The organism is Mesorhizobium sp. M0848 (genome assembly GCF_040319805.1).
GTDB lineage: Bacteria > Pseudomonadota > Alphaproteobacteria > Rhizobiales > Rhizobiaceae > Mesorhizobium.
In genome coordinates this window covers 1-115,343 of the sequence record NZ_JAMYOM010000019.1, presented here as the reverse complement: position 1 = coordinate 115,343, position 115,343 = coordinate 1, and the positions used below count along the sequence as shown (strand labels likewise).

The following is a 115,343-nucleotide window of genomic DNA, read 5'->3' as shown; positions in this document are numbered from 1 at the left end:
GCGAAGCGCTGCTGGCCGACTATTCCAGGCGCGGTTTCTTCGACGGCATCGGCATCAGGCTGCCGACCATCTGCGTGCGGCCGGGCAAGCCGAACAAGGCGGCGTCCGGCTTCTTCTCAGGCATCATCCGCGAGCCGTTGAGCGGCCAGGAGGCGATCCTGCCGGTGCCGCGCTCGGTCGTGCACACGCATGCCAGCCCGCGCTCGGCGGTCAACTTCCTGATCCATGCGGCAGGGATCGACAGCAGCGCCGTCGGGCCACGCCGCAACCTGACGATGCCTGGCGTCGCCGTCACCGTCGGCGAGCAGATCGAGGCGCTGGAACGCATCGCCGGGCCGAAGGCGGTAAGCCTGATCCGCGAGGAGCCGGATGACACGATCTGGGCGATCGTCAAGGGCTGGCCAACACGGTTCGAGGCGCGGCGGTCAAGGGAACTGGGCTTCAGCGCCGAAAGGAGCTTTGACGAGATCATCCGCGCTCATATCGAAGATGAGCTCGGCGGCAAGATCGCGGGTTAAACTCCGAGCCTCGCTGCGTCGGGCATCATCCGCCTGCCGCCAGGCTTGCCGACAGCAGCAGCAGTCCGAACAGGAACACGAAGGCGGCGCCGCCGATCTCGACGATCGAGTGGATGCGGTTGCCCATGCGGCCGTCGCCGGCGAAATAGACCGCCCAGTTCTTGGCGGTCACCGCCAGTGTCGCCAGTGCCGATACGGTGATCGCCGTTCCCAGCGACATCGCCAGCACCGACAGCAAACCGCCGAGCCAGAGCCCGTTGAGCAGGGCGAAGCTGAGCACGATCAGCGCGCCGGAGCAGGGGCGGATGCCGACCGCCGCCACCGCCGTCCACGCCGTGCGCCAGTCGAAGCGATCGCCCGACAGCAGCGCCGGATCGGGTGCGTGCGAATGGCCGCAGGTGTCGCAGACTTCGCCCGCCGCGTGATCGTGGTGTTCATGATCGTGTTCGGCATGATCGTGATGATCGTGCGAAGGGCCGTGCACATGGTCATGCGCGTGTAGCGCGTGCGCATGAGCATGCGCCGAATGGCTGTGAGCTGCATGGGAGTGACCGGCCTGCGAATGCGCGCCGTGCGAATGACCCCCATGAGAATGATCGGCGTGAGAATGACCGGCGTGAGCCGCCGACAGGCTGTAGGCCGGGCCTCTTCCGAACAGACGGAGGATGGAAGGGCCGAGCTTGCGCCACAGCAGCCAGGCGCCGAACAGGGTGACGAAGACAAAGCTCATGATCTCCATGAACCAGGCTGCGTCCGTCATCGAGACGGAGGTGCCGCGCAGGACGAAATAGGCGACTCCCATCACCGCGACCGCGGTCAGGCCCTGTAGCAGCGCCGAGACGAAGGACAAGAGGATGCCGCGCCGCAACGCCACCTCATTGGCCACCATGTAGGAGGAGATCACCGCCTTGCCGTGGCCGGGGCCGGCAGCATGGAAAATGCCGTAGGCGAAGGACAGGCCGACGAGTATCCAGATCTTGCTGCCGTCCTGGCGCATCGCCTTCATCGCCGTCGCCAGCGCGCGGTAGAATTCCTGCTGCCTGAGATTGATCCACATCAGGATATGGGCGAACGGGCCGGTGGTGGGCGCCATGCCGTCATTGACGCCGATGCCGAGCGAACTCTGGGCATGAGCGGCGTCGGCGAAATGCATCATGGCGACAGTGAGGGCCAACAGGCCGAATGCCAAACGCAGGGACGGTTTCGTCACCGGCTTCATCCTTCTGGCTGACAGGTCAGTTCGAGCTTGGTGGCGAAGATCTTGCTCATATCGGTGCCGGTCGGGTCATTGAAAAAGGCATCGGTGAGGGTCTTCTGGTTTTCCTTGATGGCCTCGTCCGGGTCTGGACGGACCACCTTGCTGGTGCAGTTCGAGGGCAGGCCTTCAACCGTGATGTTGGAGTCCTCGGTGAAGTCGATCGCCGTGTAGAATGTCGGATCGTAGACGCCGATATCGATCTTGCCGTGGAGCTTGATCGGCACCTTAGGTTCGGACTCGAAAAGGATGATCAGCTGATCGTTGTCGAAATTGGCCATCAGATGCGGCGGCGGCGTCATCGCCACATCCTTGCCGTCGACGGTGACGAGCTGGAAGTAATTGAACTCGGCCAGCGAGGCATGAACGGTGTCGGCGACTTCCTTCAGCTCCTTGTCGTCGAGCTTCAGGTCGGAGTTCTTGTCGAACTCCATCATCACGGTCGAGGAAAACAGATCGTCGAAGCGCCAGAGATGACGCAGAGCCTTCACGCTTTGGTGATCCGGGGAGAGAATCACATCGAGGCGGGCCTCGGCGAAGACATGCGGATGCACGTAAGCGGGTCCCGTGGCGGCAAAAGTAGCCGCCAAGGCCGAAGCCAGCATGATTGCGTGCCGTTTCAGATTCATTCTCGGTCCATAGGCCTCGGAAGAGTTGCCGAGAGTTACCAGAAAGGGGGCGAAATTGGGACCACGAGACTATCGACGCCGGTCAGCCAGCCTCGCGCGTCCTGAACCACTGCACCAAAAAGTCGACGAAGACGCGGACTTTCGCCGGCAGATAGCGACGGTGCGGGTAGACGGCGAAGATGCCGCCGCCCGACAGGATACGGTCATCCATCACCGCCACCAGCCGGCCGCTCGCGAGGTCGGGCGCGGCGATGAAATCCGGCAGGACGGTAAATCCGAGACCCGCCACGGCCGCGGCTCTCGCCGTCATCGGGCTGTTGACCTCGACCGGACCGGACACCGAAACGCTCACCGGATCGCCATTGTCGCCCTTGAACGGCCAGTTGTTCAGTCCGCGGCCATTGGTGTCGACGATGCAAGGCATGCGGCTGAGATCCTGCGGCCTTGTCGGCATGCCATGCTTGGCGATCAGTTCGGGGGAGGCGCAGAGCTTTATCGAAAACGGCGCCAGCCGCCTGGCGATCAGCGACGAGTTCTCCAGCCGCGAGATGCGCACCGCAAGGTCGAAGCCCTCCTCGACCAGATCGACGAAGCGGTCGTCGAGCTGGATGTCGAGGACGATGTCGGGATGCTGCTTGGCGAAATCGATCAGGGACTGGCCGATCGGCGCGTCGGCGAAGGTGCGCGGCGCCGACAGCTTGATCCGGCCGCGCACGTCGCCGGAGGATTCACGCACCGCGTCGGCCAGGCTGTCGACCTCGCGCACGATCTCCGAGGCGCGCCGGTAATAGGTGTGGCCGGCCTCTGTCATCGAAAACTGGCGTGTGGTGCGGTTGAGCAGCAAAGCGCCGAGTTCGTCCTCCAACTCGCGCACATATTTCGACAGCAAGGCCTTGGAACGGCCGATCTTGCGCGCCGCCGCCGAAAAGCCCTCGGCCTCGACCACGTCGATGAAGGCACGCATGCGCGTCAGTGTGTCCATGGTCAGGCCTTTCGTGCCGCGTCGAGAAGTTTCCGGCCGAGCCGTATCAGGGCAATGTCGCTGCCGGAAGGGCCAAGCAGCGACAGGCCGAACGGGGCGCCGGCGACCGAGCCGACGGGCAGTGTGATCTGTGGAAAACCGGACAGGCCGGCCAGGCACAGAAGTTGGAGCGCCCGTTCGCGATAGGCCTGGAACTGCTCCGGCGTGCTGTCCACGTAAGGTGCCGGACCAGGCACCGTCGGCAGGACAAGGAAGCCGTTCTTGCCGAGCAGGGCGCTCAGTTCGCCGCGAAAGGTCAGACGTCGCGCCTTCTCGGCCTGGGCTGTCTTGTCGTCGACGGCGCGGCCAAAGCCGAAACGCTCCTCGACGCCGGGGCCAAGGCCGCGCTCGCCGCTGGTGATCCATTCGCCATGCACCGCCCAGGCCTCCCTGGCCTGCAGCCGGCGAAAGCACCAGTAGAGTTCATCGGGAGATGAGGAGAAGCGCACTCCCGGCGTCATCGGCGCGCCGAAGACCTTGCCCGCCAGCCCCTTCATTTCACCATATTCGGCAAGCGCCGGGCGGGCGACCAATCCATCCAGCCAATCCAGTGCCAGCGGCCGGTCCAACACATGCTGGTGCGGATCGCGGCCGAGCAGCAGCTTGCCGACGGTTTCGTAGGTCTCGATGTCGTCGGCGAACCAGCCGAACGTGTCGAGGCTCGGCGCCAGCTTCATCGTGCCGTCGAGCGGAATGCGGCCATGCGTGGTGCGCAGCCCGATCAGTCCGCAAAAGCTCGCCGGGGCGCGGATCGAGCCGCCGGTGTCGGAGCCGGTGGCGATATCGGCCAGCCTGCCCGCCACCGCCGCCGCCGATCCCGATGAGGAGCCGCCTGTGACGCGGTCGGGTGCCGCCGGGTTCACCGGAAACGAGAAATGCGCATTCTGGCCGAACAGCGCGAAGGCAAGCTCGTCGGTCTGCGTCTTGCCGACGAAGCGTGCGCCGGCATCGAGGATCATCTGCACGGCGGGTGCGGTGCGCGAGGCTGCGTGGCTTTCGGCGAATTTTTGCAAATTGCCGCAACCGGTGCGGTAGCCGGCGACGTCGTAGATGTCCTTGACGGCCAGCCGCAGGCCGGCCAGCGGGCCTAGCTGGGCATGTGCCACTGGCATCTGGCGAAGATCGAGAAAGGCGTTGAGAGGGCCGTGCGTGCCTGTCATCGTTCGATATCCGGATACGGTTGCCGCAACATTGTTCGACGCCAGAAATTTTACAACCTGCGATACGATTTTTATTGATTGTGAAAGTCTTCGCCCTTATATCGCGCTTGCCCAAAGTCGCACGTGCCTGTGGGTGTCCGCCGATCCTCGAATGGTGAGGGAAATCGGTAAGGTAACTGGAGCTAACCCCTCCAGTCGGTCTAGCGGCCAACCGCCAGCCCGAGGACACCTTGAAGCAACGACGGTGCGGGCCTTTCTGGTGTTCTGCCGGTTGTCCAAAAACCGGGGTTACTGAAGAGGCACACCTTCATTGCCGGCAGTGCGGACGGGTCTCCCATCCAAGCCAAGGCAGACAAAGCGAACCGAGGCCGGGCAAGGCCAAGGTTCACCGCCGCGAGACGGCGCTTCATGGTTCCGGGGTCTCCACCGGCTGGTTCCATGAATTTCCGTCCCGCCTTTGTCCACCGCGAGTTCGCGAGGCCGACAGCCCGCGTCCCGCAGCCTTATTGCGCGCCGAAAGGCGCTGATGGAGAGACCCCGATGGCCACCCAGCGCATTCTTGACTTTCTCGCCACCCGACGTCCGACCGGCCCCTGCCTCGTCGTCGACCTCGATGTCGTGCGCGACAATTTCCGCGCCTTCGAGAAGGCGCTGCCTGATTCCAAGATCTACTATGCTGTGAAAGCAAACCCGGCGCCGGAAATCCTGCGCCTGCTTGCTGCGATGGGCTCGTCCTTCGACACCGCTTCCGTTGCCGAAGTCGAGATGGCGATGGACGCTGGTGCGCCGGCGGACCGCATCTCCTTCGGCAACACCATCAAGAAGGAGCGTGACATCGCACGCGCCTACCAGCTCGGCATCCGCCTGTTCGCGGTCGACTGCGTCGAAGAGGTCGAGAAGATCGCCCGCGTCGCTCCAGGCGCGCGCGTGTTCTGCCGCGTGCTGACCGATGGCGAGGGCGCCGAATGGCCGCTGTCGCGCAAGTTCGGCTGCGTGCCGGCGATGGCCGTCGACGTGCTGCGCCATGCCAAGGGGCTCGGCCTCGACGCCTATGGCGTATCGTTCCATGTCGGCTCGCAGCAGACCGACCTGACCGCCTGGGACCGTGCGCTGGCCGACGCCAAGGTGGTGTTCGCGACGCTCGCCGAAGAAGGCATCGTCTTGAAGATGGTCAATATGGGTGGTGGTTTCCCGACGCGCTATCTGCGTGACGTGCCGGCCGCCCAGGCCTATGGCCAGGCGATCTTCTCGGCGCTGCGCAAGCATTTCGGCAACGCGCTTCCCGAGACCATCATCGAGCCGGGCCGTGGCATGGTCGGCAATGCCGGCGTCATCAAGTCGGAAGTCGTGCTGATCTCGAAGAAAGCGGCCAACGACAATGTGCGCTGGGTGTTCCTCGACATCGGCAAGTTCGGCGGCCTGGCCGAGACGATGGACGAGGCGATCCGCTACCCGATCGTCACCGCGCATGACGGCACGGAGACAGCACCTTGCGTGCTCGCCGGCCCGACCTGCGATTCGGCCGACGTGATGTACGAGAAGACGCCCTATCCGCTGCCTTTGTCGCTGACGATCGGCGACGAGGTGCTGATCGAAGGCACCGGCGCCTACACGACCACCTACTCGGCGGTCGCCTTCAACGGCTTCGAGCCTCTCCGATCCTACGTGATCTGACGGCGCTTCCTCAGCGCATTTTCGGACGGCGAACCGGACACAACTTCGCCTGAAAATGCGCTGAGAGAGCCGATCAGATCACCCCAGGTGGGCGCCTGTCGTCCACCCGGGCTCGCCTGTGGAACAGATCTCCGCTCGCCAGGGATTGCGGAAATGGAAATGTCATTTGAAATGGAAATGCCAGTTGAAATTGGGGGCCACGCACCGGCCTTTGGGATGGTCGCCGAAACCGCCGCCGATGTCGCGGCGCGCGAGGCGTTGCTCGATCGGGCCATGGGGCCGAAGCGCAGGAAAAAGTCGTCGGAGAAGTTGCGGCGTGGCCGGCGGCCCTCGGAAGGGCTGGCCTTCGTCGCCCGCGATGCTTCGGGCGGCGTGGCCGGCACCGTGCGGCTGTGGGATGTCAGGCTGGGCGAGGGCGGTGCGGCCGCGCTGCTGCTTGGCCCGCTTGCCGTCGACCCGTCGCTCAAGAATGCCGGCATCGGCTCGGCGCTGATGCGCCATGCCATCGCCGAAGCGGCGCGTCTCGGCCATGCCGCTATCCTTTTGGTCGGCGATGCGCCCTATTACGCGCGCTTCGGCTTCTCGGCCGAGAAGACCGGTTCACTTGCCATGCCAGGACCCTATGAGCGGCACCGCCTGCTGGCGCTGGAACTGGTGGAAGGCGCGCTTGACGGCGTGCACGGCACGCTGAAGGCGGCCGGTCGCAAGCTGAAGGCGGCCGGCCGCAAGCTGAAGGCGCAGGAATTGATATCGGCGGCCTGAGACACGAAGCCGCCAGCATTTCATGCAAAAACGCCGCCCGAAAAAGGCGGCGTTTTTTCGCAATTGGTGGGTGCCGCCGCCTGGGCGGCTGGATGCCTTCAGCCGATCAGCTGGCTGAGCGCCATGGCGACGGTCATGTCGCCTTCGACCTTTATCTTGCCGGTCATGAACGCCATTGTCGGGTTCAGGTCGCCAGCGATCAGCGAATCCAGATCGTCGAGCGAGAGCTTGATGGTGCAGTCGGTGGGTGCATCGGTGTTCGAGACAGTCGCGCCGTCGATGACGATGACGCCGTCGCTGCCGGTGTCGAATTTCACGGAACGATCGAACCCGCTGCTGGCCACCCGCGACTTGATCTTCTCGGCAATCTCCTGAACGCTCACGCTGTTCTCCTTGTCTGGTTGCATCTGTCTCGCAACGGCGCTTCGATCCAGCCGAAGCCCATGCCGCGGTTTCGCGATCACGGTCGCTGCCGCATATAGCTTTGGGTTGACGTTTACGTCAACGCGGATTCGGGTGGCTGGTTCCTGCCCTTGCGGCAGGCGAGGCTCGATGTGACCGGGCCTGTGAGCAGGGCAACTCAGTGTTCCTTGAACGCCTTGGTCATTTCGGTCGCCGTTTCGCTTTTCTTGCGGCGCAGCCAGTTGTCGCGGATTTCGTCCTTCGACAGGAAATTGACCTGGTCAATCAGAACTTCATGCACCAAAGGCGCGCCGACACGCGCGTTGACGGTATCGCGGATTGCGGCGCGGAAGGCATCGAGATCGATGGTCGCCTTGTTGGTGAAGTCGATCTGCGGATTGGAATAGAGGTAGGAATAGACCTGGTCGGTGATCAGCGCTTCGGCCGGAATGGACAGCTTCTTTATCTGCTCGGGTTCGACGGTGTAGACGAGCTTGGTCAGGAAATAGCCGCCGATCTCAGAATCGCGGATCAGCGGCACCGAAATGATGTCGGTCTTGACGTAGTCGAGACCGCCCAGCATCGGCTTCGGCGTTTCGCCGACACCGCGCTCGCCGGCCGCCTGAAACGAATAGAACACGGCGCCGAGGGTTGCGGCGCAAATCCAGACGGCGATGGCGATGACCTTGATCATCTACTCTTGTCAGTCCCTTGATCCGTCCCTTGCGAAGGCGACGCGGCACTGCGCCGTTGCTTCGGCAGGATCTCCGAAGTGTCGCTCGTGTTCGGCATCATGCCTTCATCCAGCCGAACTCGCCGGCGGAGTAGGTGCCGTCGGTCTCGGCGCGCTGGATGGCGTGCCGCAGCAGGCTGGCGACTTCGTTGACCGCGCTGAGATGCGCGAGGATCGCCGCTTCGTTCTTCGCCAGCTTCTGGCGCAGCCGGGTCAGGCCCTCGCGGTGCTGTTCGAGGAATTCGGCTTCGCTGCCGCCCTTCATGGCGCGGGTCAACTCGTAGAGGTAGCGGCTCTTGCGGGCGTTCGATGCCTTGAGATCATAGTTGGTCGCGTTGCGGATGCCGGCGGTCTCTTCCTCGACCACTTCCTCGATGCGACCGATGATGGCGGCGAGGTTGCCGGGCCGCGCGAACGGGATCGGCGCTTCCGACGCGGTCGTGCGTGCTGGCAGGTTGGAGGTGGATTCCGAAAAGTCGGCCATGGCGTTTCCCGTTTAGATCTTGATATTTGTTTTTATGGTCGTCTCGTCACCGGTCATCGACCCCGCAGCCTTGCGCTGCAATTGGTGGACCAGCGAGGTCGACAGGCTGTTTTGCTGGTCGATCTCGGTCTTTTCCAACCCGCCCGAAACCGGACCGACCGGAACCACGCGCTTGCCTTCGAGATAGTGGTCGGCAAGCATCGACTTGGCGATGCCGATGCCACCGCGTTCGGCCATCACGTCGGCCACCCGCTCGGCAAGCTGCGATTTCCACATGTCGCCGGCCAGGCCCTTGCCGTAGACGCCCTCGGTATCCTTTGGCAGCATGTTCTGGATGAAGGTCTGCAGCACCATCGCCTCGAATTTCTTGAATTTGTTGGCCGGGTCGGTTGCAGCGGCGGCCTTGTCGGCGGTGGCGCGCGACAGGATCGAGCCGGCATCGACCGAAGCGGCGGTGTCGAGTGAAAACGTGCCCGCAGCGCCGCCGGCCCGTTTTGCCAGCGCGGCGCGGGCGGTCTCGATATCCGCCGGGTCGACGGCTCGGGCCACATCCATAACGATGTCGCTGGGTGGAGAAATCGCCAAGAAAGTCCGCCTTTTACCAGTTTTCCTTAGCCAGACCATGCCTCAACAAGCTTGTGGCAGGCTTGCGGGAAGGAGAGGGAGCGGAGTGCGGGGATCGGATCGAAGCTGCCGGCTCGCGCCATGCGTTGTCGGGCAGTTTTTTCCATCGTCGATTTCCGCCTCAGCTTCACTCCTTGACCGCGCCCGTCATCGAGGAGACGTAGTGTTCGACAAAGAATGAATAGAGCACCACCACCGGCAGCGAGCCGATCAGCGCGCCCGCCATCAGGGCTCCCCATTCATAGACGTCCGAACGCACGAGCTCGGTAAGCACGCCGACCGGCACGGTCTTGTTTTCGGACGACTGGATAAAAGTCAAAGCGTAGATGAATTCGTTCCATGACAGGGTGAAAGCGAAGATGCCGGCGGAGATCAGGCCGGGCACCGACAGCGGCAGAACTATCTTGGTCAGGATTTGCCAGCGGCTGGCGCCGTCGATCAGCGCGCATTCTTCCAGTTCGAAAGGGATCGAGCGGAAGTAGCCCATCAAGAGCCACGTGCAGAATGGAATGAGGAACGTCGGATAGGTGAGGATCAGCGCGAACGGCGTATCGTAAAGGCCGAGGTTGAAAACCATCACCGACAGGGGAATGAACAGAATCGAGGGCGGCACGAGATAGGCCAGGAAGATCGCCAAGCCGACCTGCCGCGCCCCGGAAAACCTCAAGCGTTCGATGGCATAGGCAGCGAACACCGCCGCCAGCAGCGACAGGAAAGTTGCGGCGGTCGAGATGATGATCGTGTTGAGAAGCCAACCCGGATAGGACGTGTCGAAGAGCAGATATCGAATATGCTCGAGCGTCGGATGGACGACCCAGAACGGGTTGAAATTGGCATAATCCGTCATCTCGAGATTGGGTTTCACCGCCGTGATCGTCATCCAGTAGAACGGGAACAGCAGCACGATGACGAATATCAGGAGCGGCAGATAAACGGTCACCACGCGCCGGGGCAGGCTTTGAAGATAGCCCATGCCGCCTTCATCCGTATTCGGACGGTTGTTCGTTTCGATCGCGGCCATGTCAGTCTCCACCGCCCTGCTGCCATTTACGACGTTGCAGCCCAAAATAGCTGAAAAGGATCGCCGCAAGCAGGAACGGGATCATCGCCACCGCGATCGCGGCTCCCTCGCCAAGCTGGCCGCCGGAAATGCCGCGCTGGAACGAGAGCGTCGCCATCAGATGGGTGGCATTCACCGGCCCGCCGCGAGTCAGCACATAGATCAGCTGGAAATCGGTGAAGGTGAACAGGACCGAAAAGGTCATGGTGATGGCGATGATCGGCGTCAGCAGCGGCAGCGTCACATAGCGGAACAACTGCCAACGGCTGGCGCCGTCGAGCGTCGCGGCCTCGTAAAGCGATTGGGGAATCGTCTGCAGGCCGGCCAGCAGCGTGATGGCCACGAAAGGAATGCCGCGCCAGACATTGGCAGCGATCACCGAGGCGCGTGCGTTCTCCGGATCGCCAAGGAAATTGATGCGGTGATCGATCAGTCCCATTTCCATAAGCGCCCACGACAGGATGGAGAACTGCGAATCGTAGATCCACCAGAAGGCGATGGCCGAGAGCACCGTCGGCACCACCCACGGCAGCAGGACAATCGCGCGGAAGAACGATTTGAAGGGAAGGTTCTGGTTGAGGAGGAGCGCTAGCCAGAGGCCGAGCGCGAATTTCAGGATCGAAGCGCTGATCGTATAGAGCAAGGTGTTGAAGACGGAGAGCCAGAAGACGGCGTCGCTCCACAGATATTCATAGTTTTCGATACCGATGAAGATACCGGGGCGGCCGATGCGGGCATCGGTGAAGCCGAGCCAGACGCCGAGCCCCAGCGGATAGGTCAGGAAGACGAGCAGCAGTGCAGCCGCCGGAAGCATGAAGCCGAAGCCAAGTGCGTTCCGGCTTTCGCTCCAGCGCGACAGAATCCGTGAGAAGATCGAAGATCGCGGCTGGATGGCAGCTGACGGCACGGCCATGGGTTGGCTCCTGCTGAGGTCTCATTGATAGGCCGGATCGGCCGCGACGCAATCCGAAGCCAGCCGGGCAGCCGCGCTGCCCGGCTGAGCAGGCTCAAACGCGATAATAGCGATTTGCCCGCTTCTCGGCCTCTTCCATTGCCTCTTGCGGCGTGGCCTGGCCGGTCACCGCTTTGGCGAACATGTCGACCAGCACGTAGTCGGCCATGGTTGCCGCCGAAGCATAGCCGAGCGGCCCGGCATAGCCGTTGGGCCGCAGAGTAGCCGAAGCCTTGGCGTAGGCGGCGTTGTTGGGATCGGCGGTCCACACTGGGTTGTTGTCGAATGCCTTCAGTGTCTGGCAGCAATATCCGGCCGAGGAGGTGATCCAGTCCTTCATTTGCGGTTCCTCGAACATGAACTGCAAATACGCCTTGGCCGCGTTGGGGTAGGGCGTGTAATTGAAGATGACAGCCGTGGTCACCTGGAACAATTCGACGGATTTGCCGACAGGACCGATGGGCAGGTTGGTCGTGCGTATGTCCTTGGCGATTTCAGCCAGCTTTGGATCTTTGTCCTTGTTGATCTTGGCGGTGTTGTAGGCGGAAATTCCATTGGCGATCACCCCCAGTTCGCCGGCCAGGAAGGCGCGGTTGTTGTTGACGTCGAGCCAGCTTTCGGTGCCTGGAATGAAGGTCTTGTAGAGCTCCTGCGCGTATTCGATCGCCTTGAGGGTCTCGGGGCTGTTGATCGTTACCTTGCCGCCCTCGTCGACCATCTGGCCGCCATGGCTCCACAGCAGCCAATGAGCATAGTTGTTGCCGTCGCCGACGCCGTGGCCATGCGTGAATCCGGCCGGATGTCCCTTCGCTTGCAAGGCCTTGCAAAGTTCCAGGAAGCCTTTCGTGTCCTTTGGAAACTCCGAAAAGCCGGCCTCTTTCACCCAGCTTTCGCGATAGACGATGGCATTTCCGATCGTGGCCAGTGGCAGGCCGATGAATTTGCCTTCCCGGGTCGCATATTGCTTTGGTCCATCATGCCAGCCGCCATATTTCGAGCCGAGATACTCGCCCAGTTCACTCACGTCGTGCAGCTTGTCGGGATATTGGTGCGGGTCGTCGAACCAGACGAACATCAGGTCGGGGCCGGATCCGACATTTGCCGCGACTGCCGCCTTGGGGCGAATGTCCTCCCAACTTTCCTTGTCGACACGGACCGCGACACCGGTCGCTTCGGTGAAGCGCTTGGTGTTGGCCAGCCATTGGTCCTCGTCGCCCTGGACGAAGGGCGACCAGCGCAGCAGTCTAAGCTTGGCGCCATCCTCGGGTTTGTATTTCGGTCCGTCCTGGGCAAGGGCCGGAGAGCTGATGAACCGACTTCCCAAGGCACCCGCCGCCGCGCCGGCGGTGGTGCGGATCACGTCGCGTCTGGTGAACTTCATGCTCGTTTCCTCCTGTTTGTTGTCCTTGCCTTGTGGTCCTACTGATCGGTACGTGTTTGGAACCTCTGTCCGGTTTCTGCGTGAAAGAGATGGATAAGGCTGGGCTCGGCCGTAAGCCGAATGGTTTCGCCCGGCGTAAAGGAATGTCGTTCCCGGAAATTGGCGACGATCTCTTCGCCGCCGGCTGTCCTGCCGATGAGCTGCACTTCGGACCCGGTTGGTTCAACCACCGCGACGGTGACCGGAATGCCCTGCTCGTCGGACAGCCGCAAATGCTCGGGCCTTATTCCCAGCACCACAGGCTCGCCATTGCGGATGGAAAGTGCCGAGGCCAACGGGACTGAAATCCCTCCGGCGCCGCGGAACGAGGGTGAGCCGTCGGTAGCGATCTCGCCCCTCAGCAAATTCATGGCCGGCGAGCCGATAAAGCTGGCGACAAAAAGATTGTTCGGACGGTCATAAAGTTCCAGCGGCGGCCCTATCTGCTCGACGATGCCGTCATGCATGACCACGATCTTGTCAGCCATGGTCATGGCTTCGATCTGATCGTGGGTGACGTAGACTGTCGTGGTCTTGAGGCGCTGGTGCAGTTCCTTGATCTCGGCGCGCATCTGCACTCTGAGTTTGGCGTCGAGATTGGACAGCGGTTCGTCGAAGAGAAACACCGCCGGATCACGCACGATCGCGCGGCCCATTGCGACGCGCTGGCGCTGGCCGCCGGAAAGCTGCCGAGGATAGCGCGCCAGCAACGGCACCAGCCCAAGGATTTCGGCTGCGCGGCGCACGCCGGCATCACTCTCCGGCTTGGAAACTCCTTTGAGCATCAGCGAGAACGCCATGTTCTCGGCGACGGTCATGTGTGGATAGAGCGCATAGTTCTGGAAGACCATGGCGACGTCGCGCTCCTTGGGCGCAACGTTGTTGACGACACGTTCGCCAATCGCGATCTGGCCGCGTGAAATCTTTTCCAGGCCGGCGATCATTCTGAGAAGGGTTGATTTTCCGCAGCCCGAGGGTCCGACCAGAGTGACGAACTCGCCGTCCTCGATGTTCACGCTGACCCCGTGCAGGATCTCGACAGCGCCGAATGATTTATAGACTTCGCCAATTGCGACAGACGCCATCGGTCCTCCCAACAATTCCCGCGACGTCGTCGAAGGAACAACGCTTCCGCTAGCGACAGCCCTGGCTCCTCCCAAGCTCACGCTAGGCCGAAACGGTAGCGCTACCAAACCGGGCTGTAAAGCGTTTACGGGAAAGCCGAACCTTGGAGGGGCCGCTTCGCGCCACACAATCGTCCCAGCTACTCCTGCGTCCGCTTCTGCGCGATGATATCGAGCCGCTCGCGGTCGGAGCGTTCGCGTTCGTCGCGGTTGCGTACGTCCTTGTAGGCGCGCTCGACCATGTTGGTGCGGGCGGTCGCCGCGGCGATGAGGTTGGCTTCCTGCCTGGCGCTCGCCAGGTTCGCTTCCTGGCGCACGACCGCCTGGGCAATGCGGCGATGGTAGAGATCGGGAAACAGGGCGGAGAGCGAATCGGCCTGGTCGAAATGGCCGACCAGTTCCTTGGCCTCGGCCTCGGCGGCACTGGCCGCCGCAAGGAAGGTGGCGTGGCGGGTTTCGTGCAGCGCCTTCAGCTGTTCCTGCACCTTGACCAGCTTCTTGAGGCGGTCCTCGCGCGTGCTCATTTCTACCTCGCCAATGTCAGGTCGACGAAGCCGTCGACGAACAGCGACAGCATGGTGCCGACGGCGAAATAGAAGATGATCATGCCGCCGGCGATGATGAAGGGCTGGGAGATGAAATAGATGGGGATCTGCGGGGTCAGCTTGTTGACGAAGCCGATCGTCAGATTGACGAGAATGGCATAGGCGACGAACGGGCTGCCGAGGCGGATGACCAGGAAGAAGGTGTCCGACACCGTGTCGGTGACATCGACAAGGGCTGCCTGCGGGTTGAAGAAGATGTTGACCGGCGCGACCGTGTAGGAGGAAACCAGCGCGTGTATTATTTCGTGGTCGAAATCGAAGACGAACAGCATCAAAAGCGCCGAGAACGAGATGATGGCGGCAAGGGCTGCCTGGGGTTCGGGCTCCTCGATCGCCGGTCCGCCGCTGCCGCCATAGCCCACCAGCATGGCGATGGCCGAGCCCATGAAGCGCAGGGCTTCCATGTAGAGCCTGGTCATGGCGCCGATCAGGCCGCCGACCAGAAGTTCCGAGATGATCATCGGCACCAGGATCTGAGGGCGCGGGTCGACGAAAGGGAAGATCTTGTCCCACAGGAAGGCGAGCAGGCCGCCGGTGGCGGCGACCGCCACGAACAGCCTGACCTGGACCGGGACGCGGGCGCTGGACAGGCCCGGCATCAGCATGAAGCAGGCGCCAATGCGGCAGAAGGCGAGGAACGCCGCGATGACGACGCCTTGCGAAAGCACGCTCACGATATGGTTCCGAGCACCTTGATCTCGACGCCCTTGGCGATTTCGACGTGGCTGAGCACAGGCAGCGTGGTGAACAGCCGTTCGATGATCATGCGCACATAGGGGCGGGCGTCGGGCGCGGTGACGAGGACGAAACGTTCGCCGGCTTCCAGATATTTCTTGATCGCCTTGGTGGCGTCCTGGCCGAACTCCTCGAGCTGGCGCGGGTCGATGTCGAATTCGCGCACCTCGCCCTTGGCGTCGCGTTTGAGGCTCTGGTGGAAGGCGAGGTCCCAGCGGTTGCCGAGGCGAAGCACCTTCAGCACGCCGCCCTCGGAGAGGTCGCCGCAGATCTGCTGGGCCATGCGGATGCGGACATGCTCGACGATCTGCTCGGTGCGGCGCACATGTGGCGCGATCTCGGCGATCGCCTCGATGATCAGGTGCAGGTTGCGGATCGAGACGCGCTCGGCCAGCAGCAGCTTCAGCACCGCCTGCAGGCCGGGATAGGAGATGTGCGTGGTGCAGATCTCGTCGGCGAGCTTGCGGTACTCCTGGTCCTGGCGTTCGAGCAAGGCCTTCATGTCCTTGTAGGACAGAAGCTGCGGCAGGTTGTTGCGGATGACTTCGGAGAGGTGGGTGAGCAGCACCGACATGTTGTCGGCGAAGGTGTAGTTCTCGCGCTTCAGATCCTCGGCAAAGGCTTCGACGACGGAATAGGCGCGCATGCCGAAGGCCGGCTCACGGATTTCCTCGCCCGGTATCTCGGGGACGTCGCGATTGCCGAGCAGCACCATGATCTCGCCGACACGCATCTGATACTCGGCCACCACGGTGCCGTGCACCTTGATCTGGTAGCTCTTCGGCGGGATGGCGAAATCGTCGGCGACACGCACTTCCGGCACCACGAAGCCGTACTGGGTGGCGAATTTCTTGCGCATCTTGCCCATGCGAAAAACCAGTTCCTGATGCGACGTCAGCAGTCTTGTCGACAGCTGCTTTCCTATCAGAAGCTCGATCTCGGCGGTGGCGAGCGAGGCCTTGACCGAGTTCTTCTCCTCCTCGACCTTGGTCGCCTTTTCCTGGTCTTTGATCGCCTCGGCTTCGGCGACGGCGCGGTTGGCGCGCATCGGGATGACGTAGCCGAGGCCGGCCATGCCGGCGGCCAGCGCAAAGAACGGGAACAGCGGCAGGCCGGGCATCAGGCCGAGCAGGACCAGCAGCGATGCCGCGACATAGAGGGCGCGTGGGTGGGCGCCGAGTTGGCCGAACACCGCCTGGTTGGTCGAGCCGCGGGTGCCGCCCTTGGAGACGAGCAGGCCGGCGGCGAGCGACACGATCAGTGCCGGGATCTGGGTGACGAGGCCGTCGCCGACCGACAGCTTGATGAACACGTCGGCGGCTTCGCCCATGCCCATGCCGTGCCTGATGTAGCCGATGGCAATGCCGCCGACGATGTTGATGGCGGTGATGATGAGGCCGGCGATGGCGTCGCCGCGCACGAACTTCGAGGCGCCGTCCATTGAGCCGAAGAATGAAGATTCTTCTTCCAGTTCGCGGCGGCGCAGCTGCGCGGTCTTGTCGTCGATCATGCCGGCGGAGAGATCGGCGTCGATCGACATCTGCTTGCCGGGGATGGCATCGAGGGTGAAGCGCGCGCCGACTTCGGCGATACGGGTGGCGCCCTTGGTGATGACGATGAAGTTCACCACGATCAGGATCATGAAGACGATCAGGCCGATGACGAAGTCGCTGGCCATCACCAGCTTGGAGAAGCCGGCAATGACATAGCCGGCGGCATGCGTGCCCTCATTGCCATGCGACAGGATCATGCGCGTGGTGGCGATGTTGAGCGACAGCCGCAGCATGGTGGCGATGAGCAGCACGGTCGGGAACGACGAGAAATCGAGCGGCCGCTGGATCCACAGCGCCACCATCAGGATCAGCACCGAAAGCGCGATCGAGAAGGCGAGGCCGATGTCGATGAGAAAGGCCGGAATCGGCAGGAACAGCACGGCCAGGATGATGACGATGCCGATGGCGAAGAAGACGTCGCGGCCGTTCTTGGCCACCGCGCCGGGCTGAATGCTTTCGCTGATCGCCATATCGTCCTCAAACCCCATACACTGCCGAGCGCGCGACAGCCCTGTGAGGGTAGTCCGCCAAGCTTGCGCGAGGGTGGGAGACTGGCTAGTCCGAACGATCATGCGCAGGCCGCCGTGTCGGTCGGCCTTGTAAAGAAGGGAAAACCGCATGCTTCTGATCATCGGCACCATCCGCTTGCCGCCAAACAAACTGGAAGAAGCCAAGCCCGCTATGGAACGCATGGTTTCCGGCAGCCGCGCCGAGTCCGGCTGCATCCAATATTCCTATGCGCAGGATGTTTTCGATGCCGGGCTCATCCGGGTCACGGAAGTCTGGAGCGACAGGGCAGCGCTCGACGCGCATTTCGCCTCGCCGCACATTGCGGACTGGCGTGCGAGCTGGCCGGCGCTTGGCATAGGCGAGCGCAACCTCGTGCTCTATGAAGCCGGCGAGCCCATGCCGACCTGAACGGTCCATCGGCCGATCGATATCGCGCCCGCTATGTGGTGTCTGTCGGCATTGTGGTTGCCATGCCGTGCCGCCGGGCGTATCAGGCTGGCTTTCCACTGCCTTTCGATATCGGCGAGCCGCCCCGTGCTTTCCAGAAACCACAGCGAAGTCTACGCCCGCCGGCTGCGCGCGGTGCTGGTCAGGTCGTTGCCTCTGCTCGAGGCACGCGGCATCGTGGTGGTCATCCTCGCAGGTGTCGTAGGCGTGATGGCTGGCATATTGGTCACGGCGATGAGCCAGATCGTGCAGGACCTGCACGGGCTGCTGTTCGGCGTTCAGCCAGGCGGCCGGCTTTCCGGCATGTTCTCGCTCGCCAATCCGATGCAGGCGCTGATACCGGCGATCGGCGGCATGCTGCTGGGGCTGACGGTGGTCTGGCTCAGGATACGGAAATTCCGCACGCCGATCGACCCGATCGAAGCCAATGCGCTCTATGGCGGGCGCATGTCGCTGACCGACACCTTCATCATCGCCGGCCAGACGATGATCTCCAGCGGTTTTGGCGCCTCGGTCGGGCTGGAAGCCGGCTATACGCAGGTTGGCTCCGGGCTGGCATCGCGGCTGGCGGGCATCTTCAGGCTGCGCCGCAACGATGTCCGCATCCTGGTCGGCTGTGGTGCGGCCGGCGCCATCGCCGCCGCCTTCGATGCACCGCTGACCGGCGCCTTCTACGGCTTCGAATTGGTCATCGGCATCTACTCTGTCGCCAATGTCGCGCCGGTCTTGACAGCCGCGATCTGCGCCTCGCTGACCGCCGAAATGTTCGGCGGCGTGCCGTTTCCGCTCGAGCTTTCGGGCCTGCCGGCGCTCACCGCCAGCCAGTATGTGCCGTTCCTGCTGCTCGGCCTGCTCGGCGGTGCCGCCTCGATCGCCATCATGCATCTGGTGACACTGATCGAGCGCGGTTTTGCCAGACTGTCGATCGATGCGGCGCTGCGCCCCGTCATCGGTGGCGTCATCGTCGGGCTGCTGGGTCTTATCACCCCGCAAGTGCTGTCCAGCGGCCATGGCGCGCTGCATCGCGAATTCTCGATGAATTACGGGCTGGCCGTGGTGGCGAGCGTCTTCGTGCTCAAGCTGACGGCGTCGGCGGTGTCGCTGGGGTCGGGTTTTCGCGGCGGATTGTTCTTCGCCTCGCTGTTCCTCGGCGCGCTGCTCGGCAAGGCATTCGCGGATGTGATGATTGTCGTCTCGCCAGCAACCGGCATCGACCCTGCCGTTGCCGCCGTCGTCGGCATGACGTCGCTCGCAGTCGGTGTCGTCGGCGGTCCGCTGACGATGACCTTCCTGGCGCTGGAATCGACCCGCGACCTGACGCTGACCGGCGTTGTGCTGGCGGCCTCGATCATGTCGGCGATCCTGGTGCGCGAGACCTTCGGCTACTCGTTCTCGACATGGCGCTTCCATTTGCGCGGCGAGACCATCCGCAGCGCCCACGATGTTGGCTGGATGCGCAGCCTCACAGTCGGCTCGATGATGCGCAAGGACATCAAGACCATCTATGCCTCGACGACGCTGGCAGCCTTCCGCAAGCAAGTGCCGCTCGGCTCTGCCCAGCGCGTCATCGCCGTCGACGCGGGCGACCACTATGTCGGCGTGCTGATCGTAGCCGAACTGCACAGCGATCCTTCCGGCGGCGAGGTCCCGGTGCGCGATCTTGCCAAATACAAGGACGCGGTGCTGGTGCCGAGCATGAACGTGCAGGCCGCCGCGGAAACATTCCAGCGCGCCGGCGCCGAAGAACTCGCTGTCGTCGAGGATTTCACCGACCACATCGTGCTGGGCCTGTTGACCGAAGGCCATCTGATGCGGCGCTATGCCGAGGAACTCGACAAGGCGCGCCGCGACCTGTCGGGCGAGGGGTAACGAAGGCCAAGCCGGATGCCTGTCACAGTGGTTGCGGAGCCTAGTGCTCGATCGGTCCCTTGGCCATCACAAGCGCCGTGCCGGCGGTGGTCGGACGCTCGATCATACGCCGCACGCGCGGCGGTTCGTCGCCGCTGTGCAGGGCCCGCACGCGTTCGCCGATGACAGCGTCGGCATGGGTGATGCGTCCATTGTGCCTGATATATTCGATCCAGGTCGGCGTGTGATAATGCTCGATCCATACGGTGGGATTCTCGAGATCGCGCGCCAGCGTCCAGTTGCGGGCGCCGTCACGACGGCGGATGCGGCCGCGTTCGGCCATGATGGCGAGGAACTCCGGTTCGTCCTCGTGCCGGATCACATACTCGATCATGATGGCGATGGGACCACTGCGCGGCTTCAGGTCAAGCGCAAGGTGCGGTTCCTTGAAGCGATTGAGCGGGTCGAGGTTGAGCACCTGCTGTTGCGGCAGCGGGAGCAAAAGACCGATGGCGCCGCCGGCCAGCATGGCGACGCTGGCTGCGATCAGCGCGGTTTCGGCGCCGTGCGCATCGGCGACGACACCCCAGATCCAGCTGCCGAGCGCGATGCCGCCGAAAGTCGCGGTCTGGTAGACCGACAGCACCCGGCCGACCACCCAGCGCGGCGTCGCCATCTGCACCGTGACGTTGAAATGCGAAAGCGCGATCACCCAGCAGGCGCCGCCGACAAGCAGGCCGAGCGACGTCTGCCAGGCATGCTGGCTGACGGCGGCATTGAATGCGCAGACAGCGAAGCCGGCAAAAGCACAGCGCACCATCGTCTCACTGGACAGCAACTGCCGCAGCCTGACGCTGATCAAGGCGCCGCCGACCGCGCCGATGCCGAAGGCGCCGAGCATGATGCCATAGGTCAGCGCATCGCCCTTGACGACATCGCGCGCCACCAGAGGCAGCAACGCAAGCACAGCGCCTGCACTGAAGCCGAACGCAGCACCTCTGACCAGCACCTTGCCGATGTTGGGCGACATGGCGACATAGCGCAGGCCGGCGCCCATGGCGGCCCCCAGCGATTCGCGCGGCAAGGTCGATACCGGCACGTCCGGCTTCCAGCGCGCCAGCACGACGATCAGGCCGATATAGCTCACCGCATTCGCCGCGAAGGCGGCCGCCGCACCGGCCGCGGCGACAATGATGCCGCCAATCGCGGGACCGACGCTGCGCGTCAGGTTAAAGCCCATCGAATTGAGGGCGACGGCCGCCGGCACCTTGTTGCGGGGAACGATATCGCCGACGGAGGCTTGCCATGATGGGCTGTTGAGCGCGGTGCCGCTGTCGATCAGGAAGGTGAAGGCGAGCAGCGTCCACGGCGTGATCAGGCCTGAATAGGTGAACAGGGTCAGAAGCACCGACACCGCCAGCATGAAGGTCTGGGCGACCAGCATCACCTTGCGCCGGTCGAAACTGTCGGCGATGGCGCCGGCGACGAGTGCAAACAGCATGATCGGCAAGGTGGTCGAAGCCTGGACCAGGGCCACCTGATAGGGCGAGGTGGCGATCGTGGTCATCATCCAGGCGGCGCCGACACCCTGGATCAGGCCACCGAAATTCGAGACGAGACTTGCGCCCCACACGGCGCGGAAAATGCCGTGACGGAAGGGCGCCAGCGCCGAGACGCTCTCGCTGTCCGGCTTTTCGTCAATCATTTGGGTTCCTGCCATGTCGTGCCTGCTCGTCAGACAATCCGTTTGCGCAGACCGTTTGCCGAAAGTAGGGCATGGCGCCGCAAAGGGCAAAAAAGCTCATGGTCCAACAATGGGATAGAGGCGGTCCAGGCCTTGTCTGCAGTGGGTCCGGAGGTGCCGCGGGGATCAGCGGCGTCTGTCTTCAGACAAGGGCGAACGGCATGGCGCGCGGGCACACCTTCCTGGAACAGGTTCAGAACCCGTTCTGGATGCGCTCGAAGATGACGTTGGTGAAGGCCGATATCTGGCTGCCGATGAAGGGGCCGGTCAACGCCACCACCAGCATGATGGCGACGATCTTCGGCACGAAGGTCAAGGTGATCTCCTGCACCTGCGTGAGCGCCTGGATGAGGGCGATGCCGATGCCGACCGCCATGGCGACCAGCACCACCGGAGCGGACGCGACGAGCACCGTCCACACCGCGTACTGGACGATGTCGAGAGCGTCGGCCTCATTCATGGGACTGGCTCTCTGTCGAAAGCGTCAGCTTGCTGCCTTGACAGAGACTCCCGGGCCGACCGCGACTTCGGTGCCGTTCTGCAGCACGGCGATGAGACCGTTGCTGGCGAGGCGCACCGAAGCCACGGTGCCCGTCGTCAGGCCGTCGGCGGAGGTGATCGAGCGCCCGATCAGTGCGTCGGCCTGCGACAGCGCCGAGGACTGCATGATCTGATTGAGCTTGGTGTTGGTCTGCACCGACTGCTCGACCTGAGAGAAGGTGGCGAGCTGGGCGACATATTGCGTCGAATCCATCGGCTTGGTCGGATCCTGGTTCTTCATCTCGGCGATCAGAAGCTTCAGGAAGGACTGGTAGTCGACCGCTGTCTTCGAGGTCGACGCCGTGGCCTGATTGGCGCCTGTCGGAATCGTCGTCGTCATGTCCACGTTCATCAGTATCGTGCTCCCACGGCCAGCGGGCGCTCGGCACCCGAAACATCGTCATTACCACCCAGCGCGCGGCGTTCGAGCGGATAAAGCGCGCGGATCGCCTTCAGCGCCTCGTAGATATGATCCTCGCCGACCATGCGGTCGATCTGTTTCAGCGCGCTGCAGATCTGGGTGTCCTCGAAGCTTGCCAGAAGCAGCGGCAGCGAACGGCGGAACATGTCGCGCGCGGCGGCGGCGCCCGCCGGGTTCATCAGCATGACCTGCAGGATGAAATAGAGCTGCTTGAGCGGTGTCGAGGCATCGTCGACCTGAATCACGTGGCTTTCGAGCAGGAACTGGACGTCGTTCATCAATTCGACAGTGACCTTGCGGTCGACCCGGATGACGGCGCCGTTGATGTAAATCTTTTCGTTCGGCTTGAGCGATATCTTCAGCGTGTTGGTCATTGAATGCCGTCCCTGATGATCTGGGACACCTCGATCAACCCTTCGAAATTGTTGGTGCGGCCCTGACGGATGTCCTCCGCCTCGCGCAGCAGCCACAGGCCGATGGAAATGAGGTTGGCGCGCAGTTCCTTGGGCAGGGCGTTGTCGCTGGAGCCAAGATCCTCGACGAAGGCGGTCCAGACGCGGTTGGTGAAGTGAAGCGCCTCGATCGCCTCCATCGAATCGTGGCCGGCCGCTGCTGCCGCCGCCAGCATGTCGATCGAGCGGGTCAGAAGCTCCCGCTCGCGGTCCTTCGCGTCGGCAACGGAGTTGCTCTGGATGTCGGCGTAGGAGAATTGGTACATCGTTGGGGCTCTACCGTTCCGTTAAGCGTTGTCAGGTCAGGTAATTCAACAGGCTGAGCTGCTGCAGGCGTGCGGTCAACGCGAAAGACGTTTCGATGTGCTGTGTCAGGTCCGCGACCCGTGTCGCGGCTGCCGCCGGATCGACGGCTTCCAGATCGAGAATGTGCCGTTCGAAAAGGTCGACCTGCGTTTTCATCCGATCGTTGGCATCGGAAACCCGCTTCTGGACGATGCCGGTCTCGGATTGAAGCTGGCCAATGCCGCTCAGCGCTTCGCCAACCAATGTGGTCGAGCGGCTGACAACCGTATTCTTCGCCGCCTGGCTGATGTTGCTGGACATCAGGCTGCTTACCATGGCTGCCGCCATGGCGAGCTTTTGAATGCCGTCGCTGTTGGCGCTGGTCGAGGTTGGCGTGGTTTCGTTGAGGGCGATGCGGCTGACGATCTGCTGGTCGGTGGCGTTCGACCAGTTGCCTTGCCAACCGGCGCCCATGAACTGCGGCGCGACATCATTGGTGATGAAATCGTCCATCTGGGCGGCGGTGATGTTGGCCGCGGCCGGGTCATCCTGGGTGAATCCGAAATTGGCGACGAAGGCGGCGTCGAATGCCGCCTTGGCGGGAGAGCCGGCAGCCGTGAAGTCGTTGATCGGCTTGACGTCGGTGTTGGTGCCGGCGAACAGATATTCGCCGTTGACGCTGGTGTTCAGAATCGATGTCAGCTGCTGGATGGTCGCCTTGCCGGAGGATTGGGTGAGACTATTGGAAGAATCGCTCGAGGAAGCGGTGGTCAGGGCGGACAGAAAGGCCTGCGCTGCGCTGGAGAGCTGGCTAAGCGAGGTCTGCGTCGAGGAGAGCCGGGCGCCGACCAGGCCGTTGGAATCGATGATGACATTGAGCCGGTCAAGATCGCGCTGGAAGGTGACGGCCTGAGTGGTGCGCCCGCCGAGAGCCAGCCCGACATCGGCGACCCTCCCCGTCGAGGATTCTTTCGTGGCTTTGACGAGATCGGCCTGCATGCGCATCTGCTGGGAGCGCATGGCATTCGACAAGGCGGCTGACGAGACTGAAGTCATGGATTATCCCACCGCGTTGAGCAAGGCCGTCCTCATGTCGTCGACGGTTTTCATCATCCGGGCCGATGCCTGATAGGTGTGTTCGAGGTCGAGCAGCAGCGACATTTCCTGGTCGACATTGACGCCGGTTGCGTTGGACAGCGCCTCGGCGCTGCGCGAGGCCAGCGCTTCCTTGGCGTCGGAGGCGGTCGACGCCTGCTGGCGCACGCCCTCGAACCAGCCGATCGAATTGGCCGCGTAGTCGGAGACGCTGGAGGTTGCCGAAACCCCGGCGGCGGGATCGAAAGTCATTGGTTGGTCGAGCCGGTCGCCATAGGCAATCAGAAGGGTGGAATAGGATGCGCCGCCGCCGGTGTTGGCTACATAGGCGGCACCGTTGGCCCCGCCGTCACGCAGCAGCGTCGGATTGCCGCCAGTGCTCGGATCCATCGCCGCATTGACGCTGATGGACGCGGCAAGGCCGTTGACCAGCGTGCCCGCGGCTGGGATGGTCGGCGCCCCCGACCAGGTGAACAGGCCGGCGGCATTGGGCATCGAAGGTGCGGTCTCGGCAAAGGCGGTGATCAGGCCACGCGCCGTCTCGTCGAGCTGGCTCTGCATGGTCGAGGCGACGCCGTCGCGCAATTGCAGCAGGCCGGCAAGCGTGCCGCTGGCGCTGGTGTTGCCGCCGGCTCCCGCCGAGATCGGCACATTGTCGATATAGACGGCATTGCCGGCGGCACCCGCGGTGTAGCCGGCCGACGCTGCGAAGGTGACAGTGCGCGGTATCGTCTCGAACAATGTCGTGCCATCGCCGGTGGTGATGACCATATCATTGTCGCCACGCGTGAAGGTCGACACCGGGACATAGTTTGAAATCTTCTTCAAAAGCGCGTCGCGCTGGTCGAGCGCATCTGAAACGTCGGTGCCGGAGCGGGTTCCGGACATGACCGCCGTGTTGGCATCCTGGAATTGGCTGAGCAGCGAGTTCAGATCGTCGACGGCCGTGGCGATCTGGCCATCGGTCTGGGTGCGGAAATCCTGGACGGCCTTGGAACCCTCATTAAGCGAGCGCACGACCTGTTTGGCCGCGTCGATGACGCTGGCGCCGAGATTCTGGTTGGACGGCGAGGTGGCGTAGAGCTGCAGCGCCTGCTGCAGGTTGGCGATCGCGGTCGAGGGCGAGGACGCATTGTCGACGCCGTTGACCGCAACGCCCAGCTGATCCATGCCGCTGTAGAGCGCATTCTGGCCGCTCCAGGCCGACAGCGCGCCGAGGTTCTGGCGGAACAAAAGGTCGTTGGTGGCGCGCTGGATATCAACCGAACGCGCACCCGGCGCCGTGCTGGTGACGACGGCCTGGCGGCGCGAATAGTCCGGATTGGAGGCGTCGGCGACGTTGCGCGAGACGACGCTGGTCTGTCGCGCGGTGTTCATAAGCGCCGACTGGGCGATACTCAATGCGGTAGACAGCGACATGCGGATCTTTCGCGGGCGGTGCCCGTCTTATCTCTTCAGGTTGACAAGGACGTCCATCAGATCGGAACCGGTCTGGAAGACTTTCGAATTGGCGGTGTAGCTGCGCTGGGCCGCGATCATGTCGGTCAGCTCTTCGGCGATATCGACGTTGGAATTCTCGAGCGCGCCGGAGATGATGGAGCCGAGCTTGCCTTCATTGGCGAAGCCGACACGGACCGCGCCCGATTCGGTGCCTTGCGAGTAGACGTTGCCGGGCAGGGCGGTGAGCTGGTCCGGGCTCTGCACGTCGGCCAGCGGAATCTTGTAGAGCGGCTTGGTGGAACCGTCCTTGTACTGAGCGTAGATGGTGCCGTCCTTGCTGATCTGGACCTTGTCGATGGTGCTCGGCGCGTTGCCGTTGACCTGGGCGTCGGAAACGGTAAAGCCGGTGCCGAGCTGGGTCAGCGCCGACAGATCGAGCGAAAAGGCGCTGCCGTTAGGCACGGTCAGCGAGACGCTGTCGACGGCACCGGTCAGCTTGCCAGTGGTGGTGTCGAAGGTCAGGTTGGCCGAGCCAAGCGCGCCGCCGGTATAAGGGAACGATGTTCCCGGCGTGGCCTTCGACTGGTCGAAGACCGATACCTGCCAGGTGCCTGCGCCGGTGTTGGTGAAATAGACGTCGAGCAGCTTCTTGTTGCCGAGGTTGTCATAGGCAACCATCGAGGATTTCGAGGTGTACTGTGCGCCGACGGCATTGGTGGTGGGCAGATTACCGGCAGCAACCGGCGTCGCGCCTGCCGGCAGGTTGCCGGCATAGCTGCCCTCGGTGCTCGGCGTTGCGGTCATTCCCTGATCGGAGATGACAACCGGGACCAATCCCTCGAAGCCGTTGACCGTCGCTGCCGGCACGCCATTGTCGTAGCTGTAGGCCATCAGCTGGAAGCCGGCGGCATTAACCAGCCTGCCCTGCCCATCGGGAACGAAGGCACCTGCACGGGTCAGGAAAGGTGTGCCGCTCGGATCCTGAACGACAAAGAAGCCATCGCCGCTGACGGCAAGGTCAGAGACCGAGGTCGTGTACTGAAGCACGCCCGGATCGCTGACCGCCTGGCGGATCGTCGTGGTGACGCCGCCTGAATTGTAGGCGCCGCCCGTCGACGGCATGACCAGCGTCGAAAATTCGGCGGAGGACCGCTTGTAACCGGTGGTGTCGGAATTGGCGATGTTGTCGGCGACCGTCGACAGGCGGTTTGCCTGTGCGTTCATGCCGGAAACGCCGGTCCGCATCATTCCGTAGAGGCTCATCGAAACGTCTCCCCAATGTGGATGCCACTGGCTCCAATTTGGATGCCACTGGCTACGAGGCTACGCGTGTTTTCTTGCGCGAGGCTGGCGCGGGGCTGCATCAGAAGACGAGCCGGTAGCCGAGGAAACGTTTGGAATCGATCGGGTCGGTGCCCAGCTTCTCGCGCAGCTTCTTGCGCAACTTGCTGATATGGCTTTCCACCACGTTCTCCTCGACCTCTTCATCGAAGATGCCGTAGATGGCATTGAAAACCTGGGTCTTGGTGACGCGGCGCCCGCGATTGCTTGCCAGATATTCGAGGATGCGGCGCTCACGGCGCGGCAACGGCAAAGGCTGACCGTCGATCTCGGGGTCGCGGCCATCCATGAAGATGCGCATGGCGCCGATCTCGGTGTAGGCGACGTCTTCCTGGGCGCGGCGGCGGATGGCCGTGATGCGGGCCAGGATCTCTCTGATATGGACGGGTTTGCGAATGACGTCGTCGACGCCGCTCTCGAACAACCGCAGCGTGTTCTCGAGGGAATGCTGTTCGCTGAGCGCAATGACCGGGGCGCCGGTGCGGTCGCGGATCTGACGGGGAGAGATGGAGCCTTCGCGGCAGTCGCCGATGAGGAAGGCTCGGACCGAGCGCAGATCGGTGTCGGCGGCCGAGCTCACCCACTCGCCGAACTCGCCGGACGCAAAGCCTGCACAGGCGATGCCCTCACGATCGAAAAGTGAATTGTATCCCTCTGTTACGAGCTCGCGCTCGTCAACGATCACAATCATCGGCCCCGCCTTCCGAATCAAATCATTTGCCCCGTGAAGAGAGGCGTATCCGCTGGCGAGAATCCTGAACAACCGTCATTTCTTGTAGCTAGTTTCTTGGGAGTCTGGAATCGTATCGGTTGCATTAGCATGCAGCCAGATATGCTTGCGGTGGCAAGTTTTGGCCAAGTGAACCGACAATTCCGGGTTGTGCAGTTGCTTTATTAGAAGCGGAGAATGCGCTTATGGGTTGCAGAAGCCGCGGGCATTCGCGGTCCATTTTCCAAAGCCGGTCGCGACCATGTTGGCAATGACGCGGCAGACATAGATCTTCTGCGCCGGATCGTTGTCGGGACCGGCATGATAGCGAGCCACGGCCATCGACCAGGTCTCGTGACGGGCATGGAGGCTGGCCAGGAAGCGCGCCGCATAGTCGACGTTCTGGCGGGGGTCGAGCATGTCCTCGACGCTGCGAAAATGCGACGCGTGGTAGTGATGGTTGATTTGCATGCAGCCCAGATCGATCAGCGTCTTGCCCTCGCGCCGCGCATTGGCGAAGGCGGCAAGGGCCTCGGTCCGGTTCCTCGGAAAGACCGCTTTTCCCTCTATATTCAAAGCGTTGGGTTGAAGGCTGCCCTTGTTGCCGGTCTCCGTCAAGCCAACCGCATAGAGGATGCCGGCGGGCACGCCATAGCGATCGGCGGCGCGCAGGATCTCCGGCTCGCAAGGGTTGGTCGCGGCAGCGGCATTGCATGCCGCGCTAGATAAAGATATCGCCGCCAGCGCGCTCGCGAGAAGCTGAAGTGCCGCGGCCATAGTCCTGCGCATCATCGTTGCGGTTCCCTGCGGATTGCCGACCCGGTTGCTGGCCGCCGGCTCCACCATTGCCGCCGCCCGAATTCCCCGGTTGAAAGGATGATGGATCGCGGCCTGTTGCCGCCGGCAAAGGGGCGGTTGCATCGGTGCGGGTTGTAGCGGGAACTGCTACCGAAGGTTGTAGGATCGTGACCTTGTCAACCTCGAAGCCGAGCCCCCGCAGCGACTTGACGATGGCCTCGCTGTCGGCGGACAGCCGACGGTAGGCGTCGTGTGTTTCGGGCTTCAGCTCAATCGAAAGTTGTTCTCCGGAGAGGCGAAGATGAGCCGTCACCATGCCGAGTTCGGCGGGGTGAAGTTCGATCTTCAACACATGTGTCGGAACGGCAACAGGGCTGGCCGGCTGGGCGGCCGCGGATGAGGCTGAAAGCGCCTTTTGCGGGTCCGCTATAGCGTTGATCACATTGAGGGCTGCCTGGCTGATGGGACTCTGCGGCGGCGCGGGGAAGCTCTGTTCGGACACCACGTCGATGCGTGCGGCGGAAAGGGATTGCTTTCCGGCTTCGGGCCTCATCGAGGACTGGACATCCTCGATACTCTTCATCGCCGACGCGGCGTGCTTCGACTGCACGCCGGGCACGTCGGTATCTGGCGCGTCCGGCAGCTTCTGGGCCGCCACTGTGTTGTCGCGTTTCGGCACACTCGAGGCAGCGCCGGGAGAGGTTGCGAGCTTGCCGTCAGGTTCCGTCAAAGGCCCGTCGACGATCGAAGCCTGCTCCGGCTTCGACATGGTTTCGAGGGTCTCGCGTCCGGACGTGGACTTTGACCGGTAGTTTTTTGGCAGGGGAGCTTGTCCATCGAGCGACTGGTCCGGCGGACTCCCGCCGGGTGCCGCGTCGCCCCCGGCTGCCTTGGCCGACGTCGAGAAATGGCGCAGGTCATGAAACGCCATCAGCAGCGGCAGGTGGTCCTGAAGCGGCACGGCATCGGCGTCGGCATCATCCTCGTGCGACTTTGCTTCCAGATCGTCCTTGCTGATTTTCAGGGTCGGCGCTTTGGCGGAGACGGTCTCTCCTGGATCGGCCGATGCCGGTTCGGCCTTGCCGCCATGTCCGGCAAGGCCAGCGGCGAGCTTGCCCCAGCGCTGCTCGTGCGATCCCGCCTCGGTCGCCGGCTGCCGTTCCGGGCGGCCCGGTCCCGTGTCGCCGCGCAACATCTTGCCGAAGCCGTCATCATCATTCCTGCCATTCGCAGCCGGTTGATCCGACGTCGCGCGTGAGGAGGCAAGTCCTGGCAAGGCCGAGCCGAGGCTGGTGGTCATTTGGGGGCGGCTCCAAGCATCTGGTCGATCAGGTCGAGCTGTCGACGTGTTCTGGTCATGGCGGCGTCGGTCGGATCGGCGGGCTCGGGGCCGGCTGCGGGCGGTGGCTCCGACGCCTGCATGACAGTCGCTGTGTCGGCGGATGCGGCTGTAACCGCCGTGGTGTCCGGCGCATTGGCGGCTGCTCCGCCTGAGGCCGCGGTGACGGCAGGTTGCTCCGAGATCGCGCCTTCGACCGGTGGCAGTCCGCTGTCATCGGCGCCTTGCACCGTGGCGATCTCGGGCACGGGTGGTTGCTCGGCCGCAACGGGGGCAGGCTTCTCCTCGGGAAGGGCGGCGGGCGGCGCGACGACCTCGCCGGCAATCGCCTGAGCGGCGTCGAGCAAGGCGCGATCACCTTCCGACAGCCGGCTTCGGTCGATCTTGCCGAGCTTGGCGCGGACGTCGTCGATGGTGCCCGAGGTGACGGTGGAAAGGCTGGCATAGAGCAGGGCGCGTGGATCGTCCTGGTTGGTGTTGCCGTCGCGACCCTGCTCGGCTCGCGCCGAAGCGAAGGCCGACAGGTCGTTCAGGCCATCGATCGCGGCGCGGCGGGCGATGCGCAGATAGATCACCTTCTCGCGCTCGGAATCCATCATCGAGGTGATGTCGCCCAGCTTGTCCTGGCTGATCGACATGTGCAGCGCGATGACGCCGGACACGAAGGAGTCGGCGAACTGGCTGGCATAGGGCGAATAGAGGTAGTGCTCGACATACTGGGTGGAGGCAAGCGCGAAGCGTGCCGCGTCACCTTGCGCAACGGCAATGCCAACCGAACGGCGAAGTGCCGCTTCCTCCACCAGTGTGCCGGGGCTGAGCAATCTTGCCTCGTCGAGCAGACCCAGGGCCGCCGCCGGCTGGTCGCCAGCAAGCAGCGAGCCTTTGACCAGGGCCAGGAAAGCCCCGAGATCAGGAGGCAGTGCCATGGGATCGATCGGCTTCAAGGCTTCGATTGCCTCACCGGGCCGGCCGTTGAGGTAATCGATCACGCCCTTGGCTATGGCAAGGCTTTGCGGGTCCGTCGTGGCGCGCGACGTGGCGGCCTCGACGGTCACCGGGTTGCCGCCGCTCATGCCGTAGACAAGCAGGGCGCGAAAGTTCTTGGGATTCTTGTAATCCTCGGCATCCGCCGCGCGCAGGCGCGCATCCGCCATTTCCAGCAATTTGGCCTGCATCGGCAGGGCGGCATGATCGCCGGTGGCTATGCGGTCCTGAATGAGCTGCAGCGAGCGCACCAGCTGATAGGGCTGCAGTGCGTCCTGGGCGAAGCCGGCCGACGGCTGCCCGCCAGCCAGCAGCAACAGGCCAATCAACCGGCTGGTGACGGCCGTTCGCCTCATCCGCCGCTCGTCATCAGGATTTCGATGCGGCGGTTCACGGCCGCCATTGGATCGGCTGCTACCTTCGGCTGGCGGTCGGCGAAGCCGGCGACCTCGTTGATGCGGCGTTCGTCGACACCGCCGCGCACGAGCATGTAGTAGGCGGAATGCGCACGCGCCGTCGACAGCCGCCAATTGTCGTAGCTGTCGCTGCGGAACGGCCGGGCGTCGGTGTGGCCGTTGATGCTGATCGTGCCTTTCTGGCTGTTGACGATGCGGCCGATCTTTTCCATCGCCAGAACAAGTTCACGGCTCGGCAGCGCCGAGCCGACCTCGAACATGCCGAAGTCGAGCTGATCGGTGATCGAGATGACGACGCCCTTGTCCGTGGCTTCAACGGAGACGCCGTCATGCAGCTTGTCGCCGGGTTTGAAGGCATCGGCCAATTGCTGCTTGACGTCGGCCGCGGCCTTGATGGCAGCCGCGGTTGGCGCCTTCTCGCCGGTGTCGGACTTGGCAGCCATCTGTGCCTCAGGCTCGGCCTTGGCTTCGTCTACGGCCTTGGCGTCGCCCAGTTTGGTCTCGCTCGGTTTGACTTCGCCCGGTTTGATCTCGCCTGGCTTCGTGTCGCCGGCCTTGGCCACTGCCGTGGCGGGGTTCGTGGCCTGCTTGCCGGTCGCGTCCTTTGCCAGTGGTTCGAGCGGTGCGACCGTGACAGGCGGTACTGCCTTGACCTTGAGCACTTGCGTTTCGGCGGCCTTGTCGCCGGGCTTGACCGGATCGCCCTCGATCTTTGTACGCTCGGCACTGGCCTCGGCGCCGGGCGCCGCCACCTGCTGCGACCAGAAATCCGGTTCGAAGGGATCGCGATAGGAGGCGCCGCCTGAGGCGCCTGTCGCCGGGCCGGCAGCCTGCGCACCGCCGTCACCCTTCTGACTGACGTTCTGCATGACGCCGGTGTCCGTGGCGATCTCCGAAAGCACCGCGTAGGGATCGGCGAACAGGTGTTCGTCGGAGTGTTCCGCCTGCGGGAGTTCCTGCTTCTCCTGCTTGCGGTCCGACGAGCCATCACCGTCCTGGCCGGTCTTGTCGGTTGCCTTCTGCGGGTTGTCCGCCGTCGTCCCCATCGCGCGCGGACCGTCGCCGAGATCTTCCAGGCCCTTGCGGCTCGAATTGCGGTCGACCAGCTTGACCGGGTTGAAATAGCTGGCGACGGCTGCCTTGGTCTGTTCGTTGGCGGCGTTGATCAGCCACATGACCAGGAAGAAGCACATCATGGCCGTCATGAAGTCGGCGAACGCGATCTTCCAGACGCCGCCGTGGTGGGCGTCGTCGTGGTCACCATGCGCATGCCGCACGATGATGATTTCGTGGGGGGCGTGTCCGGCCTCGGCGACGCTCATGCCAGAACCTCCGAGAGGGTCGTCGACCATTCGGCCATGCGCGTTTCGAACACCGCCTCGTCTATGGCGACCGTGAGGTCGAAGCCTGGCGCCTCGATAAAGTCGAGATTGGCGGCGCGGGGCCCGAGCGATGCCTTCAGTGTTTCGAACAGCGAGAGCGGCCCACGCACGACGATGCGCACCGCTTCGGCATCGCCAACCGCTTCGCGAACGGCGCCGGCCAACGCATCGATCGAACGTTTCTGCAGATCGTCGCTGACGATGCCGCCGATGATGCGGGCGACCGTGGCGGCGACAAGTCCGGTCACGCGCGCCTCCATCGCATCGATGCGCAACGAGACAGCCTTGCCGACATCGTCGCCGAGGCTTTCGAGAAATATCCTTGCTTCCTCGGCACTGGCCTGGCGTTCGGCTTCGAGCGCGGCGTCATGCGCAGCCGACAGGCGGACCTCCAGCGCTGCCTCCGCCTGGGCAACCGCCTCGGCGATCAGCGTGCCGATATCGGCTTGTGGCGCCGGCGTCTCGGGCTTGTGGTCGGGATCGACTGCTGCCCGGGGCTGGCCGGCGCGTTGCGCGCGCGTCCCGAAATCGGGCAGAAGGTCGAAGAGGGCTACGGAGGGCATGGTTTACACCGCCACTTCCTGGGCAGCCCATTTGCGCAGGATCTGCGCGGTGCGCTCCTCGTTGAGATCGACCATCCTGGCAAGCCTGTCCTGCGGCGCCGGCCGGATCTTCTGGCGAAGATCGTCGAGCGGCGTGGGGCCTGGGCGTGTGCCTGGCAAGGTCCCGATCGCGGCACTGTCGGTGGCCGCCATTGCCTCCGGCGTCGGCAGCGAGCGCTGGACGTCGTCGAAGCTGGGACCTGCCAGGGCCGGAGTAGCCTTTGCCGTCAGCGCCGCGGCCATCGGCCTCAGGCCGAAGAAGGCGACCAGGAACACCACGACGATGAAGGCACCGGCATTGATCATCGTGCCGGCATGCTGGCCGATAGAATCGAGCATTCCCGCCTGCGGGATCGCCTCGCCATCCAGGCCGTCGATGAACTCGACCGCCGAGACGTCGATGATGTCGCCGCGCTTTTCGTCCAGGCCGGTGGCGGACGTGACCATCTTCTGGATCTCGGCGACGCGCTTGGCGATCTGCTCCGGCGTGGCGTCCTTGCCGAGGATGGCCGTCAGCCGCTGCTGGTTGACAACCACGGCAATCGACATCTTGGTGACGGTGTAACCGTTGGAGACCGTGGCGATCTTCTTGGAATTGATCTCGTAGTTGGTGATCTCTTCCCTGCGGTCGTTCTGCGAGGAGGATTGCGGACCATCGGTGGCGGTTGCCTGGGTCTCGGGCAGGTTCTGCTCGACGCTGGCCGGAGTGGAAGCCTGCTTCTGGTTGTTGTTCTCGTTGGCCCGCACCGACTGCACCGAGCGTTCGACGCGGGAATTCGGATCGAAGATGGTCTCTTCCGTCTGGCGGGTGTCGGTGTTGACCTCGGCCTTGACGCTGGCGCGGAAATTGTCGGGGCCGAGATAGGCCGTCAGCGCACGGCGGATGTTGTCTCCGATCTGCGCCTCGACGGTCTGCTCGACGCCGAGCGTGCGGGCGGCGCTGGTGTTGGAAGGGTCGTCGCCCGCGGCCAGCAGATTGCCGCTGGAATCGAGAACGGTCACCTTGTCGGCCGACAGGCCGGGAACGGCGGCGGCGACGAGATGGCGGATCGACATGGCGCTCTTCTCGGCGTCGATGCCGGCGTAGCGGATGACCACGGAAGCGGAGGGCTGCTGCTCGTCGCGGCGAAAATTGGCGCGTTCGGACATGACGATGTGGACCCGCGCAGCCTTGATGCCCGATATCGACTGGATGGTGCGGGCGATCTCGCCTTCAAGCGCGCGCACGCGGGTGATCTGCTGCATGAAGGAGGTGAGGCCGAGCGAGCCGACATTGTCGAACAATTCGTAGCCGGCATTGGCGCTGGTCGGCAGGCCCTTTTCGGCAAGCAGCATGCGGGCTTGAGCGGTGGTGCCGGCCGGCACCAGAACCGAGGTCCCATCGGCGCCGACATCGAAACCGATACCGGCTTCGCCCAGCACCAGGCCGATCTGGTTCACGTCGGCACGGTCTAGTCCCACATAGAGCGTGTCGTAGGCGGGGCGGTTGAGATAGACCGAGGCGATGCCGATTACGCCCATCACCAGAATGGCGATGCCCGCCAGCATGGCGAGGCGCTTCACGCCAAACCCGCGGAGATTCGAGATGATGCTCTGGATCTGTTCCGGCACGGTTCAACGACTCCCAGCATGATTGTCCGCTGGAACTCTAGTCTTCGAAGCTTGTGCGAAAATGAAATCGGGCCGCGCTTGCGGCGCGGCCCGATTATCTGATGGGAAGGTGGGCGCCCGTGATCAGCTCTTGAACAGTGACAGGATCGACTGCGAGGCGGCGTTGGCGATCGACAATGCCTGGATGCCGAGCTGCTGCTGCACCTGCAGGGCCTGGAGGCGGGTCGATTCCTTGTTCATGTCGGCATCGACGAGCTGGCCGACGCCGCGGTCGATGGAGTCCATCAAGCTCTGGGTAAAGGTCTTCTGCAGGTCGATGCTGCTCTTGGCCGAGCCGAGGATGGTGGCGGAGTCGGTCAGTTGAGCCATGACCTTGTCCATCCTGGTTACCATCTGCGTGATGATGTCGTCGGTTACCCCTGGGGCCGTGATGTCGAGGTTATAGGCGGAAATATTGTCGACCTTGGCGACCGCTCCCGCCGCCGTCTGGCCGGCGGTGTTCGCGGCGATATCCGTTCCTCCGCCCGCGATCACGCCAGCATAGGCGTTATCGTACAGGGTCTGGGCGGCGCCCGTGGAATAGATGGAGGTTTTGCGATCGAGGGTTCCGGAATTCTTGACCTCGGCGGCGAGGCCGTAGTCGAAAAGCTTGGTGCCCTCGACATCGATGTTGATCGTTCCGATCGACACTGCGCCGGATGAGGAGCGATTGAATGAGGACACGATCTGCGAGTCGGGCTGAACGCCATCATTGGGGGCGGCAGTCTGCTTGGAGGTCACCGCCAGGAAATTCGAGCCGGAGAAGGTCGCCGCATCGGCAAACGACTTCATCTGCGTCTGAAGCGCCTTGATCTCGGTCTGGGTTTTTGCCTTGGCGGCATCCGTCTGACCGACCATGGACAGCACCTTGGTCTTGATCTGCCCGATCGTTGTCAGCACATTGTTCATGCCGGTGTAAGCGGCGTCGACCTTCGAGGCGCCGAGGCCGAGTGCATCCTGCACGGTCGACAGGGCCGCGTTGTCGGAGCGCATCGTGGTGGCGATCGACCAGTAGGCGGCGTTGTCCGAGGCCTGCGAGACCCGGTAACCGGTCGATATGCGGGCCTGCGTCTGTTCAAGCGACTTGTTGGTGGCGCTGAGGCTTTGAAGTGCGGTTAACGCCGAAGCGTTGGTCATGATGCTCGCCAAGAAAGTCGCTCCTTCTCAAAAGCCGACATGCTCAGACATGCCGGATGGGCCTGTTCAACGGGTGGCATCGTGCCGGTCGGACCGATTCGCCAACTGTCGTAAGCTATTGGTTAACCATAACTAGCGCGGCATGGTTAACAGCCTGTTAAAAGCTGGCTTTTGAGAGTTAAGCATCGAGGGTTGCGTGGGGCTGGAGCAAAACGCAAATCGGGCCGCGCTTTTGGCGCGGCCCGATTTTTAGTGCGAACTGTGGTTGAGCGAAGGCGATTAGCCGCGGAAGAGCGACAGGATCGACTGCGACGAACCGTTGGCGATCGACAGCGCCTGGATGCCGAGCTGCTGCTGGACCTGCAGGGCCTGCAGACGGGTCGATTCCTTGTTCATGTCCGCATCGACGAGCTGGCCGACACCGCGATCGATGGAGTCCATCAGGTTCGAGGTGAAGGTCTTCTGCAGGTCGATACTGCTCTTGGCGGCGCCGAGCGTGGTGGCGGCGTTGGTCATGGCCTTGAGCGCGGCGTCGACGACGTTCATCTGCTGCGCGATCTGGCTATCGCTGGCAGCCGTGCCACCCGAAAAGATAGTGAGCGAGGCAACCGAATAGGTGTCGGTTGCCGCTGCTGCAGCACCCAGGGTGGGGTTCGAGGCCGTGGCAACAGCAGCGCCCGTGGTGCCGAGGCGAGCCGTGTCGAGAATACCCTTGGCGGTTGGTGCCGCGCCGGCATCGTACAGCTTGATGCTTTCCACATTGACATCGATCGTCGAGATCGAAGCCGCGCCGGTCGCGTCGCGGTTGAAGGCCGAAACAATCTTCACGTCGGCCGCGGTGCCTGTCGCAGTGGACACCGAAAGCATGTTGGTGCCGGAGAAGGTGGCGCCATCGGCGTAGGCCTTCAACTGGTTCTGAAGGGCGGCGATTTCGACCTGGGTCTTTTCCTTGGAGGCGTCCGTCTGGCCGTAGGACGCGACCAGCTTGGTCTTGATCTGGTTGATGGTATCGATCGCGCTACTCATGCCGGTATAGGCTGTGTCGACCTTGGAGGCGCCGAGGCCGAGAGCGTCCGAAACGGTGGACATTGCCTGGTTGTCGGAGCGCATCGTGGTGGCGATCGACCAGTAGGCGGCGTTGTCCGAAGCCTGCGAGACCTTGTAGCCGGTCGAGATGCGGGCCTGGGTGTCGGTGAGGGATTTGCTGGTGGCGTTGAGGCTCTGCAGGGCCGTCAATGCGGCGCTGTTCGTCATGATGCTGGACATGGTACTCGTACCTTGATTTTACAGGTATTTTTTACATACCGGCTCTACCGGTATGACGGTGCGGCATCATGCCCATGATCTCTCAAAATCGATCACCCGCCATCTGCGAGCGAATATGCGGGCAAGTCCCTACCAAAGGGCTAAACCGGACGGTTAATCGAAAATATATTGCTGGGATTTCGAGCCGGCGCGGCAGGATCAGTTGAAGGAGCGCACCAGGCTGCCGACAAGCAGGTTCCAGCCGTCGATCAGGACGAAGAACAGGATCTTGAACGGCAGCGACACCACTGTCGGCGGCAGCATCATCATGCCCATCGCCATGGTGATCGTGGCGACGATCAGGTCGATGACCAGGAATGGCAGCACGATCAGGAAGCCGATCTCGAAACCGCGCCGGATCTCCGAGATCATGAAGGCCGGCACCAGGATGCGCAGGTCGACGGTGTCACGCGAAACGGTCTGGCCGCGCTCGCGGGCGAGGTCGGCGAAGAGGTCGAAATCTTTGTCACGCACATTGTGCAGCATGAAGGTGCGGAACGGGTCCGAAATCTTGTCGAAGGCTTCGGTCTGGGTGATCTGGTTGTCCATCAGCGGCTTGACGCCGGTGTTCCAGGCCTGATCGAAGGTCGGCGCCATGACATAGAAGGTCATGAACAGCGACAGCGAAATCAGGATGAGGTTTGCCGGTGTCGACTGCAGGCCGATGCCGGCGCGCAGGATCGAGAAGGCGATGACGAAACGGGTGAAGCTGGTCACCATGATCAGCAGGCCTGGCGCCACCGACAGAACGGTCAGCAGGCCGAACATCTGGATGATGTAGCCGACGGTGGTGCCGTCAGCCTTGCCGATGCCGCCGAGATCGAGTTGCTGGGCCGCCGCGATGGAGGTGGCGGCGGCGATCATGGCCGTGGCGAGAAGGAGTTTTCTCATTCGAGCAGCAATGTCCTGATGAGTACCTGTTTGGCGTGACCCTGGCTGCGGATCGCGGCGCGGTCTTCGAGGTCGGCCTTCAGGTGCTGGTAGCCGCTGGCGCCCTCGATCTGATGCATCTTCAACGTGCGCACCAGGGCCAGAAGGTCCTGGTGGATGTCATCCGACATTGCCTGTGGCTGCGGCGCGTCATAGACGATGGACACCTCCATCCTGATCCAGGTGCCGGCAGGCGAGGCGATGTTGGTGGTGATCGGCGCCAGCACGACAAGCATCGGGCCCAGGCCTGGCTGCTCGGCCGCGGCGGGCTGCATGATCTTGCCTTCGTTCTCAGGCGCGACCGGTACCGAAGCCGGTGCGCCAACGCCTTTGAGATAACCGCCGGACATCCAGCCCATGCCAATGGCGGCCGCCGTCACAAGCAGCAGCAGGCCGGCCTGGATGGCAGGGGAGGGACCCTTGCGTGGCTGAACCTGTTCGATATTTGCCACGGCGCCCTGCTCCGATCCTAGAACGGAAGAACCTGGTCGAGAATCTGCTGGCCGTAGGCAGGCTGCTGGACCTCGGTGATGCGACCGCGTCCGCCGTAGGAGATGCGGGCCTCGGCGATGCGTTCGTAGGGGATGGTGTTTTCGGCGCCGATATCGGCCGGCCGCACGATGCCGGCGAGCGTCAGCACCCTGAGCTCGGCGTTGACGCGCACTTCCTGCGATCCGGTGATCATCAGATTGCCGTTGGGCAGCACATCGGTGACGATCGCCGCGACATTGAGCTCAAGCGTCTCCGAGCGCTTGATCTCGCCGTCGGCGGTCGTGTCCGTGGTGGAGCTGAGAGCCCCAGCGCCCTTGCCGGCGGTGCTCCACTTGTCCCACTGCGCGCTGAGGTCGTAACCGAGCTTGCGATTGGCGGTGCGGCTCCTGTCGTTCTGGTTCTTGAAGTTGGCTCGATCGTTGATCTTGATCTTGACCGTCAGGATGTCGCCCTGGGACAGCGCCCGCGGGTCGGTGAACAGCCGGCTCTGGCGGTCGTCCCACAACGAGAATTTCTTGACCGGCGCGGGCGGCGTTTGCGGATAGCGATAGAGGGAGCCAGTGCTGCCGCCATCGATGCCGGAGCCGACCGGGGACAGGGCCGGCTCCCTGCCGACCTCCTTGAGGTTGGTTCCGCAACCCGACAGCACGGTGACCGCGCACAGGACAAGCATTTTCCGGATCATGACGGGTCTACCCTTCGGGCTGCGCTGGCCATAATGCCGGTGAGCGTCGCCGCCGCCTTCTGGTCCATTTCGTTGAGGATGACGCTCGCCTTGCGTGAATCGAGCTTCATCAATATGGCCGCAGCCAGATCGGCGTTGACGATGGCCAGCCGCTCGGCGGCGGCGTCGGGTTTCATGCCGGCGTAGATCTGGACGACGCCGTCCTCGGCCCGGGCCAGGAAAACCTCGCGCCGCTTCAGCCAGGTCTCGTATTCAGCTTTCTTTGCATCGAGAGCTTTCATGCGCTCGTCAATGCCGGCCTGGAGCTGCTTCAGCTCCTCCGCCTGCAGGACATAGCGGCGGTCGCGGGCGGCGTCGGCGATGTTTGAGCAGAAGCGCTCGATCTCGCTTTGGTCCGGCGCCTTTTCCCGCGTCAATTGCGGCGCCGCCGCTGCGACCGGTGCTCCCGGCAAGACCTGGCGGACCTTCTCCTCGCCACGTGCGGTATCGCCGGCAAAGGGCAGAGTCGCGAGAACGGCGGCCGCGAGCAGGATTGCAGCGGGGCGGTGTCTTTCGTGGCGTGAGAGGGAGCGGATCATCGGCATCGCCTATTGCAGAACCAGGTCGGCCTGCAGGGCCCCGGCCGACTTGATGCCCTGCAAAATGGCGATGATGCCGTCCGGCTTGACGCCGAGGCGGTTGAGGCCGGAAACGAGGGTCTGGAGATCGGGTCCGTCAAGCACGGCAACGCGGGCGTCGGGCCGGCTGGCGTCGATGGCGGTGAACGGTTCGATGGCGGTCTCGCCCTTGGAGAAGGGCTCGGGCTGGACGACGCGCGGCGCTTCGGTGATGCGCACGGTGAGCGTGCCGTGGCTGATGGCGACCCGCGAGATCTTGACGTCATTGCCGATGACGATGGTGCCGGTGCGCTCGTCGATGACGACACGAGCCGGCGTGTCGGATTCGACCACCAAATTCTCGATTTCGGCATAGAAGCGCGCCGCCGAGACACCCTTCGGCCTTCTGATCTGAACGGTGCGCGAATCGCGCTCTGCCGCCACCCGCATGCCGAAGCGTTGGCCGGTGTAATCGTTGATGGCGTCCGCGATGCGGATAGCGGTCGAGAAATCGGGATTGCGCAGTTGCAGCGTCAGGATCGCCTGATCGTCGAACTCGGCCTGGACAGCACGCTCGACGATGGCGCCGTTCGGCACGCGGCCGGAGGTCGGCACGCCTTGCGTCAGTTGCTCGGCCTGTCCCTGGGCGGTAAAGCCGGACACGATGACCGAGCCCTGGCCGACGGCATAGATCTCGCCGTCCGCCGCCTTCAGCGGCGTCATGATCAGCGTGCCGCCGGAAAGCGAGGTCGCGTCGCCCATAGAGGAGACGTCGATGTCAATGCGGGCGCCCGACTGCACGTAGGGCGGCATGTTGGCGGTGACGATGACGGCGGCGACATTCTTGGCGCGTGCACTGCCGCCTTCGGTGGCGATGCCGAGGTTTTCGAGCATCGCGCGGATAGACTGTTCGGTAAATGGCGAGTTGCGCAGGCTGTCGCCCGATCCGGCAAGGCCGATCACCAGGCCGTAGCCGACGAGCTGATTGTCGCGCGAGCTCTGCAGCTGGGCGATGTCCTTGATGCGCGAGGCGACCTGGCCCGGCGGCAGCGAACTCGGCCCGGTCGACACCCGGAACATGCGGCTGGTGGTGGCCGGATCATATTCGGGATCGTTGTAGACGCCGCCATTCTTGGCGGCGAGCTCGCGCTTGGCCTTCGGCGTCAGGCCGTCGGCCAGCGCCGGCTGCAGGCCAAGCACGGCTGCCAGTATCAGGGTAAGCCCGCGCATCATGAAGCGCTGACCTGGATGGTTCCATCCGCCATCACCGTGCCGGACAGGACTTTGCCGCTGTCGATGTTGCGAACCTTGACGAGGTCGCCCGCGGCTCCCGGCTGCAGCGTCACGGCGGTGGCCGAGATCGTCAGCCCGCCGGCGATGAAGAAGATCTGCACGGAAGCACCCTGTTCGACCAGCCAAGCCTCGCGGATGGCGGTGGAGGGAATGTAGCGACCGGGCAGCAGCGTGCGCTTGGCGACCTTGCCATCCAGTTCCTCGACCCGTGTGGCGACCGCCTCCGGCTTGTGCTTGCCGACGATAAGGGTGACCTGTTTCAGGGCAGCCAGATTGATGGTCTCGCCGGGATAGATAACCCGGCTCGGAATAAGCACCACCTCGCCGGCAGCTTGATTGCTGGCGATCCGGGTGGCCGACTGGTTGGCCGACTCCTGGGCAAAAGCCGGCATGCCGCCGGTCACCAGCGCAAAGACGAGCGCGGTGCGGCGGAATGCGGACAGGAGGCCGGGCGTCGACGTCATGCGTTACCTGATGTTCTTGGAGACGACGGAGGCCATGTCGTCGGCGGCCTGGATGACCTTGGAGTTCATCTCATAGGCGCGCTGCGCCGAGATCAGCTCGGTGATTTCCTTGACCGGGTCGACGTTGGAGGCTTCGAGATAGCCCTGCTGGATGGTGGCGAAGCCGGGATCGCCAGGCACCCCGACATTCGCCGGCCCCGAAGCCGTGGTTTCCTGGAACAGATTGTCGCCGAGCGGCGCCAGGCCGGCCTCGTTGGCGAAATTGGCGATCTGAAGCTGACCGAGGTTCTGCAGGTCGGTCTGGCCGTCGATGCGGGCGAAGACCTGGCCGGTCTTGTTGACGATGACCTCGACGGCATCCACGGGAACATTGATTGCCGGAATGACGGCAGCGCCGTCGACCGTCACCAACTGGCCGGTGGCGTTGGTGTTGAGAGCTCCGGCGCGGCTGTAGAGCGTGCCGCCGTCGGCACCCTCGATCTGAAACCAGCCCCTGCCGGTCAGCGCCAGGTCGAAACTGTTGCCGGTGCTGGTCAGTTCGCCCTGGGTGTGCACGTTGCGCACGGCCGTCGTCTTGACGCCGAGGCCGATCGAGACGCCCTCCGGCACCAGCGAGGCGTTGGAGCGGTTGGGCACGCCTTGCGTGCGGTCGACCTGATAGAGCAGGTCGGAGAATTCGGCACGGGCGCGCTTGTAGCCGGTGGTGTTGATGTTGGCGATGTTGTTGGCGATGACTTCCAGATTTGTCTGCTGGGCATTCATGCCGGTGGCGGCGATGGCGAGTGCTTTCATGGCGGAATCCTCAGATGCCCATTCGGCTGACTTCGAGATAGGCGGAAACCACCTTGTCGCGGATGGCGACGGCGGTCTGAAGCGCCTGCTGCGCGCTCATCACGGCGTCGACCACCTGGCGGGTGTCGGCGTCGCCCTTGAGCGCCTGCAACGATACCTGCTCGGCATTCTGCAGCGTGTCGACGGTCTTGGAGGCTGCCTGGCTCAGCGCCTCGGCGAAGGAGGTGCCGACATTGCCGCCGGCCGAGGGTGCCGCGCCGCCCTGGAGCAGGCTTGTGGCCGCGTCGTCGCCGCCGATCGACGGCTTGAACTGAAGCGCTCCGATACCGCTGATCATTACTGGTTCCTCATCAGGTCGATGGTCATGGAAATCAGGTCGCGGGCCTGCTTGACCACCTGAAGGTTGGCCTCGTAGGAGCGATTGGCCTCGGTCATGTCGGCCATTTCGATCAGCACGTTGACGTTGGGCATCTTGACATAGCCCTTCTCGTCGGCGGCCTCGTTGCCGGGCTGGAACTCGACTGGAAAGTCACTGGGATCTCGATCGATCGAGTTCACTGCAACAGTTGAACTGCCGGAGGCCCGGTCAAGCTCGGAGACGAAGCTGATGGTCTTGCGGCGATAAGGATCGGAGCCGGGCGCGGTGCCGGTCGACTGGGCGTTGGCGAGGTTTTCGGAAACCACGCGCAGGCGCTCCGACTGGGCGCCGAGGCCGGATGCTGCGACTTTGAGGGCTGCGGTCAGTGCGTCCATGGTCAGCTCTTCACCGCCATCATCATCATCGTATGAAAAGCCTTGACGATCGCCGTGTTGAGTTCGAAGGAGCGGCGCACCTCGCCGGCTTTCAGCAACTGGTCTTCCAGAACGACCGAGTTCTTGGACGGCATGACGACGCCGTCATCCTCCTGCGGCTTGATGGTGAAGCCGGCATTGGTCGCTGCATTGCCGAGATGGCCGGCCTGGGTGGCCTGCAGCGATACGGCGGCGCGGTCGAGCACCTTTTCGAATGGCCCGACGTCGTTTGCCGTATAACCCGGCGTGTTGGCATTGGCGATGTTGCCGGCGACTGCCGACTGGCGCACGGCCAGCCATTGCGCTTGCTTGGCGGCGAGGTCGAAAAGGGAAACGGGCTCCATGGGAATCTCCGAGCAGGTACCCAGAGACTAGGCCGCCAGTCTTGCGCGGGCCTTGCGGATGGCCGGAAGCCGGAGATCGTTTATCTGGAGAGTTCGATTACCCGGTCGGCACTGGTGACCATGACCCATTTGCCGTTGCGCTGCTCGATGGAGGACACTTGGCTGGAGTCAGGCAGTATCGAGCCGCGCTGGACGATCCAGAGGCCAGCGTCGTCCTGGATCATGGCACGGCCGTTGGCGACATGAACCATGCGGAATTTCGCCGCGTCGGCCGGAAACGGTTGCTCGTCGGGTGCGGCTGCGGGATTGGCATCATCCCGCACCGTCCCCGTGGCAAGAAGATCGAGATTGGCCGCGGGAATATCCTTTGCCGTCAGCGGCGCGCTGCGTTCGGCGACCACGCCGCCGCCCGCTCGCCCGGAATTGGAGCCGGTGCCGCCGAACTTCATCGCCTGGACGCCAAACTGATCCTGGTTGAAGAAGATGTACCAGGGAAACAGGGCGCAGATCAGGCCGAGCGTGATGCCGAGCGCGGCTATGACGAAATCGCTGCGTCGGTCGGACTTCTTCTTCAGTCGGGGAAACGGTGCCTTTGGCGGCTGCGGCCATTCGGTGCGCGGGAACAGCCCGTCGATCAGCGAGTCGCGGCTGGCCTGCGTCATCTCGGCAGCCACCGCCCGGGGAGCCCGGGGCAGAGCGGGTTCGACGGGCCTGGCCAGATCAGGATCGGCTTTGCCAGCCCGTGGCAGGATTGGCTTGACGGCTCTGGCCAGAACGGCCTCGGCTTTCGCTGCGATGGTACGGGCAGCCTTTGCCTTGGCGGTTCTCGTTTCGTCAGCCTCGGCTTGCTCCACGGCATTGGCCTCGGCGATCATGTCGCGCAGGATGCGCTCGGTATATTCGCGTTCAGTCTCCGGCATCGGCGTTCAGCTTGCTCTTGAGGTGGCGGGCGAGATCGGAGAAAGGGTCGGCCGACGGGCGATCCTTCGGCGCTTGCGTCAGCGCCTCATAGATCAGCGGCACCTGGCGCACGGCGATGTCGAGTTCGGCATCGACGCCCCCCTGATAGGCCCCAAGCAACCGGATATCGCGCGTGTCCTCGAAGCGCGAGATCATCGACTTCAGCCTTGTCACCAGCGCGCGCTGTTCGACGCTCCAGGCCTTTCCGGCCAACCGCGATATGGACGACAGCGGGTTGACGGGGGGATAGCGACCCTGTTCGGCGATCGTGCGATCGAGCACGACATGGCCGTCGAGGATGCCGCGCACGGAATCGGCGACCGGGTCGTTGTGATCGTCGCCGTCGACCAGCACGGAAATGATGGCGGTGATCGATCCCTTGCCTTCCGTACCCGGCCCGGCGCGTTCGAGCAGCTTGGGCAGTTCGGTGAACACCGAGGCCGGGTAGCCGCGCGCGACCGGCGGCTCGCCGGTTCCAGTCGCCACCTCACGCAGGGCGTGAGCGAAGCGGGTGATCGAATCCAGCACCAGCAAAACGCGATGCCCCTGGTCGCGAAAGTGCTCGGCGACGCGCATGGCGGTGTCTGGCGCACGCCGGCGCATCATGGCGCTTTCGTCGCTGGTGGCGACGACGGCGACGGTCTTGGCCATGCTGTCACCGATCGTGTCCTCGAGGAATTCACGCACTTCGCGGCCTCGTTCGCCGATGAGCGCCACGACGACAGTGTCGAATGCGTCGGCGCCGGCGAGCATGGCAAGCAGCGTCGACTTGCCGACGCCGGAGCCAGCGAAGATGCCGAGGCGCTGGCCGAAGCAGAGCGGCGTGAAGATGTCGATGACCTTGACACCGGTCATGAAGGCGGTGCCGACGCGCTGCCGCGCCATGGCGCCGGGCGTCGTCTGGGCGCCGCTCGATGCGTCGTCGCCTCTGACCAAAGGCGGGCCGCCATCGATTGCCCTGGTGAGCGCGTCGATGGTGCGGCCGCGCCACGAGACATGCGGCGCCACCGCGAGCGGACCGCGGCGGAACACGGCATCGCCGATGCCGGCATCGGCGCTGCGTTCGAAGGGTGCCACGACGACCTCGTCACGGCTGATCTTGACGATCTCGCCGCGGCGCGCGCCGGCATGGCCGCGCTGCTCGACGATGTCGCCCAGCCGGGCGAAATCGGAAAGGCCGTGCACCTTGTAGTGCGTGGGCGTGACTTCGGTGACGCGACCGCCGCGCTTGAGCAGCGCCTCGGTGTCGGCGAAACGCCGCCAGACCCGTTCCAGCGCGGCAAGCCGGTCTTCCGGCGCCGGCTGAAGCTGTCTTTCGGGTGCGCGCAGGGATGGCTGGTCGAGCGACATGGGTTACTTCGAGCCGAGCGTCTTGATCGCCTCGTCGGTGGAGGAGTCAGTCTGCCGCATCAGCGCGGCGGTGTTCTCGAAGGCACGCTGGACCATGATCAGCCGGGTGATCTCCAGCACCGGATTGACGTTGGATTCTTCAAGAAAACCCTGGGCGACGCCAATATCGGAGCGATCGGTGACAGGCTCTGGTGTGCGCGCCGGAACGATGCCGGAATTGCCGTAGCGGACGAAGTTTTCGCCCGGATCGAAATTGTAGACACCGATCGAGCCGACAAGCTGATCGTTCTGGCGCAGCGAACCGTCGGCCCCGGCCTTGGGCGGACCGTTGCGGGGGTCAAGCTGGATCGGCGAGCCGCCGGCATCGAGCACCGGGTGGCCTTCGATCGACATCAACTCGCCGTTCTCGTTCATCGAAAAGCGCCCGTCGCGGGTCATGACGGTGCCGACAGGCGTATCGATGGCGAACCAGGCATCGCCCTGAATGGCGAAATCGAACGGATTTCCGGTCTCGTTCAAAGCACCGTGAGCGCCGGAAAGATAGGTCTTGCCAGAGGACGCGAAGGACACCGATTTCGGCCCGGTGCCGGACACGACGTCCTCGAACTTCACGCCGGTGGCGCGAAAGCCGATCGTCGAGGCGTTGGCGACGTTGTCGGCGATCGTGTCGAGGCGGCGCTCGAGCGCGATCTGCGAGGAAAGGGCGACGTAAAGACTGTCCCGCATGATGCTCTCAGAACCTTAGTTTCTGCATGGCCATCATCAGGTCGGTGGAGATGCCGACCGTGATCGGCTGGGCAAACAGCACGCTGACCGAGGAGACGGCCGATGAAGTCGGGTTGTTGATCTCGTACATGCTGGTGAAGCGCGTCAGGAACTTGCCGATCTTCTCGGGATCGGAGAAATCCGAGATGTCGAGTTTCTGCTCGAACAGCTGCGCCTGCTTGTCGACATCGGCGGTTGCGAATGAATCGGGCAGGCCGAGCACGGTGCGCACGACGCTGGCAAGCGCGGTGTCGGCCAGCACATCGTACCAGCTGGTGATGGTCGGTGCCTTGCGGTCGAAATAAAGCGCCAGCCGCACGCCCTCGTTGGTCTGGCCAGCATCCTCTTCGAGGGTCTGGCGCATGTATTTGTCGACGGTCGGCTGCTGCGCCGGATTGATGGTGGTGGCCGCTTCGCCGTATTGTTCGAAGTTGAAGGCGGTGGCCAGCCCGGCATAGGCCTTGTTCGTCATCTTGTTGGCGACGCTGTCGGCGTCGCGAATGCCACCAGCAAGGACGTTGCGGATCAGGTCCTTGCTTTCCGTCGCCGGATCGAGTCCGTAGGCTGAGAGCACATAGTTGTACAATCGGCTGTTGGCCATCAGGTCGTCGATGGATTTCACGTTCGTGACGTTGGCAAGGTAGTATGCAGTCTCCGACTTGATGTAGTCCGCATTCGGCGCGATCAAGCCAAGCGCCGACTCTGTCGTATAGATTTTCGGCGTGTCTTTCTGCACTTCGTCGCGCGACGTTGTCTGATCGCCATATTGGGCAAAGTTGAAGGCCGTGACGAAGTTGGCGTACCGTTTATCCGTCAGCTTGTTTGCTGGGCTGTCGGGGTCGCTGACGCCGCCCTCGAGCATTGCGCGGACCTGCTGCGGCGTTTCGGTTGACGCATCCAGTCCGTAGGAAGCCATGGCGAAGGTGAGCAGGCGTTTGTCCGCCATGAGGTCGTCGATCGACGTCACCTTGGAAATGTTTGCCGCGTAATAATCCGCCTCGCCCTTGATATATTGCGCGCTCGGCTCGACCAATGTCAGTCCGGCTCCGGCCATGTATCCTTTCGGCACCGCCTGCTGGACATCGTCGCGCGTGGTCGTCTGATCGCCATACTGGGCGAAGTCGAAGGCTGAGACGAATTTGGCGTAGCTCTTGTCGGGCAGTTTGTTGGCGGGACTGTCGGGATCGCTGACGCCACCGTCGAGCATCGCCTTGACGGTTGCAGCCGGTTCGGTTGCGGCGTCGAGACCGAAAGCGGCCATCGCGTATGTCAGCAGGCGGCTGTCGCCCATCAGGTCGTCGACCGACTTAACCTTGGAGATGTTGGTGACGTAGTAGGCGGTTTCGCTCTGGTAGTAAGAGAACCCCGTCTGCGCGGCGCCGATCTTGACTTGCAGCGCATAGTTGCTGGTCACCGGTTGCTGCGCCTTGTTGTAGACAGTCGTATTGGCGCCGTTGGCGGCGAAATTGAAGGCGCTGACGAATTCGGCGTAACGCTTGTCGGTCAGCTTGTTGGCGAAGCTGTTGGGATCGGAGACGCCTTCCTTGAGTGCCTTGACCATGAAGGCCTTGGCGTAGTCCATATCCTCGAGCCCGTATGCCTTCATCGCATATTTGAACAAGCGGTCATTCTTGACGAAATCGTCGATCGATTTCACCTTGGTGATGTTGTCCAGATAATATTTGGTGTCGCGATCAACCACGGGCTGCTGCTCGATCCTGTCGATCGACTTTGCAATGTCCCTGGTGATGAGCTGGTAGCTGGTAAAGGTATTAAGCAAAGACGTGCCTCCGGCCGAAGCTATGTCAGGACAATACCCCTACTTCCTTGCGCGAAACTGAATCGTCTCCGACGCTTTCGATTCAAGCCTCACACAAGGCACGGGGGCTATCCCTTGCTCGCGAAGTGAAATGCGGAAGGACCTGTCGTGGGCATTCTGATTGGACTGGTGGTAACGCTCGGCTGCGTCCTTGGCGGCTTCATGGCTATGGGCGGCCATCTACACGTGCTGATCCAGCCATGGGAGGCCGTGATCATCTGTGGCGCGGCTTTTGGCACTTTCCTCGTCGCCAATCCGATGAAGACGGTCAAGGACACCGGCAAGGGCATTCTCGAAGCCTTCAAGCAGGCGGTGCCGAAGGAGCAGGACTATCTCGAAACGCTCGGCGTGCTGCATTCACTGATGCGCGAGCTGCGCTCGAAATCCCGCAGCGAGGTCGAGGCGCATATCGACAATCCGGAAGAGTCGGCGATTTTCCAGGCGTTCCCGACCGTGCTGCATAACCATGACCTGACGCATTTCATCTGCGACTACTGCCGCATCATCATCATCGGCAATGCCCGCTCGCACGAGATCGAGGCGCTGATGGACGAAGAAATCCAGACTATTAAGTCCGACAAGATGAAGGCCTATCACGCACTGGTGGCGGTGGGCGATGGCCTGCCGGCGCTCGGCATTGTCGCCGCCGTGCTCGGCGTGGTCAAGGCGATGGGCGCGCTCGACCAGTCGCCGGAAATCCTCGGCGGTCTGATCGGTGCCGCACTTGTCGGAACGTTCCTCGGCATCTTCCTGTCCTATTCGGTGGTCGGGCCGGTCGCCACCAAGATCAAGACGGTGCGCGAGAAGAAGAACCGCCTCTACATCATCGTCAAGCAGACGCTGCTGGCCTACATGAACGGCGCGCTGCCGCAGGTGGCGATCGAGTTCGGCCGCAAGACGATCTCGTCCTATGAACGGCCGACGATCGACGCCGTCGAGCAGAGCACAATGAACACCGGTTCCGCCGAAAAGAAGGCCGCCTGAACGATGCGCGACAGATCGGTCCCAGCACTGTCATGACCAGTCCGGGCAGCCCAGCGGAAGCGCGCTCGCTGATCATCGAGCGTCTGGTCGGCGACAGCGGCGAGGCCGCCCAGGTCATCGATGCCGGCCGGGCCATGGCCGAACGCGCCGTGCCGCTGCTGCAGAAAGGCCTGACCGGCGAGCTTGGCGTTCCAGTTATTGTCGATCTCAAAGCGATAGAGATCAGCCGCGTTCCCGAGGCGCGTTCGCGCGCCGGCGACACGTTTGCCCTGACCGTCGTCGGCTCGTCCGTGTCCTCCGATGCGATGACCCTGGTGATCGATGCTCCGGCGATCGCGATCATGGTCTGCACGTTGTTCGGCGGCGACCCGGATCTGCCGGTGTCGCCGATCGAGCGCGATCTGTCGCAGATCGAAGTCGATGTCTCGACCATGGTGTTCCAGCAGGTCGCGCAGGCCCTGAACGGGTCGGGAAGGCGCTCGCTCGACCTGCGCCTGCCGGCGCCGCGGGCAATGTCGGGCACCGAGGCGAAGCGGCACGTGCTGCGCGACGGCGCGGCAATCCGCATCGTTCTTGGCATCTCGACGCCGGCCGACAGCGGCACCGTCACCGTGACGATGCCGCAGCGTGTGGTGCTGGCCAGCCGCGACGGGGCTGTCCCCGTCAGCGACGACGATCACGGCCCCAGCTGGCGCGCGCGCTTTTCGGAAGAGGTGATGCGCTCCACCGTAGCACTCGAGGCCACGATGCCGCTGGCCCGGCTGACGCTCGGCGACCTCGCCGGTTTCGAAATTGGCCAGGTCATCGAATTTGAGGAAACGGCGCAGTCGCAGGCGCGTCTCAGCGCGCGCGGCAAGACGCTGTTCGTGTGCGAGTTCGGCAAACTAGGACAGAATTACACCGTCCGAATCAGGCATCCCTACGATGCCGGGCAGGACTTTATCGAAGCGCTGATGCCGGCTTCTGCCGGCCGCGCCTGACATTTGGAGACGACGCATGGCCAAGACCAAGGTGGAAGCCGACCTCGACCAGCCGGACGAGCAGCTCGACCGTGCCATTGAAGAGTTGCGCGGTGTCCTGCATGACGAGGAGCACCGCCCCGATGCGGCGTTCAGGGCCGCTTCCGGTGCCAATTCGAGCGTCATCATGAACATCCCCGTCGATGTCCAGATCATCCTCGGCAGCACTGAGATGCCGGTCTCCGAGTTGATGGCGCTGCAGAAGGGGTCGACGGTGGCGCTCAATCGCCGTATCGGCGAACCTGTCGACGTCGTGGTCAACGGCCGCAAGATCGCGCGTGGCGAAATCACCGTGCTGGAAAGCGATCCGTCGCGTTTCGGCATCAGGCTGACCGAAATCATCGCCGGCACGAAGGGCGCCTAGACATGGATTGCGGGGCTTGCCGGTGGCAGCGGAGGCGAGTGGCATGACGACGCCGGTGACCTTGACCCGCGCGCAGAAGGCGGCCGCCATATTGGTGGCGATGGGCAAGCCGTCGGCCAGCCGCCTGCTGAAATTCTTCAAGCAGGAAGAACTGAAGGCGTTGATCGAGGGCGCCCGTCTGCTGCGCACGATTCCGCAAAGCGATCTCGAGCGCATCGTCGCCGAGTTCGAGGCCGAGTTCACCGAAGGGGCGGGATTGCTTGATTCCGCCGACAGGATGGACACCATCCTCAATGAGTCGCTGTCGCCCGAAGAGATGAGCGCGATCATGGGCGACAAGAGATTCGAGGTCGCCCCGGAAGGCCCGCCGCCGATCTGGCCCGAGCTCGAAAAGCTCGAGCCGGCGCGGCTTGGCGCCTTCCTGGCCGGCGAGCATCCACAGACCGCGGCCATGGTGCTGTCGAAGCTGGCGCCGCAAGCGGCGGCGAGCGTATTGTTGACGTTGACCAAGTCGACACGCGGCGAAATCATCAAGCGCATGGTGACGATGGCCAATGTTCCGGAAGCCGCAAGCAGGATCGTCGAAAACCGGCTGCGCACCAGCGTGCTGACGGAAACGTCGACCAAGGACACGTCGGCCGGGCAGGCGCGCGTCGCCAGCGTCCTCAACGAATTGGACAAGCCGCTGCTCGAGGAGGTCATGCAGGATCTGGAAGCCGCCGGCACGCCCGACCTCGATGGCGTCCGGGCGCGCCTGTTTGCCTTTGACGACCTGCCGCTGCTTACCCAGAAGGCGCGGGTGCTGCTGTTCGACGGGCTGTCGACCGAACTGGTCACGCTGGCCCTGCGCGGCGCGCAGGCGGGACTTGCCGAGTCCGTACTGTCGGCGATCGGCGCGCGGTCGCGGCGCATGATCGAGGCCGAACTCGGACAGGGCTCGGAAGGGGTCCCTCTCGCCGACATCACGGCGGCGCGCAAGACGGTCGTGTCGACGACGATCCGGCTGTCGCGCGAAGGCGCCTTCGAACTTCCCTCGACCCAGAACGCTGCCTAAGACCGCGCCATGGCTGATGCGGTCGACAAGGATTCGAAAACCGAAGAGGCGACGGAAAAGAAGATCCGCGACACCGTCGAACAGGGCAAACTGCCCCATTCGCGGGAAACGGCGCTCCTTGCATCCTTTGTCGCCATACTGGTGTTCACCGTCTTCTACGCCAAGGACGCCGTCATCGATCTCGGCATGTTCCTGTCGATGTTCCTGGAGAAGCCGGAAGCCTGGCCGATGGACACCGAGACCGATGTCATCGCGCTCTACAAGATCGTCCTGCTCGAGGTCGGCCGCGCCGTCCTGAGCCTGATGGTGCTGCTGACCGTCGCCGGTGTCGGCGCCTCGGTGTTCCAGAACATGCCGCAATTTGTCGGCGAGCGGGTCCGGCCGCAACTCTCGCGCATTTCGATCGCCAAGGGGTGGAACAGGCTGTTCGGCATCCAGGGTTGGGTCGAGTTCCTGAAGTCACTCGGCAAGGTCGGGTTTGCCATCGTCGTGCTGAGCTTCACGCTGTCGGAAGACCACCGAAAGCTGCTCGCCGGGATGATCACCAATCCGGTCGCCTTCGGTCTCGTCATCCGCGGCATCGCCGTCGACATCCTGGTGGCGATCGTCTTCGTCATGGGGCTGATCGCGGCAATCGACATCGTCTGGTCGCGCTTCCACTGGAAGCAGGATCTGCGCATGAGCAAGCAGGAGGTCAAGGACGAGTTCAAACAGTCCGAGGGCGACCCGATCGTCAAGTCGCGGCTGCGCTCGCTGGCGCGCGACCGGGCGCGCAAGCGGATGATGACGGCGGTGCCGCGCGCGACGCTGATCATCGCCAACCCAACGCACTTCTCGATCGCGCTGAAATATGTGCGCGACGAGGACTCGGCACCCATGGTGCTGGCCAAGGGCCAGGATCTGGTGGCGCTGAAAATCCGAGAGATCGCGCGGGAACACAACATCCCGGTCTTCGAGGACGTGGCGCTCGCCCGCTCCATGTACAAGCAAGTTTCGGTCGATAGTGTAATCCCATCACAATTCTACCAGGCCGTCGCCGAACTGGTGCGGATCGTCTACTCGAAAAAGGCTGAGCGCAGACAGATTTCATGAACCGGCAACCGCACGCAAAATCCCGCGAGATCATCGTCGCCAGCGCCATCGAGCAGGTGGTGGGGGAACTCAGGCTGATCGATGTCGCCGACTACATCGCCTTTATCCGGCTGGAGCATTTCGCGTGCCTGTCGGACCTGGTCGATTCAGCGGTTGAGTTGTTCTTCATGCCGGGCACTCTACGGCTCGGCCATGGTGGTGAGGCGCATGTCGACTGGAGCGGCAGCCCGCGCATCGTGCTCGATCTGGAACTGAGGCCGCCCGGCGTCACCGTCTATTTCCAGCTGACGCTGAGCGAGCTCGGCGCATCGGTGGCGGTCAACTACGTGTCGTTCGAGAAGCCGGGCGAAGACCCGGAGCACAATACGGCGCTGCTCGAGGCGGTGATAGAAGAGGCGCGTATCCGCAAGGTCGAGCCGCTCGCCTATCGCTGACCGTCGGTCGCCTTTCGAAGCGCTGTCGAATTCCCCTATTCGATCAAGCCCAGCCGCAGCGCCTTGGCAACGGCCTGGTTGCGATTGACGGCGTTGAGCTTCTGGGTCGACTGGGTCAGATACTGGTTGGCGGTGTGCACCGACAGTTTCAGGAGCCGCGCGATCTCCTCGCTGGTGTTGCCGTTGGCGGTCAGCTTCAGGCATTCGAGTTCGCGCTTGGAGATTGCGCGCATGCGGCCGGTATCGCCCGGACGGATGCGGGCGACGGCGGCGAACAGCGAAAAGCAGCGGGCGTGTATTTCGTAGAGCGCATCCTGCTGCATGGTCATCTCCGAGCCGAGGAACACGACAAGGCCGCATTGGCCGCGGTCGGCGTGAACGGGAAAAGCGATGCCGCTGGTTCCGGGCACCAGCGCCGCCATCTGCTCGGTCCAGGTGAGATCGCCAAACAGCTCCGCCATGGCAGGGACGCCGTCATCCGTCCACCAGCGCGGTTCGGTCGAGATGCGGGTGTGGCGCACGATCTCCTCGCCGTTGGCGCCTGAGATGAACTTGGTCGCCACGGCAATGCCGGGATAGTCGGAATCAAAGCATGGGACTAGCCGCGCCCGCTCGGGCGAGGGGCTTACGAAGAAGAGGCCGAAAGCCGAGGCATTCATGTCAACGGCGATCCAGCGGCAGCGGCGCACGGCATCGGGAATGGTGACCGCGTGATGGGTTTCGGAGCCAAGGGTGAAGGCTCCGAACGGGTTGCGCTGCTCGTTGAAAAGGGCTTCGGCCGTTTCCTTGATATCGGCGTGTTTCAAATGATGCCGCTCCTGATCGCCGTGGCGATGGCCATCGCGCGGTTGCTGGCCGCGAATTTCTGGATGGCGTGGGTGATGTAGCTGTTGACGGTGTTGGAGGAGACGCCAAGGATGACGGCGACCTCGTCGGTGGTCTTGCCTTCGGAAACCCAGAACAGGCATTCGCGCTCGCGATCCGACAACGGATCCTGCATGGCGGCAGCGGCAATGAGTTGCGGGATGTGCGAGAGCGCGTAGCAGCATTTCAGCTGCGCCCGCATCAGCGCCGGCTGGTCGATGCTGCCGGCGGTCGCCGCAGAGAACAGGGCGAACAGGCGCTGGCGACCGACATTGAGGCGCAGCGAATAGATTTCGGCATGGCCGAGCACGTCGAGAAGGCGGGCTTCCTCGCCGGTGATCAATCCGTCTGTTTCTGGTGCCCGGGATGCCACCAGCGGCTGTGGACGGATACCTGGCGCGACGGTGAGCGCGCCTTGCGCGAGCCCGGCGATCAGCCGCTTGCCGATCAGCTCGATGGCATCGAAAATCCAGTTGGAGGAGACGATGCGCGCATCGTTGCGGTCCTGGTCGTGGACGATGGCGACCAACATGTAGCTGTCGGCGCCGATCTCGGCGGTCAGTTGCATGAAAAAACTGGTGAGATCGCCGCGCGACGTCAGGCGCGAGCCCAATGTGTCGGATTGAAGAAGTGCGGCGGGACTGCTCATTCTTGTTGCTTTTGGCCGGAATCGTTTCTGCTGTCCGGATGCTGGAAGCCAGCCGCCGAACCCGAATACGCATTACTTTGACGAAGACACACGCGTGGCGCAGGGCTGCGCCGAACCAAATCCCGAATCCATTCAGGGAACGCGAAGCCGTCCGCGTCTGGTGCCGGAAAAGCTCCGGAACAAGAGACTTTGGGTGGTCGCCGCGCCCCCCGAGGACCGGCTGATTCGGGTCTAATCTACCCGCAGTTGAATCTGACATCAAACGCGATTTGACAAAATCGAATCCGATGGACTCAGGTGCGACTCAGAGGTCGGTTTTCGCGCCTTGGACAGAAGACCGGGACGCGAAAGTCTTCGCCGGTCCTCTCGGCGGCTGGTCGATTTCGCCAGGCTCGGGAGCATTGAACAGATGGGCGCGCCGGTTGCTGTCCCGAAGGCTGGTGCCTTGGCCCGATAGTGGGAACCGGGCGATGTTGCCGCCCGGTCCCGGTGGTCCTTTGCTATGCCTGTCGTTGTCCCAAAATCGCTAGATGCTCCTGAACGACAGGCATTTACCGATCCTCGAACCCGGTCAGCACGCCTACCGCGTTGATGCCGATCTCCTCGACGGCATAGCCGCCTTCCATGACGAACAGCGTCGGCAGGCCGAGCCTGGCGATGCGGCGGCCGATCTTGGGATAATCAGATGTCTTCAGCTTGAACTGGCTGATCGGGTCCTTCTCGAACGTATCGACACCCAGCGAGACGATGACGACATCCGGTGCATAAGCGGTGAGCCTGGCGCAGGCATCCTCGAGCGAGGCGTTCCATGCATCCCAGTCGGTGCCGAAGGGCATCGGATAGTTGATGTTGAAGCCTTCGCCTTCGCCGGCGCCGCGTTCGTCGGCATGGCCGAGGAAGAACGGGTACTCGACCATCGGATCGCCATGCAGATTGAGCACCTGCACGTCGGCACGGTCGTAGAATATCTCCTGCGTGCCGTTGCCGTGGTGATAGTCGACATCGAGGATTGAGATGCGTTTGGCGCCCTGGTCGCGGAACCATTGCGCGGCGACGGCGGCGTTGTTGATGTAGCAATAGCCGCCCATGAAGCCAGCCCCGGCATGGTGGCCGGGCGGACGGCAGAGCGCGAAGGCGGAAGCCTCGCCATCCTTGACCAGGCCGGCGGCGGTCAGCGCCACATCGTACGAAGACTTGATCGCGGTCCAGGTACCTTCGACGAAGGTGGCGCCGGCATCGAAGGAATAATAGCCGAGCAGCGCGTCGACGCGCTTTGGCGGCACGTCGCCGCGCAACCCGCGCGTCGGCCAGGTGAAGGGCATCGCCGTGCCCGTGAGGCCTGCTTCCAGCCATTGCGGCCAGACCGTCGGGAGAAAGTCGATATAGTCTGATTTGTGGATGCGCTTGGCGGCGGCGAGGTCATGTTCGTGCGGCGCGATGATGGGACCCAGTTTCTCGCTTTCGACCCGTGCCTTGATGAATTCGGCCCTCGATGGCTTTTCGAAGCCCGGCACGATGGCCGATGTGACCAGTTCCATTTGGCCGGCATGGCCGGCGTGCAGGGGGGAGAAAACAGTCTTCATAAATTCCTCTCGAAGTGTGAAATCAGTCAAGATTCAAGATTGAGATAAGGGCTCACCAGAGCGAGCCACATGGTTTCCACATCGTCCTCGATGAGGTCGAACGTCCTGCGATCCTTTTTCAGCCCCACAAGCCGGCAAACGTGTCCGACCTCCATCATCAGCACACCGAGCCGGCTGGCGATCTTGTCTTCAAGTGCCGGGTTCACATGCTGCAGCCATGCGGCGTAGAGGGCGATGATCTGGTCGTCATATTCGTTCTGGATCGGCCTGAGGTCGGCGTTGCCTGAAATGGCCTCGATCACCGGCATCAGGCTGGCGTTTTCCAGGTAGAGCCTGGACGTGTCGGTGAAGAGCCTGCGCACTTCGCGCCGAAACTCTTCACGGTTGGTGGGCGGGGCGACCTTGATACGCTTGGCGATCACCTCGGGAAAGGATGACAGCCAGCGCCGGGCGAGGTCCAGAAGAATGGCTTCCTTGTTGGGAAAGTATTGGTAGATCGAACCAACCGACAAGCCTGCGCGCTGCGCAATGGCGAGCGTCGTCGGCGTCTTGGTTCCTTGCTCGCGCGTCAAGACCAGCGCTGCGTCGAGAATCCGGTCGACCACCTTGCTGGAGCGTTGTTGCCGCGGCTGTTTGCGCGGTTCGAGCGCTATCCTGGTTTTGCGGTCGAGACTGCGCTTCACGGCTTGATGTCCTCGTTCCCCGCCTGGTCTCAACATGGTGGGAGCTTGCTGTCCACAATACATTCCAGATTCGGTATGTTGACAAACGCGAATAATCAGTCGCATTCTTTATCCACGCTGCCTCTTGGGATGACAAGGGGAATTTCCAAGACAGCGCGCTGGCATTCTTTTTCGTCCCATGGCGCCGCTCCGGTGGAGTGGCAGGTCGTTGGACATGAGGGGTTGTCGGTCCCAGTCAGTCGTCAAAAGCGCGGAGTCGCGATGTCTGTCACAGGTGCGGGTCACAATGCGGATCTGATCGTCATCAACGGTCGTGTACGGACCATGGACGACGACAATCCCGCCGCCGAAGCCGTCGCCGTCAAGGACGGCGCCATCATCGCCATCGGCAGCCGCGCCTCCATCGAAGAGTTCAAGGGACCGACCACCAAGGTGATCGACGCCAAGGGCGGTTCGGTGGTCCCGGGGTTCATCGAAGCCCATATGCATTTGTTTTCGGGCGGGGCTGAACTTGCCCACCTTCAACTCACCGGTATTCATGGCCTCAAGGCGCTGCAGAAGGCGATCCGCGACTATGCGCCGACCCGGCCCGACGCGAAGATGCTGGTCGGCCAAGGCGTCGACTACACCGTGCTCGGCAGCGAGCGCGTGACGCGCCATCACCTCGACGCCATTTTGCCCGATCGCCCGTTCTGCATGGCGGCGCCCGACCATCACACCATGTGGGCCAACACCAAGGCGCTGGAAATGGCCGGCATCCTGCAGGGGTGCACGCTCGGCCCTGGCAATGAGATCGTCATGGGTGACGATGGACTGGCCGCCGGCGAATTGCGCGAAGGCGAGGCCTTTGGTCCGGTGCTCGATCTTGCCGGCGAAGGCCGGGTTCGGCTGGGGCTGTCGACCGGCGGCGAGCCGGACCCGATGCCGACGGCGGCGGAGCGGGACGCCGACCGCGACATCATGCGGCGCGGGCTCGCCTGGTGCGCCCGCCACGGCATCACCTCGATCCAGAACATGGACGGCAATCTCTATCAGCTTGAGCTGCTGGCCGAGATCGACGCCGAGGAAGGCTTGCCCTGCCGCGTCAAGATCCCGTTCCACTACAAGAATTTCATGACGCTCGACATGCTCGACAAGGCATCCGATATGGCCGAACGCTACAACAGCGAATGGCTGTCGTCGGGCATGGTCAAGGTGTTCTACGACGGCGTTCTCGATTCCTGGACAGCTGTCATGGTCGAGCCCTATGCCGACCGCCCGGACTGGGTTGGCGAGCCGCTGTTCACGCCGCAACAATTCATCGATCTGGCCGTCGCGGTCGACAGACGCGGGTTGCAGATCGCCGTGCACTCGATCGGCGACGGCGCGGTGCGCGCGGTGCTCGACGGTTATGAGGCGGCGCAGAAGGCGAACGGCAAGCGCGACAGCCGTCACCGCGTCGAGCACATCGAGGTCACCACCACCGCTGATGTGCCGCGTTTCGCCGAACTCGGCGTCATTGCCTCCATGCAACCGCCGCATCCGCCCGGCGCCATGGATTTTCCGTTGGAGCCGACAGTGTCTCGCATCGGGCCGGCGCGCTGGCCGCTGAGCTATGCCTGGCGGACCTTGAAGGATGCCGGCGCGCATGTCGTCTTCGCATCCGATTGGCCGGTGTCGCCGATCGATCCGATCCTGGGCATTCAGGCGGCAGTGTTGCGCAAACCGTGGGCAGAAAGCGACCCGGACCAGAGTTTCTCACTGCATGAAGCGATCGCCGGTTACACGATCGAGGGCGCCTACGCCGAATTCGCCGAGCACCGCAAGGGCACGCTGAAATCAGGCTACATGGCCGATCTGGTGGTTTTGTCGATGGATATCGAGAACACCGCCCCGGCCGACCTGCACAAGGTGCGGCCGGTGACGACGATTTGCGGCGGCAAGGTCACCTATCAGGCCTGACTATGGCATGGGGCTTGCAGGCCTCAATGACTGATTGAACTGTGACCCAATGCCGGGCTTGCCAACCCACCGGCCATGTGGTCACATCGAACAGGGGAAGAGCTCCGCCAGCAAGAGCGGGGTCAACAGTGAGGCGTAATCGTGCCGGACAAACCGGATCGGAATGCGATTGAAGTAGTAAACGTCAGCAAAATTTTCGGATCAGGTGAGGGGCAGGTAGCTGCCCTCGACACGGTCTCGGTATCTATCCGGGAGAACGAATTCTTCACGTTGCTGGGGCCATCCGGCTGCGGCAAGACGACGTTGCTCAGGCTGATCGCCGGCTTCGACTTTCCAACCGCCGGTGAAATCCTGCTCTACGGCCAGGACATCGCGCCGCTGCCGCCCTTCAAGCGGCCGGTTAACACCGTTTTCCAGTCCTATGCGCTGTTCCCGCACATGACGGTCGCCGACAATATCGGCTTTGGCCTGGAAATGCTGGGCAAGCCGAAGGCGGAGATCAAGGCGCGCGTCGCCGAGATGCTGAAGCTGGTCAAGATGGAGGCACTCGCTGGTCGTCGCACCAGCCAGATCTCCGGCGGCCAGCAGCAGCGCGTGGCTTTGGCCCGCGCTTTGGCGCCGCAGCCGAAGGTGCTTTTGCTCGATGAGCCGCTGTCGGCGCTTGACTACAAGCTGCGCAAGGAGATGCAGATCGAGTTGAAACGGCTGCAGCACGAGACCGGTATCACCTTCATCTTCGTCACCCACGACCAGGAAGAAGCGCTGACCATGTCAGACCGCATCGCGGTGATGTCGTCGGGCAAGATCCTGCAGGTCGGTTCGCCCTGGGATATCTACGACAAGCCGGCGGAGCGCTTCGTCGCCGACTTCATCGGTGAAACCAACTTCCTCACCGCCGCCATCAGCGAGATGGCCAACGGCAAGGCGCGCGCCACGCTCAAATCCGGTGCGACCATCGAGGCGACCGTGGCCCAGGGTTTCCAGCCCAAATCCAACGCCACGGTGGTGGTTCGGCCCGAACACGCCAAGCTGACCAAGGCCAAGGGCGAACTGTCGGGGACGGTCGAAAACATCGTCTATTTCGGCACCGACACCCACATCCATGTTCATCTCGACAGTGGCGAACTCTTCACCGTACGCCAGCAGAACACGCGCAGCGCGGGCTGCGGTTTCGAGAAGGGCGACGCAGTCGGCATCCTCATCGGCAGCGATGCCGCTCAGGTCCTGAAGGACTGACGATGGCGACCGCGGAAGAAGTCGCCAAGGCAGCGGAGCGGCGCGATGTCCGTGACCGCTGGCTTTTGTCAGCGCCAGCGCTGCTGGTCATTTTCCTCGCCGCGACCGGCCCCTTGCTGATCGTGCTCGTCTACTCGTTCCTGACGCCAGGCTCCTATGGCGACGTGAAGTGGCAGTTCTCGCCGGAAGCCTGGACATCGGTGTTTCTGGAACGCGATATCTTCGACGACACGCTTTCGATCGCCGCCGCCCACGTCACCATCTTCCTGCGCTCGATCAAGCTCTCGGTGGTGACGACGATCGCCACTTTGGTGCTTGGTTTCCCGACCGCCTATTTCATGGCGACGCGCAGCGAAAAGACCCGCGATCTCTGGCTGTTCCTGATTACCATTCCGTTCTGGACCAACCTTTTGATCCGCACCTTCGCGGTGCTGCAGATCATCCGCAACGAAGGCATCGTCAACACGATCCTGCTCAAGCTCGGCATCATCTCGGCGCCCATCCAGATACTCTACACCGACACGGCGATCCTGATCGGCATGGCCTATGTCTACCTGCCACTGATGGTGCTGCCGATCTATGCCAGCATGGAAAAGCTCGATTTCCGGTTGGTCGAGGCGGGGTACGACCTTTACGCGTCGCGCTTCCAGGTGCTGCGGCGGATCATCTTTCCGCTGGTCAAGCCGGGCGTCATCGCCGGCTCCATACTGGTCTTCATTCCAGCGCTTGGCGCCTATGTGACACCGAGCGTTCTTGGCGGCGGCAAGAACATGATGCTGTCCAACCTGATCGAATTGCAGTTCGGGCAGGGCCGCAACTGGCCACTCGGCTCGGCGCTGTCGATCGCCGTCATGATCATCGTCATGGTGGCGCTGCTTGCCTATGTGCGCAATGCCGGCAAGTCGGGGGTACGTCATGGCTAAGAACTTTTCCATCAAGCACCAGCCAGGATTCACCGCGATCGCCGCGACCTGCTTTATCGTGCTGTATCTGCCGATCATCGTGCTGGTCATCTATGCCTTCAACGCGGCGAGCTCGACCTCCGAATGGGGCGGCTTTTCGCTGAAATGGTTCCAGTCGGCATGGCAGAACACGCAGGTCGTCGATGCCACGCTGCGTTCCTTCCAGATTGGCTCCATCGCGGCGGTGCTCTCCACGATCTTTGCCACCATGGCGGCGCTCGCCACCACCCGCACCGCGCCCTATCCCGGCCTCACCTTCAAATATGCGGCGATCAACCAGCCGCTGATGGTGCCCGAGATCGTCACCGGCGTGGCGCTGCTGATCTTCTTCTCGCGCATCAAGATCTTCACCGGCTATTCCGGCATCGGCTATCTGGTCGCCGCGCACACGGCGTTCTGCATTCCCTTTGCCTATTTGCCGATCCGGGCGCGGCTTGAGAATATGGACCTGACGCTGGAGCGTGCCGCAGCCGACCTCTACGCGACGCCCTGGAAGGCTTTCCGGCGCATCACGCTGCCGCTTCTGTGGCCCGGCATCCTGGCCGGGCTGATGCTGGCCTTCGTCATCTCGCTCGACGACGTCGTCATCACCGAGTTCGTCAAATCAGGCGGCCAGGACACGCTGCCCACCTACATGCTCGGCCAGATCCGCCGCGGCATCACACCCGAGATCAACGCGATATCGACCGCCTTCCTGCTGCTTTCGGTCGCGATCGTCACGTTGTTTTTCTTCGTCAGCAGGAAACGAGACTGAACCGAAAAATGGGAGTTAAAACCATGAACTGGAAGACAACAGCAACCGCCATGGGGTTGGCGTTGCTCGCCTCGACGGGCCTGGCCCGCGCCGACGGCGTGCTCAACATCTACAATTGGGGCAACTACACCAGCCCCGACGTGATCAAGAAGTTCGAGGCCAAATACAACGTCAAAGTGACCATCACCGACTACGATTCCAACGACACCGCGCTGGCCAAGGTTCGCCAGGGAGGCACCGGCTTCGACATTGCGGTGCCGTCGCAGACCTACGTGCCGATCTGGATCAAGGAAGGCCTCATCCAGGAGACCGATCCTGGCAAGATGGAAAACTTCAAGAACGTGGCGCCGGAATGGGCCAATCCCGATTTCGATCCGGGTCGCAAATACAGTGTTCCATGGGCGTGGGGCACGATCGGCGTGGTCGTCAACACCGATGCCTACAAGGGGCCGGCCGATAGCTGGGGTATCATCTTCAACACGCCTGACGAGCTCAAGGGCAAGGTCAATGTCGTTCCGGAGATGGGCGATGTGATGTTCGCCGCGATCAAGTATGTCGGCGGCCAGCAATGCACCGACGACAAGGCGGTGCTGAAGAAGGTGCGCGACCTGCTGGTGGCGGCCAAGCCGAACTGGATCGCGATGGAATACAACACCATCGAGAAGATGGGCGCCGGCGACTTCAAGGCGACCAGCGACTGGAACGGCTCGGCGCTGCGCCAGCGGCTGGCCAACCCGGCCATCCACTACAACTATCCGAAAGAAGGCTTCGGCCTGTGGAGCGACAACGTCGTCGTTCTGAAGGAAGCCAAGAACGTCGAGAACGCCAAGCTTTTCCAGAACTTCATCATGGATCCGGAAAACGCGGCAGGTCTCTCGGCCTTCCATCGCTACGCCAATGCCATCACCGGCTCGGACAAGTACATGCCGGCCGACATGAAGGACGCGCCCGAAGTCATCATTCCGGCCGCGGACAAGCCACGCGGCGAGCTGCAGCAGATGTGCTCGCCGGAGACCCAGGAAATTTACACCAAGATCTGGACCGAGTTGCAGAAATAAACTGGGTTCGACGGACCCGGCGGCACACGCCGCCGGGTCCGTTTTCATGTTCAAAGGACTCGGCCGTCATGGACTCCTATCGCAATTCCGATCCGCGGCCGCCGATCATGCAGGGCTCGCCGCCCGCCATGGTACCGCCGAAGCTCGACTGGGACCGGCCGCCGTGGAACCGCTGGGCGTTCCAGAACATCCGTGAAATTCTGCCGACCGCCGAAGTCTGGCGCGGCAATGGCCATCGCCACCGCTTCGAACGCGCCGAGGCCGATCTCGACGGGCTGACGGTCGAGGACAGCACAGGCGCGCCGACGACGCTCGCCGGGCTGCTCGACGAGACCTATACGGACGGCTTCCTGGTGCTCAAGGACGGCAAGGTCGCCTATGAGCGCTACTTCAACGGCATGGATGAGCGCACGCTGCACCTGTCGCAGTCAATGGCGAAGTCCCTTACCGGTTCGGTGTTCGGCATACTGGTTGGGCGCGGCCTGATCGATCCGGCCAGACCGGTAACGGACTACCTGCCGGAGCTCGGCGTTACCGGCTGGGCCGGCGCCAGTGTGCAGCATGTGCTGGACATGACCAGCGGCGTCCGCTTCTCCGAGGAATACACCGACCGCTATTCGGACATTGGCCAGGTCGATGTCGCCACCGGCTGGAAGCCGGTGCCGCCGGGCAGCGATCCGGCCTTTCGCTGGCCATCGCACATGTTCGAGCTGATCCTGGGCTTGAAGGAAACGATCCGCCCGCATGGTGCCCAATTCGAATACCGCTCGATCGAGACCGACGTGCTTGCCTTCATCATGGAACGGGTGACGGGCAAACGGCTTCCGCAGCTGGTTTCGGAAGAACTCTGGCAAAAGCTCGGCGCTGATGAAAGCGCCTGCTTCACGGTCGATAGCGCCGGCTATGCGGTGGCGGATGGCGGCTTCAACGCGACGCTGCGCGACTATGGCCGCTTCGGCCAGATGATCCTCGACAATGGTGGCAGCGTCGTGCCGGCCGACTGGATCGAGGCAACACGCAACGGCAGGCATGGGCCTGACTTCAGCCCCAGCCTGCCGGAGGGCAGCTATCGCAACCAGTTCTGGATCGAGGACCCGCGCTCGCGCGCACTGATGTGCCGCGGCGTGTTCGGTCAGATGATCCATATCGACTGGAACACCGGAATGGTCGTGGTGAAGCTTTCGACCTGGCCGGATTTCGCCAATGGTGCCTATTCCATAGCGACGCTGAAGGCCGTGCACGCTATCGCCACGGCACTTCGCTGAGCCCCACAAAGAAGAAACGACCCGGAAGGAAACGCCATGACCGGCAAGACCGTGTTCGAGACCCGCTATGGCTTCCGGCGCAACCAGGTGGTGCTCGCCAACTGGCGCGAGAACCCGTTCAATCGGTGGTCGTTCCAGAATCTCGGCGAACTGGTGCCGACCGCCCGCGTGGCGGCGGCGTCGGGCGTTGTCGAAACCCCCGTGCGCGATATGGGCGGCCTACTCGGCGAAAAGGTCGTGATCGCCGGCACACCGGAGACGGTGGCTGAATTTCTCGCACGTTCGAGCACCGACGCACTGACGGTGATGAAAGGCGGCAAGATCGTCGGCGACTGGTTCGCCCCGCATATGGATTTCGGCGCCCGCCACATCATCTTCTCGATCAGCAAGTCGGTGACAGCCATCATCGCCGGCATATTGCAAGGCGAGGGGATGTTCGACCCGGAAGCGCCTGTGACGGCCTACATCCCTGAAGCCGCCGGCTCTGCCTATGGCGATGCGAGCGTGCGGCATGTGCTCGACATGAGCGTCAGCCTCGATTTCGAGGAGGCCTATCTCGATCCGGAGAGCGCTTTCGCCCGCTATCGTCGCGCCACGTTGTGGAATCCGGGCGGCGGCACGGAGAGCCTGCGCGAATTCATTTTGACCTTGCAACGCCTTGCAGAGCCGCATGGCCAGACCTTCCGCTACCGCTCGCCGAATTCCGACCTGCTCGGCCTGCTGCTCGAGCGTGCGTCGGGCCAGCGTTTTGCCGACCTGATGCGCGAGAAGCTGTGGCTGCCGCTCGGCGCTGTCAGCGAAGCCTCGATCGGCGTCGACATGGAAGGCACGGCGCGCACGGCCGGCGGCATTTCGGTGACGCCGCGCGACCTGGCGCGTGTCGGCGAGATGATGCGGCAAGGCGGGGTGGCCAATGGCCGCCGCATCGTGCCCGAGGTGTGGGTACGCGACACGACCAGCACCGGCGGCAGTGCGGACGCCTGGCAGCGCGGTGCGATGCTGCCACTGTTTCCCAAAGGTCGTTACCGCAACAAATGGTACCAGACCGGTTTGCCGAGCGGCGCCTATTGCGGCATCGGCATCCATGGTCAGTGGCTGTATGTCGATCCCAGGACCGAAGTGGTGATCGCCAAGATGTCGTCGCAGCCCGAGCCGGTCGACGATCCGCTCGATGTCGAGATCGTCGCCTTCTTCGAGGCGCTGAGCCGCATGGTCTAGACTGGGCCCGAGCCGCCACATTAGCGCACGCTTTCCTGTGGACCCGCCGGGCTGATCAAAGCGCGGCGGTTGGCGGGCCGGACGTCTGCGCCTATGGTCGCCGCTCTTTGGGTGAGAGCAGGTACGACATGGCATCCGACATCAAGCGCATTGCAGCCATCATCGCGGCCGAGATCAGCGCGCGGCCCGAACAGGCGGCCGCGGCGATCGAACTGCTCGATGAGGGCGCGACAGTGCCGTTCGTGGCGCGCTACCGCAAGGAAGTCACCGGCGGCCTGGACGACACGCAATTGCGCAATCTTGCCGAACGGCTTGCCTATCTGCGCGAGCTCGACGCGCGCCGCGACACCATCCTTGGCTCGATCCGCGAACAGGGTAAGCTGACCGAGGAGCTTGAAGGCAAGATCGTCGCCGCCACCACCAAGGCTGAGCTGGAAGATATCTACCTGCCCTACAAGCCCAAGCGCCGGACCAAGGCCGAGATCGCCAGGGAACGCGGGCTGGGGCCGCTGGCCGAGGCCATCTTGGCGAACCGCTCATTGGTGCCTGCCGAACTGGCGCTGGCCTATGTCAGCGAAGAGGTGGCCGATACCAAGGCGGCGCTCGAAGGGGCGCGCGACATCCTGTCGGAACAATTCGCCGAGAATGCCGATCTGGTCGGAAAATTGCGCAGCTACATGAAGGAGCGCGCCTTCATGCGGGCCAGGGTGGTCGACGGCAAGCAGGAGGCCGGCGCGAAGTTCTCCGATTATTTCGACCATGTCGAGCGCTGGACAAATGTGCCGAGCCACCGCGCGCTGGCGATGCTGCGCGGCCGCAACGAGGAAGTGCTGTCGCTCGACATCGAGGTCGATGCCGATGACACCTCGCCGGTGAAGCCGGTCGAGCGGATGATCGCCAATGCCTATGCCATCGGCGGCAGCCTGCCCGGCGACCGCTGGCTGATGGACGTCGCCGGCTGGACCTGGCGCATAAAACTGTCACTACACCTGACACTCGATTTGATGCGCGACCTGCGCGAGCGGGCAGAAGAGGAAGCGATCCACGTCTTTGCCCGAAACCTCAAGGATTTGCTGCTAGCCGCTCCCGCCGGTTCGCGCGCGACGATGGGGCTCGACCCCGGCATCCGCACCGGCGTCAAGGTGGCGGTGGTCGACGGCACCGGCAAGGTGCTGACAACAACGACGGTCTATCCATTTCCGCCCAGGAACGATGTGCGTGGCACGCAGGCGGAACTCGCCAAGCTCATCCGCTTGCACAAGGTCGAGCTGATTTCGATCGGCAACGGCACTGGTAGCCGCGAGACGGAAAGGCTGGTCGCCGACATGCTGTCCGACATGCCGGCGGATGGTGGGCCGAAGCCGCTGAAGGTGATCGTCAGCGAGGCCGGCGCCTCGGTCTATTCGGCATCGGCGACGGCGGCGGCGGAATTCCCTGGCCTCGACGTGTCGTTGCGCGGCGCTGTGTCGATTGCCCGGCGGCTGCAGGATCCGCTGGCCGAATTGGTCAAGATCGAGCCCAAATCGATCGGCGTCGGCCAGTACCAGCATGATGTCGACCAGTACCGTCTCGGCCGCTCGCTGGAAGCGGTGGTGGAAGACGCGGTCAACGCCGTCGGCGTCGATCTCAACACCGCCTCGGCGCCGCTGCTGGCGCGCGTTTCAGGTCTCGGCGCGTCTCTGGCCGACGCGATCGTCGCGCATCGCGATGCGACCGGCCCCTTCGCCAGCCGCAAAGACCTGCTCAAGGTGCCGCGGCTCGGACCTCGCGCATTCGAACAATCCGCCGGCTTCCTGCGCATTGCCAATGGCAGCGAGCCGCTCGATGCCTCGTCGGTGCATCCGGAGGCCTATGGCGTGGCCAAGAAGATCGTCGCCGCCTGCGGGCGCGATGTGCGGTCGTTGATGGGCGACAGTGCAGCACTCAAGGCGCTCGATCCGCGCGTTTTCGTCGATGAGCGTTTCGGCCTGCCAACGGTACGCGATATCCTGGCAGAGCTGGAAAAGCCGGGCCGCGACCCACGTCCGGGCTTCAAGACGGCGACGTTTGCCGACGGCATCGACGATATCAAGGATCTGAAGCCCGGCATGCTGCTGGAAGGCACCGTCACCAATGTCGCCGCCTTCGGCGCCTTCGTCGACATCGGTGTCCATCAGGACGGGCTGGTGCATGTCTCTCAGCTGGCCGACCGGTTCATCAAGGACGCGCACGAGGTGGTCAAGGCCGGCGATGTGGTGAAGGTGCGCGTCGTTGATGTCGACATCAAGCGCAAGCGCATCGCGCTATCCATGCGCAAGGATGGTGGCGAAGGGGGCGCGTCGAAAGGTGGGCCGCGCGATACCGGAGGCGGCAGGCCGGCACCGCGTTCGCCGGCGCCTCAGCGCCAGCCGGAGCGGCCGGCACAGCAAGGCGCGTTCGGCGCGGCGCTGGCGGATGCGCTGAAGCGGAAGTAGTTACCACGCCAGAACGGCCGGCTCCTTCTCGACCTGGCCCAGCAGCCAGTCGCGAAAACTGGCGACTGGCGGATGGCCGCGCTTGTCGTGTGGGACGACGAGATAGTAGGCGCTGCGGCTTTGCATGGGCTGGCCTGGCGCCGGCACCAATTGGCCGCGCTGCAATTCGCCTGCAATGAGGATCAGCGGTAGCAGCGCCACACCGAGCCCCGCCATGCAGGCCTGGGCGGCGGTGCCGAACTGCTCGAACTGCATGCCGGGCCCCGTCGGTGCGCTCAGGCCCTGATGCTCGAACCATTCCGTCCACGCGCCAGGGCGCGTCGCCATATGCAGCAGCGGCAACCGGCCGATATCGGCCGGTGTGGCGATGGCGCGGCCGGCGAGGAATTCGGGCGACACGACCGGCGCCACCGTTTCGCGCACCAACAGTGTCGAGTCGGCCTCAGGCCAGTCCGGCAGGCCATAGTGGATGGCGGCATCCAGCCTCTCCCTGGCGAAGTCGAAGCGGCCGATGCGGGTGACGAAATTGATGGTGATATCGGGATTGTTTTCGACGAAATCGGGGATCATCGGCATCAGCCAGCGCGTGCCGAAGGTCGGCAGAATGGCAAGGTTCAGGATGCCACTATGCCGATTGCTCATCAATCCAAGGGCTGCATCACGCAATTGCCCAAGTGCCGAACGCACCGCCTCGGCGTAGATTTCGCCCGATGTCGACAGCCTGACATTGCGGCTGTCGCGTTCGAACAGCCGGCGGCCGAATTGATCTTCAAGAAGCCTGACCTGCCGACTGACCGCGCCCTGGGTCAGATCGAGTTCCTGGGCGGCGGCGGTGAAACTGCCCAGCCGGGCCACAGCCTCGAAGGCGGCAAGGGCGCTTATGTTGGGCAAAAGGCGGCGTTGGACACTCATGATCCATTCCTATAGCTCATTGATCGGTGAATCAATTTCGTTTGATTTTTTCGAGGCGCAGGCCGATAGAACGGGCCAAGATTTTGCTTCATGCATGTCATCGTTTTGAGCGACATGCACTTGGTTGGGAGAACGCCATGGCCGCCGACAAGAATGCATTCGTCTGGGAAGATCCGTTCCTGATCGAGGGCCAGCTTTCGGAAGACGAGCGCATGGTGCGCGACGGTGCGGCGGCCTTCGCCGCCGACAGACTGGCGCCGCGGATCGAGGACGCCTACCTCAACGAGACTTTCGACACCGCGATCTTCCGCGAAATGGGCGAGGCCGGCCTGCTCGGCATCAATATCCCCGAGGAGTTCGGCGGGCTTGGCGCTAATTATGTGACCTACGGGCTGGTGGCGCGCGAGGTGGAGCGCGTCGATTCCGGCTATCGTTCGATGATGTCAGTGCAGTCGTCTCTGGTGATGTATCCGATCTACGCCTATGGCTCGGACGAGCAGCGCAAGAAGTACCTGCCCAAGCTTGCCAGCGGCGAGTGGATCGGCTGTTTCGGCCTGACCGAGCCGGATGCCGGCTCCGATCCGGGCGGCATGAAGACACGCGCCGAGAGGACAGCCAACGGCTACAAGCTGTCCGGTTCGAAGATGTGGATTTCCAACGCGCCGGTCGCCGACGTGTTCGTCGTCTGGGCGAAGCTGAAGGGCGAGAACGGCAAGGACGAGATCCGTGGCTTCGTGCTGGAAAAGGGCATGGAGGGGCTTTCGGCGCCGAAGATCGGCGGCAAGCTGTCGCTGCGGGCGTCGATCACCGGCGAAGTGGTGATGGAAGGCGTGGAGGTCGGCGAGGACGCGCTGCTGCCCAACGCAAAGGGCCTTGGCGGACCGTTCGGATGCCTCAACCGGGCTCGCTTCGGCATTTCCTGGGGCTCGATGGGCGCCGCCGAGGATTGCTGGCACCGCGCCCGCCAATACGGGCTCGACCGCAAGCAGTTCGGCAAGCCGCTGGCCGGAACGCAGCTCTACCAGAAGAAGCTGGCGGATATGCAGACCGAGATCGCGCTTGGGCTGCAGGCATCATTGCGCGTCGGGCGGTTGCTCGATGAAGGCAAGATGGCGCCGGAAATGATCTCGATCGTCAAGCGCAACAATTGCGGCAAGGCGCTCGACATCGCCCGCCAGGCCCGCGACATGCATGGCGGTAACGGCATCCAGATCGGCTACCACGTCATGCGCCACGCGCAGAACCTGGAGACGGTCAACACCTATGAAGGCACGCATGACGTGCATGCGCTGATCCTGGGAAGGGCGCAGACGGGGATACAGGCGTTTTTCTGAGCCGGCAACCGTTGCTTAAATTAGGTGCACCGCAACATCTCTGCTTGGAGAATGGCGGCCTGATGTGTCAGGGTTCGGCGAAATCGTTGAAACGCTGAATTCCGGGGCTTCATGGCAATTCTGGCAGCCGTCTATCACCTGACCCATTACAAATATGACCGGCCGGTGGTTCTCGGGCCCCAGATCATCAGGCTGCAGCCGGCGCCGCATTCCCGCACCAAGGTGCTCAGTCATTCGCTCAAGGTCGAGCCGGCGAACCATTTCGTCAATCTGCAGCAGGATCCTTACGGCAATTTCCTCGCCCGCTTCGTCTTTCCGGAGCCGGTGACGGAGTTGAAGATCGAGGTCGACCTCGTCGCCGACATGACGGTCTACAACCCGTTTGATTTCTTCGTCGAGCCGTCGGCCGAGGCGTTTCCGTTCGAGTATCCGGAAGAAATCCGCGACGATCTCGCCATCTATCGCACCCCGGAACCGGCGGGACCGCTGCTGTCGGCGCTGCTGAAGACCATCGATCGCAGCGCAGCCAACACCGTCAATTTCCTGGTCGACCTCAATGCGCGGCTGCAGCGCGAGATTGCCTATATCGTGCGCATGGAAACCGGGGTGTTCTCGCCGGAAGAGACCTTGGCCGCGAAAAAGGGGTCTTGCCGGGATTCGAGCTGGCTGCTGGTGCAGATCCTACGCAATCTCGGTATCGCGGCACGCTTCGTTTCCGGCTATCTGGTCCAGTTGAAGCCCGATCTGGTGGCGCTGGACGGTCCGCCGGGAACGGCGACAGACTTCACCGATCTGCATGCGTGGTGCGAGGTCTATCTTCCCGGCGCCGGCTGGATAGGCTTCGATCCGACCTCGGGCCTGCTCACCGGCGAGAGCCATGTGCCGCTGGCCGCCACGCCGCATTTCCGCAACGCGGCCCCGATTTCCGGCATGGCGAGCTTCGCCAATGTCGAATTCGGCTTCGAGATGCGGGTCGACCGCATCGCCGAGCATCCGCGCATCACCAAGCCGTTTTCGGACGAAAGCTGGCAGGCGCTCGACGCGTTGGGCAACAAGGTCGATGCAGCGCTTGCTGCCGGCGACGTGCGGCTGACGATGGGCGGCGAGCCGACTTTCGTGTCGGTCGACGATTTCGAGTCGGCCGAGTGGAACACCGCCGCCGTCGGTCCCACCAAGCGTGAAAAGGCGGACGAACTGATCCGTAAACTGCGCGAGCGCTTCGCGCCCGGCGGCTTTCTCCATTACGGCCAGGGCAAATGGTATCCGGGCGAAAGCCTGCCGCGCTGGACCTTTTCGCTCTACTGGCGTGCCGACGGCCAGCCGGTGTGGAGCGATCCGTCGCTGATCGCACGCGAAAAGAGCGAGGCCGATATCGGCCCGAAGCAGGCCGAAAGCCTGCTCACCGCGATTGCCGGCGAACTCGGCATCGACAAGGCCATGGTCAGCGAAGCCTATGAGGATCCGGCCGAATGGCTGCTCAAGGAAGGCAAGCTGCCCGACAATGTCGATCCGTCCAACTCCAGGCTGGAGGATCCGGAAGAACGCAGCCGCATGGCGAAAGTGTTCGAACGCGGGCTGACCAAACCGTCCGGCTATGTGCTGCCCGTCCAGCGCTGGAACAGCCAGGCATCGGATCCGCGCTGGCGCTCGGAAAAATGGAAGACGCGGCGCGGCCGGCTGTTCCTGGTGCCAGGCGATTCACCGGTCGGCTACCGGCTGCCGCTCGGCACGTTGCCCTATGTGCCGCCCGAGCAATTCCCCTATATCGTGCCGGTCGACCCGTCGCTACCACGCGGCCCGCTGCCCGCGCGTGAAGCCATACTGGCCGGACCGACTCCAGCCGAACTCGAAGGCGCCGACGAGATGGCGCGCCGCCAGCAGGCGGCATCGTTCACCGCTGCGACCGGCCAGCAGGAGCGGGTCGAGCAGGAGATCACCGAGATTGGCGGCGCTGTGCGCACCGCGCTTTCGGTCGAACCGCGCGACGGGCGGCTGTGCGTGTTCATGCCGCCTGTCGAGGCGCTGGAAGACTATCTCGAACTGGTCGCGGCGGCCGAGAACGCGGCAAAGGCGATCGGCCTTCCCGTGCATATCGAGGGCTACGGCCCGCCTCACGATCCGCGCCTCAACGTCATCCGCGTTGCGCCTGATCCCGGCGTCATCGAGGTCAACATCCATCCTGCTTCCAACTGGCAGGATTGCGTGGCGACGACGACGGCGATCTATGAGGAAGCGCGGCAGACACGGCTTGGCGCCGACAAGTTCATGATCGATGGGCGCCACACCGGCACCGGCGGCGGCAACCATGTCGTGGTCGGCGGTGCGACACCCAATGACAGCCCGTTCCTGCGAAGGCCGGACCTGTTGAAGAGCCTGGTGCTGCAATGGCAGCGCCATCCGTCGCTGTCCTATCTGTTCTCTGGCCTGTTCATCGGGCCGACCAGCCAGGCGCCACGCTTCGACGAAGCGCGTCACGACTCGCTCTACGAGCTTGAGATCGCGATGGCGCAGGTGCCGCATCCAGACCAGGGCAACGCACCCTTGCCATGGCTGGTCGACCGGCTGTTCCGCAATTTGTTGACCGACGTCACCGGCAATACGCATCGTTCGGAAATCTGCATCGACAAGCTGTTTTCGCCGGACGGACCGACCGGTCGGCTGGGGTTGGTCGAATTCCGCGGCTTCGAGATGCCGCCCAATGCACGCATGTCGCTGGCGCAGCAACTGTTGGTGCGCGCCATCATCGCACGTGCGTGGAAAGGCCCGCTCGATGGCCGCTTCGTGCGTTGGGGCACCTCACTGCACGATCGTTTCATGCTGCCGCATCATGTCTGGGCCGATTTCCTCGACGTGCTCGACGACCTCAAGCTCAACGGCTTCGAATTCAGGCCCGAATGGTTCGACGCCCAGCTCGAATTCCGTTTCCCGTTCTGCGGCGAGGTTCAGCATGCCGGCATCAAGCTGGAGCTGCGCCAGGCGCTGGAGCCGTGGCATGTGATGGGCGAGCAAGGCGCGATCGGCGGCACCGTGCGCTTCGTCGATTCCTCGGTCGAACGGCTGCAGGTCAAGACCGAAGGGCTGAACCCGGAGCGCCACGCAGTCGTCTGCAACGGCCGCATCGTGCCGATGAAGGTCACTGATAATCGCGAAGTGGCGGTGGCGGGTGTCCGCTTCAAGGCCTGGCAGCCGGCATCGGGCCTGCATCCGGCGCTGCCGGTCAACACGCCACTGGTCTTCGACATCTATGACCGCTGGTCGGGGCGTGCGGTCGGCGGCTGCGTCTACCATGTCGCCCATCCCGGCGGGCGCAATTACGACACCTTTCCGGTCAATGGCAACGAGGCGGAAGCTCGGCGGCTCGCCCGCTTCGAACCGCGCGGCCATACGCCATCCGCCTATGTGATCCGTGAAGAACAACCGGCGGAAGATTTCCCGATGACCCTTGACCTTCGGCGGCCGGCAAGACTCTGATCAGCGATGGCAAAGGGGAATCACAAGAGGGGACACGGCAAGCCGCGGACCCACAGCCTGCTGGAGCACTACCAGCCGATCGACGGCGTCGTCGACGAGATGGTCGATGCGTCAGGCAATCCTCGCCCGGTCTGGAAGCATTTTGTCGAGGCGCTCGAGGAACTCGGCGCTGAAAAGCTCGGCCAGCGCTTTGCCCGCGCCGACCAGTATCTGCGCGATGCCGGCGTTTATTACCGCGTCTACGACAAGGCCGGTGCCAATGAGCGCGAATGGCCGCTGGCGCATGTCCCGGTTCTCATCGAGGAGAGCGAGTGGGCGGCGATCAGCGCCGGCCTCGTGCAGCGCGCCGAACTGTTCGAGGAAACCATCGCCGATATCTACGGGCCGAACCGGCTGGTCGAGAAAGGCATCCTGCCGGCGGGATTGATCGCCGCCAGCCCCGAATATTTGCGGCCTGTCGTCGGCACCAGGCCGGCCGGCGGCCACTTCCTGCATTTCTGCGCCTTCGAGCTCGGCCGTGGACCTGACGGCCAGTGGTGGGTGCTGGGCGATCGCACGCAGGCGCCGTCCGGCGCCGGTTTCGCACTGGAAAACCGCGTCGCCACCACACGCGCGCTGTCCGACATCTATGGCGAGATGCATGTGCACCGCCTTGCCGGCTTTTTCCGCCGTTTTCGCGATGCGTTGATCGGCATGGCCAAGGAGACCGACGGCCGCGTCGCCATCCTGACGCCGGGGCCGCTCAACGAAACCTATTACGAACACGCCTACATCGCCCGCTACCTCGGCATCATGCTGCTCGAAGGCGAGGATTTGACCGTCTCCGACAGCCGGCTGATGGTGCGCACGGTTTCCGGCCTGATGCCGATCAGCGTGTTGTGGCGGCGGCTCGACGCCGCTTTCGCCGACCCGCTCGAACTGCGCCCGGATTCGCAGATCGGAACGCCGGGCCTGGTCGAGGCGATCCGCCAGGGCGCGGTTGCTACCGTCAATGCGCTGGGCTCTGGCCTGATGGAGACGCGCGCGCTGCTTGCCTTCCTGCCCAAGATTTCACGGGCCTTGCGTGGCGAGGAATTGCTGCTGCCAAGTGTCGCGACATGGTGGTGCGGGCAAGCTACCGAGCGCGCGCATGTGCTGGCCAATATCGATCGCATGGTGATCGGGCCGGCGCTGTCGACGAGGCTTGCCTTCGAGGACGACGATTCAACGAAGCTAGGCTCGGCTCTGTCGGCCGGGGAGCGGGCGGAACTGGTGGCGCGCATCGAACGTGATGGCGGCGATTTCGTCGGCCAGGAAGCGGTGACGCTTTCGACGACGCCCGTCTATGTCGGCGGCTGGCTGGAGCCGCGGCCAGCGAGCCTGCGCGTCTACCTGGCGCGAACGCCGGAGGGCTGGACGGTGATGCCGGGCGGTTTTGCCCGTATCGGCCTGTCGCTCGACCCGACGGCGATCGCCATGCAGCGTGGCGGCCAGGCGGCGGATGTCTGGGTTGTCAGCGACAAACCGGTGGAGCGCGAGACGCTGCTGCCGCAAGAAGGCGACAGTTTCAGCCGCACCAGGCCCGGCAGCCTGCCCAGTCGCGCGGCGGAGAACCTGACCTGGCTCGGCCGCTATATCGAGCGCTCGGAAGACACGGTGCGCATCCTGCGCGCCTACCATGTGCGGCTGGCCGAAACCTCCGACCCGGATATGCCGCTGCTCGCCGACATCAGGGATTATCTCGAACCTTTCGGCATCGATGTGGAGACAGCGATCCCGTCAGGGCTGATCGGCACGCTGGATAGCGCGGTCTACAGTGCCGGGCAGATCCGCGACCGCTTCTCGCCCGATGGCTGGCTGGCGCTGAAGGACCTGTCGAAAACCATCCATCAGTTCGCAACGACGGTCGCGCCCGGCGACGACGCGACCCGGGCGATGACAGTCATCCTGCGTAAGCTCGCCGGCTTTTCCGGCCTGCTGCACGAGAACATGTACCGCTTCGCCGGTTGGCGCTTCCTCGAGATTGGCCGCCGGCTGGAGCGCGGTATCCAGATCTCCCGCACGCTGTCGCGGCTGACCAGCGCCAAGGCGCCGGACGGCGCGCTCGACATGATGCTGGAAATCGGCGACAGCGTGATGACCCATCGCCGCCAATATCCGGTGCAGGCCGGTCGGCGCACGGTGATCGACCTGCTGGCGCTCGATCCGCTTAACCCGCGCTCCATCCTGTTCCAACTTGAAAGGCTGAAGGCCGAAATCGGCCTGTTGCCGTCGCTCGGCGGGGAGGGGCAAATGTCGCCGGCGGCGAAGGAAATCCTGCAGCTCAACACCCAGATCGCCATCAAGGAGCCTTCGGACATGACCGCAAAGGCGCTGGACGACCTCGCCTATGAAATCGGCGGCCTCTACAACAGCCTCGCCAAAGCCTATTTCGGATAAAGCATGCTCTACGACATCAGGCTTCATCTGCATTACGATTACGCTGCGGCGGCCGGCGGCGGTCGTCATCAGGTGCGCGTACTGCCGTCGACGATACCGGGCGTGCAGCGTGTCATCGCCGCATCCCTGTCCTTTGCGCCGGCACCCAACGAGCGTTCCGACTTTTCCGATTTCTTCGGCAACAATGTCACCTCGATCGTCTTTCGCGACGCGCATGACGCGCTCGACATCAGGATGAGCGCCCGCGTGTCGGTGTCTCGGCCCGAGCCCGGGCTCGACGTGTCGCCCGATATCGCCCGGCTGAGGCAGGAGCTCGCCGCGGTGCGGTCTCTGGCACCTGATGCACCGCACCATTTCCTGACGGCCAGCACCCATGCCGGCATCGACGATGCGATCACCGCTTACGCACGCGACAGCATCGCCGGCTCTGCCGCCGGCACGGTCATGAGCCTGTGCAATCGCATCCATCGCGATTTCACCTATGACGGCGAAGCGACAACGGTGCGGACCCGGGCCAGTGATGCCTTCAAGTTGAAGCGCGGCGTCTGCCAGGACTTTTCGCACATCATGATCGCCGGCCTGCGCGGGCTCGGTATTCCGGCCGGCTATGTCAGCGGCTTCTTGCGCACCATCCCGCCGAAGGGCAAGCCCCGGCTGGAAGGCGCCGATGCCATGCATGCCTGGGTCAAGGTCTGGTGCGGGCGCGATGCAGGCTGGCAGGAATTCGATCCGACCAACGGCATGCGGGCCAGCAACGACCATATCACCGTCGGCCACGGCCGCGACTATTCGGACGTGGCGCCGATCGTCGGCGTGCTCAAGACCACGGGGGGACAAGTTGGCGAGCAAGCTGTCGACGTCATTCCGGTCGTGCTCGAAAGAGCCTGAAGCAGGTCGTACACGCAGGTATTTGCGCTGCAATTCGGGATGGACAAGACTGCTTCTCAAATACCGATGCGGCCGCTAGTCTGTATTCGTTTCGGGGTGACGGTAGTTGTATCCTCAAGCGCATGGCGCGAGGTTTTGTAATTGAGAGCAATCAGCGTCGTCATTCCTGCCTGTAACGCGGCGGCGACCATCGCTGCAACGCTGGCGTCGCTACGCAGCGAGGCCGAGATCATCGGCGAGATCTTGCTGGTCGACGATGCGTCGATCGATGGGACGGCAACCATCGCGCGGGAGGCCGCGGCGCAACTGTCGTTGCCGCTGCGCGTGCTGTCGGCCAAATGCCGCGATGCAGGCGGTGCCCGCAATTTGGCGCTGGCCGAAGCGGTCTATTCCTGGGTCTACCTGATCGATGCCGACGACCTGCATCTGCGGGGCGGGTTGCGCGCACTGCTCCGCAAGGCCCGGGAGCAGCCGGAGGCCGACATGATCGTGGGTGCCTACCGGCGACGGGTGAACGGCCAGGACCGGCAGATCAAGATGCCGAACGGCTACCAGGCTGCGTGCCTGGCAAATGCTTCGGCCTATGTCAAAGGCGACATACGTTCGGTCGCCGTGGGCAGCGTTCTGGCATCCCGGACGCTGATCGGCGAGACGCGGTTCCCGATCGGAATGGCCTATGACGAGGACACGCTGTTCTGGGCACGGCTGATGAGCAAGGCATCGCTCGCCATGGTTTCGCAACCTGTCATGGTCTACGAGGTTTCGCCGGTACGTTCCGATGACCGCTTTGCCCTCAATCCGGTGCGGCGCTTCCTGGACTGGCGCCGGGAACTGCGCACACTCACCGACTGCAACATCCCGTTGTCGGCCCTCAAGGCCAGGGAAGGCCTTGTCGCCCTCAAGATCGCCCGGGTCCACTATGCGCGCGGCGATCTGGGCACCGCGGCGCGCTTCCTGGCGGTAGCCGCGGCCGCGCCAAAGCGGCGCTCAGAAGCTTGGCGCTGCCTGCGCTACAGGTTCAAGCTCGCGGCGCGGCGGCGTTTGTCCGCGCCGCCGATCAAGCTGGAAGGCGCTCTGTAGGCGCCAGCCAAAACGATATCGGCGCGAGACGCTTTTCGGACGGCGCGTGGAACCAGCGGTCGGCCAGTGGCTTATCTACGGAATTCGCGTGGAGCCGACATGTTGCAAAAATCCGGATTGTCGCCCAGCCGACCGGCTGGCCAGGATGCTGTGTCGCCAGATGGCGCGCCCAAAAACGGGGCACAAAGCTCGGCCGACCATGCGTCGCTTAGCTATGTCAGTGATGCTGAGCCCGGTATCCGGCGGCTGAAAACAGGCAAGGGGTTTTCCTACCAGGGACCGGACGGAGGGACAGTTTCGGACACTACCAGGGCCCGCATCGAGGCGATCGTCATTCCGCCGGCCTGGACCGATGTGTGGATTTCGCCGGATGCGGACGGCCATATCCAGGCAACCGGCAGGGACCAGCGCGGACGCAAGCAATACCGCTATCATCCGCAATGGGCCGAAGAGCGCGATGGTGCCAAATATTCGAGCCTGGTTGCTTTCGCCGAGAGCCTGCCGGACCTGCGGCACAGGATCGACAGCGATCTGCGCCGTCGTGGCCTGCCGTTCGAGCGTGTCGTCGCCGCGGTCGTCTGGCTGCTCGACAACACGATGATCCGCGTCGGCAATGCCGCCTACGCCCGTGACAACAAGAGTTTCGGGTTGACCACGTTGCGCGACCGGCATGTGGATATTGTCGGTTCAAGCCTGCGCTTTGCCTTCAAGGGCAAGTCGGGCAAGGAGTGGAAGCTGAAGCTGGTCGACCGCCGCATCGCCAGGATTGTGCGCGGCGCGCAGGACCTGCCAGGCCAGAAGCTGTTCCAGTATCTCGATGAGGACGGCAACAGGCGGCCGGTCCGCTCCGAGGACGTCAACCGCTATATCCGTGAGGCGGTCGGTGACGCCTTCAGTTCGAAGCATTTCCGCACCTGGGGCGGCACCATTCACGCCGCGTCGCTGTTTGCCCAAACGGAACTGCCGCAAAGCCCGGCGCAGCGAAACAGGGCGATGAACAGCGTTATCGACAAGGTTGCCGAGCGGCTGGGCAATACGCGTGCCGTCTGCCGCAAATGCTATATCCACCCGCGGGTCTTCGAAGCGTGGTCGCAGGGGCGGTTGCTGAATGAAATGGCGCAAGCCAACAAACGCAAACGCTCCATCGATGGTCTCGATGACGAGGAAGCTCTCGTGCTGCGATGGCTGAAACCGCGAGAAAGCTGACCAGCGCGGCCGGCTGTGGCCAAATCCGCCACATCTGGATTTTTTTATCGACGTCGTGTCGGGATCGGTCTTACTGTTTCGTCCTTTGACAGAGAAAAGGACCAGCCATGCTCTACGCAATCCTCTGCTATGCTTCCGAAGATGTCGTCTGCTCCTGGAGCAAGGCACAGGACGACGAGGTCATGGCCAATATCCTCGGCGTTCAGGAAAAATATGCCAAGGCCGGCCGGCTTGGCCCGGTGGCACGACTTCTGCCGACGACCGCCGCGACGACCCTGAGAAAGGTCAAGGGTGAATCGGTCGTCATCGATGGGCCGTTCGCCGAGACCAAGGAACAGTTTCTCGGCTTCTACACGCTCGAATGCGCTGATCTCGACGAGGCGGTGGAGTTCGCCCGCGAGCTTTCCGAGGTCAACCCGAGCGGTGGGTCGTATGAAATCCGGCCGGTTTCGGTCTTTAACCCAACAAGGGTTTCCGCATGACCGAAATGGCCTGGATAAGCTCCGCGATCAGCGCCGCCCGCCCGCAGGCCATGGGTGCGCTGCTGCGTTATTTCCGCGATCTCGATACGGCGGAGGAAGCTTTCCAGGACGCGTGCCTCAGGGCGCTGAAGAACTGGCCGCAGAACGGGCCGCCGCGCGACCCGGCGGCCTGGTTGATCTTCGTCGGTCGCAACAGCGGCATCGATGCGGTGCGCAAGCGCGCCAAGCAGGCGCCGATGCCGGAGGAAGACCAGGTTTCCGATCTGGAAGACGCCGAGAGCGATATCGCCGAGCGGCTGGACGGGGCGCACTACCGCGACGACATATTGCGGCTGCTGTTCATCTGCTGCCATCCTGATCTGCCGGCAACGCAGCAGATCGCGGTGGCGCTGCGCATCGTCTCCGGTCTTACGGTCAAGCAGATCGCGCGCGCCTTCCTGGTTGGCGAAAGTGCCATGGAGCAGCGCATCACTCGCGCCAAGGCGCGCATTGCGGACGCCGGCGTGCCGTTCGAGACGCCGGGCGCGGTCGAGCGGTCGGAACGGCTCGCCGCCGTCGCCGCCATGGTCTACTTGGTCTTCAACGAGGGCTATTCGACCAACAGCGGCGAGGCGCCGGCCCGCGCACCGCTGTGCGAGGAGGCAATCCGGCTGGCACGGCTGTTGCTGCGGCTGTTTCAGACCGAGCCGGAGATCATGGGGCTGACGGCGCTGTTGCTTCTGCAGCATGCGCGCGCACCGGCCCGTTTCGACGAGAGCGGCGAGATCGTGCTGCTCGAAGACCAGGATCGCAGCCTGTGGAGCCGCAAGATGATCGATGAGGGGCTGGCGCTGGTCGACAAGGCGCTGCGCCATCGCAAGCCCGGCCCCTACCAGGTGCAAGCGGCGATTGCCGCGCTGCATGCGCGGGCCGAAAAGGCCGAGGACACCGACTGGAACGAGATCGATCTGCTCTATCGCTTGCTCGAGCAGATGCAGCCGTCGCCGGTGGTCACGCTCAACCGGGCCGTCGCGGTCTCGAAGGTGCGTGGACCGGCAGAGGCGCTCGCCATGATCGAGCCGCTGGAAGAACGGCTTTCCGGCTATTTCCATTTTTTCGGTCTCAAGGGCGGCCTTTTGATGCAACTCGACCGGGGCGACGAGGCGCGCGTCGCCTTCGACCGCGCCATAGCGCTTGCGAACACGGCGGCGGAAGCTGCCCATATCCGCATGCATATCGACCGGCTGATCAAGGACGGTGCGGTACGCCCAGCGGCCAAGAAGGCAAACTGAGCGCCATCTGGCTCAATCGTGCAGTTTGGGCTTAGACCATGCCGGGGTGGTGATTTTCCCTTGAACCGAGTAATGCCACGCGATGATCGTGTCTGAGGTGCCTTTGTGCACGCGGGCAGCATGGCGCCAGGCTTTGACCGGCGTGCCTTTTGTGCATGTCGTTGTCCCAAAACCGCTGGGCACTTTTGGGCGACATGCATTATGAGCGACTGGATCTGAAAGGGACAAGAATGACGATAGGCAAGGAAACGACCGAACTGCTGGCGAAACTGGGTGTGGCCAAGGAGACGCTTGTCGGCGGCGACCTGATCGTGCGCAGCCCGGTGACGGGCGAGCAGATCGCGGCGCTGAAGACGATCTCACCGGCTGACGCGGCCAAGGTGATCGATGCCGCGCACAAGGCCTTCCAGGCCTGGCGCATGGTGCCAGGCCCGCGGCGTGGCGAACTGGTGCGGCTGCTCGGCGAGGAGCTGCGTACGCACAAGGCCGAGCTTGGCCGGCTGGTCTCGATCGAGGTCGGCAAGATCCCGTCCGAGGGGCTCGGCGAAGTGCAGGAGATGATCGACATCTGTGATTTCGCCGTAGGCCTCTCCCGGCAATTGTACGGCCTGACCATCGCCACCGAGCGCCCAGGCCATCGAATGATGGAAACCTGGCATCCGCTCGGCGTCGTCGGCGTCATTTCCGCCTTCAACTTCCCGGTGGCTGTGTGGTCGTGGAATGCCGCCCTGGCACTGGTCTGCGGCGACGCAGTGGTGTGGAAGCCGTCGGAAAAGACGCCGCTGACCGCACTTGCTTGCGAAGCCATCTTCAAACGTGCGGTCAAGCGCTTCGGCGCGGACGCACCTGATGGCCTGGCGCCGGTGCTGATCGGCGATCGCGCCGTCGGCGAGATACTGGTCGATCACCCTAAAGTGCCGCTGGTTTCGGCGACCGGCTCGACCCGCATGGGCCGCGACGTCGGTCCGCGGCTGGCCAAGCGCTTTGCGCGCGCGGTGCTGGAACTCGGCGGCAACAATGCAGGCATCGTCTGCCCGACCGCCGATCTCGACATGGCGCTGCGCGCGATTGCCTTTGGAGCGATGGGCACGGCCGGCCAGCGCTGCACGACGCTGCGGCGCCTGTTCGTGCATGACAGCGTCTACGACGCCTTGGTTCCGCGCCTCAAAAAGGCCTACGAGAGTGTGTCTGTCGGCAATCCGCTGGAGACCTCCTCGCTGGTCGGGCCGCTGATCGACAAGGCGGCCTTCGATGCCATGCAGAAGGCGCTGAAGGAAGCCGCCGCCCATGACGGCAAGGTGACCGGCGGCACGCGGGTCGAGAACGGCCACCCCGATGCCTACTACGTGCACCCGGCGCTGGTCGAAATGCCAAGCCAGGTATCCCCGGTGACGGAAGAGACCTTCGCGCCGATCCTCTATGTGATGAAATATTCGGATTTCGACGCCGTGCTCCACGAGCACAATGCGGTGGGCGCCGGCCTGTCGTCGTCCATCTTCACCCGAGACCTGCAGGAATCCGAGCGTTTCCTGGGTGTCGACGGATCGGATTGCGGCATTGCCAATGTCAACATCGGCACCTCGGGCGCCGAGATCGGCGGTGCCTTTGGCGGCGAAAAGGAAACCGGGGGCGGCCGCGAGAGCGGCTCCGACGCATGGAAGGCCTATATGCGGCGCGCCACCAACACGGTGAACTATTCCAAGGCGCTGCCGCTCGCCCAGGGCGTGTCGTTCGACATCGACTGAAGGGCTCGCCGGCTTGGGCATCCCGCACGGGGGATGCCCACCGGTCAGCTGCCTGCTGGCGAGTCAAAGGCCTTGACGAACGCGGCATCGATGATAGCCAGCTTGACGGCCTGGGCGGTCATGTACTCCCGGTAGAAATCGCCCGACACCCACATCACCGAATTGCCGCGCTGGCCAAGCCAGCCAACGCTGCCGAGGTCTTCGGCATCCCGCAGTTTGCGTGCCAGGTGGGTTCGCGACAGCTTGAGCCATTTGGCGAAATCGCCGATCGAGACGACGCCAGTCGGTATTGCAGCGAGGCCGGCATGGTCGGGATCGACGCCCGATATCAGCCAGTCCATGACGACGCCGCCATTGTTAAGCCAGGTGAACAGCGAAAAGGTCTGCTTGGGCTCGCGCACGGGACTGGAGGAGATCAGCCCGTCAGCCACCAGCGGTTGCACCCTGGCGAGCGCATAGGGCCGCTCCAGAAACGTTGCCAGACGGTTCGCGCCGTCGAGACTGTCCAGTGTGTGCAGATGAGCCATCATCCAGCCGGCGAGCGTGTCCAGCGTGTTCACTGTAGGCTGTATGGGGCGGATGCGGCCATCCTGAGCTGCCGAGAGGTGCTCGATGAAATTGTAGTGCAGCATCTCCTTGAGGAAGGCGTCGGCGGTGTTGCGGCTGGCGACGGAATTCTCCCGGATGACGTCGATGAAACGCGCCGCCGTCAACTGCTTGCGGTAGTCATCGGGCTCCCGTCTGAAATGCAGGGCAAGGCCGATATGCGCCATCAGCCAACGCTGCTGGGTGGCAAATATCGAGGCAAGCCTCGGGTTCGTCTCGTAGGTCTGGATAAGCGCCTGCGCCTGGGCACGGACACAGCGATGCAATGCCGGGTGACCGGCAATATGGTCCAAGGTCAGCGCTATTCTCCCCCCGTGCGTCAAGCCCCCCAACGCGAAGACGCAGATCACATTTTCAGCCTTCAAGGCCCGTGTCCAGACGCGCCCGCTCTATAACAGGTTATGATCGCCAGTAGACAATGTTCACGGCCCGGGCAGATATCGATCGCGCCGATCCTTCAGCGGTCTTCCGGAGCTGGAAAACAGGCGTCGAAGGCCGCATCGACAATGGCCAGCTTGGCGGCCTGGACGGTCATGTACTCCTGGTAGAAAGTGTTCGATACCCACATCACCGAATGGCCGCGCTGGCCGAGCCAGCCGATGCTGCCGAGTTCCTCGGCAGCGCGCAGCTTGCGGGCGAGGTGGGTCCGCGACAGCTTGAGCCATCTGGCGAAATCTCCGATCGAAACCACGCTGGTCGGAATCCGGTCCAGGCCGGCATGATCGGGGTCGATGCCCGACATCAGCCAGTCCATGACGATGCCGCCATTGTTGAGCCAGATGAACAGGGAAAAAGTCTGGTTGGGCTCGCGCACCGGCTTGGAGGCAAGCAGGCCGTCCGCCACCAGAGGCTGCAGCCTGACAACCATGTCGGGCCGCTCCAGGAACCTGGCCAGCCGGTTGCCACCGTCGAGATGATCCAGCGTCTGCAGATGGGCAAGGACCCAGCCGGTGAAAGTCTGCACGGTTGCCGCCGTTGGCTGCAAAGGGTGCGTGCGCCCGTCGCCACCCGAAACATACTCGGCGACATGATAGTGCAGCATCTCCTTGATGAAAGCGTCCGCCGTGTTGCGGCTGGCCACCGCGTGCTGGTGTACGAACTCGATGAAACGCGATACCGTCAGCTCCTTGCGGCGGTCGTGCGGATCGCGCCTGAAATGCATGGCAAGGCCGACATGACCCATCAGCCAACGCTGCTGCGTGGCGAAAATGGAAGCCAGTCGCGGGCTCGTTTCATAGATGTTGATCAGCGCCAACGACTGTGCCTGGACACAGCGATGCAGGGCCGGATGGCCGGCAATGTCTTCCAGATTCAGCGCCATCCTCCTCATGTTCCGAGTTAACTCCAACAGCGGAGTCGCGTCCACATTTTCCAGCCTTCGATAGCTGTGTCCAGAGGCACCAAATGCGAAGAGCAAGCCCAACCCGAACATGGGGCCGGCCACGATCGGTTCATGGGATCCGCTAACCGATTGCTATGGCTTGGAAAACCCCTCCCAATAATAGTCAGCCGGAGGGCCGCCCGTTGAATTGACCTTCACCAGGGCCCGGCATAGTTTCCGCGACATCCGAGCGGCGGGGGCACGCCTTCCCGGAAGTGAGTTCGAAAGCAGAAGCCAATTAACGAGCGATGAAATCTCGCGCGGTGGCGAAGCTTTGCCGAACTCTACCTCGAAGGACGAGTGATTGAGTGAAGTATACAAGCAAGATCGCGGTTGGCAGGGATAACGACTGTCACCCAGTTTTCGGCGGGCTGGCAGCCCGTAAGGGATGGTTGATCCTGTTTGCCGTCTCGGCGTGCCTGTGGCTTCAAGCCGGCGCGTTTGCGCAGACAGCCAGCCAGATCACGCCGCCCAGCTTTCGGCCGCCGCCGGCAGCCAACACGGCAGGTGTTTCCATTCCCGAAGGTGAGGGCCTCGAGGCGCCGGCGGGCGCCGGGAAGCTCAGGGTCAAGCTCGGGGATGTCAGGGTCGAAGGCGGCTTGCCCGACATGGCTGACGCAACACGCAAGATCGTTGCCGGCCTTGCGCACCGCACGGTGACGGCGGCGGAAATCTTTGCTGCGGCGCGAAAACTCGAAACCGAATATGGACGGGCCGGCTATGCGCTGGTGCGGGTGGTGCTGCCGGCGCAGAAGCTCAACTACGGCGCAGGGCTCCGGCTGGTCGTCGTCGACGGCTTTCTCGAACGGATCGACACCAGCAATCTGCCCGAGCGCATACGCGGGCGGGTCGAGGCAACGCTGGCGCCGCTCGTTGGACAAAAGAGCATCAAGCTGTCGGCGATCGAACGCAAGCTGCTGCTGGCTGGTGATACGCCCGGCGCCCGGCTGCGCTCGACCTTGCAGGCCGGGACAGCCAAAGGCGCCAGCGTGCTTGTCATCGACGGCAAATATCGCCCGATCGGCGGCCAGGCGACCGTGGACAACTCGTTATCGCCGTCGTTGCAGCGCTGGTCTACGGGCATCGGCGTCGATTTCAACTCATTGCTCGGCCTCGGCGAACTCGTCTATGTCAGGGCAGGCGGCTACCCCGATGGCGGCGAGAGCGGCCTGTTCACGGATGGCCCACGCAATCGCAATTATGCCGCCGGCATCGTCGTGCCGATCGGCTATGACGGGCTGACGCTCAACTTGGAAGCCAGCCGCACGCAGGCCAATCCGACAGCCGAGCCCGGCACGCTCGGCTTCGGCAGCGCCTTCGAGCGTTATTCGGCGCGGCTTCGATATCCCTGGATCCGCAGCCGTGCGCTTACGATCAGCACCGAACTGTCCTTCGACGTGCAGAACGACACGCTCGACGCGGTGACGCCGATTTCGCTGCCGATCGCCGAGGACCGGCTGCGCATTGCCCGGCTCGGTCTCGACGGCACCTGGTTCACACCGCTTGGCGGTGTCTTCATCGGCAATGTCGTTGCGTCGTTCGGCATCGACGGGCTCGGCGCGCGCTCGGCCGCCGATGCCACGCCGCTTTTGCCGCTGTCGCGCCAGGGGGCCGACGCGGCGTTCCAGAAGCTGGAGGTCTCCGCCAGTTACAGCCAGCCGCTGGCTACCCATCTCGGCCTCGACCTCTACGCCCGCGCGCAGACCTCGTTCGGCAAGCCGCTGCTGCAGTCGGAACAGATCGGGCTGGTCGGGGCGAGCGGCCTGTCGAGCTTCGACGCCGGCGCGCTGCAGGGCGATTCCGGCTATGTGCTGCGCGGCGAGCTGTCCTCACCCTGGTACGTGCCGTTCACTGGCGGCATCGTTTCGGTGTCGCCCTACGTGTTCGGCGCTGTCGGCCAGGTGCATCTCGAAATGCCGACCGCGCTCGAGACGGCCAACATCGTCGGCGCGTCATACGGGCTTGGCCTGAAGGTCGGCACCGCGCTGGCGGGCGACGCGACCAACGCCAGCCTGACGCTGGAATGGGGCCGCCAGCATCGTGACGACCAGTTGCCGACAAGCGATCGCTTTTCGCTCAGCGGCGCCGTCCAATTCTAGAGAGATGACCATGCAGCGCAAAGCCCACCTCCCACGGCGGCACCTGAACCGCACCGGCGCGCCGTTGATGGCGCTGCTTTTGACGTCGACGGCGCTTGTCGGCTTCACGTCGGCGCGGGCACAGGAACTGCCGACCGGCGGCAGCGTAGCATCCGGCGGCGTCACCATCGCCAACCCATCGTCGTCGCAACTGAACATCAGGCAGTCGACCAGTTCGGCGATCGTCAACTGGCAGAGTTTTTCGATCGGTGCCGGCGCGACAGTCACTATCGACCAGCCATCATCCTCGGCAACGATGCTGAACCGCGTCACCGGCGGTACCAAATCGACCATTGCAGGCCAGCTCAATGCCAATGGCCAGGTGTTCCTGGTCAATCCCAACGGCATTGCCATCTCCAAGACCGGCAAGGTTAGTGCCGCCGGCTTCGTCGCGTCCTCGCTGGGCATCAGCGACGAGGATTTTGGGGCCGGAAAGCTGGAATTCGAGGGCAAGGGAGCTTCAGCCGCCGTCTCCAACCAGGGTGCGGTCAGCATCGGGCGTGGCGGCTATGCCGCATTGATCGGCGGCAGCGTCGACAATGCCGGCTCGATCACCGTGCCGCTTGGCAAGGTCGGGCTCGGATCGGGTGAGAAGGCAACACTTGATTTGTCCGGCGACGGCTTCCTGCAGGTTTCCGTGCCGAGCAAGGCTGACGGCAGCAATGCGCTGGTCAGCAATTCCGGCTTGATCAGTGCCGATGGCGGGCTGGTCGAACTCAAGGCGGCTGCGGTGCGCGATGCCGCACGCCAAGCCGTCAACATGTCCGGTGTCATCGAGGCACGCATGGTGTCTGGCCAATCCGGTGCCATCGTGCTCGGCGGCGATGAAGGCTCGGTCGAAATCACCGGCATGCTCGACGCTTCGGCCCAGACCGGCGGCAAGGGCGGCAAGGTCACGGTCACCGGCCGCAAACTGAAGCTCAGGGCGGCCAAGGTCGATGCCTCGGGCAAGGATGGCGGCGGCACGGTCAGGATCGGCGGTGACAAGCAGGGCAAGGGCACCTTGCAACGCGCGGTCGCAACCGAGATCGATGCGAAGACGACAATCAGTGCCGATGCGACCGGCAACGGCACTGGCGGCACGGTCATCGTCTGGTCCGACGCGCAAACAAAATTCGCCGGCAAGATTTCCGCACGCGGCGGCGATGACGGCGGCAATGGTGGCTTCGCGGAAGTGTCCGGCAAACAGCGCCTCGACTTCACCGGTGAGGTCGACCTGCGGGCACGGTTCGGCGACACCGGCGACCTTTTGCTCGATCCCTACAACGTCACTATATCGAACGCTGCCGGCAACACCGGCGGCAGCATGTCCGCCAACACCAATGACAGCGTCATCAACGTCACCACGCTGCAGAACCTTCTTGCAACGGCAAACGTCACCATCTCGACCGGCAGCGGCGGTTCCCAGGCCGGCGACATCACCATTGCCGCGCCGATCGCCTGGAACACCAACACGCTGACGCTCAGCGCCTCTCATTCGATCGTCTTCAATGCGAACGCCACGATCGGCGGCGTCGGCGGACTGGCGCTCATCACCAACAATGGCGGCACCGGCGGCACGATCTCCTATGCCTTGGGCGCATCGGCGACCTTCACCGGCACGCCCGGTGCGCAGGCGCTGTCGGTCAACGGCCAGAGCTACACGCTGATCTATGATGTCAACGGCCTGCAGGCGATCAACAGCGGGCTCACCGGCAGCTACGCGCTGGCCAAGAATATCGATGCCAGCTCCACGTCCAGCTGGAATAGCGGTCTCGGCTTCATATCGCTGGGCACCGACGGCAACAGCAACATCCAGAACGGCGGCAACGGCTTCACCGGCTCGTTCGACGGGCTCGGCCACACCGTCGACAGCCTGTCGGTGACGCAGTCCGCTGCCCAGTATGTCGGCCTATTCGGCTATATCGGCGCGGGCGGCCTGGTCCAGAATGTCGGCGTCACCAATGTGACGGTCCGGGGGTTTAGGACCCTTGGCGGGATCGCCGGGTTCAATGCCGGCACGGTGGCCCAGAGTTATTCGACTGGTCAGCTGTTCACCACGCAATACGGGTCCACCTCAGGCGGTCTGATCGGCGAGAACGATGGCGCACTCTCCGACAGCTTCTCGACAGTGGTCATCAACGCACGCGACACAAATGCCGCGGGCGGCGCGGTGGGCTTCAACAATTTCGGCACCATCGATCGCGTCTATGCCATGGGCGCTGTCGATATCGGCAGCGGCGGCGCGGCCGTCGGCGGCCTCGTCGGATCGAATTATGGCTATTCGTTTGTCGGCGAGGGCGGCAGGATAACCGACAGCTATTCGACCGGCGCGGTCAGCGGCGGATGGAATGTCGGCGCGTTCATCGGCAACAACCTTTACGATGGCGTGGTCACGGGCGCGTACGACACGTCGACATCCGGCTCCTACAACACCACATCCAGCGCCAAGCCTGCGATCGGCGGTGGCACCACCGGCCCCAATGTCAATGTCGTCGGCCTGTCGACCTCCAGCTTCCAGAATGGCGGCGCCAATGGACTGAGTGCCGCCTTTGGCGGCGGGACTGGCGGCCTCTATCCCTATCTGAAGAGCTTCTACCCCAATGGCGTTCAGGCGATCTCCGGAATTGCTTACAAGGATGCCGGCAACACGCCGCTGATTTCCGGTACCGGCCAACCCTATTACACAAAGAATCCCGGGCTGGTGTCCGTCGTCTCCGGCGGCGTGAACCTCGGCACAGTCTCGACCGGCGTCAACGGCTACTATTATCTCGCTCTGCCGGCCGGCGCGGTCTCGAACTCGGTGCTCGCTTACACCGTTGCCGAAGCGGACTCGGGCGCCAAGAATGGCGTGACCTTCCGGACCGGCCTGTCCGGCAGCAATGTCTCGAACCTCAACGTCTATGGCGACTGGCGGCTCGACGAGGCGGATGGCTCGATCGCCTCGCTGTCGGCGCTGAGCAGCGCCTATAGCGCGGCGATTGGGTCAGCCTCTGTCGGCAGCCTGTCCTTCGCCAATCGCCAGATTGAAACCGCAGCAGCCACCTTCGCCCTCAACCAGGCGCTGTCGGTCGGCACCGGCACGCTGGCGCTGTCGTCGAACGGCGTGGTGACGCAGACTAGTGGCCTGACGGCGGCGTCGCTGGTTCTCGGTGGCACGGGTAGCTTCACCCTGACCAACGCCGGCAACCAGGTCGGCAACGTCGCCGGCAGCGCCGGTTCCGTCGATCTGCGCGATGGCGCAAGCCTGACGATCGCCAGTGCTTCCAGCGCCCGCGGGGTTACGGCGACCGGGGTGAACACCACCGGTTCGGTGAAGCTTCAGACGACGGGCGATTTGACCATTGCGGCAAATGCGACAATCAGCGGAACGGATCCAGTGCTCTCGGCCGCTGGCCTGTTCGTCAACAACCGGGGCAGTGACGCCGTCGCCGCCACTAGCGGACGCTGGCTGATCTATGCGGCAAATCCCACCGGCAATACATTCGGCAATCTGGACAGTGGCAACACGGCCGTCTGGAACACGTCGGCGGGTGGTCCGGTGAGTGCGACAGGCAACCGCTATGTCTTTGCCTATCAGCCGACACTGACCTTCAAATCCAGCAATGCGACCAAAACCTATGGCGATACCGCCCTGCCGGCACTGACCTATTCAGTGGCGGGCTACCAGGCAGGCGTGATCGGCGCCTATCTCGGCGACACCGCCGCCACGACCTTCAGCGGTGGCCCAAGCGTCACGTCCGTCAACCCGCCGGGCAATACACAGGTCGGAGCAGGATCCTATGCAATCACCGTCGGCGCCGGCAATCTCGCGGCGTTGAGCGGCTATGGCTTCGCCTACAACAGCGCGGGCCTGCTTACCATCGGCAAGCGCGCGGTGACGGTGACGGTGACGCCGGGCCAGGGCAAGATCTATGGCGATGCCAATCCATCATCCTATGCATACACCGTTTCGGATCTCGGCGCCGGCACGGCTCTGGTCGGTAGCCTTAGCCGCACGGCAGGGAACAGCGCCGGGACTTATGCCATCAACCAGGGCAGCATCACCAACACCAGCAATTCGAACTACGACATCACCTATGTCGACGCCAATTTCACCATCGCCAAGCGCGCGATCACGGTAACGGCCGATGCCAAGAGCCGTACCTATGGCAACTCTAATCCGACGCTGACCTATCAACTCACAACAGGCAACCTCGTCAGTGGCGACAGCTTGGGCGGTTCTCTGACGACATCGGCGACGACGGCATCCGGTGTCGGCAGCTACGGCATCGCGCAGGGCACACTCAACAACAACAACTATGCGATCAGCTATGTCGGCGCCAATCTGTCGGTTACGCCGCGCGCGATCACGGTGACGGCGAATGCCAAGAGCCGTGCCTATGGCGACGCCAATCCGGCGCTGACCTATCAGCTGACATCAGGCAATTTCGTCAATGGCGACAGCCTGAGCGGCGCACTGGCAACAACGGCGACGACGGCATCCGGTGTCGGCAGCTACGGCATCACGCAGGGCACACTCGCCAACGGCAACTATACGATCAGCTATGTCGGCGCCAATCTGTCGGTGGCGAAGCGCGCCATCACGGTGACAGCCGATGCCAAGAGCCGCATCTATGGCGATGCCATTCCAACGCTGACCTATCAGCTGACCACGGGCAATTTCGTCAATGGCGACAGCCTGAGCGGCGCGCTGGCGACGTCGGCCACGACAGCATCCGGTGTCGGCAGTTACGGCATCACGCAAGGCACACTCGCCAACAGCAACTATGCGATCAGCTATGCCGGCGCCAATCTGTCGGTGACGAAACGGGCGATCACGGTGACGGCCGATGCCAAGAGCCGCATCTATGGCGACGCCAATCCGGCGCTGACCTATCAGCTGACCTCGGGCAATTTCGTCAATGGCGACAGTCTCGCCGGTGCGCTCGCTACAACGGCCACGACAGCATCCGGTGTCGGCAGCTACGGCATCACGCAAGGCACACTCGCCAACAGCAATTATGCGATCAGCTATGTCGGCGGCAATCTCGCGTTGACCCCGCGCGCGATCACGGTGACGGCCGATGCCAAGAGCCGCATTTATGGCGATGCCAACCCGGCGCTGACCTATCAGCTGACATCAGGCAATTTCGTCAATGGCGACAGCCTGAACGGTGCGCTGGCGACGTCGGCAACGACAGCATCCGATGTCGGCAGCTACGGCATCACGCAGGGCACGCTCGCCAACAGCAACTACGCGATCAGCTATGTCGGCGGTAATCTGGCGGTGACGCAGCGCGCCATTACGCTAACGGCCGATGCCAAGAGCCGTGTCTATGGCGATGACAATCCAACGCTGACCTATCAGCTGACCTCGGGCGATTTCGCCAATGGCGACAGTCTGAGCGGTGCGCTGGCAACGACCGCCACGGCATCATCCGATGTCGGCGGCTACAGCATCACGCAAGGCACGCTTGCCAACGGCAATTACGCCATCAGCTATATCGGCGCGGACCTTTCGGTGACACAGCGCGCGATCACGGTCACGGCCGATGCGGGCCAGAGCAAGATCTATGGGGACAGTGATCCGCTGTCCTACGGCTATGCGGTTTCCGGTCTTGGCGGCGGGACGGCGCTGGTCGGCACGCTTGATCGCGCCGAGGGCGAGAATGTCGGGACCTATGACATTGGCCGCGGCACCCTCAGCGATGCTGCCAACGGCAATTACGACATCACCTATGTCGGTGCCGGTTTCAGCATCGGCAAGCGATCCGTGACCGTCACTGCCAGCTCGGGTCAGGGCAAGACCTACGGCAATGCCGATCCGTCGTCCTATGGCTACACCTTCACCGATCTCGGCAATGGTGCGGCGCTGGTTGGCGCTCTCGACCGCACGACCGGCGAAGATGTCGGCGCCTATCAGATCGGGCAGGGCACACTCGCCAACGCGGCCAACTCGAACTACGACATCAGCTATGTCGGCGCCGATTTCAGCATCGGCAGGCGTGCCGTGACAGTCACGGCCAATTCGGGCCAGGGCAAGATTTACGGCGATGCCGACCCGTCCTCCTATGGCTACACCAGCACCGATCTCGGCAGTGGTGTGGCGTTGGTCGGCGCTCTCGATCGCGCCTTGGGAGAGAACGCCGGAGCCTACGCGATCGGCCAGGGCACGCTCACCGACAACGCCAATGCGAACTACGAGATCAGCTATGCCGGTGCCGACTTCAGCATCGGCAAGCGGGCGATCACTGTGGTGGCGGATGCGCAGAGCCGGCCCCAAGGCATGCCCAATCCGCCACTCACCTATTCGATCGGCGGTCTGGGGTTGGTCAACGGGGATACATTCCTTGGCGCGCTCTCGACTGAGGCGACACCCGCTAGCCCTGCTGGCAACTATGCCATCGAACAGGGGAGCCTGACCCTCTCGGCCAACTATGAGCTGACCTATGTCGGTGCCGATCTGGTGGTCTCGCCGCCCAACACCGTGCCGGCACCGGATGCGGCCAGCACGGTCGCGTACAACGCCGATGCCCATACTGCCGGCGGGCCGGCTCGGGTTTTCTTCACCGGGCAGCCGGTGGATGGCGATGCGCAAACGCTGGTCGAAGACCCGCGGCTTGACGGTCCCGCCTTCTGCCAGGGCGTGGCGGACGCAGCTTCCGTCTGCAGCGTTGCCTCGGTCCGGTAGAAAATGGGGACGCCTTGACCGCGTTGCCGGCGAGACTGTCGGGCAGCTATCCCATCGCCAGGGCGGCATCACCAACGCCGCCAATCCGAACGGCGATATCACCTATGACCTAATGCCATGGCCGCCTGGGACCCGGCCGTCCTTGCCGCGTTTGCCACGGTCCGGTGAGCGTGCGGGCGACCACGATTTGACGCGGTCAATTATCACCTCTCACATCGGCGCTATTTCGTCAGCCGATCATGCACGATGAACCGGCCGGCTTTCGCCGGCCGGTTGCTCCGATCGGGATCAGCCGCAGACGCGGACCTCTTCGATCACCCTGTGGTGGTGGCGCCAATGCTTGACCAGTTCGATATGGCAGCGATGATGCCGGTGATGGCGGCGATATTCGCCGTACCGGTATTCGCCATTGTCATACTGAACATTCTGGTCGCCATCATACTGATCGTCATAATAGCGATCGCGGTGATGACGGCGAATAACGATCCCACTATCGGAATCGTCATCCGGCAAATATCGGTCGCCGTCGTCGGACTGGATGGTCACGCTTGCCGCTTGCGTCGGCGCAGTGATCGCCGCGGTCGCGGCCAATGCCAACAGGGAAGCCAGAATCAGCTTTTTCATCTCGTCCTCCTGCGTATTCAAGACATGTTAACTCGCGGAAGAACGGGGCGTTCCGCCTAATTTTACACGCTTTGCGACGCGGAAGACATCAAGGCGTTATCGTCCACCCGCTCCAGGCGCACGAAGGCCGTCAGCGGCAGGTGGTCGGAGGCAACGCGCGAAAGCGGCGTGTCATGCGCGTTGATGGCGGCAATCATGCCGTGCCTGTTGGCCATGATCCGGTCGAGCGCCAGCAGCGGCAGGTTCGACGGGAAGGTGGGGACCGCCGGCGGCTGCGGGCCGAACGTCGCATGCAGCGTGTTGAGAGCGGAGCGGTTGCCGAGCCGCCATTCATTGAGGTCGCCGAGCAGCAAGGTCGGTCTTTCGTCCGGGCTGTTCATCAGGTCGAGCACGACGCGCGCCTGCTGGGAGCGCGAGCGGCGCAGCAGGCCAAGATGGGCGGCGATGATGCGCAGCGTCCGGCTTCCATCGAGGTCGATCTCCGCCACCACCGCGCCGCGCGGCTCCAGTCCCGGAAGCTTGATCTGGTGCACGTCGCGAACGACGCCCTTCTTGAACAGCAGGACGTTGCCATGCCAGCCATGGCCCTTGCCGGTGGCCGAAATCGGCACCGGAATCAGGCCGGTTTCCCGCTCGAGCCGGGCCAGGTCGAGAAGCCCGACACGGTCGCCGAAGCGATTGTCGGCTTCCTGCAGCGCAATGACATCCGGATCGATTTCGCGGATGACGCGGATGATCCGCTCCGGGTCGAATTTCCTGTCGACGCCGATGCATTTGTGGACATTGTAGGAGGCAACCAGCGTGCCGGTGGTGGCTGTCGTCTTGAGTGCTGCGGCGTTAGCCTTCTGCATCCGGCGGTCACGAAGGGACAGAAGCATGCTTGCCGGGAGGCTGCGTCCAATTCTGTGCATCTCTGTGCTGCTCGTCCTCGCTGGTTTCAATTCAGAAGCCGGATACAGTCAAAATAGGCAATTTCGGCGTATGTTCCATGACAGACGAGTTCCTCAAGCGGCCCTCCGCCCTAGAGATAGGGTGAACCGAGCCACAATACCCGGTCGAACAGCCTGATAAGAAACGGCCGGGCTCGCAAGGCTTCCAGCGTCACCGGCACGGCGGAGGCAATCGCCGATCCGATCCGCGTCTCGATCTCGCTGGCAAAGCCGGCATCGAGCACCTCCAGGTCGATCTCGAAATTCAGCCGCAGCGATCGGGCATCAAGATTGGAAGATCCGACATAGGCCCACACGCCGTCGATCGAAAGCAGCTTCGAATGGTCGAACGGTCCCTCGGTTCGCCAGACACGGCAATAGTGTTTGAGCACCTGATCGAACTGCGCCATCATCGCGCGGTCGACGAGGAAAAGATTGTTCACCGCCGGCACCACGATGTCTATTTCGACCCCACGCCTGCCGGCGGTGATCAGCGCGCTGATCAGTTCCCGATCCGGCAGGAAATAGGGCGACATCACGCGTATAGACTTGCGGGCGACCGAGAATGCACCGATCAGCAGCTTGTGGTTGGTCTCGTTGCTGGCATCCGGGCCGGAAGCGACCGCCCGCACCATCATCGGTGCGCCTGGCGATGGCGACAGCGGGGCGATGCGCCAGGCGTCGCCCTTCAGCGCCTCGTTGGTGGCGAAGCGCCAGTCCTCGGCGGCGACTGAAAAGAGGTCGGCGACGATCGGACCGGTCACCCGGAAATGTGTGTCCCTGGCGCTGTTGGAGCCGGCGAATTCGGCTGAGAAGCCTTTTCGGATGTTCATGCCCCCGGTGAAGGCGGCGATGCCGTCGACCACCAGGATCTTCCGGTGGGTCCTCAGATTGGCGTAGGGCAGGCGCAGGCCCATGACGATGTTGCCGTTGAAGACATCGGCGGGGATGTTGGCCTCGCGCAAATGCCCAAGGATGCTCGGCACCGAGTAGCGGGCGCCGACGGCATCGATCAGCACGCGGACGGTGACGCCGCGCCGGACGGCGCCGGCCAGCGCCTGGACGAAGAGCAGGCCGACGGCGTCATTGTCGAAAATATAGGTCTCGAGCAGGACGCTGCGCTCGGCGCCATCGATCGCCGCGCACATGGCGGCATAGGCCTCGTCGCCGGTCTCCAGCACATCGATTGCATTTCCAGGATTGAGCGTGCGCCGCGCCACCCTGTCGCCCAGTGTCCGCAAGCCCGTGAACCGTTGCCCGTAACGCTCGACGATCAGGGCCTCTTCGACAGCGACGTTGCGCTCGTGCTTGGCGGACACCGCGCCGTCGGCAAACGGGCGCTGGGCGGTGATCGTGGCGCGGCGGATGCGGTTGATGCCGGCGATGGCATAGATCAGCACGCCAAGGATGGGGGACAGCACCATCACGCCGACCCAGCCGGTGGCGGCGCGGACATCTTCCTTGGTCATGACGGCATGGACGATGCCGACCGTCGCCATCACCACGGAGATGATCGCCAGAATTTGCGGCCAGTGAGTCGCCAGGGTCTCCAACATGCCGAGACTATCCAGCGAGCGGTTGCAGAAGGCAATGCAGCCGCTCGTGCCGCGCATTCGCCGGATGGTGGCATGCGGCCCTGGCTGAAGAGTTCGACCAGCCGCAGAGATCGATGGGTTGAAGCACCCCGATAGATCCTGTCCAGAAGGACAAACCTGACCCAAGGGAAGCATAGAGCCTGGCATCGTCCTGTTCTGCCCGGGCCCTCCGAAGCCTCTTATGCTTTGGTACCACCTCTATTGTATATCAGGAGGAATGATTTTAGTGATATAAACACTTTGATTGACGGCGAGGGGGGCGCCGAATGATGAAATTCAACTTCGATGGACCTCCTGGCGATGACGCAGCTGCCGACACGTCGGCAGAATGCCAACGCCAATTGCTGCCTCTCGTCCGTGAGATCGTTCAGGCAGCCGTCGCTGCCGGGTGGAGCGAGGAAGACGTTCTTCTGGGTTTTGTGGAACTTACATGGGATTTGTATGAGAATCGTCGCGACGATCTGCAATGACCGGCGGCAAATCCGGTAGCTCTACATTGTTGAATGGCCGCCGAAATGGCCAAACTGTCCGCTGAAGCAGGGCTCCGAATTCAGGTCGACCAGAGGCCTCGCGGCAGTTGGCAACTTTTGCGCACGCAGCTTTTCACGATAGGAATTTTTTCTTGACTCGGTGACCTCAGCTATAGTACATATTCGCCCATGGTGCTGATTTGCGCCAGTGACCCGCCGCGCAGGCGGGTTTTTCGTTGATGCTCCGTCAGCCAATGCGCAGGCGAAGGTGTCAAAAAATGTTCCAGTCCCTCCTTTGTGACTGGTTCCTCTTATCCCGAACAAAATTTTTTCTTTGCGTACGGATGTTATTCACTATCCGCGGCATGTGCGTTACGCTGGGTCCGGGTCGGGCTAAGGGGGATTTCAGGCAGCGAACAAAGCGGCAGAGGCCAAGCATGAAAAATACGGACGATGCTCGGGACAGCGGCGATTCCCGGGGCGTCAATCGAGAACGGACAGCTCGATATGTCCTGGACATAATTCCTGAAAGCGCAGGTCCCAGGAGGGCCACCACGCGGAGGAGTGTCATATACTCCGTCCGCGATCCCGTCCCGCAGAAATTCCTGGCCAAGAAGCATTCCACCGGAATTGTGCTGAGGCCCGCACGCGGAATGAGAGCCTCGCCCGGCAGCGACAAGATCACAGAATACGTCGCGCCACGCGTGCGGGAATATCTCGACGAAAACTTCGCGCGAAAAGTCGTCGCCGGATTGGCATTCGTCGCGGGAGTTTCACCGGACCCATTTCATAGCAAGGTTCGCCATGGCATTCGGCATGCCGCCACATCGCGGCGAGTTGCCGAAATCGCCTATCTCGCCGGCTTTTCGGATCAGAGCCATCTGGCCGTGGCGCTGAAGAAATACAGAGTGAGAACGCCGACCGGGGCCGGGCATGCTTCCCTCAAGAACTGAGGGCCCGGCCATGGCAAAATGGCAACGCCTGCTCGCCCGCGACGCGAGACCGGAATTTTCTACAAGGCTTGCTGAGTTTTTCAAAATACGTCCCGCTGCAAATCTGCCCCAAGCTCCGCAGGAGTCCTCTGGAATGTCATGCAGTCCGCGCATTGTTCGCCGTCCGGCCGGAACGATCCGATGAGTGGCGATGCCGGTCAGCTTCGATTAATCACGAATTGTTTTTCAGGGGAACATGGAAGGAAGCCTTGGGTTGAACCTCATCTGGGACGTATCGGGAGGCCGAAAAATGCCGGGCGATGATGGTTTCCCCGGACCGGTTTCCGGAACCAACTCGCGACAGCCGACGCTCAACGCGAAAGGCGGGCTTTCCGTCCGCGCCGCGCGCCGCGTGCAGCAATTCCTGGACGAGAACTTTACGCGCAAGCTGGCGCTGGCTGATATGGCCGCGGTTTGCGGGCTTTCCCCCTATCATTTTGTGCGGGCTTTCTCGAGGACGTTCGGAATGCCGCCGCACCAGTACGTCCTCGACCTGCGGCTGGATTTCGCTGAAAGACTGCTTGCAGACAGCCGCATGACGATCGCCGACATCGCCCACTCCAGCGGGTTTTCAAGTCAGAGCCATTTTACCACCGTGATGAAGAAATACCGGCAGAGGACGCCGTTGCAGGCACGGGTGGGAAAGCTTAACGCCAAGGTTAGGTGATGCGACGCTTATTTCATTGCTTTGTTTCTTGGTTTTAAAGCATTGGCTAAGGTAACAAGCCGTTAACCTCTGTAGCTTTGCTGCGCTCTTTTCTCACAAGGCAGCAATTTCGTGAAATACCGCGGGCAGGAATCATGTCTTCCTGCGGTGGAGCGGAATTGTCAGACATTTCGTGCCGGCCAGCGGAGAGGGAACCATGACCGACAACCAGTTTTCGAACGGCTCGCTTCTTGTTCAGCGTCGCGCGGCGCATTTCGCCGGGCACTGGATCGCGGGGGCCGATCATGGCTCACGCTCGACGCGCCGCCGCCTAATGGCGGTGCTGCGCATGGCGCATCGTGTGCTCGGCCTCGGCCGCAAGAATATGGGTTTGGGAACATTGGGCGCTGGTGGCAGTGTAGGTTCGGCGCTGGCGTCATCCGTCAGCCCGGCCAGCATCATCGGCGGCCTGGCGGTGCTCGTCGCGCTCGGCCTCGCCACGCCGGCCCAGGCACAGTATCAGGCGGGCGGCGGGTCAGCAACCGCCGGCGAGGCCGTGGCGATCGGAAATGGCTCTACCGCCAGCAACGCCTGGGCCATAGCGCTCGGCTTCCAGTCCGTTTCGTCGGCGCAATACTCGATCGCCATCGGCCGGACTGCGTCGGCCACAGGCCCCGGCGGCGCGATAGCGCTGGGCTCCGGCACGATCTCAAATAATGTCAATACGGTAGCGATCGGCGTCAACGCCAGTGCCACCAACGCCGGCGCCAGCGCGCTCGGCACTTTCTCCGTTGCTTCGGGTGGCAACTCCACCGCCGTCGGCGTCAGCTCCCTGGCCAGCGGCGCCACGTCGTTCGCCGGAGGCTGGGGGTCCCAAGCCACCGGGACGCGCGCCATTGCGATCGGGAGCCAGGCGGTCTCGTCGGGACTGGACACCGTTGCCCAAGGCACCAACACCATTGCAAACAGCCAGAATGCCATCGCTGTCGGCTTCCAGTCGACCGCAACCGCGATAAACGCCGTCTATCTCGGTTCGCGTACTGGCGCCGGAACCGGAGCGCTGGCCCAGAGTGCCATCGCCATCGGTACGGATGTGACGGCGTCCCAGGTTGACTCCACTGCGATCGGGCGCGCGAGCAAGGCAACGGGAACGTCCGCCATAGCGATGGGCGCGACCTCGATTGCGAGCGGCTCTGCCAGCACCGCGGTCGGCAACGCGTCCGCTGCCAGCGGCATAAACGCCTCCTCATTCGGGACGGGTGCAAATGCGATAGGAGACAATTCTCTCGCAGCCGGCGTCAGTGCCAACGCCGGCGGAGTCGGCAGCACCGCGCTCGGCATAGGTACGTCGGCCGGCGGCGCCAGTTCGGCAGCCGTGGGCTTCCAGGCCCAGGCCGCCGGCACCAATGCCGCAGCCGTTGGTCCTCAGGCAAATGCATCGGCGATAAACTCGGCAGCGTTCGGCAACGTCGCCACGGCTTCGGGCCAATTCGCGCTGGCCCTGGGCAATTCGGCCGTATCGAGCGGAGTAGGCTCGGTCGCGGCGGGCTCTGGAGCCCAGGCCACGGACGTCTCCACCACGGCTGTGGGTAACAACGCCGCGGCGACCGCCGCAAATGCCAGTGCGCTGGGATTGGGCGCCACGGCCAGCGGAGTGTACGCCACTTCGCTCGGTTCCACATCCAAGGCCACCGGTGCCCGTGCGTTCGCCGGTGGCCGTTCGTCCACTGCGGGAGGCGACGACTCCATTGCCATAGGCACGACATCCATCGCGACAGCGGCGAGCTCGACAGCAGTTGGAGCGGGCGCTGTGGCACAAGACGTCAATGCGATTGCCATCGGTACCGCCGCCGGTGCTATCTCCGCCGACTCCGTCGCCATCGGCACGGGCGCGACCGCCGATGGCGGCAAGGCGGTCGCGATCGGCTACGGCAACGTTGCCTATGGCGACGGCGCGGTGGCCATAGGCGATCCGAGCTATGCCAGCGGCACCGGCGCCTTCACCGGTGGCGCCAACAACATCGCCAACAGTGACGGCACGGCGAGCGCCACCGCGGCCAATACGGCCAACGGCGCCGTCGCCATCGGCAACAACAACAAGGCCATCGGGCAGGGCTCGGTGGCGCTGGGCAACGGTTCCACGGCGGGCGCGGCAGGCCTCGCGGGCAATGTCGCGCTCGGCAATGGCGCGACGGCGGCGGCGAGCTCCGGCGACGTGGCGCTCGGCTCCGGCTCGGTGACCACCACGGCCGTCGGCACGGCCAGTGGGGTGGTCAACGGCACGACCTACGCCTTCCAGGGCACCAACCCGCTCTCGACGGTCAGCATCGGCGCGGTCGGTGCGGAACGCACGCTCACCAACCTGGCGGCGGGGCGCGTCAGCGCGCTCTCGACCGATGCGATCAATGGCTCTCAGCTCTTCGCCACCAACCAGGCCGTCGACGCCATTGGCGTCACGCTTAGCAACATCAATGTCGGCGGCGGCATCAAGTATTTCCATGCCAACTCGACCCTGGCGGATTCGCAGGCTCTCGGAGCGGATTCCGTCGCGGTCGGCCCGAACGCCGTGGCCAACAATGACGGCGACGTGGCGATCGGCCTGAATTCGGCGTCGGGCGCAACGACCGCCGTGGGTGGCACAACGATCGGCGGCGTCAACTATACCTTCGCCGGCGCTACCCCGGCCGGTGCCTTCTCGGTCGGCTCGGCGGGCGCCGAACGCCAGATCCAGAATGTCGCGGCCGGGCAGTTGAACGGCGGTTCGACCGATGCGGTCAACGGTTCGCAGCTCTTCGCCACCAACCAGCAGGTCACGCAGAATACGACCGATATCGCCAATATCGGCAGTGGCGTGACCGATCTCGGCAACACGATCAACAACATCGCCGGCGACACGTCGACCGCCTATACCGACGCCAATGGTGTGGGCATCCGCTACGCCCGCACCAACGAGGCAGGCTTGGCGCAAACCGATTCCTTCGCACAAGGCGTCGGCTCCACCGCCGTCGGCTACCAGGCGACCGCCACCGGCGTCAGCGCACTGGCGCTCGGCCGCGACAGCAATGTCAGCATCGACGGCGGCGTGGCGCTTGGCTCGGGTTCGGTCTCCGATCGCGCGATCGCTCCGCTTACCGGGCAACTGCCCGCCGGCCCAGCCAACTTCATCCAGTACAACACGACCGACAAGACGCTGCTCGGCGCCGTTTCGGTCGGCGACGCTACCTCGTATCGGCAGATCACCAATGTGGCCGACGGCACGCAATCTCAGGATGCGGTAACGCTTCGGCAGCTGCAGGGCGCCATCGCCTCCGTCTCGGTGACGTCGACGAAATACTTCCATGCCAATTCGGCGGCGGGCGACTCGCTGGCGGTCGGCGCGGAATCGGTCGCGGTCGGCCCGACGACGGTCGTCAACGGCGACAACGGCATCGGCATCGGCAATGGCGCCACTGTCGAGCAGGATGCACCCGGCGGCACAGCGATCGGCCAAGGCGCCCACGTGATGCTGGCCGACGGCCTGGCGCTCGGCACCAATTCGCTGGCGTCCGGCATCCAGTCGGTGGCGCTCGGCGCCGGCGCCCAGAGCACCTTCATCAACAGCGTTGCGCTCGGCGCGCAGTCCATCACCAGCGTCGGCGCGCAGGCCGGCTACACGGCCTTTGCGCTCGCCGGTTCGCAGACCTCGGTCGGCGAGGTGTCGATCGGCGCCGCCGGGGCCGAACGCAAGCTCACCAACGTCGCGGCGGGCTCGGCCGATACCGACGGCGTCAACGTCTCGCAATTGCGCGGCGTGACGCAAAACGTCAGCAACCTGTTCGGCGGCGGCACGACCGTCAATCCCGACGGCTCCATCACCGGCCCGACCTACACCATCCAGGGCAACAACTATTCCACCGTCTATGACGGCTTCACGGCCGTCGACAATGCGCTGACCAGCATCAGCAATGGCGGCGGCATCAAATATTTCCACGCCAACTCGACGCTGGCCGACAGCATCGCCGGCGGCACCAACGCCGTGGCGATCGGGCCGGAGAGTGTGGCGAGCGGCACCGACAGCCTGGCTGCGGGACATGGCTCGACGGCCACCGGGCAGGGCGCCGTCGCGCTCGGCCAAGGCGCCAAGGCCAACAACGCCAACGATGTGGCGCTCGGTTCCGGTTCGGTGACACAGACCGCCGTCGGGACCTCCAGCACCGTCATCAACGGCAAGACCTACACTTATGCCGGGACGACGCCGACCGGAACCGTCAGCGTCGGCGACGCCGGCGCCGAGCGGACGATCACCAATGTCGCCGCCGGCCGCGTCGATGCCGGCAGCACCGATGCGATCAACGGCTCGCAGCTCTACGCCACCAACACGGCGATCGAGGATCTGAAAGCCGGCGTCGGAAACCTTACCCAGAACGCGGTGACCTATGACACCCAGGGCGGCAACAAGACGAACACCATCACGCTGCAAGGTGGCGACGTCAACGCGCCGGTCGTCATCTCCAATGTCGGCCCCGGCGTCAAAGGGACCGATGCGGTCAACGTCGACCAGATGAACCAGGGCCTGACCGCGGGCAAGAGCTATACGGACAACCGCGTGGCCTACGCTATCGATACGTCCAACGACTACACCGACAAGGTGGCGGTCACGACCTTGCAGCAGGCCAACGACTATACCGACCAGAAGCTCAGCCAGCTCAATTCGGACATCAGCGGCATCCGCGACGAGGCGCGGCAGGCGGCCGCGATAGGCCTTGCGGCCGCCTCGCTGCGCTATGACGACCGGCCCGGAAAGCTGAGCGTCGCGGCGGGTGGCGGCTTGTGGCGGGACGCAGGCGCGTTCGCCTTCGGCGCTGGTTACACCAGTGAAGACGGCCGCATCCGGGGCAATCTGTCGGGCACGGCCGCGGGTGGGCATGTCGGTGTCGGCGCCGGCATCAGCTTCACCTTGAACTGAGGCAGGAATGAAAGGACTTGTTGCCCTGACCTGCCTGGCGCTCTGCGGCGGCCTCGTGCCGTCCGCCGGGCAGGTCGCGTCGACCTACAGGATCAAGCCATCGGACGTAGTGGTGCCGCCCGAGGTCAAGCTCGGAGACTATCAGCGCACCATCCGCCCATTCGATAACTGGACGCTGATCTGCGACGAGAACCTCAAGGCTCGCAAGAAGGTCTGCAACGTCTCGCAGATCATCGAGGACGCATCAGGCAAGATGGCTTTCAGCTGGTCGCTCGCCGCCACCCAGGACGGCAAGCCGTATATGATCCTGCGCACCGCTCCGAACGCCAGGAGCGATGGCCTGGTGTCACTGAAGTTCGATGGACAGAAGCAGCCGATCGACGTGCACCTGAACGGCTGCAACGAAATGGTCTGCGTCGGCATGTTGCCGGTAGGCCCCGTCATGCGCCGACAGATCTCGCAGAATGCGACACCGGCGATCTCCTATTCGACGGTCGACGGTCAGACGATCACCGTGACCGCAACGCTCAAGGGGCTGTCAGAGGCCCTTTCACCACTCAAATAACCGGGGCATCACCATGAGCCAGCAGGACCAGTTCACGTCCGCGAAACGCACTGCGACCGTCGAGGCGGATCGGCAGAGGCGGGCCGAGTCCCCAAGGCGGCGCTGGCCACGCGTGGCCGGATATTCACTTCTGGGATTGGTCGTGGCGGGCCTTGGCTTCGCCGCAGGGAACTATGCCGCCATCGCCAATCTGGTCGGCGGCGCGACGGCCGCACCCGCAGAAACTGCGGCGGCCCCCGTGCTTCCGGACACGCCCTTCCTCGAGCATGTCAAGCAGGCCGGAGTGCAGGCCTGCTCGACCGTCTATCCGGCGCTCGGACAGATTCTGACGAACGGCACGAAATACAGCGTCAAATCCCTGTGGAACGACCAGGCCGCCGACAAGCACGCCATCCAGGCCTTTGTCGGCATGGATTATGCGTCGGAACGCTATAGCGGACCGGCCGCCGGCATCGTCTTCGCATCGCCCACCGCCACGGGTTGCGAAGGGGCGATGGTGCGGGTGGCGCCATTCGCCAGCCCGTGCGCCGACATCGCATCCATCCTGCCGCAGGGCAGCAAGATTACCGACCATCTCGGGCAGGTCGAGGTCTACGAGCTCGGCGGCAATGCCGGTGAAGCGCTTCTCCTGCCGACGGGCAAAAGCTGTGTGGTGATCTCCCTCGCTTCGGCGGCGAAGTAGGACGCGAAGCGATTGAGGTTAAGGAAAGGATGCCGACCATGAGATTGCAGGCTTTGGCAGTTTTGGGCTTGACCCTGTTGTGGAGCGGACAAGTCGTCTCGGCCGACCTTGTGGCCCCATCGGAACCGCAACAGGAGGAAAAAGGCATCTGGGCGGCCATTGCCTATTCGCAGGCCGATAGCAAATACGGCTTCTTCTGGGGCGCCGACAAGCGGCAGGAAGCGAAGGACATCGCACAGAAATATTGCGAGAACGCGGGCGGAAAGGCCTGCAACGTCGTCACCGTCTTCCGCAACCACCGCCATTGGAATGATGACGACGAGACCGGCTTTCCCTACAAGCACTGCGGTGCACTCGCCGTGGCAGACAAGGTGGAGAACCGTTTCACGCCCTGGGGCGTGAACTCGGCCGAGACCCGTCGCGAAGCGGAGGATCTCGCTTTGCAGGCCTGCGAGGCGGCGGGAGAGAAATGCAAGATCCGCGAGTGGGTCTGCACATGAAGCCTGGCCCGAAGGCCGTCTCCGCATGTGGGGCAATTCTATTCTCGTTGATGTCGCCGGTGTCTGCCCAGCAACAGGTGGCGGCTGTCCCGGATGGACCCTCATCGCTGCGTGAAGTCTATCAGGATTGGAGTGTGACCTGCTCGGTTCGAGAGAAGGCGAGAGTGTGCTCGCTCGCGCAAGATCAGGTCCAGCAGAACGGGCAGAGGCTTCTTGCCGTGGAGATCGCGGCACGCCCGGACGGCTCGACGACGGCTACCCTGCTTCTGCCCTTCGGCATCCTGCTCGACCCGGGCGTGACGCTGCAGATCGACGATCAGCCGCCACTGTCCCCGCAGCGCTTCAGGACCTGCCTGCCGACGGGTTGCGTCTCGGTCTTTACCGTCGATCGGCCGACGCTTGGAAAGCTGAGGGGAGGCTCGGTGCTGAAGCTCAATGTGACGACGGACGCCGAGACCCCGCTGAGCTTCCCGGTCTCGCTTCGCGGCCTGACCGCGGCGCTCGACCGCATGGTGGCGTTGAGCGCAAATTAGGGTGCGCGCTGACCCAGCTTTTGGCCGCAATCAGCGACATGACGCGCACGCCGGCCGCCGCGACGGAGTATTTTGGGGCGGCTGCCGAGAGGGCGTACCTGAAAATGGCTCAACTTCAGGTTGGGTCATCAACAGCCGCCATACCCACATGGCATGATTCTGGCCATATCGGCCCACTGACCTGCCGTTTTTCGGGCTATCCCGCAGAGTGCGGCGTCCGGATACAACCGGAGCGAGCCGACGTTATGTGCTATTTTTGCTACATCTCGCAGCCTTGTTGCCCAAAAAGGCTATTTAGCGACCTCTAAATCAATAATCGCTCACATATTTCGTGAATTTGTGAATAATCCACCGACGGGCAGGCCTTGGCTTGGTTAGCGCTCTGAAAAGGACGCTGGGGAAACGTTAGGGTGGGATTGATGAATACGACAAACATGTCGACCATAGGCAGGCGCCTTGGTCTTTTGATGGCGGCCACCATGCTGACCTGCGGGAGTGCTCATGCGCTTACGCTCAAGGAGGCGATGGCTGTCGCGGTGGAATCCAATCCCGAGATTGGACAGGCGATCGAAAATCGCGAAGCAATCGAGTTCGAGTTGCGGCAGGCCAAGGGCCTTTATCTTCCCAGTGTCGATGTCGAGGCATCGGCCGGCGTTCGCCGGCTCGACAATTCATCCCGGCGCTCCCTTTCCATCGAAGACGACGCGCTCTATCCGGCTGAAACGGATCTTACCGTTTCGCAGACGCTTTATGACAGCGGCGCAAGGCGGGCCGAATTGAACCGTCAGGCATCGCGCGTCGATGGCGCTTCGTTCCGGGTGCTGGAACGGTCCGAATTCATCGGGCTGTCCGTTGTCCAGGACTATCTGGAATACATGCTGCAGGCTTCGATCGTTGTCGAAGCGAAGAAAAATCTCGGCTTCCACCAGGGAATTCTCGGCGACATCCGGCAAGGCATTTCGGGCGGCGCGCTGAACGAGGCCGACCGGCAGCAGGCCGAGGAACGGCTGTTTGCCGCCAAGGCGCGCATGCAGGAGGCGACCGAGGAACTGGAAGCGGCCAAGATCCGCTTCTTCAAGACCGTCGGAAAGCCACTGACCAGCCCATCGAGGCCGGGCGATGTCTCGGCTGCGCTCCCGCGATCGCTTGACGAGGCAATAGGGTTGGCGCGCGAAAGCAATCCGCGCGTGCACATGGCCAACAGCGACATCGACGCGGCGGCTTCCCTCGTGGATGCCGCACGGGCTAAATTCGGCCCCTCCATCATCGCTGAAGGTCGCGCCCGGGCGGGAACTGACATTGACGGCGACGATGGCGACACCAGCGACCTGCAGGCACGCGTGGTCCTGCGGTGGAATCTCTACCGCGGTGGTATCGACAAGGCCAACGAGCAGGAGCAGATCCGCCGCACCAGCGAACAGCGTCTGGCGCTGCATCAGGTGCAGCGCGAAATCGAGGAAGCCGTTCGCACGTCGTGGGATCGTCGTTTCCGACAAGCCGATCTGGCGAAGACCCTGAGGCAGCAAGCCGCCGCCAATGAGAAGCTGGTCGCTTCCTATCGCGAGCAGTTCAAGGTTGGACAGCGCTCGCTGCTCGACGTGCTCGACGCGCAGAATACGCGGTTCAACACGGCAACGCTGGCGGATACCGCGTCCTACGCATCGCTGTTTGCCCAGTACCGGCTTCTGGCCGCGACCGGACAGTTGCTGAAAACGATGAACCTTCAGCCGGCAAAGCAGGCGACAGCCTATGCACGCACCGAGTTCGCAGCACCGGAAACCGCGGACACCGAGACCTATGCGCGGACGCCGTCGGAGCAGAAGAGCGACCTGCCTTTCGACATCCTCGCTCCGGTGAGGAAGAAATAAGACGACGCAAGGTCCAGCGAGCGTCCTGACGGGCAGATCGTGAACCAGCAACCCAACATCCTCTCCCCCAAGGAGGCGTTCAAGGCCTGTTTCTCAGCCGTTGCCGGATATCTCGGCAGGCCGAGCGCGGAGACCGTGCTGTTTGCCGGCGTGCCGCTCTCGGACACGCGAATTGCGGTCGACGACATCAGGCACCTTGCCGAACGCATCGGCCTGGAAGTCACCGAGTTCAACCACCGGGATTTTCTCAGGGGGCGTATCGATCTGCCCGCAATCGTCTTTCGCGTCAGCCAATTGCCCGTTGCCCTGCTCGCTCTAGGCGAAGACGATGCGTATATCACCGCGCCCCAGGAAGACGGCCGCACCGCGATCGGCCGATCGGAACTGGCCGCCAGCTACATCAGCGGCGGCGCTTCCTTCTCGATCACCTACGCCAATGCCGCCGAGACCATGTCGGTCGGCTCGGCGGCCAGGATCGAGCGGAGACATTGGCTCACGGGGACGATGGGCGCTTTCTGGCGCACCTATTCGAAAGTCGTCCTGGCGGCGGTGTTCATCAATCTGCTGGCCATAGCCTCGCCGATCTTCACCATGAACGTCTACGACAGGATCCTGCCGAACAAGGCAATATCGACACTGTGGGTGCTGGCTCTCGGCATCGGTGCGGTCATCCTGTTCGACCTGCTTTTGAAGACGGCCAGGGCTTCCCTCATCGACTATGCCGGGCGCAAGGCGGATCTCCGAATATCCTATCTGCTGTTCGAGAAAGTGCTGAACTCGTCGCTGTCGGCGCGCCCCGGTTCGACCGGTGAATACGCAAACAGGGTCACGCAATATGAATTCGTCAGGGAGTTCTTCACCTCCAACACCATAAGCGTGTTCATCGACACGGCATTCGTCTTCGTCTTTCTCCTTGTGATCTATGCAATTGGCGGCTGGCTGGTGATCATACCGGCGCTGGCCTTCGTGATGTCCGTCATCGTCGGCCTGGTCACCCAGCGCCGCATCGGCAAGCGCGTCGCCGCCTCGATGAACGAAGCATCGCAGCGCCAGGCACTGCTGGTCGAATCCATCTCGACGCTGGAGACGATCAAGTCGCTGCGCGCCGAGGCGTATCTGCTGCGAAAATGGGGGGAGCACTCCAAGAACGCCGCCAACACGTCCGAGAAGATCAAGCAGCTTTCGGCGGCGGCGGGCAACATCACCCAGTCCATACAACAGCTGGTGACCGTCGCCCTGGTCGTGGCCGGCGCCTATGCCTTCTCGGAAGGGCATGTTTCGACAGGAGCAATCATAGGAACGGTGATGCTGGCGAGCAGGGCCGTGGCGCCGCTCGGCCAGATCGCCATAACGTTGTCCCGGTTTCGCCAGGCCATGCTCTCGCTGAGAATGGTGAATTCGATCATGGCTCAACCGGAAGACCGACCTGACACGGTGGGTTTCGTCAACCGCCCCATTCGCAAGGGGGCGATGGTGTTCAGGAACGTCGGGTTCGTCTATCCCGGCTCGGAGAACGAGGTTCTGACCGGCCTGAATTTCTCGGTGAAGCCAGGGGAGCGGATCGGCATCATCGGCCGCATAGGATCGGGAAAGACGACGATGGGGCGGCTGATCGGCCGGCTCTTCCTGCCGACTTCCGGTGAGTTGCTGCTGGATGGGATCGACATTCGCCAGTATCACCCGTCCGAGGTTCGCGCCGCGGTCGGCATCGTTGCGCAGGCCGGCGACCTGTTCTCGGGCACCATCAAGGAAAACCTCCTGATGGCATGCCCCGAGGCTACAGACGAACAGATCATCGAAGCTGCAAAGGCGGCCGGCGTCGACGATTTCGTTTCACGCCACCCGCGCGGCTACGACATGAATGTCGGCGAGCGCGGCACCAATCTTTCCGGCGGCCAGAGGCAGACGGTGGCGATCGCACGCCTGCTTTTGACCAAACCGAAAATCGTCTTTCTGGATGAGCCGTCGGGCTCGATGGATCTTGCCTCGGAACGCCAGTTGATCAAGCAGCTCAAAGTCGCTTTCGACCGCGACACGACGCTGATCGTCTCCACACATCGGTTCAGCATGCTTGAGCTGGCCGACCGCCTGATCGTTATCGAACGGGGCAAGATCGTTGCCGACGGACCGAAGGACCAAGTCATACAGGCGTTGCAGAAAACAAGCGCCTGACAAAACAATTATTGCTGCATCCAATGCGTTGGGGCGTGGGAAATGCTTGCCAGGGAAGATCGACCGCCGCTGTTTGCGTCGGCGTCCATATTCATCATCGGAGCGCTCTTCGTCGTTTTTGTCGCTTGGGCGTCCTTTGCCGAGGTCGATGAGATCGCACGCGGCGATGGCAAGGTCATACCCGCTTCCAAGACCCAGATCATTCAGGCGAGCGAGGCCGGCGTCGTTCAGGAAATCGCAGTCACGATTGGCCAGATCGTCAAGAAGAACGATCTCATCATCCGCCTGGACAACACGCTCAACACATCCAGCCTTGGCGAGCAGCAGGCCAAGGCGCGCGCGCTGGAAGTGCGCATAGCAAGGCTGAAATACGAACAGGCCGGCAATCTCTCAGGCCCATTTCCGTGCCCGCCGGACATTCAGTCGGTCGCTCCGCAGATTTGCGACAATGAACAGAAGCTGCTCATTGCCCGGCGCGGGAACTTCGACAACAAGCTGTCCGTGCTCAAGTCACGCCTCGATCAGCGCGAGAGGGAACTGGCCGAGGCGGTGGCCAATTCCGACCGTCTGACCAAGAACCTGGTCGTCAGCGACCAGGAGGCAAAACTGGTCGACGCGATGGTCAAGAAAGGCCTGATGGCAAGGACCGAGCAGCTCCGGGTAGAGCGCGAACAGACCGAGCTCAACGGCCAGCTGAACCTGGCCGGCGAAACAATAAAGAAGATCAAATCGTCGATCACGGAAGCCCAGCTGCAGGTCGAGGAACTCGGCTTGCAACTGCAGCAGGAGGCGTTGGACGACCTTACCCAGGCGCTGGCGGAACTTTCGGTAGTGGATGAAACCATAAGGGGGGCCACCGACAAGGTCGCGCGCACCGACATCCGGTCTCCCGTGGATGGCATCGTCAACACGCTGGAGCTCAACACGGTCGGCGCTTTCGTCCAGCCTGGCGCCGTCGTCGCCGGCATCGTGCCGACCTCCGAGACGTTGCTGGTGGAGGCACGGGTCTCGCCACGGGATGTCGCGTTCATCCGTCCCGACCAGGAGGCCCTTATCAAGGTCACCGCCTATGATTTCTCGATCTTCGGCGGCATCGAGGGCAAGGTCTCCAACATCACAGCCGACAGCCTGGTCGATCAGAAAACGGGGGAACCCTACTATCAGGTGCGCGTGGCGACGGACAAATCGACCCTTCAAAGAGACGGCAAGGCCTATTCGATCATTCCCGGCATGATCTGCTCGGTCGACATCAAGACCGGGCGCAAGACGATCCTGCACTACCTCCTGAAGCCGATCAACAAGGCGCGCGAGGAGGCGATGAGTGAGCGGTAGCGCCAGCCCTCATCCTGATGGCGAGCGACTGCTTCCGCCAGTCGCGGCCGAGGATTTCGGGCTTGAATTTCGGGTCGTGGCGCGTGGCGGCATAAGACGCGGCATCCGCTTGGAGCGGGCATTCTGGTTGTCGCTGAAGCAGATGGCCGAACGCAGGAAATGCACGATCGGCATGCTCATCGACGAGATCGCCGAAAGCCAGGCACAGACAGGCAATTTGACATCCGCGATCCGGGTGGCCTGCATGCGTGGATTGGCGGATGAAAACCTGACCTTGCGAAGGCTTGCATCGATCAACACCATCAACGCCATACTCGTCGCTTGCCCGTCCCCGGCCTTTGCCCTGGCATCGTCGAAGAAGATCCTGTCGTTCAACGCGCCGTTCCAGCAACTGGTCAAACGTCAATTGCCGATAGCCCCAAGCGATGACGCACGGCACGATCTCAAGCTGGCATTGGACCTCAACGTAGCCGACATCTTCGCGCGGCTCGATGCCAATGGCGAATCGCCGGTGGCCACCGGCTTTGTCATCGGTGCGGGTGACCGTCGTTACCGGGGGCAATTGAATGCGGTGCGGGCTCCGGTGCTCGAGCCAGAGCTGCTGATGGCGTTCGTCTTCGGCGGTTGAATCACCACCAATCCAACGAGAACTTATGGCTGAAAACCTTCGCCAGGTGCGACGGTTGCGAAACCGCCTTTGATGTCAGCCATCTGGGCTCCGCCCGGTCTTGAACCGTGGATCCAGGCCCGGTCCGTGCTGAACGAATAAAGCGGAACATAATCCGGGAGATCGCTGTCACGCACCACAGTGTTGCTGAGGCTGTCGAGAATGAAGGTGCCGCTGCCTGTGCTCACCGACAGCACTGCGTGAAAGAAGCCTCGCTTGCGATCCTGGAGGACGACAAGCGCCATGCTCTGCGTCGGGATGCCGGCCCTCAGCAGGGCCGTCATCTTGAGAATGGCGAAATCCTCGCAATCGCCGGCTCGCCGCTCGAGAATCTCCGAAGGCTTCGCCCAATAGTCGAGCTTGCCGTAGACGACGCTATCTTTCCTGTAGGCGATCAGGCGATTTACGCTGCTGTTGACGAAGGACAGCTTCTCGCTGAATCCCTTGCCTTGAGCGGCGGCGACCATGCCGGCAAAAGCTGTGCTCTTGCGCTCGCAGGGGCTGCCCGCCGAACAAGCGGTGATTGCCCGGTACACGGGCGCCCAGCGCGCCGCGACGGGAAAATTGCGCATGGACAAGGCAACCGATCCGAAGACCCCCGGAATGATCGACGCGGTCTGCACCGGATCTATCCCGGCGTCATCTCGCGCCGTTGACGAGCCATCCCCGCGGTCAGCATCTGCCGGGCCATAGCTGCTGATGACCTGACCGATCCGGTAAGCGCCCGCAGGCTGCCTGGGCTGGGGCCTCGCCAGCGAAACACCGCCGAGACAGGGCGGCGTCTGGACCTTCTCCTGAGGCCAGCCGGATGCGGCGATATCGCTCGCGAATGACGGCCCCGCCAGGCCGACAAGCCCGATTGCCAGCAGGAGCATCTGGAGCCGGGTTTTTCCCGGAACTGTTTTTTGCTTTTTCATAACGCCCACCTTTGACTGTGGACGCTACCAATCTTGTCTCAAATTATTGGAAAGGAAGGTGGATAAATATCCAGCAACTGTCTTTATCCAGTTTGTCTAAAATTTTATTCAAATTTATACTTTGGTTCACCAAAAAGATGCCGACTAGTCATCCGTCAACCAGACCTCCAGAAACCAACATATATCAGGTTATATTGTTGCGGTTTACCACGTGTAAAAAATGCCGGGCAATGCATATCATAATATATGAAATAGATTAGGGGGCAGTTGCAAAGTAGAAGTGGCCGCTGTCTCTATCCGGTAAATATCGGAGGGGTTTCAGCCATGACGAACAATATCGAGTTGGACAGCTTTTCGGCTTCCTTGAACGAGCATTCCGCGTCCAATGAACACGCCGATCAGGCGTCGCCGGCGGAGATCCGGGTCGCACAGGCAAATTCGACGCAGCCCGCGCCGGCAGCGTCCGAACCGGTGCCGGTCGATGTCGGCGGCGGAGCGCCTGTCAAGCCAGAAGCCCCCGCGGAAGCAAAGGCACCGCCGGCAGCTGCGCCGCACGAATACGTAGCCGACGCCAGCCATGTGGTGAGGCTTCCCGCCAACGCCTCCATCGACAACATCAAGGTCGATGGCCAAAACCTTCTGCTCGAACAGGCCGACGGCTCGGTAATCGTGGTCAAGGATGGCGCCCTGAACGTGCCGACCTTCATCATCGGCGACGTCGAGGTGCCGCGCGTTGCTTTGCTGGCGGCACTCGAAGCCAGCCATGTCGATGTCGCCTTCGGCGCCGACGGCTCCATGTCGGCCGGCCCGGGCGGTTCGAATTCAAGCGCAGGCGGAGATTTCTCGGTTCCCCCCGGCGGCATCGGCGACGGGTTCGACCTGTCGGCCCTGTTGCCCCCGACGGCTCTGCAGTTCGGGCTTCTGGAGCGGCGCGAGCTGTTTCCCTCGATCGTCGACAGGCAGGTTTCAGTGACGGCCACGTCACTGCTTGCCCCGACCGAAGCGGCTAGTGAAACTGGCCTCGATGGCGGTGGGGCGCAAACTCCGGGTAGCGAAGCGCCGACCGACAAAGAAACGTCCAGCACTGGAACGATCAGCATCGACGCGCCGGATGGAATTGGCTCGATCGTCATCAACGGTGTCACCGTCACCGGCGTCGATCAGCACATCCCAGGGCAGTACGGTTACCTGACGATCGTCTCCTTCAATCCGAGCACCGGTGCCATCGAATACAATTATACGGTGACCGAATCGGTTTCCCATACGGATCAGACACCCGGCTATGATCCTAGCACCGACACGGTTCCTGAGAATTTCACCATCACTGTCACGGATGTCGACGGCGATACTGCCAGCACCACCTTCGCCGTCGCCATCGTCGACGATGTGCCAACGGCGCACGCCGACACCGACAGCATCGCGGCCGGCCAGTTCGGCCCGGCGACAGGCAATGTACTGGCTGGCGGAACCGATGCCGGCGACGCCAACGCGACGGACGGCGTTGCCGACACCAAGGGCGCCGATGGCGCGACTGTGGTTGGCGTGCAGGCCGGCAACACCAATACCGATGTCGACAATGCGGCCACGCTGAACGCGCCGATCCAGGGCAGCTACGGCACGCTGACACTGCTGGCGGACGGCTCCTACAGCTATGTGCGCGCTGCCGGCACGCCCGGCGGCGTCAACGACGTGTTCACCTACACGATCAAGGATGGCGACGGCGACACCTCGCATACCACGCTGACGATTTCGATCGGCAACTCGACGCCTGTGATCACCGACCTGACGCCGGAGGCCACCGGCGGCGACGTCGTCGTCAACGAGGCGGCGTTGAATATCGGCACGCCGGGCGGGCCTGGGTCCGATCCGGCAAGCACGGCCGAGGCCGGCGCCGGCACCTTCACCGTCTCCTCGCCCGACGGCATCCACTCGCTGGCGATCGACGGCAACGCCTTCATCACCGATGGCGTGTTCACGGGCGGCTCGTTCACGACGACGCTCGGCAACACGCTGACGGTGACAGGCTACAATGCCGCCACCGGTGAGGTGAGCTACACCTACACACTGCTCGACAACGAGGGGCATGACCCCATCCAGGGCACCAACAACCTCTTCGAGAACTTCACCGTCACGCTGACCGACCAGGATCTGCAGAGCGCCAACGCCACGCTCTCCGTGAAAATTATCGACGACATTCCGACGGCACATGCCGACACCAACAGCGTTGTCGAGGGCGGCATCGTGAGCGGCAACGTGCTGACGGACGGCACG

General features: G+C 63.3%; 101 protein-coding genes (1 of these 101 running past the window's edge). 44 read left to right on the top strand and 57 right to left on the bottom strand.

The features are described from left to right. On the top strand, window positions 1–518 hold the 3' portion of the coding sequence (denD, locus tag NKH95_RS21930; RefSeq protein WP_352610360.1) for a D-erythronate dehydrogenase. It extends 460 nt beyond the left edge of the window; the window shows 518 of its 978 coding nt (coding positions 461–978); its start codon lies off the left edge, out of view; it ends in the stop codon at window positions 516–518. A 25-nt stretch (window positions 519–543) separates the two neighbouring features. Here denD and NKH95_RS21925 read toward each other — a convergent pair whose 3' ends face one another. The 4 genes from NKH95_RS21925 to NKH95_RS21910 form a co-directional block, all read right to left on the bottom strand. Beyond that, complete coding sequence (locus tag NKH95_RS21925) at window positions 544–1,737, bottom strand: nickel/cobalt transporter (protein WP_352893083.1); 1,194 nt, start codon at window positions 1,735–1,737, stop codon at window positions 544–546. Next, entirely contained in the window at window positions 1,734–2,402 is a 669-nt protein-coding gene (locus NKH95_RS21920) for a DUF1007 family protein (RefSeq protein ID WP_023810039.1), read from the bottom strand. The genes NKH95_RS21925 and NKH95_RS21920 overlap by 4 nt, the downstream gene beginning before the upstream one ends. Window positions 2,403–2,484: 82 nt before the next feature. Next, complete coding sequence (locus NKH95_RS21915; RefSeq protein ID WP_023810038.1) at window positions 2,485–3,384, bottom strand: LysR family transcriptional regulator; 900 nt, start codon at window positions 3,382–3,384, stop codon at window positions 2,485–2,487. Between the two features lie 2 nt (window positions 3,385–3,386). Further along, a complete protein-coding gene (locus tag NKH95_RS21910) occupies window positions 3,387–4,583 on the bottom strand; it encodes an amidase (RefSeq protein WP_352893080.1) in 1,197 nt (398 codons plus the stop codon). A gap of 540 nt (window positions 4,584–5,123) precedes the next feature. Here NKH95_RS21910 and odc2 point away from each other — a divergent pair. Together odc2 and NKH95_RS21900 are read left to right on the top strand one after the other, a co-directional pair. Next, complete coding sequence (gene odc2, locus NKH95_RS21905; RefSeq protein ID WP_023810036.1) at window positions 5,124–6,257, top strand: ornithine/lysine decarboxylase; 1,134 nt, start codon at window positions 5,124–5,126, stop codon at window positions 6,255–6,257. Window positions 6,258–6,428: 171 nt separating this feature from the next. Continuing rightward, window positions 6,429–7,019 (top strand): GNAT family N-acetyltransferase, encoded by a 591-nt coding sequence (locus NKH95_RS21900; protein ID WP_352441937.1) that lies wholly within the window; start codon window positions 6,429–6,431, stop codon window positions 7,017–7,019. A 98-nt stretch (window positions 7,020–7,117) separates the two neighbouring features. Here the strand turns inward: NKH95_RS21900 and NKH95_RS21895 are convergent, their stop codons facing one another. From NKH95_RS21895 to flhA, 11 genes are all read right to left on the bottom strand, one after another. Beyond that, the gene (locus tag NKH95_RS21895) at window positions 7,118–7,402 is read right to left on the bottom strand and encodes an SCP2 sterol-binding domain-containing protein (protein WP_013529756.1); all 285 of its coding nucleotides are present in this window, start codon (window positions 7,400–7,402) and stop codon (window positions 7,118–7,120) included. Between the two features lie 197 nt (window positions 7,403–7,599). After that, complete coding sequence (locus NKH95_RS21890; protein WP_023810033.1) at window positions 7,600–8,115, bottom strand: hypothetical protein; 516 nt, start codon at window positions 8,113–8,115, stop codon at window positions 7,600–7,602. 97 nt (window positions 8,116–8,212) lie between these two features. Next, window positions 8,213–8,638 (bottom strand): hypothetical protein, encoded by a 426-nt coding sequence (locus NKH95_RS21885; RefSeq protein WP_127290460.1) that lies wholly within the window; start codon window positions 8,636–8,638, stop codon window positions 8,213–8,215. Window positions 8,639–8,650: 12 nt separating this feature from the next. Next, a complete protein-coding gene (locus tag NKH95_RS21880) occupies window positions 8,651–9,262 on the bottom strand; it encodes a rod-binding protein (RefSeq protein WP_352441887.1) in 612 nt (203 codons plus the stop codon). 127 nt (window positions 9,263–9,389) lie between these two features. Further along, complete coding sequence (locus NKH95_RS21875; RefSeq protein ID WP_023810030.1) at window positions 9,390–10,283, bottom strand: carbohydrate ABC transporter permease; 894 nt, start codon at window positions 10,281–10,283, stop codon at window positions 9,390–9,392. Window position 10,284: 1 nt separating this feature from the next. Further along, on the bottom strand, window positions 10,285–11,136 hold the full coding sequence (locus tag NKH95_RS21870; RefSeq protein WP_372337954.1) for a carbohydrate ABC transporter permease: 852 nt from the start codon (window positions 11,134–11,136) through the stop codon (window positions 10,285–10,287). A 193-nt stretch (window positions 11,137–11,329) separates the two neighbouring features. Next, entirely contained in the window at window positions 11,330–12,655 is a 1,326-nt protein-coding gene (locus tag NKH95_RS21865) for an ABC transporter substrate-binding protein (RefSeq protein ID WP_352610372.1), read from the bottom strand. 38 nt (window positions 12,656–12,693) lie between these two features. Continuing rightward, a complete protein-coding gene (locus NKH95_RS21860; RefSeq protein WP_127290452.1) occupies window positions 12,694–13,779 on the bottom strand; it encodes an ABC transporter ATP-binding protein in 1,086 nt (361 codons plus the stop codon). 179 nt (window positions 13,780–13,958) lie between these two features. Continuing rightward, window positions 13,959–14,342, bottom strand: coding sequence for a hypothetical protein (locus tag NKH95_RS21855; RefSeq protein ID WP_352441889.1), 384 nt, complete (start codon window positions 14,340–14,342; stop codon window positions 13,959–13,961). 2 nt (window positions 14,343–14,344) lie between these two features. Then, window positions 14,345–15,097, bottom strand: a complete 753-nt coding sequence (fliR, locus tag NKH95_RS21850) for a flagellar biosynthetic protein FliR (protein ID WP_352441890.1) — start codon at window positions 15,095–15,097, stop codon at window positions 14,345–14,347. Beyond that, window positions 15,094–17,181 carry a flagellar biosynthesis protein FlhA gene (gene flhA / locus NKH95_RS21845; RefSeq protein ID WP_352441891.1) on the bottom strand — a complete coding sequence of 696 codons (2,088 nt, stop codon included), beginning with the start codon at window positions 17,179–17,181 and terminating at the stop codon, window positions 15,094–15,096. The genes fliR and flhA overlap by 4 nt, the downstream gene beginning before the upstream one ends. A 148-nt stretch (window positions 17,182–17,329) precedes the next feature. Here flhA and NKH95_RS21840 point away from each other — a divergent pair, with 148 nt between their 5' ends. Together NKH95_RS21840 and NKH95_RS21835 are read left to right on the top strand one after the other, a co-directional pair. Next, a complete protein-coding gene (locus tag NKH95_RS21840; RefSeq protein ID WP_352441892.1) occupies window positions 17,330–17,629 on the top strand; it encodes a putative quinol monooxygenase in 300 nt (99 codons plus the stop codon). Between the two features lie 126 nt (window positions 17,630–17,755). After that, a complete protein-coding gene (locus NKH95_RS21835; protein WP_352441893.1) occupies window positions 17,756–19,537 on the top strand; it encodes a chloride channel protein in 1,782 nt (593 codons plus the stop codon). Between the two features lie 40 nt (window positions 19,538–19,577). Here NKH95_RS21835 and NKH95_RS21830 read toward each other — a convergent pair whose 3' ends face one another. The 11 genes from NKH95_RS21830 to fliK all read right to left on the bottom strand — a co-directional run bounded on the left by NKH95_RS21830 (window position 19,578) and on the right by fliK (window position 29,302). Next, window positions 19,578–21,221, bottom strand: a complete 1,644-nt coding sequence (locus NKH95_RS21830; protein ID WP_352893068.1) for an MFS transporter — start codon at window positions 21,219–21,221, stop codon at window positions 19,578–19,580. A 232-nt stretch (window positions 21,222–21,453) separates the two neighbouring features. After that, complete coding sequence (gene fliQ, locus NKH95_RS21825) at window positions 21,454–21,720, bottom strand: flagellar biosynthesis protein FliQ (protein WP_023810020.1); 267 nt, start codon at window positions 21,718–21,720, stop codon at window positions 21,454–21,456. Window positions 21,721–21,744: 24 nt separating this feature from the next. Beyond that, window positions 21,745–22,152 (bottom strand): flagellar hook assembly protein FlgD, encoded by a 408-nt coding sequence (gene flgD, locus NKH95_RS21820; RefSeq protein WP_013529774.1) that lies wholly within the window; start codon window positions 22,150–22,152, stop codon window positions 21,745–21,747. After that, on the bottom strand, window positions 22,152–22,595 hold the full coding sequence (gene flbT / locus NKH95_RS21815) for a flagellar biosynthesis repressor FlbT (protein WP_128303091.1): 444 nt from the start codon (window positions 22,593–22,595) through the stop codon (window positions 22,152–22,154). The genes flgD and flbT overlap by 1 nt, the downstream gene beginning before the upstream one ends. After that, on the bottom strand, window positions 22,592–22,939 hold the full coding sequence (gene flaF, locus NKH95_RS21810; RefSeq protein WP_023810018.1) for a flagellar biosynthesis regulator FlaF: 348 nt from the start codon (window positions 22,937–22,939) through the stop codon (window positions 22,592–22,594). Before flaF ends, flbT begins: the two co-directional genes overlap by 4 nt. Before the next feature lie 31 nt (window positions 22,940–22,970). Further along, complete coding sequence (locus NKH95_RS21805) at window positions 22,971–24,014, bottom strand: flagellar hook-associated family protein (RefSeq protein WP_352893061.1); 1,044 nt, start codon at window positions 24,012–24,014, stop codon at window positions 22,971–22,973. Between the two features lie 3 nt (window positions 24,015–24,017). Next, complete coding sequence (gene flgK, locus NKH95_RS21800; protein ID WP_352893059.1) at window positions 24,018–25,472, bottom strand: flagellar hook-associated protein FlgK; 1,455 nt, start codon at window positions 25,470–25,472, stop codon at window positions 24,018–24,020. A gap of 27 nt (window positions 25,473–25,499) precedes the next feature. After that, the gene (locus NKH95_RS21795) at window positions 25,500–26,756 is read right to left on the bottom strand and encodes a flagellar hook protein FlgE (RefSeq protein ID WP_352893056.1); all 1,257 of its coding nucleotides are present in this window, start codon (window positions 26,754–26,756) and stop codon (window positions 25,500–25,502) included. 100 nt (window positions 26,757–26,856) lie between these two features. Next, window positions 26,857–27,525, bottom strand: coding sequence for a response regulator transcription factor (locus NKH95_RS21790; RefSeq protein WP_352632692.1), 669 nt, complete (start codon window positions 27,523–27,525; stop codon window positions 26,857–26,859). 222 nt (window positions 27,526–27,747) lie between these two features. Further along, window positions 27,748–28,335 (bottom strand): transglycosylase SLT domain-containing protein, encoded by a 588-nt coding sequence (locus NKH95_RS21785; protein ID WP_352893044.1) that lies wholly within the window; start codon window positions 28,333–28,335, stop codon window positions 27,748–27,750. Then, complete coding sequence (gene fliK, locus NKH95_RS21780) at window positions 28,265–29,302, bottom strand: flagellar hook-length control protein FliK (protein ID WP_352893041.1); 1,038 nt, start codon at window positions 29,300–29,302, stop codon at window positions 28,265–28,267. The genes NKH95_RS21785 and fliK overlap by 71 nt, the downstream gene beginning before the upstream one ends. Here fliK and NKH95_RS21775 point away from each other — a divergent pair. Further along, a complete protein-coding gene (locus NKH95_RS21775) occupies window positions 29,285–29,599 on the top strand; it encodes a hypothetical protein (protein ID WP_352893038.1) in 315 nt (104 codons plus the stop codon). The two genes, fliK and NKH95_RS21775, sit on opposite strands and share 18 nt — an antisense overlap. A gap of 38 nt (window positions 29,600–29,637) precedes the next feature. On the opposite strand, the gene NKH95_RS21770 is transcribed toward NKH95_RS21775, so the two are convergent. The 20 genes from NKH95_RS21770 to NKH95_RS21675 form a co-directional block, all read right to left on the bottom strand. Beyond that, on the bottom strand, window positions 29,638–31,020 hold the full coding sequence (locus NKH95_RS21770; RefSeq protein ID WP_352893028.1) for a MotC family chemotaxis protein: 1,383 nt from the start codon (window positions 31,018–31,020) through the stop codon (window positions 29,638–29,640). After that, window positions 31,017–32,402 (bottom strand): MotB family protein, encoded by a 1,386-nt coding sequence (locus NKH95_RS21765; RefSeq protein ID WP_352893024.1) that lies wholly within the window; start codon window positions 32,400–32,402, stop codon window positions 31,017–31,019. Before NKH95_RS21765 ends, NKH95_RS21770 begins: the two co-directional genes overlap by 4 nt. Beyond that, window positions 32,399–33,025, bottom strand: a complete 627-nt coding sequence (locus NKH95_RS21760) for a hypothetical protein (protein ID WP_352893019.1) — start codon at window positions 33,023–33,025, stop codon at window positions 32,399–32,401. Before NKH95_RS21760 ends, NKH95_RS21765 begins: the two co-directional genes overlap by 4 nt. Window positions 33,026–33,028: 3 nt before the next feature. Then, window positions 33,029–34,675: a flagellar basal-body MS-ring/collar protein FliF gene (fliF, locus tag NKH95_RS21755; RefSeq protein ID WP_352775076.1), complete on the bottom strand. Its 1,647-nt coding sequence runs from the start codon at window positions 34,673–34,675 to the stop codon at window positions 33,029–33,031. Between the two features lie 123 nt (window positions 34,676–34,798). After that, window positions 34,799–35,863 carry a flagellin N-terminal helical domain-containing protein gene (locus NKH95_RS21750; RefSeq protein WP_127290416.1) on the bottom strand — a complete coding sequence of 355 codons (1,065 nt, stop codon included), beginning with the start codon at window positions 35,861–35,863 and terminating at the stop codon, window positions 34,799–34,801. Window positions 35,864–36,130: 267 nt separating this feature from the next. Further along, a complete protein-coding gene (locus NKH95_RS21745; RefSeq protein WP_023810008.1) occupies window positions 36,131–37,117 on the bottom strand; it encodes a flagellin N-terminal helical domain-containing protein in 987 nt (328 codons plus the stop codon). A gap of 198 nt (window positions 37,118–37,315) precedes the next feature. Next, a complete protein-coding gene (gene fliP, locus NKH95_RS21740) occupies window positions 37,316–38,047 on the bottom strand; it encodes a flagellar type III secretion system pore protein FliP (RefSeq protein ID WP_128304917.1) in 732 nt (243 codons plus the stop codon). Further along, a complete protein-coding gene (locus NKH95_RS21735; RefSeq protein WP_352733656.1) occupies window positions 38,044–38,538 on the bottom strand; it encodes a flagellar basal body-associated FliL family protein in 495 nt (164 codons plus the stop codon). The genes fliP and NKH95_RS21735 overlap by 4 nt, the downstream gene beginning before the upstream one ends. Before the next feature lie 17 nt (window positions 38,539–38,555). Further along, window positions 38,556–39,263, bottom strand: coding sequence for a flagellar basal body L-ring protein FlgH (flgH, locus tag NKH95_RS21730; protein ID WP_127290408.1), 708 nt, complete (start codon window positions 39,261–39,263; stop codon window positions 38,556–38,558). Then, on the bottom strand, window positions 39,260–39,847 hold the full coding sequence (locus NKH95_RS21725; protein ID WP_502895296.1) for a MotE family protein: 588 nt from the start codon (window positions 39,845–39,847) through the stop codon (window positions 39,260–39,262). The genes flgH and NKH95_RS21725 overlap by 4 nt, the downstream gene beginning before the upstream one ends. 3 nt (window positions 39,848–39,850) lie before the next feature. Beyond that, the gene (locus tag NKH95_RS21720; RefSeq protein WP_023810004.1) at window positions 39,851–41,092 is read right to left on the bottom strand and encodes a flagellar basal body P-ring protein FlgI; all 1,242 of its coding nucleotides are present in this window, start codon (window positions 41,090–41,092) and stop codon (window positions 39,851–39,853) included. After that, entirely contained in the window at window positions 41,089–41,616 is a 528-nt protein-coding gene (gene flgA / locus NKH95_RS21715; RefSeq protein ID WP_352893014.1) for a flagellar basal body P-ring formation chaperone FlgA, read from the bottom strand. The genes NKH95_RS21720 and flgA overlap by 4 nt, the downstream gene beginning before the upstream one ends. Window positions 41,617–41,619: 3 nt before the next feature. Next, window positions 41,620–42,408: a flagellar basal-body rod protein FlgG gene (gene flgG, locus NKH95_RS21710; protein ID WP_013529795.1), complete on the bottom strand. Its 789-nt coding sequence runs from the start codon at window positions 42,406–42,408 to the stop codon at window positions 41,620–41,622. 10 nt (window positions 42,409–42,418) lie between these two features. Beyond that, on the bottom strand, window positions 42,419–42,745 hold the full coding sequence (fliE, locus tag NKH95_RS21705; RefSeq protein WP_127290400.1) for a flagellar hook-basal body complex protein FliE: 327 nt from the start codon (window positions 42,743–42,745) through the stop codon (window positions 42,419–42,421). Further along, window positions 42,745–43,161, bottom strand: a complete 417-nt coding sequence (gene flgC, locus NKH95_RS21700) for a flagellar basal body rod protein FlgC (protein ID WP_013529797.1) — start codon at window positions 43,159–43,161, stop codon at window positions 42,745–42,747. The genes fliE and flgC overlap by 1 nt, the downstream gene beginning before the upstream one ends. A 2-nt stretch (window positions 43,162–43,163) precedes the next feature. Further along, window positions 43,164–43,544: a flagellar basal body rod protein FlgB gene (gene flgB / locus NKH95_RS21695; protein ID WP_352893011.1), complete on the bottom strand. Its 381-nt coding sequence runs from the start codon at window positions 43,542–43,544 to the stop codon at window positions 43,164–43,166. 80 nt (window positions 43,545–43,624) lie between these two features. Continuing rightward, a complete protein-coding gene (locus NKH95_RS21690) occupies window positions 43,625–44,464 on the bottom strand; it encodes a hypothetical protein (protein WP_128304922.1) in 840 nt (279 codons plus the stop codon). Then, window positions 44,451–45,854 carry a flagellar protein export ATPase FliI gene (gene fliI / locus NKH95_RS21685; protein WP_352893008.1) on the bottom strand — a complete coding sequence of 468 codons (1,404 nt, stop codon included), beginning with the start codon at window positions 45,852–45,854 and terminating at the stop codon, window positions 44,451–44,453. The genes NKH95_RS21690 and fliI overlap by 14 nt, the downstream gene beginning before the upstream one ends. A 3-nt stretch (window positions 45,855–45,857) precedes the next feature. Continuing rightward, the gene (gene flgF, locus NKH95_RS21680; protein ID WP_183448932.1) at window positions 45,858–46,580 is read right to left on the bottom strand and encodes a flagellar basal-body rod protein FlgF; all 723 of its coding nucleotides are present in this window, start codon (window positions 46,578–46,580) and stop codon (window positions 45,858–45,860) included. A gap of 7 nt (window positions 46,581–46,587) precedes the next feature. Next, window positions 46,588–48,399 carry a DUF1217 domain-containing protein gene (locus NKH95_RS21675; protein ID WP_352893001.1) on the bottom strand — a complete coding sequence of 604 codons (1,812 nt, stop codon included), beginning with the start codon at window positions 48,397–48,399 and terminating at the stop codon, window positions 46,588–46,590. Window positions 48,400–48,546: 147 nt separating this feature from the next. Between NKH95_RS21675 and motA the strand changes: the two genes are divergently transcribed. The 6 genes from motA to NKH95_RS21645 are packed head-to-tail and all read left to right on the top strand — an operon-like array spanning window position 48,547 to window position 53,385. Continuing rightward, on the top strand, window positions 48,547–49,422 hold the full coding sequence (gene motA / locus NKH95_RS21670; protein WP_352892993.1) for a flagellar motor stator protein MotA: 876 nt from the start codon (window positions 48,547–48,549) through the stop codon (window positions 49,420–49,422). 32 nt (window positions 49,423–49,454) lie between these two features. Next, on the top strand, window positions 49,455–50,402 hold the full coding sequence (locus NKH95_RS21665; RefSeq protein WP_352892990.1) for a FliM/FliN family flagellar motor switch protein: 948 nt from the start codon (window positions 49,455–49,457) through the stop codon (window positions 50,400–50,402). Window positions 50,403–50,418: 16 nt separating this feature from the next. Beyond that, entirely contained in the window at window positions 50,419–50,805 is a 387-nt protein-coding gene (fliN, locus tag NKH95_RS21660) for a flagellar motor switch protein FliN (protein ID WP_352892987.1), read from the top strand. A gap of 43 nt (window positions 50,806–50,848) precedes the next feature. Beyond that, window positions 50,849–51,859: a flagellar motor switch protein FliG gene (locus NKH95_RS21655; protein WP_352892984.1), complete on the top strand. Its 1,011-nt coding sequence runs from the start codon at window positions 50,849–50,851 to the stop codon at window positions 51,857–51,859. Window positions 51,860–51,868: 9 nt separating this feature from the next. Next, on the top strand, window positions 51,869–52,951 hold the full coding sequence (gene flhB, locus NKH95_RS21650) for a flagellar biosynthesis protein FlhB (protein WP_352892981.1): 1,083 nt from the start codon (window positions 51,869–51,871) through the stop codon (window positions 52,949–52,951). Continuing rightward, the gene (locus NKH95_RS21645) at window positions 52,948–53,385 is read left to right on the top strand and encodes a BspJ family T4SS effector nucleomodulin (RefSeq protein WP_023809991.1); all 438 of its coding nucleotides are present in this window, start codon (window positions 52,948–52,950) and stop codon (window positions 53,383–53,385) included. The genes flhB and NKH95_RS21645 overlap by 4 nt, the downstream gene beginning before the upstream one ends. 35 nt (window positions 53,386–53,420) lie before the next feature. Here NKH95_RS21645 and NKH95_RS21640 read toward each other — a convergent pair whose 3' ends face one another. From NKH95_RS21640 to NKH95_RS21625, 4 genes are all read right to left on the bottom strand, one after another. Then, the gene (locus NKH95_RS21640; RefSeq protein ID WP_128304927.1) at window positions 53,421–54,191 is read right to left on the bottom strand and encodes a helix-turn-helix transcriptional regulator; all 771 of its coding nucleotides are present in this window, start codon (window positions 54,189–54,191) and stop codon (window positions 53,421–53,423) included. Further along, window positions 54,188–54,898: a helix-turn-helix transcriptional regulator gene (locus NKH95_RS21635; protein WP_128304928.1), complete on the bottom strand. Its 711-nt coding sequence runs from the start codon at window positions 54,896–54,898 to the stop codon at window positions 54,188–54,190. Before NKH95_RS21635 ends, NKH95_RS21640 begins: the two co-directional genes overlap by 4 nt. A 551-nt stretch (window positions 54,899–55,449) precedes the next feature. Continuing rightward, entirely contained in the window at window positions 55,450–56,481 is a 1,032-nt protein-coding gene (locus NKH95_RS21630; RefSeq protein ID WP_352892976.1) for a histone deacetylase family protein, read from the bottom strand. A 26-nt stretch (window positions 56,482–56,507) separates the two neighbouring features. Then, complete coding sequence (locus NKH95_RS21625; protein ID WP_352441907.1) at window positions 56,508–57,269, bottom strand: TetR/AcrR family transcriptional regulator; 762 nt, start codon at window positions 57,267–57,269, stop codon at window positions 56,508–56,510. 156 nt (window positions 57,270–57,425) lie between these two features. Between NKH95_RS21625 and NKH95_RS21620 the strand changes: the two genes are divergently transcribed. The 8 genes from NKH95_RS21620 (at window position 57,426) to NKH95_RS21585 (ending at window position 68,051) form a co-directional block, all read left to right on the top strand. Next, window positions 57,426–59,105 carry an amidohydrolase gene (locus NKH95_RS21620; protein WP_352441908.1) on the top strand — a complete coding sequence of 560 codons (1,680 nt, stop codon included), beginning with the start codon at window positions 57,426–57,428 and terminating at the stop codon, window positions 59,103–59,105. Window positions 59,106–59,246: 141 nt separating this feature from the next. Continuing rightward, window positions 59,247–60,341, top strand: a complete 1,095-nt coding sequence (locus NKH95_RS21615) for an ABC transporter ATP-binding protein (RefSeq protein WP_352441909.1) — start codon at window positions 59,247–59,249, stop codon at window positions 60,339–60,341. A 2-nt stretch (window positions 60,342–60,343) separates the two neighbouring features. Further along, complete coding sequence (locus NKH95_RS21610; RefSeq protein ID WP_352441910.1) at window positions 60,344–61,264, top strand: ABC transporter permease; 921 nt, start codon at window positions 60,344–60,346, stop codon at window positions 61,262–61,264. Beyond that, on the top strand, window positions 61,257–62,057 hold the full coding sequence (locus tag NKH95_RS21605; protein ID WP_023809983.1) for an ABC transporter permease: 801 nt from the start codon (window positions 61,257–61,259) through the stop codon (window positions 62,055–62,057). Before NKH95_RS21610 ends, NKH95_RS21605 begins: the two co-directional genes overlap by 8 nt. Window positions 62,058–62,080: 23 nt before the next feature. Then, window positions 62,081–63,115: an ABC transporter substrate-binding protein gene (locus tag NKH95_RS21600; RefSeq protein WP_023809982.1), complete on the top strand. Its 1,035-nt coding sequence runs from the start codon at window positions 62,081–62,083 to the stop codon at window positions 63,113–63,115. A gap of 68 nt (window positions 63,116–63,183) precedes the next feature. Then, window positions 63,184–64,380 carry a serine hydrolase domain-containing protein gene (locus tag NKH95_RS21595; RefSeq protein WP_023809981.1) on the top strand — a complete coding sequence of 399 codons (1,197 nt, stop codon included), beginning with the start codon at window positions 63,184–63,186 and terminating at the stop codon, window positions 64,378–64,380. 36 nt (window positions 64,381–64,416) lie between these two features. Beyond that, entirely contained in the window at window positions 64,417–65,598 is a 1,182-nt protein-coding gene (locus NKH95_RS21590; protein ID WP_352892967.1) for a serine hydrolase domain-containing protein, read from the top strand. A 128-nt stretch (window positions 65,599–65,726) separates the two neighbouring features. Beyond that, window positions 65,727–68,051 (top strand): Tex family protein, encoded by a 2,325-nt coding sequence (locus tag NKH95_RS21585; protein WP_023809979.1) that lies wholly within the window; start codon window positions 65,727–65,729, stop codon window positions 68,049–68,051. Here NKH95_RS21585 and NKH95_RS21580 read toward each other — a convergent pair whose 3' ends face one another. Further along, entirely contained in the window at window positions 68,052–68,963 is a 912-nt protein-coding gene (locus NKH95_RS21580) for a LysR family transcriptional regulator (protein WP_128304936.1), read from the bottom strand. It lies immediately after the preceding gene. Window positions 68,964–69,100: 137 nt separating this feature from the next. On the opposite strand from NKH95_RS21580, the gene NKH95_RS21575 reads away from it, so the two are divergent. The 9 genes from NKH95_RS21575 (at window position 69,101) to amaB (ending at window position 82,858) form a co-directional block, all read left to right on the top strand. Beyond that, the gene (locus NKH95_RS21575; protein WP_023809977.1) at window positions 69,101–70,297 is read left to right on the top strand and encodes an acyl-CoA dehydrogenase; all 1,197 of its coding nucleotides are present in this window, start codon (window positions 69,101–69,103) and stop codon (window positions 70,295–70,297) included. Window positions 70,298–70,408: 111 nt separating this feature from the next. Continuing rightward, the gene (locus NKH95_RS21570; RefSeq protein ID WP_023809976.1) at window positions 70,409–73,768 is read left to right on the top strand and encodes a transglutaminase family protein; all 3,360 of its coding nucleotides are present in this window, start codon (window positions 70,409–70,411) and stop codon (window positions 73,766–73,768) included. Window positions 73,769–73,774: 6 nt separating this feature from the next. Next, window positions 73,775–76,186: a circularly permuted type 2 ATP-grasp protein gene (locus NKH95_RS21565; protein WP_023809975.1), complete on the top strand. Its 2,412-nt coding sequence runs from the start codon at window positions 73,775–73,777 to the stop codon at window positions 76,184–76,186. A 3-nt stretch (window positions 76,187–76,189) separates the two neighbouring features. Further along, a complete protein-coding gene (locus NKH95_RS21560; RefSeq protein WP_023809974.1) occupies window positions 76,190–77,074 on the top strand; it encodes a transglutaminase family protein in 885 nt (294 codons plus the stop codon). Between the two features lie 141 nt (window positions 77,075–77,215). After that, window positions 77,216–78,154, top strand: coding sequence for a glycosyltransferase family 2 protein (locus NKH95_RS21555; protein WP_352760569.1), 939 nt, complete (start codon window positions 77,216–77,218; stop codon window positions 78,152–78,154). Window positions 78,155–78,253: 99 nt separating this feature from the next. Then, on the top strand, window positions 78,254–79,360 hold the full coding sequence (locus tag NKH95_RS21550) for a DNA topoisomerase IB (protein ID WP_352794715.1): 1,107 nt from the start codon (window positions 78,254–78,256) through the stop codon (window positions 79,358–79,360). Between the two features lie 107 nt (window positions 79,361–79,467). Further along, window positions 79,468–79,842, top strand: coding sequence for a YciI family protein (locus NKH95_RS21545; RefSeq protein ID WP_023809971.1), 375 nt, complete (start codon window positions 79,468–79,470; stop codon window positions 79,840–79,842). Further along, complete coding sequence (locus NKH95_RS21540) at window positions 79,839–81,113, top strand: RNA polymerase sigma factor (RefSeq protein WP_023809970.1); 1,275 nt, start codon at window positions 79,839–79,841, stop codon at window positions 81,111–81,113. Before NKH95_RS21545 ends, NKH95_RS21540 begins: the two co-directional genes overlap by 4 nt. Window positions 81,114–81,343: 230 nt before the next feature. Then, window positions 81,344–82,858: an L-piperidine-6-carboxylate dehydrogenase gene (gene amaB, locus NKH95_RS21535; protein ID WP_502895292.1), complete on the top strand. Its 1,515-nt coding sequence runs from the start codon at window positions 81,344–81,346 to the stop codon at window positions 82,856–82,858. Between the two features lie 44 nt (window positions 82,859–82,902). Here amaB and NKH95_RS21530 read toward each other — a convergent pair whose 3' ends face one another. Then, entirely contained in the window at window positions 82,903–83,757 is an 855-nt protein-coding gene (locus tag NKH95_RS21530) for a hypothetical protein (protein WP_502895291.1), read from the bottom strand. Window positions 83,758–83,921: 164 nt separating this feature from the next. Continuing rightward, window positions 83,922–84,785, bottom strand: a complete 864-nt coding sequence (locus NKH95_RS21525) for a hypothetical protein (RefSeq protein ID WP_164893012.1) — start codon at window positions 84,783–84,785, stop codon at window positions 83,922–83,924. A gap of 368 nt (window positions 84,786–85,153) precedes the next feature. Between NKH95_RS21525 and NKH95_RS21520 the strand changes: the two genes are divergently transcribed. Next, entirely contained in the window at window positions 85,154–86,944 is a 1,791-nt protein-coding gene (locus NKH95_RS21520) for a ShlB/FhaC/HecB family hemolysin secretion/activation protein (RefSeq protein ID WP_352892952.1), read from the top strand. 10 nt (window positions 86,945–86,954) lie between these two features. Next, complete coding sequence (locus NKH95_RS21515) at window positions 86,955–93,635, top strand: MBG domain-containing protein (protein WP_352892949.1); 6,681 nt, start codon at window positions 86,955–86,957, stop codon at window positions 93,633–93,635. Between the two features lie 288 nt (window positions 93,636–93,923). On the opposite strand, the gene NKH95_RS21510 is transcribed toward NKH95_RS21515, so the two are convergent. The 3 genes from NKH95_RS21510 to NKH95_RS21500 form a co-directional block, all read right to left on the bottom strand. Beyond that, window positions 93,924–94,259 (bottom strand): hypothetical protein, encoded by a 336-nt coding sequence (locus NKH95_RS21510; RefSeq protein WP_128304944.1) that lies wholly within the window; start codon window positions 94,257–94,259, stop codon window positions 93,924–93,926. A gap of 62 nt (window positions 94,260–94,321) precedes the next feature. Next, complete coding sequence (locus NKH95_RS21505) at window positions 94,322–95,170, bottom strand: endonuclease/exonuclease/phosphatase family protein (RefSeq protein WP_128304945.1); 849 nt, start codon at window positions 95,168–95,170, stop codon at window positions 94,322–94,324. 110 nt (window positions 95,171–95,280) lie between these two features. Then, the gene (locus NKH95_RS21500) at window positions 95,281–96,744 is read right to left on the bottom strand and encodes a phospholipase D-like domain-containing protein (protein WP_352892943.1); all 1,464 of its coding nucleotides are present in this window, start codon (window positions 96,742–96,744) and stop codon (window positions 95,281–95,283) included. Between the two features lie 305 nt (window positions 96,745–97,049). Here NKH95_RS21500 and NKH95_RS21495 point away from each other — a divergent pair, with 305 nt between their 5' ends. The 12 genes from NKH95_RS21495 to NKH95_RS21440 all read left to right on the top strand — a co-directional run bounded on the left by NKH95_RS21495 (window position 97,050) and on the right by NKH95_RS21440 (window position 112,116). Next, a complete protein-coding gene (locus NKH95_RS21495; protein WP_164779989.1) occupies window positions 97,050–97,253 on the top strand; it encodes a hypothetical protein in 204 nt (67 codons plus the stop codon). Window positions 97,254–97,906: 653 nt separating this feature from the next. Continuing rightward, window positions 97,907–98,206, top strand: coding sequence for a hypothetical protein (locus tag NKH95_RS21490; RefSeq protein WP_352613195.1), 300 nt, complete (start codon window positions 97,907–97,909; stop codon window positions 98,204–98,206). A gap of 289 nt (window positions 98,207–98,495) precedes the next feature. Beyond that, the gene (locus NKH95_RS21485; RefSeq protein WP_352892933.1) at window positions 98,496–98,912 is read left to right on the top strand and encodes a helix-turn-helix transcriptional regulator; all 417 of its coding nucleotides are present in this window, start codon (window positions 98,496–98,498) and stop codon (window positions 98,910–98,912) included. A 196-nt stretch (window positions 98,913–99,108) separates the two neighbouring features. Next, window positions 99,109–103,836, top strand: a complete 4,728-nt coding sequence (locus NKH95_RS21480) for a YadA-like family protein (RefSeq protein ID WP_352892916.1) — start codon at window positions 99,109–99,111, stop codon at window positions 103,834–103,836. Window positions 103,837–103,843: 7 nt separating this feature from the next. Further along, a complete protein-coding gene (locus NKH95_RS21475; protein ID WP_023809958.1) occupies window positions 103,844–104,401 on the top strand; it encodes an invasion associated locus B family protein in 558 nt (185 codons plus the stop codon). A 13-nt stretch (window positions 104,402–104,414) separates the two neighbouring features. Continuing rightward, the gene (locus NKH95_RS21470) at window positions 104,415–105,083 is read left to right on the top strand and encodes a hypothetical protein (protein ID WP_023809957.1); all 669 of its coding nucleotides are present in this window, start codon (window positions 104,415–104,417) and stop codon (window positions 105,081–105,083) included. A 38-nt stretch (window positions 105,084–105,121) separates the two neighbouring features. Continuing rightward, the gene (locus NKH95_RS21465; protein WP_023809956.1) at window positions 105,122–105,583 is read left to right on the top strand and encodes a DUF4189 domain-containing protein; all 462 of its coding nucleotides are present in this window, start codon (window positions 105,122–105,124) and stop codon (window positions 105,581–105,583) included. After that, on the top strand, window positions 105,553–106,116 hold the full coding sequence (locus NKH95_RS21460) for an invasion associated locus B family protein (protein WP_196815310.1): 564 nt from the start codon (window positions 105,553–105,555) through the stop codon (window positions 106,114–106,116). Before NKH95_RS21465 ends, NKH95_RS21460 begins: the two co-directional genes overlap by 31 nt. A gap of 419 nt (window positions 106,117–106,535) precedes the next feature. After that, the gene (locus NKH95_RS21455) at window positions 106,536–107,984 is read left to right on the top strand and encodes a TolC family protein (protein ID WP_128304949.1); all 1,449 of its coding nucleotides are present in this window, start codon (window positions 106,536–106,538) and stop codon (window positions 107,982–107,984) included. A gap of 39 nt (window positions 107,985–108,023) precedes the next feature. Then, the gene (locus NKH95_RS21450) at window positions 108,024–110,156 is read left to right on the top strand and encodes a type I secretion system permease/ATPase (RefSeq protein WP_023809953.1); all 2,133 of its coding nucleotides are present in this window, start codon (window positions 108,024–108,026) and stop codon (window positions 110,154–110,156) included. 42 nt (window positions 110,157–110,198) lie between these two features. Next, on the top strand, window positions 110,199–111,488 hold the full coding sequence (locus NKH95_RS21445; RefSeq protein ID WP_352441934.1) for an HlyD family type I secretion periplasmic adaptor subunit: 1,290 nt from the start codon (window positions 110,199–110,201) through the stop codon (window positions 111,486–111,488). Then, window positions 111,478–112,116, top strand: a complete 639-nt coding sequence (locus NKH95_RS21440; protein WP_128304952.1) for a ribbon-helix-helix domain-containing protein — start codon at window positions 111,478–111,480, stop codon at window positions 112,114–112,116. Before NKH95_RS21445 ends, NKH95_RS21440 begins: the two co-directional genes overlap by 11 nt. A 23-nt stretch (window positions 112,117–112,139) precedes the next feature. Here NKH95_RS21440 and NKH95_RS21435 read toward each other — a convergent pair whose 3' ends face one another. Beyond that, window positions 112,140–113,030: a transglutaminase-like cysteine peptidase gene (locus NKH95_RS21435; protein ID WP_502895290.1), complete on the bottom strand. Its 891-nt coding sequence runs from the start codon at window positions 113,028–113,030 to the stop codon at window positions 112,140–112,142. 366 nt (window positions 113,031–113,396) lie between these two features. On the opposite strand from NKH95_RS21435, the gene NKH95_RS21430 reads away from it, so the two are divergent. Further along, window positions 113,397–115,343, top strand: a 1,947-nt coding sequence (locus tag NKH95_RS21430) for an Ig-like domain-containing protein (protein ID WP_352722591.1), incomplete at its 3' end; no start/stop codon positions are given.

Excerpts from the sequence above, each read along its gene's own strand:
- NKH95_RS21925 (WP_352893083.1), bottom strand. The coding sequence starts at position 1,737 with ATGAAGCCGGTGACGAAACCGTCCCTGCGTTTGGCATTCGGCCTGTTG.
- NKH95_RS21920 (WP_023810039.1), bottom strand. The coding sequence starts at position 2,402 with ATGAATCTGAAACGGCACGCAATCATGCTGGCTTCGGCCTTGGCGGCT.
- NKH95_RS21915 (WP_023810038.1), bottom strand. The coding sequence starts at position 3,384 with ATGGACACACTGACGCGCATGCGTGCCTTCATCGACGTGGTCGAGGCC.
- NKH95_RS21910 (WP_352893080.1), bottom strand. The coding sequence starts at position 4,583 with ATGACAGGCACGCACGGCCCTCTCAACGCCTTTCTCGATCTTCGCCAG.
- odc2 (WP_023810036.1), top strand. The coding sequence starts at position 5,124 with ATGGCCACCCAGCGCATTCTTGACTTTCTCGCCACCCGACGTCCGACC.
- NKH95_RS21900 (WP_352441937.1), top strand. The coding sequence starts at position 6,429 with ATGGAAATGCCAGTTGAAATTGGGGGCCACGCACCGGCCTTTGGGATG.
- NKH95_RS21890 (WP_023810033.1), bottom strand. The coding sequence starts at position 8,115 with ATGATCAAGGTCATCGCCATCGCCGTCTGGATTTGCGCCGCAACCCTC.
- NKH95_RS21885 (WP_127290460.1), bottom strand. The coding sequence starts at position 8,638 with ATGGCCGACTTTTCGGAATCCACCTCCAACCTGCCAGCACGCACGACC.
- NKH95_RS21880 (WP_352441887.1), bottom strand. The coding sequence starts at position 9,262 with ATGGTCTGGCTAAGGAAAACTGGTAAAAGGCGGACTTTCTTGGCGATT.
- NKH95_RS21875 (WP_023810030.1), bottom strand. The coding sequence starts at position 10,283 with ATGGCCGCGATCGAAACGAACAACCGTCCGAATACGGATGAAGGCGGC.
- NKH95_RS21870 (WP_372337954.1), bottom strand. The coding sequence starts at position 11,136 with ATGCTTCCGGCGGCTGCACTGCTGCTCGTCTTCCTGACCTATCCGCTG.
- NKH95_RS21865 (WP_352610372.1), bottom strand. The coding sequence starts at position 12,655 with ATGAAGTTCACCAGACGCGACGTGATCCGCACCACCGCCGGCGCGGCG.
- NKH95_RS21860 (WP_127290452.1), bottom strand. The coding sequence starts at position 13,779 with ATGGCGTCTGTCGCAATTGGCGAAGTCTATAAATCATTCGGCGCTGTC.
- NKH95_RS21855 (WP_352441889.1), bottom strand. The coding sequence starts at position 14,342 with ATGAGCACGCGCGAGGACCGCCTCAAGAAGCTGGTCAAGGTGCAGGAA.
- flhA (WP_352441891.1), bottom strand. The coding sequence starts at position 17,181 with ATGGCGATCAGCGAAAGCATTCAGCCCGGCGCGGTGGCCAAGAACGGC.
- NKH95_RS21840 (WP_352441892.1), top strand. The coding sequence starts at position 17,330 with ATGCTTCTGATCATCGGCACCATCCGCTTGCCGCCAAACAAACTGGAA.
- NKH95_RS21830 (WP_352893068.1), bottom strand. The coding sequence starts at position 21,221 with ATGATTGACGAAAAGCCGGACAGCGAGAGCGTCTCGGCGCTGGCGCCC.
- fliQ (WP_023810020.1), bottom strand. The coding sequence starts at position 21,720 with ATGAATGAGGCCGACGCTCTCGACATCGTCCAGTACGCGGTGTGGACG.
- flgD (WP_013529774.1), bottom strand. The coding sequence starts at position 22,152 with ATGAACGTGGACATGACGACGACGATTCCGACAGGCGCCAATCAGGCC.
- flbT (WP_128303091.1), bottom strand. The coding sequence starts at position 22,595 with ATGACCAACACGCTGAAGATATCGCTCAAGCCGAACGAAAAGATTTAC.
- flaF (WP_023810018.1), bottom strand. The coding sequence starts at position 22,939 with ATGTACCAATTCTCCTACGCCGACATCCAGAGCAACTCCGTTGCCGAC.
- NKH95_RS21805 (WP_352893061.1), bottom strand. The coding sequence starts at position 24,014 with ATGACTTCAGTCTCGTCAGCCGCCTTGTCGAATGCCATGCGCTCCCAG.
- flgK (WP_352893059.1), bottom strand. The coding sequence starts at position 25,472 with ATGTCGCTGTCTACCGCATTGAGTATCGCCCAGTCGGCGCTTATGAAC.
- NKH95_RS21795 (WP_352893056.1), bottom strand. The coding sequence starts at position 26,756 with ATGAGCCTCTACGGAATGATGCGGACCGGCGTTTCCGGCATGAACGCA.
- NKH95_RS21790 (WP_352632692.1), bottom strand. The coding sequence starts at position 27,525 with ATGATTGTGATCGTTGACGAGCGCGAGCTCGTAACAGAGGGATACAAT.
- NKH95_RS21785 (WP_352893044.1), bottom strand. The coding sequence starts at position 28,335 with ATGATGCGCAGGACTATGGCCGCGGCACTTCAGCTTCTCGCGAGCGCG.
- NKH95_RS21770 (WP_352893028.1), bottom strand. The coding sequence starts at position 31,020 with ATGAGGCGAACGGCCGTCACCAGCCGGTTGATTGGCCTGTTGCTGCTG.
- NKH95_RS21765 (WP_352893024.1), bottom strand. The coding sequence starts at position 32,402 with ATGAGCGTCGCCGAGGCCGGACACGCCCCCCACGAAATCATCATCGTG.
- NKH95_RS21760 (WP_352893019.1), bottom strand. The coding sequence starts at position 33,025 with ATGCCCTCCGTAGCCCTCTTCGACCTTCTGCCCGATTTCGGGACGCGC.
- NKH95_RS21745 (WP_023810008.1), bottom strand. The coding sequence starts at position 37,117 with ATGTCCAGCATCATGACGAACAGCGCCGCATTGACGGCCCTGCAGAGC.
- fliP (WP_128304917.1), bottom strand. The coding sequence starts at position 38,047 with ATGAGAAAACTCCTTCTCGCCACGGCCATGATCGCCGCCGCCACCTCC.
- flgH (WP_127290408.1), bottom strand. The coding sequence starts at position 39,263 with ATGATCCGGAAAATGCTTGTCCTGTGCGCGGTCACCGTGCTGTCGGGT.
- NKH95_RS21725 (WP_502895296.1), bottom strand. The coding sequence starts at position 39,847 with ATGCCGATGATCCGCTCCCTCTCACGCCACGAAAGACACCGCCCCGCT.
- NKH95_RS21720 (WP_023810004.1), bottom strand. The coding sequence starts at position 41,092 with ATGATGCGCGGGCTTACCCTGATACTGGCAGCCGTGCTTGGCCTGCAG.
- flgA (WP_352893014.1), bottom strand. The coding sequence starts at position 41,616 with ATGACGTCGACGCCCGGCCTCCTGTCCGCATTCCGCCGCACCGCGCTC.
- flgG (WP_013529795.1), bottom strand. The coding sequence starts at position 42,408 with ATGAAAGCACTCGCCATCGCCGCCACCGGCATGAATGCCCAGCAGACA.
- fliE (WP_127290400.1), bottom strand. The coding sequence starts at position 42,745 with ATGATCAGCGGTATCGGAGCGCTTCAGTTCAAGCCGTCGATCGGCGGC.
- flgC (WP_013529797.1), bottom strand. The coding sequence starts at position 43,161 with ATGGACGCACTGACCGCAGCCCTCAAAGTCGCAGCATCCGGCCTCGGC.
- flgB (WP_352893011.1), bottom strand. The coding sequence starts at position 43,544 with ATGGAGCCCGTTTCCCTTTTCGACCTCGCCGCCAAGCAAGCGCAATGG.
- NKH95_RS21690 (WP_128304922.1), bottom strand. The coding sequence starts at position 44,464 with ATGCCGGAGACTGAACGCGAATATACCGAGCGCATCCTGCGCGACATG.
- fliI (WP_352893008.1), bottom strand. The coding sequence starts at position 45,854 with ATGTCGCTCGACCAGCCATCCCTGCGCGCACCCGAAAGACAGCTTCAG.
- flgF (WP_183448932.1), bottom strand. The coding sequence starts at position 46,580 with ATGCGGGACAGTCTTTACGTCGCCCTTTCCTCGCAGATCGCGCTCGAG.
- NKH95_RS21665 (WP_352892990.1), top strand. The coding sequence starts at position 49,455 with ATGACCAGTCCGGGCAGCCCAGCGGAAGCGCGCTCGCTGATCATCGAG.
- fliN (WP_352892987.1), top strand. The coding sequence starts at position 50,419 with ATGGCCAAGACCAAGGTGGAAGCCGACCTCGACCAGCCGGACGAGCAG.
- NKH95_RS21655 (WP_352892984.1), top strand. The coding sequence starts at position 50,849 with ATGACGACGCCGGTGACCTTGACCCGCGCGCAGAAGGCGGCCGCCATA.
- flhB (WP_352892981.1), top strand. The coding sequence starts at position 51,869 with ATGGCTGATGCGGTCGACAAGGATTCGAAAACCGAAGAGGCGACGGAA.
- NKH95_RS21645 (WP_023809991.1), top strand. The coding sequence starts at position 52,948 with ATGAACCGGCAACCGCACGCAAAATCCCGCGAGATCATCGTCGCCAGC.
- NKH95_RS21635 (WP_128304928.1), bottom strand. The coding sequence starts at position 54,898 with ATGAGCAGTCCCGCCGCACTTCTTCAATCCGACACATTGGGCTCGCGC.
- NKH95_RS21630 (WP_352892976.1), bottom strand. The coding sequence starts at position 56,481 with ATGAAGACTGTTTTCTCCCCCCTGCACGCCGGCCATGCCGGCCAAATG.
- NKH95_RS21625 (WP_352441907.1), bottom strand. The coding sequence starts at position 57,269 with ATGCGACTGATTATTCGCGTTTGTCAACATACCGAATCTGGAATGTAT.
- NKH95_RS21620 (WP_352441908.1), top strand. The coding sequence starts at position 57,426 with ATGTCTGTCACAGGTGCGGGTCACAATGCGGATCTGATCGTCATCAAC.
- NKH95_RS21610 (WP_352441910.1), top strand. The coding sequence starts at position 60,344 with ATGGCGACCGCGGAAGAAGTCGCCAAGGCAGCGGAGCGGCGCGATGTC.
- NKH95_RS21605 (WP_023809983.1), top strand. The coding sequence starts at position 61,257 with ATGGCTAAGAACTTTTCCATCAAGCACCAGCCAGGATTCACCGCGATC.
- NKH95_RS21600 (WP_023809982.1), top strand. The coding sequence starts at position 62,081 with ATGAACTGGAAGACAACAGCAACCGCCATGGGGTTGGCGTTGCTCGCC.
- NKH95_RS21595 (WP_023809981.1), top strand. The coding sequence starts at position 63,184 with ATGGACTCCTATCGCAATTCCGATCCGCGGCCGCCGATCATGCAGGGC.
- NKH95_RS21590 (WP_352892967.1), top strand. The coding sequence starts at position 64,417 with ATGACCGGCAAGACCGTGTTCGAGACCCGCTATGGCTTCCGGCGCAAC.
- NKH95_RS21585 (WP_023809979.1), top strand. The coding sequence starts at position 65,727 with ATGGCATCCGACATCAAGCGCATTGCAGCCATCATCGCGGCCGAGATC.
- NKH95_RS21580 (WP_128304936.1), bottom strand. The coding sequence starts at position 68,963 with ATGAGTGTCCAACGCCGCCTTTTGCCCAACATAAGCGCCCTTGCCGCC.
- NKH95_RS21575 (WP_023809977.1), top strand. The coding sequence starts at position 69,101 with ATGGCCGCCGACAAGAATGCATTCGTCTGGGAAGATCCGTTCCTGATC.
- NKH95_RS21570 (WP_023809976.1), top strand. The coding sequence starts at position 70,409 with ATGGCAATTCTGGCAGCCGTCTATCACCTGACCCATTACAAATATGAC.
- NKH95_RS21565 (WP_023809975.1), top strand. The coding sequence starts at position 73,775 with ATGGCAAAGGGGAATCACAAGAGGGGACACGGCAAGCCGCGGACCCAC.
- NKH95_RS21560 (WP_023809974.1), top strand. The coding sequence starts at position 76,190 with ATGCTCTACGACATCAGGCTTCATCTGCATTACGATTACGCTGCGGCG.
- NKH95_RS21550 (WP_352794715.1), top strand. The coding sequence starts at position 78,254 with ATGTTGCAAAAATCCGGATTGTCGCCCAGCCGACCGGCTGGCCAGGAT.
- NKH95_RS21545 (WP_023809971.1), top strand. The coding sequence starts at position 79,468 with ATGCTCTACGCAATCCTCTGCTATGCTTCCGAAGATGTCGTCTGCTCC.
- NKH95_RS21540 (WP_023809970.1), top strand. The coding sequence starts at position 79,839 with ATGACCGAAATGGCCTGGATAAGCTCCGCGATCAGCGCCGCCCGCCCG.
- amaB (WP_502895292.1), top strand. The coding sequence starts at position 81,344 with ATGACGATAGGCAAGGAAACGACCGAACTGCTGGCGAAACTGGGTGTG.
- NKH95_RS21525 (WP_164893012.1), bottom strand. The coding sequence starts at position 84,785 with ATGGCGCTGAATCTGGAAGACATTGCCGGCCATCCGGCCCTGCATCGC.
- NKH95_RS21515 (WP_352892949.1), top strand. The coding sequence starts at position 86,955 with ATGCAGCGCAAAGCCCACCTCCCACGGCGGCACCTGAACCGCACCGGC.
- NKH95_RS21510 (WP_128304944.1), bottom strand. The coding sequence starts at position 94,259 with ATGAAAAAGCTGATTCTGGCTTCCCTGTTGGCATTGGCCGCGACCGCG.
- NKH95_RS21505 (WP_128304945.1), bottom strand. The coding sequence starts at position 95,170 with ATGCACAGAATTGGACGCAGCCTCCCGGCAAGCATGCTTCTGTCCCTT.
- NKH95_RS21500 (WP_352892943.1), bottom strand. The coding sequence starts at position 96,744 with ATGTTGGAGACCCTGGCGACTCACTGGCCGCAAATTCTGGCGATCATC.
- NKH95_RS21495 (WP_164779989.1), top strand. The coding sequence starts at position 97,050 with ATGATGAAATTCAACTTCGATGGACCTCCTGGCGATGACGCAGCTGCC.
- NKH95_RS21490 (WP_352613195.1), top strand. The coding sequence starts at position 97,907 with ATGAGAGCCTCGCCCGGCAGCGACAAGATCACAGAATACGTCGCGCCA.
- NKH95_RS21485 (WP_352892933.1), top strand. The coding sequence starts at position 98,496 with ATGCCGGGCGATGATGGTTTCCCCGGACCGGTTTCCGGAACCAACTCG.
- NKH95_RS21480 (WP_352892916.1), top strand. The coding sequence starts at position 99,109 with ATGACCGACAACCAGTTTTCGAACGGCTCGCTTCTTGTTCAGCGTCGC.
- NKH95_RS21475 (WP_023809958.1), top strand. The coding sequence starts at position 103,844 with ATGAAAGGACTTGTTGCCCTGACCTGCCTGGCGCTCTGCGGCGGCCTC.
- NKH95_RS21470 (WP_023809957.1), top strand. The coding sequence starts at position 104,415 with ATGAGCCAGCAGGACCAGTTCACGTCCGCGAAACGCACTGCGACCGTC.
- NKH95_RS21465 (WP_023809956.1), top strand. The coding sequence starts at position 105,122 with ATGAGATTGCAGGCTTTGGCAGTTTTGGGCTTGACCCTGTTGTGGAGC.
- NKH95_RS21460 (WP_196815310.1), top strand. The coding sequence starts at position 105,553 with ATGCAAGATCCGCGAGTGGGTCTGCACATGAAGCCTGGCCCGAAGGCC.
- NKH95_RS21455 (WP_128304949.1), top strand. The coding sequence starts at position 106,536 with ATGAATACGACAAACATGTCGACCATAGGCAGGCGCCTTGGTCTTTTG.
- NKH95_RS21445 (WP_352441934.1), top strand. The coding sequence starts at position 110,199 with ATGCTTGCCAGGGAAGATCGACCGCCGCTGTTTGCGTCGGCGTCCATA.
- NKH95_RS21435 (WP_502895290.1), bottom strand. The coding sequence starts at position 113,030 with ATGCTCCTGCTGGCAATCGGGCTTGTCGGCCTGGCGGGGCCGTCATTC.